Below are 81,890 nucleotides of genomic sequence, written 5' to 3'. Positions count from 1 at the left end.
GCTTCCGCCTACTCCATTCTCCCCAGCATAGCTGGGGGATTAGGCTTTTCATTTACAATTACCCTGCGAACTTATAGAAACGGACATACCTGCATCAACAGGCATGTCACAATAGTTACTATGGTTCAATAATATTAAAATATTTATACTCTGACGAAACAGTAACCGCATCCATCAATCGTGTCAGGCAGGTCTCATCACCCTCCTGTTCGATTAAAGCAGCAACATTCTCTGCGTTTTTCTGAACAACAGACAACAGTCCGGCACATTTTGTAGTCCATGTTACACCTGCATCCGGATCCTGTGTATCCTTCTGATAAAGAAGTACGCCATTTTTCACGCGGAGTAAATAATTGCCTTCCGGCAATATAATATTTGCTGTAAAGGTCAGATCCGAAATCTTCGTCGTATCTACAAAAATTCCCAGATAATCCAGAATCATATCCGGTGTCATATGTAAGAAAACATCACCGTTACCGTTACTTCGCGTTGCATCATCGGTATTTGTACCATTTCGTAGTTCCTGTGCAGCACAAAGGTAAGCACTGCGCCATGGACCTGATTCTGCCTGATATCCCAATTGCTCCAATGCATCTGCACACAGATAACGTGCATCCGTATTTTCCGGATCAGCAAAAACCAGCGTATTGGTAATCTGGGCTACCCACTGATATTCTCCCTTGGCAAAATCTTCTTTTGCTTTTTCAAGAACCGCATCTGTATCACCGAAATATTCTACCAGCTTTTTGGCATAATCCGATGGTGTAAGTTCAGCAAGATGGACAGGATTACCATCATACCAGCCCATGTATTTCTCATATACTGCCTTCGAATTATGAGAAACTGTACCGTAATACTGACGGGTATACCAGACTTTCTCCAGTTCCTCGGGAAGCTGGATCATATTGGCAATCTCTGTTTCCGTATAACCTTCATTAATATAAAGTAATGTCTGGTCGTTAATAAACTTATATACAGCTGCAGTATTGGTCATATATTTCTGAATAATGTCATTTCCCCAATGTGGCCAGTTATGGGACTGGAACACCACCTCTGCCTTATCACCATAAAGAGACAGAGATTCCATGATGTACTCTGCCCATGCGTTTCCGTCACGCACCTGGGCTCCGCGGAGTGTATACAGATTATGGAGTGTTCCTGTACAGTTCTCAGCCATCCATAAAGCATTTTTCGATCCAATCCAGAAGTTCATCTCTGTCGGTGCTTCGGTGCCCGGAGTAAGCTGAAATTCAATTTCCACTCCGTCAATGGTATGCTTCTCACCAGTTTGTGTAATTTCAAGTGTAGGAGAAATATAACTTGTGTTGCCCTTGGACTGTCCCATACCAATACCAATGGCAAGGGATCCTGTTTCACCACCCTCAAGCATTGTTCCATACTGGTAACTTGCTCTTCGTCCCATAGCAGTACCTGCATAAATATTCTCGCTGACAGCATACTTCTCAAAGCTTTCCGGTGCAATTACCTGCACATTACCGGCTTGTACCTCTTCTTCTGAAACAATTCCCTTGACTCCACCGAAATGATCAACATGGGAATGGCTGTAGATCACTGCCTTTACAGGAAAAGAGCCTAAATTCTCTTCCACCAGGGCAAAAGCCGCCTGTGCACACTCTATACTCATCAATGGATCTACTACAATCCATCCTGTATCACCTTTTATGAATGTGACATTGGACATATCATAGCCACGCACCTGATAAATTCCATCGGTTACTTCAAAAAGGCCATAAATATGATTCAACTGTGTGTTTCTCCAAAGGCTGGGATTCGCTGTATCCGGAGCGTCCTGATCCAGAAAAGCATATGCCGTCTGACTCCATACAACCTTCCCGTTCTCATCACAAATATCCAGAGTATCCGGAGAAGCAAGCAGACCTTTGGTCGCGTTCTCAAACTCCGCAGTATCCTCAAAGTCCAGCAATGCATAAACTTCCTGATTTGCGTCAATCGTATACTGGGTGGCCGGTTTGCTTTCCGCTGTTAATTCTGATGCTGCAATTGCGGTCGAACTGCTACAGACAGTCATGGTAAGTGCCAATGCGGCGGCAATCAAAGTACTTACTTTTTTTCTTTTCATGATATCTTTCCCCCTTTATCTTATAAAAAATTCAAATATTTTCTGCTGCCTAATACTTTCTCCTGGCTCGCTTCGTAATTTGTTTATATAATAAAATATCGCTTTATTCCAGTCAATAAACATGGAACAAAACGACATCCAAGCGGCTTAAAGCGACATATCTGTTAGCTATTTTGTACGATTTCTCAGATATGTATCCCATATTTTATGGACATTATTACTACTGTCAACTGCCTTAATCCTATCCAGATCAAACAAGATACAGCCACAATGTCCCTTAAAGGTAGGAAAACAGATTACTTTCAGGTTGGTGTCTATCTCCGGGCTATAATCCATAAGTTCCAATACTTCTCCATAAAGTGCCGAACGTTCATAACTTCGCAGCCATTTCGAATCCATATTGGAAAACAAACTGCCAAAGGATTTTCCCAGCAACTGATTCAACGAAAGCTTTTCTAATCTGGCAAGTTCCTGATTTGCATAACGGAAAATCCAGTCTACTGCATGACTTTCTTCATTAAACACCATTTCTATGTCCGTAAATGCAATAGGCAGATATTCAAAAGAACTATAATAACGTCGATATTCTTCTTCTGTAGCCGGAATACCTCTTTTTCCCAAAGCATTAATCATTCTTTTCTGCTTTTCCTGAATCTCGGCCACTATTTGTTTTTTCTTGCGGACAGTATACAACAATTCTTCTCCATTGCTGAGATCTACCGTATCTGTCACATCATGAATCGCTTTTACAGACACAATACAGCCTCTATGTATTTTTACAAAGTCTTCTTTCAATAGTCCTTCCAGATCTTTCAAAGTAGCTCTCGTCTCATATACGCTTCCCCCCCACAATATGAATCTCCGCAATTTTTCCGTGCATTATAATATAAAGAATCACATCCGAATCCAAAGTTACATTTTTTCTATCTGAAATTATATTAATAAGTCCCATTTTCGTTATCCTCACATCCAGTTTTGAGCATCACTGCACTCATTATATCAGTTTCCATCTTTCTATTGAATGATTTTCCAGTATCCCTTTCGGTCAGATTCTACTCTTATACCATAAGATGTAAAACTCATTCTGTCATTAAAAATTTCAAAAACAGGTGGTATCTCTCTTGTAAAATCAGAATGTACAATTGAGTTTATCACTGCTTCACGCATTAAAATGGGTGCAATTAAATTTTTCTCCATTCTCTTGGTATTCGTTACCTTTGCTCTGGTTACATTTTCGATTTTTAACTTTTCCAATACTTGATGTGTAGCCTTAATCAAAGAACAATAACCATATTCTTCATTCTCAATCAAATCTACTTTGTCCGTTCCAGCATATTTTGCAACCTTAATAGATACTCCATTTTCATCAGCAAGCAAATATGCAACATAATGAAACTTACCCTCAGGAGTTAAAAGTTCCAGTAAATTTACAAACTTTTCATTCAGTTCCAATCCTCTTTTCTGATAATATATCTTCAATTGTGCAAAAGTAAAATCCGGTCTGGGAGATGTAATATTTCGCAATGTATTATGAATTCTTTTGCTATAAAGATCATCAGGCATTGCAGTTGGCATTGGTTGAGATGATGTCCCCATTCTTGTAAAGCAACCACTTCTTTTTCCAGTTTATCATTCAATTCCACTTTAAATTCTATGCGATTACTTTCTTGGAGCATTCTTTTCCCCCTTTATACTAATTACGAATATCTATTTACACATTTTTTTAATTTCTTCTATAGACTCTCTTAACATTCTGACCTTTGTTATAATTATAAAGTCATCACTGTCCAAACCCAAAACATTAATTGACCCCAGCTTACTTATTAAGTCATCTTCCATCTTATTTAAGGTACGATAAATTTCCTTTTTCATCTCTGTATCATTATTAGCTTCTACACTATTATCAATATGATTTATATCTTTTGCATATAAACCTCTCTCAACCCTTACAATATCTTTCGTATCCATTAATTGTCCAATTGCTCCCGTTATCTGATTTCTTGTAACGTCCTTCCCACTTTTTTTAATTATATAATTTTTAAAATCAGCGGCAGTATACATTCCACACGTTTTAACACACTCTTTTATCAGAATTTTTACTTCAGCTGTTGTTATTTTCATCTTACATTTCTCCATTTTCGTTACTTTGTTTATTATTCGTTAATTTACTTAATTTTAAAACATTCATTTTTCTTTTCATTATTATACCATAATTTTGTATTTTCCTCAATACGCTTTTTTTATAGCAAACTACTTTCCAAACACAACCGCCCCGAGGATGTCCAGTCATTGCTACAAAAAATATGCGGTTTTTTTGCCACGAAAATGGCTTAAAACCGCATATTTCTGTATAGAAGACGTTATATAATTGTTACAAAGTAGGTGGGAAGGATGTAACGTCATTGCTACATTAAATGGTCGAAAATTTTGGTGTTGGCAAATGCTTTCCTATATATCCAACAATTCCCACCCTATGTTCCGGGTCTGGTAAAAAATGTATTCTGCCTGGATAGTTTCCAGGAAAACTTATATGCCAATAAAAATATTCTTCTTTTCCATATGGTGTTACAAATTTTCTACACTCATTTAATTCTTTATCTTTCTTCACAGACTCGGATTCTGTTCTGCATCCAAACCCAACTTCATTTTTATCAAACACTCCTTCGTATGTTGCAAAATAATCCTCTAAAATCTGGATTCTTTTCATGATAGTTTGAATTTGTATTGAAACACGAGCTTCTTCTAATTGCCTTTTCACCTCTTTGCAAAAAATCAAATGTGGATATAGTTGTTCTCTTTTTTCCCATAACTCAGTTCCTGAAGAAATAATTAATGACTGTCGTTTTCTTTCACTTGTAATCAATTGATCTACATGATCTAAAATTCCACAATTTCTTACTTTAACTGCTTCATCTTCTTCGGCATTAATGGATATATATTTTCCCTCCATCCATTCCTTTTCCCATAATTCAGATGATAACAAACTAACTATGTAGCTATCCCATTCATATGCCATTAAAGCACCCTTAGCAGAAATAGAACCTTCATTTTCTAATTCTACAATCAGTTCACTCTCAAGAAAATCTCCTGTTTCTATTCTATGTCCTCTCTGAATCAGAGATCTAAAAAACTGCTTATCTTTTTGAGGCACATTTCGATCTTTCAACCAATCATATACCGTATATTCATTAGCAATTTCTTCTGTCATTAATTCATCCGTATAGTAGAAGTCATTGTCCTTATTCCTATGTTTCAATTCTTGGCACACTTTTAAAAAGCCCGAAAATTGCTCAGTTAATGGTAATTTTGCAACCTGTTGTTTCAAAGAAATCTCATTAAATACCATTTATATTCCTCTTAAAATAATTCATCAATTGCTTTATCCCACTCATCAAAAAAACCCTCCGGCCAATTCGATAAACTGCCATCTTCTAAAATTTCCGGAGATGTTTTTTCATGTTTTTGAATTCCTTCTTCTGATAAGTATTCATAAAAATAGTTTATTTTTACCTTATCAGATGATATCTTTTTATTGCGAACACTTAATCGAATTCCATTTAAAACATGATCGCTATGTGTTTCCATAAAAATTTGGACACCATTAGCAGCAGCTAAAGCAACTAATTCACCAATTTTTCTCTGACCACGTGGATGTAAATGTGCTTCTGGATTCTCAAGCACAAGTATATCTCCCTCTCTGGCACTTAATAATGCAACAATAATAGGTAACGAATATGAAACTCCAAATCCCATGTTTAATGCATTTGTAGATTCTTCTCCTAAACTGTTACTTGTCGAATATCTCACGCCCATTAAATTCACATCTAAATAAGGAATTACATTTACCTTTATATTTGGCGAAATTTCTGATAGCCACGCATTTATCTGCAATTCAAGTCGTTCACTTGTTTCTGAACTATGCTTCATATTTGGATAAACTTTTACGTCACTCCCCTTCTCATACAAGCATACTGCGGTTTTTTCACCTTTCACTCCAATTTCTGAATGCAAAGAATTTTCATTTTCTATTGTGTCATAATAACGGCGAGGTCCCAATCTTTCTGCCGATATATACTCAAATTTTTTTGTAAGAAATGAATCTCTTTCAAATAAAGGTTCCTGACTTTCTGAAATCAAATTTCCAACTTTATCATACTGACACATCCATTTATGATCATTTTCCTCTACTTCTATAGAAAGCACATCATCTTTTCTAAACCAATACATAATATCAGTTTGGGTTCCCAGTCCAACATAGGATCCATTAAGGATCAAACGCTGATTTTCCAAACAATTATTTTTTTCATATGTTTGTCGCAATAATAACAATGCCTGAATCAATGTCGATTTTCCCATGCCATTAATACCTGTAAATAAATTCAATTCTCGACATGTAACATCAATTCGCTCAAAACATTTAAAGTTTTTTAATGAAATTTTTTCAATCATTCTAATTCCTCTTTAAATAAATTCATGGATCAATTCATCAACTGCTCTGATACGTGCGTATAATGCTTTTTTATCTGGAACTTTTAACAAATATAAATACTCTTGAGACGCACATAATTTCATATATTCTTTTTGCACTTTTTCTTTTTTCTTTTCTAACTGCTCTACTATCTCTGGGGTCAATGTTTTAAATACATAGCACCACGACTCAAAGATTACCTTATTAATTGGTCTTCGTCTTCCATCCTCACATATTTTTCTAAAACTGTTATTTCCCATTACTGCAAACATAGCATTCATAACAAAGGTAAATTCATTCTTTATTTCTCTAACACACATCTCGTCAGCATGATTAAGAAATTTCATTCCTTCATTTAAGAACTCATCTATATTTCCATTATATAATTGTAAATCCAAATAACAAAATGAAACATACCTAAGAACAAATTCCCGGTCCAGCATCCTTTCACTTTTTATGCTTCCCGCAGTTGCATTAATAAAACATTCTAATTTTGAGCACTCTTGTAAAAACTCTGTTGCCTGCCCTTGAAATAAAGCATTTCTTATTTCCTGAGGTTCAAGCATTAATCCCCCTGTATTAATCCTCTTAAAAATATTAAATTTAACATTTTCTGGTGTAGATGGATTAACTAGATAAACATTGATAACCGTTTCATCTATTCTCCTTTGAAACATTCTTGGTAATCTATCATAATTACATCCATTCAATTCCGGGAAAAATTCTAATTCTTGTAACTTTAAGCTTTTATCTACAACAAATTCTTTTAAAGTTGATACTCGCTGTAAACCATCAATAATTAACCACTCATCCTCATCAGTAGCATCAAAATAAAATGCTGGCAAAGGAATTCGCAAAAAAATTGACTCCAGCAATTGGCTTTTTTGTCTTTTACTCCACAATCCAGCTTTTCTTTGAAACGATGTATCAAATTCAATTTCTTCATTTTGTATTCTCTTTATTAATGCATCCAACGTCATAGGTTTCATGGTAATGCTTATTTTAGAAGGATCAAAAGGTCTAATCCGTTCACCTTCACATGAATATGCCGTAATATCTGGTTCAACATCCCCTTCTATCATTGTAATTCCTCTGTCTTCAAAATATCTCATTGCCTTCGCATAATCTATTTTTTCCGAATCTATTACCATATATACCAAGTTTAGATTAATATTATTCCCTTGTTCTTTAGCCAGCTCAACTAACTTTTCTAATTCTTCAATATCCTTTTTTTTAAGTGTAGTATCTTCCATTTACTCGCCCTCATTCAAACCATCAAATTCTATAATGCATAGCATATTTCCAGTTTTATACACAATATTTTATCTTATGTAACTTTAAAGAGCAATCAAATCCTTCTATATTTTATAACTATTTTCCATTCCATCTTTACTCTCCCAGTATCATACATATATATTTCCTAGACATATTCTTTCGCTATCTCTCGATTTTCATATCCTAAACTTTTTCTTACAATCTTTTATTTAATATATGAGAAATATAATCTACAGCACCTGCTCCCATTTATTTTTCACTCCTGAGGGAGACTTTGTACTATACACAACCACCCCCACCCTGTACTCGCATTTGGATATTGTTCAAACCCGGGCAGGGGCTGGGCACCACGCCTTAAATATGCTTTTACCTTCTCACCCCAAAGAAACGGATCATTTTTCCTGACAATTCCCCATTCCATCATAAGTGCCGCTGCTCCGGTGACGAAGGGCACTGCAAAAGAAGTTCCGGTCACGCCTGAATAACCGCCTCCTGGTACCGGAGCTGTAACATCCACGCCCGGAGCAACAAGATCCGGTTTAAAATACACTAGCTGTTTTCCGCCCCGGCCTGAAAAATCTGCAAATGCATTCAGCCTGGAATCGTATGCTCCTACTGTAATCACTCTGGCCGCTGTTGAAGGGATTGTCAGTGTTTCTTCCGCTATCGGGCGATAAAATCCGGTCACTGGGTTCAGGATATTTCCGCCAGGAAGCCACAGATTATAATTTCCTTCTTTGATGCGTCTGCCATGCAGATACAGTTTCCAGATTCCACTTGTAAGATAAGTTCCTGTCGGAATAAACTCAAAATAAATCTCCTGTGTCACCTGAAAAGGCCCCGGCTTCCCGTAGTAGATCAATAAATCTGTCTCCCCAGCACGGTATCTCTTCGTGCCGATCTTCTCAGAAAGTCCCGGTAATTTTTCACCGGATGGCGTTTCTATAGAAATTTCAATTTCATCTGCATAGGTTTTCCATAACTGTAAATTTAATGTTGTCTCATAAGGTCCAATACTCATCTCTATCATTTCTATCTGTCCCTGCCGGAGTTTTCCGGCTGTATGGATCCTGTCATTTCCGTTATTTCCAGTTCCGACACAGATGACAGAACGCCCTACATTCGCCACATTGCTGATATATGTTTCCAGCAGAGAATCTCCCCGATGTGATCCATAATTATTTCCAAAACTGATATTGACAGCAATCGGTCTTCCCATCTTCACTGCCTGTCGTACCAGATAATCAATCCCTTCCATCAGTTCCGTTGTGCGTGGAAATGAATTTTGCCGTGCATTTCCCATCTTCACGACCAGAAGATCACTCTTGTACGCAATGCCACGGTTCACCCCATCCAATGCTCTCCCATTTCCCGCCGCGATTCCAAGCACTGCCGTCCCATGTCCGCTGGAATCCCTGGTCGGAACAAGATGCCTGCCTTCGGTTTCCCCAAATGCAAGCGCCTCATCAATTTTATCTTTCGTATATTCAGTTCCTCTTATGTAACCTTCCGGCGGATTTCCGGGTATACTCTGATCCCACAGTTTTAAGATCCGACTGCTGCCATCCTCATTTCTAAAATCCGGGTGAAAATAATCCACACCAGAATCCACAACCCCAACCAGAATCTCCTCACCTGTCAATCCATCATTTCCTGCCTGCACAGGCAGTATGCAGCTCGCTGCTCTCTCCTCTAAAGTCTCAAAGTAAAGTCTTTTCGGTTTTTCAATAAACTCAATCTGTTCTCTGTTTGAATATGCATCAATCTCTGATTCTGGCAAAGTCACTATCGCATAACCTCCGAGCAGCGACACTACCTCGATCCCCACTCCGGCAAGTCCACTCTCCGGACCGCTGTATTTTACGATCACATCCCACCGTCTGGTCTTCGGATCATATCCCACGTTCAGATTTTCTGATTTTTCCCTTTCCTTCGGTGTAGCATCCATAGACAAATTTAACAGATTATCGACTTTCTGATCTGGCATTGCTGTCTCATTTCTGTTTCTGCATTTATTTCAGTATATGCATTTTCTCTTACCCATAATTATTGAGTAAAGTAAAATTTTACATAGATTTTTCATTACTCTGCATTCGCATTTTACACTCCCTCTCTATAATAAAGATAAATCAAAAAAACAATCACTTTTGATTAAGAAATGAGGGATTACAATGTATAAAACTTTATGGAATCATATTAAAAAACATACAAAGAAACATACTACCGCATCCGTTTTTCTTCCTCTTCTGGTAATCGGATGGACAGTTGCCGGCCTCCTTACAGGTGCACTGATCTGTCCGTTTCTCCAGAATGCCACCACACTTGTCAGAGCAACTGTTATTCTCTGTTCCGGTGGATATGCAGGACTGATCTTTGGATTTTTTGGCGGTATCTTCTATATCTACCGCGGTACTGTAAAAAAATCCACTCACGCGGTTTCCTTTCTCCAGCCAGAACATAATTAAGAACTGCCATTATAGCAGTTCTTTTTTTCTGTCTGTTAATGAAAAAAATTATTGACAGCCTCCCATGCATTTGTTATAGTAGGTGCAATCTGATTTTAGGGAAATTACGTGAGGGAGTAATTTGCACGAAAGAATGTGTGATTTGTCAACATACTGGTATTTTGGGTTGCTGTGAACAAAACGAACAGTAACTGTTTTGTACCTGGCAAATCTTAATGAATGAGACTCATGTATGCAGTAAGGCAGTACATACAGGACTTTTGCGTCTGTACTGTTTTGCTGCATACGTGGGTCTTTTTGTGTGCTCAGATACTTTCTTAACGAAAAAAAGAAAAAGGAGAGCTTAACTATGTTAATGTTTATTGAATTGTTTCTACTGGGTATCGGTCTTGCCATGGATGCTTTTGCAGTTTCCGTCTGTAAGGGACTTGGAATGCGCAGGCTCAACAAGAAGCAGACCCTCATCATCGGTCTTTATTTCGGTGGATTTCAGGCATTGATGCCGCTTATTGGCTGGCTCCTCGGCAGTCAGTTCCAGAAATATATCACCAGCATTGACCACTGGATCGCATTTATCCTGCTCAGCTTTATCGGCGGCAAAATGATGATCGAGGCCATCCGGGAATGGAACGAAGAAGAAACCGTCGACGTCATGGATGCACCTCTCGATCACAAAAATATGCTCGTTCTCGCTGTTGCTACCAGCATTGACGCACTTGCCGTCGGTATCACCTTCGCCTTCCTTGATACTCCGATCATAGAAGCAATCACCATCATTGGAATCACGACTATGATTATCTCCATTATCGGAGTTGTTGTCGGAAACTTTTTCGGAAGCAGATACAAAAGTAAAGCTGAGTTTATCGGTGGTCTGATCCTGGTCCTTCTTGGTCTTAAGATTCTTCTTGAACATCTCGGTATTCTTGTTTTCTGATAGTTCCATCACATACAGTCCAGATTCATAACATCGTATGAACAGGACTGTATTTTTTTACGATCATTATTGACATTTCATGAAAAAACATTTATTATTATAACATATTTATTCGGTATGTTTATATGGTTTTATTTGATTAAGGAGTGTGATCTCATGAATATCTTATGCTTTGGTGATTCTAATACCTGGGGATATAAGCCGGATAAAACCGGCCGATTTGACGAAAATACAAGATGGACTGCTCTTCTTCAAAAAAAGCTTGGTCCAGCATATCATATTATAGAAGAGGGACTTTGCGGAAGAACTACCGTCTTTCATGATGAACTCCGTGAAGGCCGCCGCGGACTGGATATGATCGGTGTTACTGTAGAGATGCATGATCCTCTTGATCTTGTGATCATCATGCTCGGAACCAATGACTGCAAAACCCGCTATGGTGCTTCTGCCAGTGTGATCGCAAAGGGCCTTGATCAGGTAATCCGTAAGGCACGGCTCAATGCATCTCAGCATTTTGACTTGCTTATTATCTCTCCGATCCATCTTGGTCATGGTGTGGGAGAACCGGATTTTGATCCGGAATTTGATGAAAAATCTGAAGCAGTTTCCAGAAATCTCGCAGATGAATACCGCAAAGCTGCACTTCAGAATCATGCCGCTTTCCTGAATGCTGCTGATTTCGCTTCTCCAAGTATAACCGACCGTGAACATATGGATGAAAAAGGACATGCCGCACTGGCTGATGCGGTTTACGATAAGATCATCGCACTTGGGAAAGGGCTTGCCAACGTAATCTGATTTACTACAAATAAAATTAACCGCAAGAGATTTGCGTAAACAGAATCTCTTGCATATTCTCTTGTTTACCTGTTTTCTTTGTGTTTTGATAAAATCAGGATGACCACAAAGGTGAGCATCTCAGATGCCAGGAATGACAGCCAGACACCATTCATTCCCAGAAGCTTTGCGAGCACAATCGCACAGACTGCGATTGCAACAGCACCTCGAAGCAGTGATCCGATGATCGCCGGACGTGCACTTGCAGTTGCTGAAAAATATGCCACCAGCATGATATTTACTCCGGCAAACAGAAATCCAAGGAAGTATAAGCGCAGTCCTGTATGTGCATATTTCAGAAGAAGCAGATTATTTTCACTGTTAAAAGCCGCAACAAATGGATCTGTAAATATCCATACCAGAATAACCATCGCCACTTCTACTACGATCACACTGGTCAATGCCCAGCGAAGAAGTTTTTTTACCTGACCGTGCTCACCTTTTCCAAAGCTTTCACTGATCAATGACTGTGTTCCCTGTGCCATTCCGTTCGTGATCGCCATTCCTACAAGTGACATATTTGCAACAACACCATAGGCTGCAACTCCGGTACTTCCGGTAAGCCCAAGAATCAGCATATTAAATATAAAGGTGATCACAGCCGAAGAAATTTCTCCTACAAAAGCCGACACACCAAGCTGACAGCATGAGATCAGATGACGCACAGACAGCTTTTTCCATCGGAAACCAACGCTGCATTTTTTGCTCATATAATGCGTGGAACATATCAGCATGGTGACAACCGGGCAGAATGCCGTTGCAAGTGCAGCGCCGGAAAATCCAAGCCCCATCGGGAAAATAAAAATATAGTCAAATACTACATTGAAGACACTTCCGGCAAGAGAACCAGCCATTACCTTGGAAGTTGCATTGTCATTTCTTGCAAATGCTGTGACGGTATAATTTGACATGAAAAGCGGTGCCACAATAAGGATGATACGCAGGTACGTCTTACCCAGTTCAACCAGTCTGGCATCTGCCCCAAGAAATGCCAGACATTTATCCGGAGCAAAGATTCCTGCCAGCACAAACGGAATACTGAACAGCACACTCCAGGCAATTGACTGTGTAAAGTAGTGGTCTGCCGCCTCTCCTTTGGCTTTGCTGATTCCATATCTCGTCGCCGATCCAATCCCGATCATTGCTCCGATTGCATAGATCAGACCGAATACCGGAAGAATCAGATTGAGAGCTGCCAGTCCATCTGCTCCCGAAGCATATGCTATAAAAAAAGTGTCCGCAAGAATATAAACTGAAAGTCCAATCATTCCTGCAACACTCTGCAATACATATTTTGAAAATCTTTTTAACATTATCTTCTCCTCATTTCACAGATTATCTTCTGCATTATAGTAAAAAGTTCCGTAACTGTTCAGTACCCTCACAGTTACGAGTCAAAATGCATTCCAAATCACCTTCGGTGATGGCATTTTGCCTTATATGTCTCGGGATTTTGGCAAAAAATGTGCCAAAACGCCTCGCGGGATACTACCTTCTGAATAGTCATAAAGTTCCTCAAAAGACAATAGCCCTTTGAAGAACTTTCTATAATTGTTTCATATATCTATCGTTTCCTGCCAAGCTCCCAGAATGCCACGGCACTCGCCGCTGCCACATTCAGTGAATCTACTCCATGCGACATCGGAATCATCACCGTATAGTCACAGTCTGCTATGGTTGTGGATGCCAGTCCGTCACCTTCTGTACCGAGAATTACTGCAAGTTTCTCTTCCGCCAGCAGCTTTGGATCATCAATACTACAGGAATCCTCACGCAGTGCCATTGCCACAGTTTTAAATCCCATATCCTGAATGACCTTCATGCTCTCCTGTGGCCAGGATGTTTTTTTGTCAAAATATGTCCATGGGATCTGAAATACGGTTCCCATGCTCACCCGGGCTGCTCTTCGATAAAGTGGATCGCTGCATCCGTTTGTCAGAAGAACAGCATCCATATGGAGAGCCGCTGCGCTTCGGAAAATTGCCCCGATATTTGTCGGATTCACGACATTTTCCAGAATTGCAATGCGGCTGGTGTTTCTGCATATCTCTTCTACAGATGGAAGCTGACGGCGTTTCATTGCACAGAGCATGCCTCTTGCCAGTGCATAACCTGTCATTCCTACAAGTACTTCATATTCTGCTGTATATACCGGGATTTCCGGATAACGTTCCAGGATATACTTTGCCTCACCCTCCAGGTCTTTATGTTCAACAAGGAAGGAAATCGGTTCATAGTCTGCATTTAATGCACGTTCGATCACCTTCGGGCTTTCTGCAATAAAAATACCTGGATCTGGTTCGTAATATCTGAGAAGCTGCACCTCCGATGTCCGTGCATATATATCTAATTCCGGTGCGATAATGTCGTTGATTTCGATTATATTCTTCACGGTGTTCTCCTGTTTATTATCAAATGTAATCGTTCGGCTGATAGGCTGTGCACCTTTCTTTGGTGTTTCGACTTTCGCCTCACTTGTTTTATCTTACCACAAAGCCGTACCGGAATCCATTCCATCATTTTTTATTTTTCCGCACTCCAGATCAGATGACTCTTCGCTGCCAGTTCCTCCGCTTTCTTCTGGGCTTCCTGCGGATTATCCTGATAATCCCAAAGTTTACATGCTTCTTTTACATTTTCCGGATCCACATAGTAGACATTTTCAATTCCTGATGGAAACGAGGTCTCATCTGTAACTGCATCATCGCCCCGGTCATGTGCTTCCTGAAATTCCTTGATAGACCAGAGTTCGTTTTCTGTACCAGGATCTGACGGATACTGGCTGCGTGTCCACATTGTTTCAGACATCATATAGAACATGTTTTTCTGGTCCACGGACAAAATCGATTTCAGCCTTCCCAGCGGACTGACTGCAGAGTACACCTTGCCGTCTTTTACTGATATATTTGCTGCATCCCAGGAGATATAGTTTTCCTTGTCATAGTACCAGTAATGTCCGACTCCTCCTGCTGCCGCCACGAGAGCAACTGCCAGAATAACAGAGAATATTCTTTTTTTGCGAATCCTGCGTCGGATTTTTTTGAGTGGCTCTGCCTCTGTTTTATTTATCTGCGCGGAATTACCATCTTTTCTGCCTGCAGTCAGACAATTTTCTCTCATCATTTCTTCCTGCATTTTCCGGCAGGCCGGACACTCTTTCAGATGTTCTTCTACAAGCTTCCTGCTGTCTTCGCTCACCATGTCATCGACATAAAGTGGAAGCAGATCTTCAATAATATTACAAGTAATCTTCATGGTTTAATTCCTCCCTGATCTTTTTACAAGCTCTGTGATACGTAACCCTTGCCCAGCTTTCACTCTTACCAAACAGCGAGGATATGGTGGCAAATGACAGTTCTCCGAACACACGGAGAGAAAAAACTTCTTTATATGGTTCTGAAAGTCTGTGCAGTACTTTGTGAACCTGAAATGCAGTATCTTTATCCGAAAAGTTCTGAAGCAGATCCTTCGAAAAAGTATCCTCTGTTTCTTCCTGAAGTTCCGGTGCATACTTTTTATTCTTCTTCAGATAGTCATAATATGTGTTCCTGGATATCTGACAAAGCCATACTCGCAGGTCACAGTCGCCTCTGAAATCGTCGACTTTTTTCAGGGCTTTAAAGAATGTTTCCTGCGTGAGTTCCTCCGCAATATGTGTATTATGCGAAAGTGAAAGCAGATAGCGGTATACGATGGTAAAATACTGTTCGTATACTTCCTGAATATTCAGCATTGGTGTTTTCCTCCTTCACATATATGACGATGTATGTATCAAAAACGTTACAAAAAAACAGAGTGACATCTGAATTTTACTTACAGCTGCCACTCTATGTGTATACCACGCTAAAACATTTTCGTCAATCAGTGTTCCAGCAGAAATTTTACCATCCGTTCATTTGCCCTTTTGCTTTCCGGCATTTCCGGAAAAGTGGTACTGAACGCATGTGGAAGTTTTTTGCCTGTATCAAAGTCCTCAAGATGACATATCACACCGCACCGTTTCATTGCTTCTGCATATTGTCTGCTGTAATTTCGCAGCATATCACCATACGCTGTAACCAGAAAGGCGGGCGGCAGATGCCGGAGGATCACTTCATTTTCGGGATTGATATATGGATAAAATGAACTCTTTTTCCACTGCTTTCCATAAACATAAGATGGAAGAAAAAGTCCTATGCTGTCTGGTTTTGTTGTGTAATACATTCCACTTACCAGCCCCATGGCACGAATCTTAAGTTCTGCCGGAATCACATGAAACGCTTCTGCCAGTTCCAGACTCTCAAGCATCGCAGCCAGATATATGCACAGACTTGCCCCTGCACTCGTCCCCGTCATATAGATACGTGTTCTGTCACCATCATAGCTTTCAATAGACGACCATGTATTCTCCATTCCTGTCATCAGATCCTTAAGTATCTGCGGAAACAGCGTCTCTGGTGCAAGCGGATACTCCAGAGAAAATACCAGGAAGCCTTTTCGGCTCATCTCTGCACAAAACAGATGTCCCTCTTCTTTTTTGCCAAGAAGGAAACCTCCTCCATGCAGATTGAACATGACTGGAAGTTTTCCTTTATAACTTTTTGGACGATAAATATCCATAAAATGACAGGGCTTTCCATCTCCCATATAATCAACATCCTGAATCAGTTCTATATCCTCCGGAAATGGATACTGAGCCTCATGTTTTTCCAGGAACTTATCGAGAAGCTTTGCTTTTTTTGCTGTTTGCTGTGCAATCATTTTTTCAAACATAGTCTCAACCCGGCTTTTTTATTTCTTTAGATTCTTTGGTCCAAATCCAAGAGGAAACAGTTCTTTCAGTGTGAATATCTCATACTGTTCTTCACTCGTTGCCAGAATAATCTGGAATTCTTCAGGATCACAGAATTCCATCATAACCTGCCGACAGACACCACATGGTGCCGCATACTCTTCCAGCTTCTTGTTCATACCTCCGACTATACAGATTGCATCGAATTCCAACACCCCTTCACTGACTGCTTTGAAAAATGCGGTTCTCTCTGCACAGTTGCTCGGTGTATATCCCGCATTCTCGATATTACAGCCACCATATACCATGCCATTCTTTGCCAGCAATGCTGCTCCTACATGAAAGTGAGAATACGGAGCATACGAATGATCCATCATCCGGATTGCTTCTCTGATCAGTTCCTGAATCTGTCCCTGTTCCAGTTTCTTCATTACCTTACTCAACTCTCTTTTATATGCATATCTGTTTTTTGATTCCTTAATCGTAACTGTTCAGTACCCTCACTGTTACGAGTCAAAATGCATTCCAAATCACCTTCGGTGATGGCATTTTGCCTTGTATGTCTCGGGATTTTGGCAAAAAACATACCAAAACGCCTCGCGGGATACTACTTTCTGAATAGTTACCTTTAATCACATTAACTCTGCCTGTATTATGCCAGTTCCAGTGCAATCTCCATCATCTTGCCAAAACCAAGCTGACGTTCTTCGGCATCTAAAGCTTCTCCTGTGTACACATGATCTGAAATTGTCAGCATGCATAATGCTTTCTTTCCTGCTTTTGCAGCATTCATATACAGCCCTGCTGCTTCCATTTCTACCGCCAGTACGCCCATATTTTTCCATAGATCATTTGCATTACTCATTGTATTATAAAATACATCCGTAGACAGAACATTCCCTACGATTACATTCGTTCCCTGACGTTTTGCAGTCTCAACAGCTCTGCTCAGCAATCCGTAATCTGCGATCGGTGCGAAAGTTCCCGGCAGTCCGTATTGGTAAGCAAAATTTGAATCCGTGCAGGCGCCCATAGCGATCACCACATCCATCAGTTTAATATTATCCTGAAAACCTCCTGCTGAACCAATTCGGATAATCTGATCTACATCATAAAAATTAAACAGCTCATAGGAATAGATTCCTATAGACGGCATGCCCATGCCGGCGCCCATAACAGAAACCTCTTTTCCTCTGTAGGTTCCTGTATAACCAAACATATTTCTGACGGCATTCACCTGTCTTGGATTTTCCAGATAGGTCTCCGCAATATATTTTGCACGGAGTGGATCTCCCGGCATTAATACCGTTTTTGCAAAGTCTCCTGCTTTTGCATTATTATGTGGTGTTGGAATATTTAACATTTTGCTCCTCCTTTATTCTCATATAATGTTTGCTGTATCAGTTCTGTATGCTCATCCATTATCTCCGCCATCGTTGAAAACAGAATCCTCATATCAACCGGCTTGGCAATGTGTGCATTCATTCCTGCCTCAAAAGCCTTCTGACGATCCTCCTCAAAGGCATTCGCCGTCATGGCAATAACAGGGATCTGCCCCCTTGGACCGTCAAGTTTACGGATCACCTGTGTTGCGTTGTATCCATCCATATTCGGCATTTGAATATCCATAAGGATAAGATCGTAATAGCCCTCCGGCTTCCTCTGAAGAAGTTTAACACATTCCACCCCGTCTTCCACACGTTCTGCTTCCACACCATTTTCACGAAGAAGTTCCATGGCAATTTCTGCATTCAGTTCATTATCCTCTGCCAGAAGCACTCTCCTTCCTTTCAGTTTGTGAAGTATCTGCTGCTTTTTATCCTTTGGTTCTTTCGGAATCTGTTCCTCTGGTACTGCCTGAAAGGACAGAGTGATCGTTGTTTTGGTTCCCCTGCCACTCTCACTTTCAACCTTGATCGTACCTCCCATCAGATCTACCAGTGACTTTACAATGGAGAGTCCAAGGCCTGTTCCAACTACCTTACTCTCTGTGCTTGTTCTTTCCCTGGTGAATTCTTCAAAGATGTGTGGAAGGTATTCCTCACTCATTCCAATGCCGGTATCAGCGATCACTATTTTGAAAAATGTGTGCCCCTCCTCGGAATGATGAACTTCCGATATATCTACTGTGATATTACCTCCCTCTGGTGTATATTTGATGGAGTTGTTCACAATATTAAGCAGGATTTCCTTGACCTTTGTCCTGTCACAGAACACATATGGATGCTCTGCTTTCAGTGTGCATATATATTGAAGATGTTTTTTCTGAATCTCCGGTTCAAAAACTGTCTGCAGCGATTCTGCCAGTTCTTTAAAAGATTCCACTTCCATCTTAAGTTCTGCCTCTCCACTTTCAATCCGTGCCATTTCCAGGACATAATTGATCAGTGAAAGCAGAAAAGAACTGGAATCCTTGATTCTGTCTGTGTATTTGAGAACCTTCTCTCTGTCATCTATATGTTTCTCCAGAAGTTCCGAAAAACCTATGATCGCATTCATTGGAGTACGAATGTCATGACTCATATTAAAGAGAAATCTGGATTTTGCTTCGCTTGCCTTTCGTGCTTCTTCAACAGCTCTCTCCAGTTCCTCTTCATGGACACGCTCCTTGTTACGCCGCAGTACAATCTGCAGATAACCTTCCGCCAGCAATGCCGCAATTGCCAGAGAAATCAGGATCATAAATCCTTTCTGAAGCCAGGTGATCCATCCATTCACCGGAACAATTTCAAAATACCAGGTATCATTCGGTACTTTGCAGGCAACCTCCAGTGTATCTTTCTCTTTCGGTTTTTCGCACTGTGCGAGTACTACTTTCTTATCTGTATCCAGTACTTTTTTCCAGATCTGATAACTGTAGCCTGCATCCTCCAGTTTACTCAGTTCTGTCTGGGCGATAAATTTATCCCAGTCAATTACCAGAATAGAAAATCCCCAGAACTGTTCTTCTCCAGAACTGTCTTCTATATAGATTGGATCAAACAGAAGTGCGCCTACTCCTCCCTGTACCAGTTCATAGGGACCGGCAAGCGTATATTCTCCACTGTCCTTTGCCAGGTTCGCAGCCGCCTTTCGTTCAGGATCTTTAAGCATATCAAGTCCGATTGCTTCTTTATTTTCCTCAAAAGGATATACCTGTGAAATACATCCGTCCTTCGCAAGTTCATGTGCGGATATCACTTGATTCTCATCCTGCATCAGCCGCGATAATTCCGAAAATTCCGTATCCGTGATCTCTGTTCGTTCCTCGATCAGTTTTTCCATAAGCTCCGACTCCGTCAGATACTTATTCAGCTGTGCTTCCACCTTGCTGACTGTCGTCTCCGCGGCATAGGCTGCCTTGAGTTTTTCCCTTTTTTCCTGATCTTTATTTACAAGAAAAATGCAGCCCATTGCAATTAAAAAGGCAGTACAAAAAACCAGGAAAGTGCGAATTTTTATAACTCTTGTATCTATTATAGTTCTGTTCATATTTTTTCTCATTTTATTCATGAAGTCTTCCGAAGCATCATCCCAAGTTTCCGGGCATCTATAGGTTTCGGAATGTATCCGTCCATGCCCGCATCCAGACATTTCCGGGCATTTTCTTCGGAAACCTGGGCTGTTATCGCAAGGATCAGAACGCTTCCGGCATCCTCACGTTTCAGTTTACGGATATGTTTTGCTGCTGTTATTCCATCCATGACCGGCATCATAACATCCATAAGAATCGCATCATATCTGCCCGGCTCTGATTCAGCAAATTTCTCCACCGCTTCCTTACCATTCCATGCCTTATCCACCTCTGCCCCAAGCTCAGTCAGATAAAACTCCGCAATCTCCATATTGATCTCATTGTCCTCTGCCAGCAGAATCTTCATTCCTCTGAGCATTCTTTCCTGCGGATACTCCTGTGGTTCCATTTCATCCTGCTGATGAATGTTCTGATCAATCTTAAACAGTATACGGAAGATAAAGGCGGTTCCCTTTCCCAGCTCACTTTCTACCTCGATCGTACCTCCCATCAGGTCAATAAGTGCCTTTACAATAGACATGCCAAGTCCGGTTCCCCGGTACTTCGTTCTGGCATCATTTGTTTCCTGCGTGAACGGTTTGAACAGTTCATTCTCTATGAACTCTCTGCTCATTCCTGTTCCGGAATCCACAATTTTAAATTCCAAAAGAGCAGTCTCTCCATCATCCGAAAGTTCCTGTACATAAGTGTCGATCGTTCCGTTTTCTTTATTATACTTCACTGCATTGCTCAGAAGGTTGAGCATAATCCTTCGAAGCTGCAGAGATGTACCATAGAGCTTTGTGTGCCTTATCGTTTCTTCGTGTCTCCTGTATGCAATTCCGGTCTGAGTAAGCTGTGCCTCCATCAGTGCATCTACTTCATCCATCAGTTTCTCAAGGTCAAAAGCTTCCTCCTTTGTGTCAAGCTTTCCTGCTTCCAGCTTGCTCATATCCAGCACATCATTTACAAGTTCCAGAAGATGGCTTGTCGAAAGCTGTATCTTATGGAGACTGTCATTTACTTTTTCCTCATCCTGACGGTTTTTGTAAATGATATCAAGCATCCCCATAATACCGTTGATCGGTGTGCGGATGTCATGACTCATACGGTTCATAAATTCCGTCTTGGCTCTGTTCTCGGAGTCTGCCTCCTCAATTGCTATTTTGAGACGTTCATTTTCTTTCTCTTCTTTCTCATGAAACTCCGACGTATTCTTAAACAGAATGATTCCATGAACAACAGTACTTTCTTTATCTGTCTTTGGATCATACACGATATCTCTGGACATCAGAACTGTTTTCTGAAGCCAGATCGACGGTTCATCCTTACCACTTTCACGATATTCAACCGTCACCTGCCTGGAGCCGGTTTCAAATCGTCTGAGCAGTTTCTGCGAAGAGTCCACAATCCTGTAGTTTTCTATTGTATCGTCTGTCACATAACTACACCTCTCACGACAATACTCCGTGTAAGAACAAGGTGTATGAACTTCGATTTTGATCTCCTCTGCGGTTGCGTCAAAGAAAACTCTCTCCAGCCGGTCGTTTGTCAGATCCACCGTATAAACTGCATGGGCAGTCTGCAGAAGTGCTTCCGCATAATTACCGTTTTCCACAATAGACTGACGGAGTTGTTCATAATAGCGCGTCAGACTCTGCTGTTCATTAGCTGTATTCTCATCCGAATTCTGAAAAGCTTCAAACCCAAGCACAAAGTGATGCAGCCTTCCATCCTCTGTTCCATCAAGATACAGCACCGTTATTCTGCCGCGGTGAACCCCTTCATTATCCTCATAGTGATATGGAATTTCAAATTTTCCTGCTGTTTCTGTAAGATGCTTTTGCAGATATTCAATCTGAAGCAGCTTTCTGAGATTTTTTCTGGTTTCTGCATCAGAAAGCTTCTGAATCACCTGCTCCACAGCACCGGAATAGCTTCCATCGTCTGCCAGAAAGAATTTTGAACCGGTTCTCAGCACATAATATTTGTCCAGAAATGCATCACAATACATACAGCTTGAGAATTCATACCCTTCTTCCGTAATCTTTGCGAGAATACGACGATCCATTCTCTGCTTCTGGGCCGCTTCTTCCATCCGCGCCTGGTTCTTATCGATATACATATTTTTGTCTGCAAAACAAAATAGATCTTTCATCGTGCAGCCGTCAAAATCACTCGACAACGCATAACCTGCCGCATAGCTGATCGGCAGCTGCGGATTCTTTCGAGAGTAATCCGCTACATGATCTCTTATCCTTTGGAGGCATTCCCGGACTCCGCTATGATCCATTCCTTTAAGTACAACAAGGAATTCATCTCCTCCGTCACGCCCTGTAAAAAACTCCTTTGGAACTGCTTCCCGAAGCAGTTCCGCAAACAGGCGAATATATTCATCGCCCCTGTCGTGTCCCATATCATTGTTGATGATTCTCAGATTATTCAGGTCAAACACACAGAGTGCAACCAGTTCTTCCTCCCCGATCATTCCCGGAACATTAAGGATCTCTTCACACTTATTCTTATTCGGAAGTCCTGTTGCCTCGTCCAGATATACCTTTTTCTGAAGGATTTTGTTCTGTGCCGCAAAGCGGAATGCTCTGATCAGTTCTGTGCCAATGATCAGAATAAGACCCAGAATATCCACGAAAACTACTTTTTCCAGATAGTCCAGGGCAGTTGCCTTCTTTTGTGAATAAACCTCTGCATACCCTACTGCCTCATCACAGATCTGGAAAAACTGATCGCTCTTCTGAATAATCTCTGTATTTTCGTATCCCTTCTCCCTTACCAGAAGAAGTTCACTTCTCACTTCCTCAAAATAACATGCAAGCTCATCCATTTTATTCTGGAAGTTCTTATCTTCCAGACATATAAGATTCAGTTCCTCACTGCCATACCTCAGGCCCTCGATGTAGTCTGAGATTTCTCTGTATTTCTCATCCTGCGGTTCCTGAGAAATTTCCAGCTTGACCATGAGCTGCGTGCCGCCTCGCACCAGTCCTGCATAATTGATAACACGGGCTGTTCCCTGGATCTTACTGACCAGGGAGATAATGATAAAAAATAATACGATCAGTATCGTTGTAAGAACCATCATAGCCGCCCGTAAAAAGTATGTCTGTTTTTTTTCTGTGCTCTTCATCAGATGCCCGTCCTGTTGTTTATAAAAAATTTCAGTCTTTTAATCGCTACATCCATTGTATCTGATTCCTTATCTTTTGGCAACAAAAATGGAATCTGAGTTTCCCCGGATTCCATGCGATGTTAGATTTTATACAATTCCAAATATGTGAATTTTATATAAATTTTATTTTGTTTTAATAGGTTTTTGTTGCTTTTTGCACAATGTCATTTTATAATAAAAGCTATAAAACAGCTTATAAATCTTTATCAGGAGGGTGAATTTTATGAATGAAGAACTTTTTAATGAAGCCGCCAGATCAAATGTTTTATCCAAAAAGCTGATCGATCAGCTTCAGGAAAGCATGACCTACAGCAGTATTTCCTTTATTAACTGGACGATCGAGGTTCTGACCCTGATCAAGAACCGCCTGGAACGCGGAGACAGAATTTCTGACGAAGTCAGCGGAGAAGTTTATACGATTCACTCCTTCCAGAAATTTGTCAAAGCAAATTTCTCTTCCTATATAACCAGTCAGGTATTTAAAGAGATAAGCAATCCGGAAAAGATCTACTACACTCTTACCCCATGTGAGGACGGCTACAGTCTTCTTATGGCAGATTCCGATGACAATAAGACTTACGCCTGGATTTCCAGCATCAGTAAGAGATTTTCCCTCGTACAGATGATAGCTACCGGTATTGTCTATATCAAGGACACCCGTACCGATACCTATCAGCCGTTTATCTCCGGCAACGGTAAATACTGCCGCTACGATAAAGAAAGAGGAATCATCGTCGAGATCTGATCATCTCCCGAGAATTCTTCCGATCCCATAGGACGCCAGAAATACTGCAATATCAACAGCCACGATCGTTGATCCGACCGGAGTTCCTGCCAGGATGGAAATCAGGATTCCACCTGCTGCACTGAACACAGACATCACTGCTGCACTGATCGTTACCGAACGGAAGGATTTAAACAATCTCATAGCAGAAAGTGCCGGGAAGATCACCAATGCGGATATCAGAAGTGACCCTACCAGGTTCATTGCCAGAACAATGATCACCGCAATCACAACTGCGATCAGAAGATTATAGGCATTTGCCCTGGTTCCGGCCGCTTTTGCAAAGTTTTCATCAAAGGTCACGGCAAAAATCTTATTATAAAACAGAATAAAGACCGCTACAACCACGACAGAAAGAATCGCACACAGCCAGACCTCGCCCTCGGTCAATGTCAGAATGGATGTAGAACCAAACAGAGTGCTGCACACGTCCCCCGAGATATTCGGACTGGTGGAAAACAAATTCATCAGAAGATAACCGATTGCCAGTGCACCGACAGAGATCATGGCAATTGCCGCATCTCCCTTGATTCTCGTATTCTGCCCTGCACGAAGAAGGAAGATCGCACAGATCACCGTTACCGGAAGAATGAATAACATATTGTTGGTGACATTCAGTACGGATGCGATCGCCATGGCTCCGAAAGCCACATGGGAAAGACCGTCCCCGATAAACGAAAATCTCTTCAATACCAGTGTCACGCCCAAAAGAGAGGAGCACAGTGCTATCAGCACACCAACAATCAGTGCATATCGCACAAATGGATACTGAAAGTACATCTGAAGTGTCTCAAACATTTTACTCTTCCTCCTCTTCCTGTCCGGTAAAAGCTTTACCCAGACTGCTTTCAAGATATTGCTTCCTGGTTCCGAAGAAGCAGTTTTCTCCGATATGCAGGATATGTGTCGCATATTTTATCGCTGCTGCAATATCATGTGAAATCATGATAATCGTGATTCCGTCTTTTTTGTTCAAATCTCTGATAAGCTGATACATCTCTGCAGTTACTCTTGGATCCAGACCGGATACCGGCTCATCGAGAAGAAGAATTTTCTGTGCCGCACAAAGTGCCCTTGCAAGAAGTACTCTCTGCTGCTGTCCACCAGAAAGTTCCCGGTAACAGTGATCAGCAAGATCCTGGATCATCATTTTTTCCATTGCCTTCCTTGCAATACGTTTTTCTTCTTTGTTGTAGAATGGTCGAAACCCGCATCGGCTCTGACATCCGGACAGAACAATCTCTTTCACTGATGCCGGGAAATCTCTCTGTACCAGCGTCTGCTGGGGAAGATATCCAATTTCATTTTTCTTTAGCCCATCTCCCAGCTCAATCGTACCGCTGATTGGCGACTGTAGATGAAGCAGTGTCTTCATTAATGTTGATTTACCAGATCCGTTTTCTCCCACAATGCAGAGATAATCTCCTGCACCGATGGAAAAATTAAGATCTTCCTGAATCGCCCTGTTATCATATCCCAGGGTAAGATTTCTGCATGTGATCTGTGCCATCTTTATTTCCTCTCGTTCTCTGATACTGTAATTACAGTGCTTCCTTTAATACTTTCAGATTCTCCTTCATCACAGAAAGATATGTCGTACCATCAGCAATCTCCTGTGCCGTGATCGACTGCATGGAATTCAGTACCAGAATATTCTGATCTTTTGTCTTCGTGTTTTCTATTACTGTCTGTGCGATCCTGTCATCAGATTTTTCAATTGTAAATACACTGTTCAATCCAAGTTCATCGATCTCCCTGGCGAGAAAGGTAATCGTCTTAAAGCTTGCCTCTGATTCTGCCGAACAGCCGGAAAAAGCGGCATAGTAATTAAGTCCATAATCGTCTGTCAGATAACGAAATGGAAAACGGTCCGCAAACAGAAGTGTGTTTTGTTTCGCATTTTCCACCGTATTTTGATATTCTGCATCCAGATTGGCAAGTTTTTTCTGATAAGCCTCTGCGTTAGACTGATAGATATCTTTATTTTCCGGATCCATTTCTGTAAGAGTTTCCGCAATCGCATCACAGACTGTGGATGCGTTGCGAAGAGAAGTCCAGACATGTTCATCATATTCCTTCTCATCTTCATGCTCATGTCCGTGCTCGTTCTCCTGCATACCCTCAACAGTTTCCTCTTCCTTTATGGAATCCGCGAGGACTTCCATCAGGTTGATCGTCTTCATGTTTTTATTCTGTGCAGACTTCAGTGCATCTTCGATCCATTCATCTGACTCACCGCCCACATAGATCAGAAGATCACAGCCGGACACCTTCATGATATCCTTTACCGCCGGCTGAAAGCTGTGGAGATCTGTCCCATTATCAAGAAGCATCGTAAGCTCTACATCTGCTTCCCGTTCTCCAAGAACTGCCCGTGTCCAGTCATATTCCGGAAAGATTGTTGTTACAATCTTTAATTTTTTGTCCGACGTGTCCTTTACACCGGCCTCTGCTGTGTGCAGTCCCACAAAAGGAATACTGAGGCTTACCACCCCCATAAAAACTGTCAGCATACCTGCAATCCATTTTTTCATTCTGTCTTCTCACTTCCTTCTATAATTATGTTCTTATTTCCAGGCATCATCATCCTATTTCTTATCTCTGCAGTCCGCACAGATTCCATAAAAAACAGTCCTGCATGAGTCCATCTGGAATCCATGATCCTCCATCAGATGCTGTCTCAGTTTAACCACATCCTCGCAGTGGAGATGGATCAGTTTTCCACATTTCTCGCATTTACAGTGAAAACAGACGGTCTTATGACAGTGTTCCTCTGCCCCAAGGTATTCAAAGCAGGCACTGCTTGTCCCGTCTACATTATACTTGGCAACCAGACCCTGCTCTACCATCTTCTCCAGATTACGGTAAACGGTTGTCGTTCCGATTGTAATTCCCTGCTCTTTGAAATAAGAACAGACATCTGCAACCGTCACATGCGTACCTTCTACTGTTTTTAGATAAGTCAGTAACTGTGCCATCTGTTTTGTCTGATAAGGTGCTTTACTTCCCATAGTATCTTCCTTCCGCCGGAATACCCGGCATATAAATCTATATTCATAACTGTTCAGTACCCTCACAGTTACGAGTCAAAATGCATTCCAAATCACCTTCGGTGATGGTATTTTGCCTTATATGTCTCGGGATTTTGGCAAAAAACATGCCAAAACGCCTCGCGGGATACTACCTTCTGAATAGTTACCTATATTCAATATTTTACCCAAAATGAAAACCGTTTTCATATTATAGCACAATCTGATGATGTGTCAATATGAAAACGGTTTTCATTTTCGTTTATTATATATTTTTTTATTATTTTTCTGCTTTATTCATCTCTCTTACGATCTTACGAAGTTTAAGTACCATAGATGGAGCTACTGAAAGTTCATCTACGCCCATGCGTACAAACTGCTCCGTGAGTGTCGGATCTGCACCAAGTTCGCCGCAGATTCCTGCCCATTTACCGCATTTATGTGCATTGTCCACAACCATCTGGATCATGCGGAGAATTGCCTCATGATGAGGATTATAGAATTCATCCAGTTTTTCATTCTGACGGTCGATGGCAAGCGTGTACTGGGTCAGATCGTTTGTACCGATACTGAAGAAGTCAACCATTTCAGCAAGTCTGTCACTGATGATCGCTGCCGCCGGAGTCTCAATCATGATTCCCTGCTCCGGAATCTTGTACTGGATTTCCTGCTCTTTGAGTTCTGCCTCTACCTCAGCTACGATCTCATAGATTTTCTTAACTTCCTCTGTAGAGGTGATCATCGGATACATGATGGAGAGATTTCCGTAAACAGCTGCACGGAGAAGTGCGCGAAGCTGTGTTTTGAAGATATCTTTCTGTGTCAGGCAGATACGGATCGCACGATATCCCAGTGCCGGGTTGTCCTCATTGCCCAGGTTGAAGTAATCCACCTGTTTGTCAGCACCGATATCCAGAGTACGGATGATAACCTTCTTTCCTGCCATCATCTGTACGGCCTGCTTGTAAGCCTGGAACTGTTCTTCCTCTGTCGGGAAATCATTCCTTCCAAGATAAAGAAATTCACTTCTGAAAAGGCCGATTCCACCGGCATCATTTTCGAGAACATAGCCAATATCTCCAACACTTCCGATATTTGCATAGATGTTGATCTTGTGACCATCTAAGGTCACGTTTTCTTTGCCTTTCAGTTCCTGAAGAAGTCTGAGCTTCTCTGCCTCTTCTTTCATTTTCTGCTCAGTTTCTGTTTTTGTGTCTTCGTCCGGATCAAAGGTAACTGTTCCTGCAAATCCATCTACAACTGCTGTCATACCAGTTTTAAGTTCTTCAAGCTCCATCGGTACGCCGATCAGAGCCGGAATGTTCATCATACGGGCAAGGATCGCGGTATGGGAGTTGGTCGAACCATGGACAGTCACAAATGCAAGGATCTTATCCTTGTCCATCTGTACGGTTTCGCTCGGACTTAAGTCATCTGCAACAATGACAGACGGTTCAATAGAACTCAGATCTGCATCCTCCTGTCCGCTCAGGTTGCGTACAAGACGTTCGGAAATATCTTTGATATCTGCAGAACGTGCTTTCATGTAATCATCATCCATAGATGCGAACATCGCTGCAAAGTTATCGCCTGTGGTTGCCACAGCGTATTCTGCGTTGACCTGTTCTGTGCGGATCGTATTCTGGATTGCTTCCAGATAATCATCATCCTCAAGCATCATCTGATGTACTTCAAAAATAGCTGCACTGGCTTCACCGACTTCTCTTACTGCCTTGTCATATAATTTCTGAAGCTGCTCCTTTGATTTCTCCAGGGCAGTATCCACACGCTTTACTTCTGCCTCTGGATCTTCAATCCTGGTTCTTTTGACCTGGTAATCATTTTTCTTAAGAACCACGATCGGTCCCATTGCAATTCCTTTATAAACAGATTTCCCCTGAAAACACTGCATACTTACTTCCTCCTGACTGCTGTTCTGTTACACCATAGGGTTTTCTATGTATCTGATTACAGATTTGCTTCAAAGAACGCTTTCAGTCCTTCAATTGCAGTATCTTCATCAGCACCTTCAGCTGTTACAGTTACAGTTTCGCCCTGTTTTACTCCAAGGGACATAAGCATCATAAGCTGTGTAAGTTTCTTTGTCTTGCCATCTTTTGTGATCGTGCACTCTGACTCATATTTCTTTGCTTCTTTTACAAGAAGTCCTGCCGGTCTTGCGTGGATTCCCAGTTCGTCTTTGATTGTGTACTCGAATGTTTTCATTTTAATTTCTCCTCTTCTTTTTATATCTTTGTTTTATGGTATATATTTTTATTCTGTCTCACTGTCCAGCATTCGCTCCAGATGCATTGCCAGATAACCGATCTCAATATCCGGCATCGGAAGTCCCAGACGCTTCTCCATCTCGTGGCAGATTCTCTCAGATGCATGAAAAGCCTCAGGAAATTTCACAGACATATAGTCATTCAGATTCATCTTGAGTTTCTCTCCATGAATCGCTCTTGCCACCATGTAACGTACATGGTTCATCAGACGGTTATATGCCAGTGACATCACATCGATGGAATTTCCTGTTTCTTTCTCTACAAGAGAAATGCATTCTCTGACGGTTCGGGCGATCTCCATGGCCTGTGAAACCTTCTCATCTACAATGGCCGAATGAACGTGGAGGGCGATATATCCTGTTTCATGTTCATCAAGCTCTATCTGAAATTTTTCTTTCAGCATAGGTGCTATGCAGCCGGCCACTTTGTATTCTTTATAAAACAGGATACGGATGTCCTCCGTCAGTGGATTGCTGATCTGCTCTCCCCTCTGAAGACGGCGGATAGCAAAATCAAGATGATCCGCTATTGGAAAAAGGATCGAACGATCGATATCGCCAAATTCTGCCTCAGCCTCCCTGAGGATTTCATTGGCAAGTTCCAGACATACCGGTGAAACTGAGTTGATAATTTCTCTGGCATCTCCACGGTCTGTCAGTTCTTTGAGTGAATAAATCCTGGCATCCTGCGGAACCTCTATCGTCTGCCCTATTTTTTTGCCAAAAGCAATTCCCTTTCCCATGATCAGGCATTCCTGCTTTGCACCTGATTCGATTCCAATAAAAGAATTATGATTTAATAATTTTGCTATCCTGTATATCATCCGTTTCATCCCCATCCAGGGTCTTTTTTACTGAAGGACCTCTATCTCAAACAAAGGTTCTCCGGCTTTGATCTGACCCTCATGCAGCAGATGGATTCGCTGATTGTCCTCCAGTTCTGTACAAAGAACCGGGGAAGTGACAGAAGGTGCATTTGCCTTCAGGTATTCCAGATCCAGCTTCAGCATCGGATCTCCCTTCTTAACTGTCTGTCCGCTCTCTACCAGTGCTTCAAATCCCCCGCCATTCAGTTTTACAGTATCGATTCCCACATGGATCAACAGACTGATTCCTGAATCTGTTATAAATCCAATGGCATGTTTTGTATCAAAGACAAATGCGACTTCACCATCCTCCGGAGCACGTACAAACGGATCCTCCGGTGTTACAACAGCACCATCACCCATCATCTTCTGCGCAAAAGCTTCATCCGGTGCAGTCGAGAGGTCTGCTGCCACTCCTGTTATCGGACTGGAAATTACGATTCTCTCGACAACCTTCTGTTCTTCTGCTTCCTGTGTCTGAACTGCTGTATCCTGAACAGCCTCTGTGTCTTCTGTCTCTGCATAGGTATCCGGAGCTGTTTCCAGATAATCTTCAAGGTTAGACTTGATCACAGTGACATTCGGTCCGTAAATAACCTGAACACCCTGTCCCTTGTGTACCACACCGGATGCTCCCGTTGCCTTAAGAATTCCGTCATTTACTCTGGAAGCATCTTTGACTGTACAACGAAGTCTGGTTGCACAGCAATCCACATCACTGATATTTTTCTTACCGCCAAGACCTCTTGTAATCGCCTCGCTTGTGGCATCATCAGAAGTTACTGTCTCTGCCTGAGCTGCCTCTCTGCGGGCATTTACATCCGCCTTTGTATAAAGCTTTGTTTCTGTGTCATCATCCTCACGACCCGGAGTTTTGAAATTAAACTTCCTGATCATAAATTTAAAAATAAAATAATATAAAAAGAAGTAAATAATACCAACCGGGATCACTCGCATCCAGCTTGTTTTGGCATTTCCCTGAAGGATACCAAACAGGAAGAAGTCAAGCAGTCCGCCTGAAAATGTAAGTCCTACTGCAACATTCAGCATATGTGCGATCATATAAGCTGAACCTGCAAGAACTACCTGTACCGCAAACAGTGCAGGAGCCACAAACAAGAAGGAGAATTCCAGCGGTTCCGTAATACCTGTTGCCATACATGCAAGTGCTGCGGAGAGAAGAAGTCCACCAGCAGCCTTTTTCTTCTCAGGTTTTGCACACTGATACATGGCAAGTGCTGCTCCTGGAAGACCAAAGATCATAAAAATAAACTCACCTGAGAAATATCTGGTTGCATCAGCACTGAAGTGTGCAATATTTGCAGAGTCTGCAAGCTGTGCAAAGAAAATATTCTGTCCGCCCTGAACCATCTGTCCGGCAACTTCCATCGTACCGCCTACGGCTGTCTGCCAGAAAGGCATATAGAATACATGGTGCAGACCGAATGGGATCAGTGCCCTCTTAATAAGACCAAAGATCAGAGTTCCCACATACCCGGAACCTGTTACCAGTCCGCCAAGCGCATAAATTCCATTCTGGACAACCGGCCATACAAAATAAAGAAGAATTCCCACAAACATATAAACAATCGTGGAAATGATCGGCACAAATCTTGTACCGCCGAAGAATGACAGTGCATTCGGAAGCTGGATCCTGTAGAACTTATTGTGAAGTGCTGCCACACCAAGTCCTACGATGATACCGCCAAATACACCCATCTGCAAAGACTGGATACCACATACAGAAGTGATGGTTCCCTCCAGCACAGACTCTGCAATCTCTCCATTGTCGAGAATCTGTCCTGTGATCGTCAGCATCGCATTGATCGCAGTATTCATTACAAAATACGCGATAACTGCTGATAACGCGGAAACTTCTTTTTCTTTTTTTGCCATACCAATCGCAACACCTACCGCAAAGATCAGAGGCAGGTTATCAAAGACTGCACTTCCGACTTTGTTCATGATCATCAGGAGGGCATTCAGAACGGTTCCCTCACCGAGGATGCTAGTTAAATGATATGTTTCAATTGTAGTTGCATTGGTAAAGGAACTTCCGATTCCGAGAAGAAGACCGGCTACCGGAAGGATTGCGATAGGGAGCATAAAGCTTCGTCCCACTCGCTGCAGAACACTGAAAATCTTGTCCTTCATTTCACATACTCCTTTTCCTGTGCGTTTCGCACATCCCTAAATGTATTTTCAGGGAGTAAGTATGTGTATGTGCAGTATTTTTGTACAAAAAAAAGGCACTAATACACATAAACACTCCTTGTTATGTATAGTTAATGCCTCCTAAATCGAGTTACACACTACAACCAATCAAAATATAACACGGTCACAGAGAATTTGTCAACCCGCTATTTTATTTAATTAATGGTTACTGTTCACTCCGTTCACAGTAACTTGGTCAAAATGCATTCCAAATCACCTTCGGTGATAGCATTTTGCCCCGTATGTCTCGGGATTTTGCCATATTCATGGCAAAACACCTCGCGGGATATTACCTGTGAACAGTTACAATTAATGGTACAACTAATTCAGAAACGCAAATGGTTCTTCATCATTGAGAAAGTGCATCAACATGTAAGCACACATGATGGCAACATTTTCTTCTTTAAGAATTCTTCTGACCTCATCACGGTCTGCAAGAACAACCTCGATTTCTTCCGTATCTTCCTGTGCATCCTTACTGATCTCACCGCTGGCATATCCATAGACAGTGGCACAGGATTCATCGGTCATGCCGATCGTGGTGAAGTATGGCTTCTCGTATGCCGGATCCACCTTCAGAGGTTCCAGCTTAAGTCCAGTCTCCTCATACATCTCACGGACAGCTCCCTCATGGAAATCTTCATTTGGCTCTACAAGACCTGCCGGGAATTCATAGATATATCCACCCAGTGCATAACGGTACTGACGGATCAGCACGACCCTGTCCTTCTTCTCTCCGTAAATACTGTATATGATCACGCCATCCGGATCATTGCGTCCTGTCCTGAGCTTGAGGGACGGGATGTCCTTCGCCCTGGAAGCCACATAGTAGGATACCGGGGTGTTGTGTACACTGGTTGCATCTACATGATAAAGATTGACAAAACGGTTGTCTGTAAGTTTTTGTACATCATGAATTTTTCCCATTGAGAGAACCTTCTTTCCCGCACGAGATCACCGTGCAATATATTTGTGTGCTCTCTGGATTGGTTTCTGTTATCTGAGAAGTCAGAATCAGTCACCTTTGAGAACTACACGGATTCGTTTGTAAATAAAGAATACGATCACAGATACCAGAATATATTTGAATAAGTTAAACGGTACAATGATCAGTGCCACAAATCCCAGAAGACTGTTGACAGAATGGTTAACTGCTGCACCCATTTCAATAAATGCTTCGATCGGCATTCCAAAAGCCTTGCCATATGCCGGAAGCAGAACAAAAGCATTCATCAGACACGCTGCTATTGTTGTCAGAACCGTACCAACTGCCATACCCACAACTGCATGCTTACGGCTCTTTACATTGTGAAGTCTGTAAATAATGCCTGCCGGTATTACGAAGGTGCATCCGAAAATAAAGTTTGCCAGATCACCAACACCTGCGGTCATGGTTCCTTTTGTTACAAGATGTACCAGGATCTTGACCAGTTCGATCACTGCACCCGCCACAGGTCCCATCGCAAAAGCTCCTACCAGCACCGGAATCTCAGAGAAGTCCAGCTGATAGAAGGATGGTGCCAGGAATGGGAGCGGAAATTCAAAGTTCATCAGTACACCTGCAACCGCACCCAGCATTGCGATCTGTGTGATCGTCCTGGTACGGCTTCGTTCCATTACATTTCCATTTCTTAAAACCTGTTCACTCATACTTGTCTCTCCTTTTGAATGTTCTTTTATTTTAAAAGAAAATTCCGCGTAAAAATCCCCCGAAAGATTCCTTCCGGGGGTAATGAGCACGTATGAATTAATCGTGTTCTTCTCTCATCCAGACTTTACTGTCGGTTCTGGAATTCCGATGTATCGGTCACCAGATCAGCCGCATTATGCGGGTCGCGGACTATACCGCCGGTAGGGAATTCTGACTTCTTATGAAGTTCCAGTCACCCTGCCCCGAAGAATTTTCTTTTATCTGAAAACTATTATACAACCAATTTACCTTCAACGCAATATAAAAATTATATGGCATAAAACCGGGTATCTCACGGGTTATTACCTGTGAACCGTTATCTTTCTTCTCTGAAGTACGGCACTCCCAGCGCGGCCGGCGGCTGGTGCTCCTTCTTCTTTCGGAAACTGGTGAACACAAGCACAATGATCGTTACAACATACGGCAGAGCCTTAAATACCTCCTGCATGCTTCTTCCAAGTCCCGGAATATACAGATACAGGATATAAAGTGCTCCGAAGAGAAATGCTCCCCAGATTGCATTCAGTGGTTTCCACAGTGCGAAAATAACCAGTGCCACCGCAAGCCATCCACGGTCTCCAAATCCATTGTCTGTCCAGGTTCCGCCTGAATATTCCATTACGAAATACAGACCACCCAGTCCTGCAAGACCTGCTCCGATGCAGGTGGAGAGATATTTGTATTTGATGACATTGATACCTGCTGCATCTGCTGTTCCCGGATTCTCTCCGATCGCACGAAGGTTCAGTCCCATTCTTGTCTTAAACAGGAAAAAAGAAAGAACTACGGCAACGATAATGCAGAGATAAGTCATAAATCCATAATTAAAGAGTATCGGTCCGATCACCGGAATTTGGGAAAGTCCCGGAATCTTTGCCGTATAGCCGCTTCCTGTAACCTTAACGGAAATCTGGCCTACACCACCTGCAAGTTTGGAGATGGAACCTCCAAAGAAGTTACCAAATCCGGTACCAAAGATTGTCAGTGCAAGACCTGTAACATTCTGGTTTACTCGAAGTGTGATCGTCAGGATACTGTAGATCAGACCACCAAGCATAGCACAGGCAAAAGCACAGACAAATGAAATCAGCACTCCTATAAAGACATTCGGATCCGGATTGTCTTTCTCATAGAGAAAAGCACCCATCAGTCCGGAAATACCACCCATATACATGATTCCAGGAATACCAAGATTCAGGTTTCCTGTCTTCTCTGTCATAATCTCACCAAGCGCACCATACAGAATACAGATGCCCTGGACAATTGCTTTCTGGATAAAAATAATCAGTACACTCATCGCATCTTCCTCCTATCTCTTTGTACGCTTTACTTTGTAATTAATGAAGAATTCTGCTCCGATCAGGAAAAACAGAATAATTCCAAGAAGTACATCAGAAGCATTTTCATTCAATCCATACTGTGTTGCGATCTGAACGGCTCCCTGCTGCATCAGTACAATACCAAAAGATACTGCGATCATAATAAACGTATTGAATTTGGAAAGCCATGCAACAATAATTGCCGTAAATCCACGTCCTCCTGCTGTTGCAGTAGAAATTGTATGGCTCGCACCACTTACAATAACAAATCCTGCAATACCACAGATTGCACCTGAGATTGCCATGGTACGGATAATAACTCTCTTAACATGGATTCCCGCATATCGTGCAGTATTCTCACTTTCACCGACAACCGCGATCTCAAATCCCTGCTTGCAGTATTTAAGATAGATAAACATTCCTACTGTAAGAATCAGTACGATCACAACATTCCATCCATATTTCTGCCCGAACAGCTGCGGAAGCCATCCTGTCTGGGTTGCCTGATTGATAATACCAACGGTATTGGATCCTTTCGGATTCTCCCAGAATACGATACAGTATGTAACAACCTGCATTGCCACATAATTGAGCATCAGAGTGAACAGAGTTTCATTTGTGTTCCAGTATGCCTTGAATACTGACGGGATCATTCCCCAGATCATACCACCCAGTATACTTGCAATAAACATTACAATAAGAAGAAGTATCGGTGACATCTTGTCTCCTGCATAGATCATGACAGCAGCAGAACATGCACCTCCGATCAGGATCTGACCTTCTGCACCGATGTTCCAGAATTTCATCTTAAATGCCGGAGCAAGACCAATTGCTATGCACAGAAGCACCATTGTATCACGGATCGTCATCCACATACGGCGTTCTGTTCCCATTGCACCATCCCAGATTGCTCTGTATACATCAACAGGATTCATTTTGACAAGTGCAACGATCACCGCTCCGCATACGATCAGTGACAATATCAGTGCGATAAAGCGGACACCAAGTCTTTCCTGCCATTTCATTCCGTTTCTTCTCTTGGATATCTGTAAGAAAGGTTCTTTACTCATTTACAGCCCCTCCTTTTTCGTGTTTCGTCATAAGAAGTCCGATTCCTTCCTTGGTGGCAGATCTTCCATCAACCACACCGCTGACTTTGCCGCCGCAGAGGACTGCAATCCTGTCACAGAGTTCCAGAACAACGTCCAGATCCTCAATAACACAGACAACTGCCACCCCTTTTTGTTTCTGTTCATTCAGAAGCCCGTAGATAACATGTGAGGTATTTACATCGACACCTCGTGTCGGAAATGCTACCAGAAGCACCTTAGGACTCTGTGCGATTTCTCTTCCTACCAGAACTTTCTGTACATTACCACCGGACATCTGACGTACCGGAGCAGAAATGCTTGGTGTCATGACTTCAAGCTTTTCTTTGATCTTCTGTGCCAGTTCTCTTGGCTTCTTACGCTCCAGGAAAGGTCCCTTTCCACTGCGGTAACTCCGGATCATCATGTTGTCTGTCATGTCCATATCACCTACAAGCCCCATACCGATACGATCCTCCGGGACAAATGCAAGACTGATACCTGCCTCATTGATTGCAATAGAATCCATTTCAGACAGTTCCATATCCTTTCCTTCATCCAGAAGAAGTCTGATCGATCCACTCTGTACGCCCTGAAGACCAGCGATCGCTTCAAGGAGTTCTTTCTGACCGCTTCCGGAAATACCTGCAATACCAAGAATTTCCCCTGTATTTACAGTCAGATCCACATCGTCAAGTGTCTTGACTCCGTCTTTGTCGACACAGTTTACACCCTGGATCACCAGACGTTTCTTAACATTTTCCGGCTTCGGACGTTCGATATTGAGATCTACCTTGGCCCCTACCATCATCTCAGAAAGACTCTGTACATTGGCAGATGCAGTTTCTACAGTATCAATATATCTGCCCTTACGCAGTATTGCTACACGGTCAGAAAGAGAAAGAACCTCCTGTAATTTATGAGTGATGATGATAATGGAACATCCGTCATCTCTCATATTTCTCAGAATGTCAAATAAACGGTCTGCCTCCTGTGGTGTCAGAACTGCTGTAGGCTCATCCAGAATCAGGATCCGTGCGCCGCGGTACAGCATTTTGATGATCTCCACTGTCTGCTTCTGAGAAACAGACATCTCATAAATTTTCTGGTTCAGATCAAGATCAAAGCCATATTTATTGACAAGCTTCTGAATATCGGCTGTGATCTGCTTCATATTCAGCTTTGCCTTACCCGGAAGTCCAAGAACAATATTCTCTGCTGCTGTCAGAACATCAACCAGTTTAAAATGCTGATGCACCATACCGATTCCAAGATTAAAGGAATCCTTTGGTGAACGTATCTTTACTTCCTTACCATCTACAAAAATATGACCTTCGTCCGGATAATAAATTCCATATATCATATTCATCAGAGTTGTCTTGCCACTTCCGTTCTCTCCAAGGATCGCCAGAATCTCTGATTTTCTCAGTGTGAGATTTACCTGATCATTCGCTTTGACAGAGCCAAAGCTTTTGGATATATCTCTGAGTTCAAGTGCGTAATTTTCTCCCACTTTCCTCCCCCTCCTTTTATCTAAACATAGGAATTTCTTTATGCTTGTGGATTATGGAATCTGCAATCATTCCATAATACAGCAAAAGAAACCTGCCACTGCAGACTTCCTTTGCACACATAATGAAAGAAAAGGCAGAGCTGCTGACAGGCAGCTCTGCCTGATTATTTACAATTACTGTGTAATAGATGTGATTCCATCAATTGCAATGTCAAATGCCGGTGCAGAACCGTATTCTGATTCATGGAAGTATCCGTCAGAAATGTATTCTGTATCACTGCCATCTTTCTTATAAGTAGTAAGCTCTTTGCCATCTACTGTAAATGTAGAAGTATCAAACACATGGAGAGAACCATCAATGAGAGCATCTTCTACTTCTTTAACCTTTTCTTCAGTTCCCTCTGCTACAACCTTGTCATTGAGTGGTGTGATCTTGTCTGCGCCGTCTGCAAATCCCTTGCACCAGTCTGTATCGATTGCTGTACCGTCAAGGATGCACTGTACTGCATATTTGTAATATACGCCCCAGTCCATTGATGCAGAAGTAAGTGCTGCATCCGGTGCTACAGAAGTCATATCAATATTGTATCCGACACAAGGAACACCTGCTGTCTCACATGCTGTAGGAGCACCTGTTGTATCTGCATGCTGGCTGATCAGTACACATCCGTCAGAGATCAGAGCATCTGCACATTCTTTTTCGAGGTCAAAGCTTGCCCAGCTGTTGGTATATTTTACTTCCATTGTCACGGACGGGCATACGCTCTTAGCGCCAAGATAGAAGGAAGTATATCCAGAAATAACCTCTGCGTATGGGAACGCACCAACATATCCCATCTTAGCTGCGTCTTCTTTGATTGTTCCGTCTTCGATCATCTCATTGAGTTTCAGACCAGCCACAACACCGGATACATAACGTGCTTCATAGATATTTGTGAAATAGTTATGCATATTGGAAAGTCCGCTGGATGCTGCCTGAGTTCCTGTTGCGTGGCAGAACTGAACCTCCGGATACTCTCCTGCTGCTTCCAGAATATAAGTTTCATGGCCAAAGCTGTTTGCGAATACAATCTGACATCCCTGGTCTGCCAGGTCTGCTGCTGCATCGTAACATCCCTCGTCTTCACCGATCAGAGTCTTCTCAATGATCTGAGAATCATCAAGACCAAGCTCTTCCTGCATCTCATCGATACCTTTCATATGAGCGGCTGTATAGCCTTCATTTTCATCGCCGATGTAAATAATGCCAACCTTAAGATCTTCCTTTGCAACTCCTGCTCCGCCTTCTTCGCCTGCGTATACAGAGGCAGACATAGAAACTGTCATTGCTGCTGCAAGACCAATTGCCAATGCTTTTTTCATTCTTCTTTCCTCCATTTCTTCTCATGCTGTTTCCAACTACCGAACAAAAGAGGCACAACATAATTGTTACGCCTCCTTGCAAGTATCTTTAATATACAATAAGATATTTCAAATTGTCAATAAATTTGGGCTAAATCAAATTTTCTTTTCGACAAACTAATTTTTTTTGCAAAAAATGTATGATTTCCTTATTAAATATCGCCCCGATGTTCTGCAGAATTCTTTTTTACTTCTTGACTTTTACGCGTTGAAGCGTTATACTTTTAAAAAAGTGATTCGATATCATGTATTTCAGGAGGAAGTAAAATGAAAAAGCAGATTTTAGCAGTTGTTCTTTCCGCTGCAATGACAGCTGGCATGGGCAGTGTCAGCGTGCTTGCTGCAGATGATAAAGCAGACGACAAAACTTACAATATCGGTATCTGTCAGCTTGTACAGCACGAAGCATTGGATGCAGCAACTCAGGGATTTAAGGATGCCATCACAGAAGAACTTGGCGACAAAGTAACTTTTGACGAGCAGAATGCTCAGGGTGATTCCAACACCTGTTCTACAATCGTTACAGCCTTTGTTTCTGACAATGTAGACCTGATTCTTGCAAATGCAACTCCTGCTCTTCAGGCAGCAGCTGCCGGCACAACAGACATCCCGATTCTCGGTACAGCTGTTACAGAATACGGTGTTGCACTGGATATTGATGATTTTGACGGAACTGTAGGCGGAAATATTTCCGGTACCTCTGATCTCGCTCCACTGGAAGATCAGGCAGCAATGCTCAATGAGCTGTTCCCGGATGCCAAGAACGTAGGACTTATCTACTGCTCTGCTGAGGCAAACTCACAGTATCAGGTAGATACCGTTAAGGCTGCTCTTGAGAAATTGGGATATACCTGCACCTATTATGCATTCTCTGATTCCAACGATCTCTCTTCCGTAGCTACAACAGCAGCCTCCGAGAGTGATGTAATCTATGTACCTACAGACAACACAGTTGCTTCCAACACAGAGATCATCAACAATATCTGCCTTCCGGAGAAGGTTCCGGTAATTGCCGGCGAGGAAGGTATCTGCGAAGGATGTGGTGTTGCTACTCTTTCCATCAACTACTATGACCTTGGTGTTGCTACCGGTAAAATGGCTCTGAAAGTCCTTGTTGACGGAGAAGACATTTCCACAATGCCGATCGAATATGCACCTCAGTTCACCAAAGAATACAATCCTGAGATCTGTGAAGAGCTCGGAATCACCGTTCCGGATGATTATGTAGCAATCGGTGCAGAGGATGACGCTGCTGAAGAAACAACAGAAGAAGCTGCCGATGATACAGCAGCTGACGAGGCCGATGCAGATTCTGCCGACGACACAACAACTGAAGAAGCTGAATAAGTCTGACAATTAATAATAACAACAAATTTATACAGACAGCGGGAAAGGATTATCCTTTCTCGCTTTCTGTGTTCATCAGGAGGAACAAAGAAAATGAACATTATGAGCTTAATCAATGCACTTCCAGGTGCTGCTGCCCAGGGTCTGATATGGGGAATCATGGCAATCGGTGTTTACCTTACTTTCCGTATTCTCGATGTCGCAGACCTTACCGTCGATGGTACTATGTGTACCGGAGGTGCTGTCTGTGTTATGATGCTGATGAGCGGTCATAACATCTGGGTATCCATGCTTGCCGCAACAGGTGCCGGAATGCTTGCCGGCCTTGCAACAGGAATCTTCCACACATTTATGGGAATCCCAGCCATCCTCGCCGGAATCCTTACACAGCTTGGTCTCTACTCAGCCAACCTCAAGATCATGGGCAAGGCCAATCAAGCTGTCAACGGAAACAAATACGATCTTCTGGTTTCCCTTCGAAACGTAAAAAACGTTCCGATCTACCAGAACACGATCCTTATTGTAGCTGTTTTTATTGTTGTTCTGATCGCGATCCTTTACTGGTTCTTCGGAACAGAGCTTGGATGCTCTCTGCGTGCTACCGGATGTAATCCAAATATGTCCCGTGCACAGGGCATCAACACAGATGTATGTAAAGTGCTCGGACTGATGCTCTCCAACGGACTGGTTGCACTTTCCAGTGCACTCCTTGCACAGTATCAGGGATTTGCCGATGTCAATATGGGACGTGGTGCGATCGTTATCGGTCTTGCTGCTGTTATCATCGGTGAGGCGATCTTTGGAAAAATTTTCCGCAACTTTGCACTTCGTCTTCTGAGTGTTGCTTTTGGTTCCATCCTTTATTATCTGGTACTCCAGACTGTTATCTGGCTTGGAATCGATACTGACCTTCTGAAGATGCTGTCTGCACTTGTCGTAGCAGTCTTCCTTGCAGTTCCTTACTGGAAAGCAAAATATTTCGCAAAACCTACAAAACGTGGAGGTAACAACTGATGCTTGAGCTGAAAAACATTTACAAAACCTTTAATCCGGGAACTATCAATGAAAAGGTAGCTCTGAACGGTCTGAACCTCACTTTGAATGAAGGTGATTTTGTTACCGTCATCGGCGGAAACGGTGCCGGTAAATCCACCATGTTAAATGCAGTCGCAGGTACCTGGATGGTCGATGAAGGCCAGATCCTTATTGACGGAATCGATGTCACCAAATTATCTGAACATAAACGTGCCACCTATCTTGGACGTGTTTTCCAGGATCCTATGACTGGCACCGCTGCTACTATGGGTATCGAAGAAAACCTTGCACTCGCAAAGCGCCGTGGCAAAACCCGTCTTCTGAAACCGGGTATCACCAAGGCAGAACGCCAGGAATACAAAGAGCTGCTTAAGATTCTTGGTCTTGGACTTGAGGATCGCCTCACCTCCAAGGTCGGACTTCTTTCCGGTGGACAAAGACAGGCTCTGACACTTCTGATGGCTACGCTCCAGAAACCAAAGCTTCTGCTTCTGGATGAACATACCGCTGCTCTTGATCCTAAGACTGCAGCCAAGGTTCTTGAAATCACAGAAATGATCGTAAACAGAGATCACCTGACGACCATGATGATCACACACAATATGCAGGATGCGATCATTCATGGAAATCGTCTGATCATGATGATGGAAGGCAGAATCATCCTCGACATTCAGGGTGAAGAAAAGAAAAAACTGACCGTAAGAGACCTCCTCGATCAGTTTGAAAAGGCCAGCGGCCAGGAATTCAGCAATGACTCTGCTCTGCTGAGTTGATAAAACTGAACAAAAACGCTGCAGGGATTGTATCCCTGCAGCGTTTTTGTTTTCTGAACCACCATATACCGTCTTCTACTTTGTTCCCTTCATAGAAAGACTGATTCTTTTTTTCCTGAGGTCTACGCCGATCACGCGCACATCCACAACATCTCCAACAGACACTGCCTCAAGCGGATGTTTGATATATTTCTCGCTCATCTCTGAGATATGCACCAGACCGTCCTGATGCACTCCGATATCCACAAATGCTCCAAAGTCAATGACATTACGGACTGTTCCCTTAAGGATCATTCCTTCCTTCAGATCCTTCATGTCAAGGATATCTGTACGAAGAACCGGCTTCGGCATTTCATCTCGCGGATCACGTGCCGGTTTTTCCAGCTCTTTTACAATATCACGAAGTGTAGGCTCTCCTACACCAAGTTCCTCTGCCAGCTTCTTGTAATTCCTGATCTGCTTTGAAACACCACTGAGTTTGCCTCCTGCGATATCCTCCGGTGCATAGCCCAGCTTCTCCAGAAGCTTCTGTGCCGCTTCATAGCTCTCCGGATGTACACTCGTTGCATCCAGCGGATTTTTGCCGCCTGTGATACGTGCAAATCCCGCACACTGCTCAAATGCTTTCGGTCCGAGCTTGGCAACCTTCAGAAGCTCACGACGACTCTCAAATCTGCCGTTCTCCTCACGATACGCAACGATATTCTTTGCAATTGCCTTACTGATACCGGAAATATACTCAAGCAGAGATGCAGACGCTGTATTTAAGTCCACTCCGACCTTATTCACACAATCTTCAACGACTCCACTCAGTGCTTCACCAAGCTTTTTCTGGTTCATATCGTGCTGGTACTGACCAACACCGATAGACTGCGGTGTAATCTTGACAAGCTCTGCAAGAGGATCCTGAAGACGTCTTGCGATAGAAGCCGCACTTCTCTGTCCAACATCAAAATTCGGAAATTCCTCTGTCGCCAGTTTGCTTGCGGAATATACAGATGCACCGGCCTCATTGGTGATCACATACTGTACCTTCTCCGGAATTTCCTTCAGAAGTTCCACGATAATCTGTTCAGACTCTCTGGAGGCTGTTCCATTTCCAAGAGAAATCAGAGAAATTCCATATTTGCGGATCAGCATTTTGAGCGTGTCTTTTGCTGCCTGGATCTTCTTCTCGTTTGTCGGTGCGGTCGGATAGATCACTGTCGTATCCAGCACCTTTCCTGTTGCATCTACAACAGCCAGCTTGCAGCCTGTACGGAATGCCGGATCCCATCCCAGAACAACTTTACCTACAATTGGAGGCTGCATCAGAAGCTGCTCAAGGTTTTTGCCAAAGACATGAATTGCCCCATCCTCTGCATTTTCTGTCAGACTGCTTCGGATTTCCCTCTCAATCGCCGGTGCGATCAGACGCTTGTAGCTGTCCTCCACCACTTCTCGAAGAACCGGTGTTGTGACCGGATTTTCTCTTACAAGCACCTGCCTCTGGATCCATCCAAGAATCTCTTCTTCCGGTGCATTCACCTTTACTGTGAGGATTTTTTCCTTCTCACCACGGTTCAGTGCAAGGACACGATGTCCCGCAAGCTTCTTGATCGGCTCCTCGAATTCATAATACATCTCATATACAGAAGATTCCTCCGGCTTCTTTGCCGCAGATGCAACAGAACCCTTTTTCATAGTGAGGTCACGAATGTAGATTCGGTAATCTGCCTCATCTGAAATTGTTTCTGCCAGGATATCCTTTGCACCGTTCAGTGCATCTTCCACTGTCTCCACACCCTTTTCAGCAGAAACAAAGGCCTGTGCTTCCTCCTCCAGCGGTTTCTTTGTCATCTGAAGCATGATGATATTTGCCAGCGGCTCCAGTCCTTTTTCCTTCGCAATAATTGCTCTTGTACGTCTCTTCGGACGATACGGACGGTAAAGATCCTCTACTACTACAAGAGTCTTTGCATCCAGAATCTGTTTTTTCAGCTCCGGTGTCAGTTTGCCCTGTTCTTCAATACTTGTAAGAACCTGTTTCTTTTTGTCTTCCAGATTTCTCAGGTAAAGAAGTCTTTCATGCAGTGAACGAAGCTGTTCATCATTCAGAGAACCTGTTGCTTCCTTTCGATAACGGGAAATAAAAGGAATCGTACATCCCTCATCGATCAGTTTCACAGCGGCTTCTACCTGCCATTTTTCTACTTTGAGTTCATCAGTTATCACCTGAATAATATCCATAAATAAAAATCTCCTTTTGTGCCCTTAATAAATGTCACGCTTCTGCATTATAATCGTCTGATGATGCATTTCTGTAAATAACTTCTTCCTGCTTCGGCTCATCAAACTCTCCCAGAATATCTCTGTAAAAAGCGGTTTCAGACGCTTCCATATACGGAAGAACCCACAGAAGTGGAAGCCCCATAAGCAGAAGCGACACGATCAGCATCGGAGCAAAACTTAACTGCAGCATAAGATACTGCCAGATGTGTCCCTTCATCAAACGTCTGCTTTCTTTGAGAGATTCCACGCCTCCCATCTGCGGATTATCTGCAAGAAGATAGAAACTAAGTGCAAATGGTACCGTGATAAGTACATTCAGTACTATACTCAAAAGCATAACTCCAAAAGTCAGTTCCATCCACAAAAGCTGTGCGTCTATTGTACTTCCGGGAGTTGCCAGATACATAACAAAATAAAACGGAAGCTGAGAAACTGTACTCAGAAGTGCCATCACAAAGGCTACGATCAGCACACGGTCCGGCTGGTTGTGGAACATATACAGAAGGTTTCCAAGACTGAATTCTCTTCCTCTGCTCATATTCAGCATCATATAACTGTACCCTGTGCTGAACACCATAGCGATCAGAGAAACAACAAATACAAAAACTTGTCCCAGTATAACTTCCAGGACAGCTTCTCCCGGAAAAAGTTCTGCCGAAACAATAGTTCCCAGAAAATCTACAGCCATATAGGCCAGCATTCCCGCAATCGCAATTCCCCAGTTTCCTCTGAGTACTGATTTCGCAGTTTCCTTCCAGTATTTTCGATTTTTTTTCATCCTTGATTCCTGCTTTCCAAGTTAAAACTCAGTAAAAATTCCATCCCTGAAGCCACAGAGATGGAATTCCTTTTGTTTCGGTTAATCTGCCAGGTTAAATGCGTCATGTACCGCATTCATCGCTCTTATTCCGTCTTTCTCGTTGATAAGAACGGTTACACGGATCTCTGAAGTGGAGATCATGTTGATGTTGACGCCCTCGTTATAGAGGCTCTCAAACATCTTCGCTGCAACACCCGGATTGCTCATCATGCCTGCTCCGACAATAGAAAGTTTGGCAATATTTCTCTCAGAATGCAGTTCCTGATATCCAAGTCTTGCCTTATTTTCATCCAGAACTGCCATTGCCTCTTCCAGATCTTTGTCATCTACGGTAAAAGAAATATCCTTAGTTCCTGCACGTCCGATGGACTGAAGGATCACATCTACGTTGATGTTTTTCTTTGCCAGCACATCAAATAATTTGAATGCCACTCCCGGAATATCTTTCAGACCGATCACGGCAATTCTTACTGCATCTGTATCAAGCGCAACTCCGCTGATCAGCATTCTTTCCACTGTTACTTCCTCCTTTACAACAGTTCCCTCACTGTTATTTAAGCTGGAACGTACCACAAGCGGCACGCCGTATTTCTTGGCCATCTCTACAGAACGATTATGGAGTACACCGGCACCCAGAGTTGCCAGATCCAGCATCTCATCGTAAGTGATCTCCTTGAGTTTGCGTGCTGTCGGAACCTTGCGCGGATCTGCTGTGTACACTCCGTCTACATCCGTATAAATCTCACAGGCATCTGCATGAAGTGCCGCTGCCAGAGCAACTGCTGTAGTATCAGAACCGCCTCTTCCAAGTGTTGTATAATCATCGTATTTATTGATTCCCTGGAATCCTGTCACAACGACGATCTTGTGATTTTCCAGTTCTCTTTTGATTCTCTCAGTATCAATCCTCTTAAGTCTTGCGTTGCCATGGACGCTTGTGGTATGCATGGCAACCTGAAATGCATTCAGAGAAACGGACGGAATACCCAGTTTATCAAAGGCCATAGCCATCAAGGCCACAGACATCTGCTCTCCGATCGTAAAAAGCATATCCATTTCACGTTTCGGCGGCTTCTCGTTGATGTCTTTTGCCATGGTGATAAGTTCATCCGTATATTTACCCATAGCCGAAAGAACAACTACCACATCATTGCCTTTTTTGTATTCCTCTATACATCTTCCGGCAACATTAAAAATACGCTCTTTATTTGCCACGGAAGTACCGCCGAATTTTTTTACTATTAACATAGCTTCTCTCCCAAAACGGTCAGTCTTTCACACGGATCATCGTGATCACACTGCCATTTAATTCCTGAACTTTTTCTTTATATTCTCCCTGTTTCATCTTAGTTGTGATAAATCCAAATTCACCCGGGAGGCTCTTGAGATTTACAATCTCTACTTCATCAAAAACTGCCTTTACCTGATCCACTGTTGTTCCTTTGACTCTCACAAAGAATCTGCCCTCAACCTCATCCATTGGAATCAGTTCAAGCGGTCTGCTGGACCAGTTTGTCATAATATTTCTGTGGAGGTGCTTTGCTTCATCTACCACATCGGCTACTACTGCACTTGCAGTCGGAAGCTTGCCTGCACCGCTTCCATAAAACATTGCATCACCAAGTACATTGCCATGGACAAATACTGCATTAAATACATCATTTACGCTGTAAAGAGGACTGGTCTTCCCTACAAGGAACGGTGCAACCATTGCATAGAAAGAATCATCTCCAATCTTGCGGCTGGTTCCGAGAAGCTTGATCGTCATATCAAGTTCTTCTGCATACTGCATATCTTCCGGAGTGATTCTAGTGATTCCCTCTGTATAAATATCCTCATAATTCAGGAATCTTCCATATGCCAGTGAAGAAAGGATTGCAATCTTACGGCACGCATCATATCCCTCCACATCAGCTGTAGGATCTGCTTCCGCATATCCTTTGGCCTGTGCTTCTTTAAGAACGGCATCAAACTCACAGCCTTCTGTACTCATCTTGTACATCATGTAGTTTGTGGTTCCATTCAGGATACCTGTGATCTCATCAATCTCATCTGCTGTCAGAGAAGAGTTCAGTGCACGGATGATCGGAATTCCACCGCCGCAGCTTGCCTCAAACAGGAAGTTTATATTCTTTTCCCTTGCAATCTCCATAAGTTCCGGGCCGTGTTTGGCAACCAGTGCCTTATTGGATGTGCAGACACTCTTTCCGGCTTCCAGAGCACGCTTCACGAAGGTATATGCAGGTTCGATCCCACCCATAACTTCTACAACAATATCCACTTGCGGATCATTTGCGATCACATCATAGTCATGGACAAGAACCTTCTCAACCGGATCTCCCGGAAAGTCTCTCAGATCCAGTACATACTTGATATTAATGTCTGCACCAGCTCTCTTATTAATGCTGGCATGATTTGTATTGATAACCTCTACCACACCGCTTCCAACTGTACCATATCCTAATACTGCAATATTTACCATAGTCTCGTTTCCTCCTGCGTTCTTTCTTCTCTGTAACTATTCACAGCAACTATTCTCTTCCAAGAATCTTCAGATAATGGATTCCATCCCTCTGTTCGATCTCGTCCACCATAGCCTCAGCATCTCCCTCACCCGGCAGAATATCTACACTGAGGGTAAGAGTTGCCACTCCATTGATCGGGATGCTCTGATGGATCGTCAGGATGTTTCCATGGAAACGTGCAATAGTCTGAAGCACAGCAGACAAAATTCCCGGTTCATCATCCATCTGAATGATGAAGGTGATCGTCTTCCCTCTGGCTTCTTCATGAAAAGGAAAAATATCATCCTTATATTTATAAAAGGAGCTCCTGCTGATCCCCGTCTGTTCTGCTGCCTCCTGCACAGTACTTACCTTCTCTGAGTCCAGTAATTTCTTTGCCTGTACTACTTTCAGCAAAACCTCCGGAACCGCCCGCTCCCTGACTACAAAATACTTCTTTTTTTCTGTTATTTTCCCCATGATGACCTTTCTGCCTCTACTGACTTTACCCATTTTAAACATATATCCCTCTCAGGAGATGTCTGTTTCAAAAAAACAACTGTTTTCCTATGAGGGATATGTTATCACACCTGCACAAAGTCTGCAAGGTTTTTTTGTTTTATGATTCGACCGGTTTTTTGGATAATGCGATCCATTTCAGGTAGGCATTGATGAACGGATCAATGTCTCCGTCAAGTACTGCATCTACATTTCCGGTTTCTTCATTTGTTCTGTGATCCTTAACCATGGTATATGGCTGCATAACATAGGATCTGATCTGATTTCCCCAGCCGATATCAGTAACTTCTCCACGGATACCGGAAAGCTTTGCCTCTGCCTCCTGCTGCTTGAGAAGGAACAGCTTTGCTTTCAGCATCTGCATGGCCTTGTCCTTATTCATATGCTGAGAACGCTCATTCTGACACTGTACCACAATTCCTGTCGGGAAATGTGTGATACGGATCGCAGAAGAAGTCTTGTTGATATGCTGTCCACCGGCGCCACTGCTTCGGTAGGTATCAATACGGATGTCCTCATCATTGATCTCTACATCCAGATCCTTCTTGATATCCGGCATAACATCGCAGGATACAAAGGATGTCTGACGTTTACCCGCTGCATTGAACGGAGAAATACGCACAAGACGATGAACACCTTTCTCTGATTTGAGATATCCATAAGCATTCTCTCCATTAACCTGGAAGGTTACGGACTTGACTCCGGCCTCATCACCATCCAGATAGTCCAGCACTTCCATAGAAAATCCCTTGCGGTCTACCCAGCGACTGTACATACGATAAAGCATTCCACACCAGTCACAGGCTTCTGTTCCGCCTGCTCCGGCATTCAGCTTAATGATCGCATTCTCACTGTCATATTCTCCTGACAGCAATGTCTTAACACGGATACTGTCAAAATTCTTCTGGAATTCATCCAGCATCTCCTGAATCTCCGGAATGATCTCCGGATCATTTTCTTCATAGCCCATCTCGATCATGGTTTCCATATCTTCCATCTGTGTTTCCAGACTGTGATAGATCTCCATGTCGTCCTTCATGCTCTTGAGCTCTTTCATCTTCTGCTGTGAAACCTCGGCATCATCCCAAAAATCCGGTGCCTCCATTTCTCGCTCTAATTCTTCAACCCTCTGCTCTTTGTTAGCGAGGTCAAAGTGAATCCCTCACTTCCACTAATGGTTCTGTGTATGTTGCAAGAATACTCTTGAACTGATCTAATTCAACCACAGCTTCACCTTCTTTCTATATATTCATACTTTTATACCATATCATAAATTAGGGAAAACTGCAAGATTTGCGGGGGTGGAAAGAGGTAAAAAAAGCACCCCACCGCACATAAAAATTTACAATATCTGTACGATGAGGCGTTATGCTGATTACAGCTGGATTCTCTCCAGATCATCCGGAACAAAGAGGTTTCCGTGGAAGTATTTCTTTCCTTCTTCTGTGTAAAGTTCTTTGCGGTGGGCGATGTTCTTGTCCTCTGTATGGTAAAGAATCAGGTTCTGTACGCCGAGCTGTTCTGCCAGTTCACTGGCGTCTTTAGCTGTAGAGTGATGTTTCTCATATGGTTGGAATCTGTCTGCCTGGTCAAAGAGACAGAAGGCTTCATGAAGGAGCCATTTGCTGTTTTCGGCGTATTTTTTCTCACATTCGTTGTATGGCTCATCACCGCAGCAGGTGAATTTCTCACCGTTTCCCATATCCATGCAGAAACCAAACTGTTTTGCCTTGGTAGACTGAATATCAAAAAATGTCGTCTTATGTCCCATAAGGGTTCTTTCTTCTCCATCCTCCACAACTACGAGATGCAGGCGGTCTCCGATATAGCAGGTCTGTTTCTTCGGATAGAGCATCTCCGCCATCTCTTTGAGGATGCGGATCACTTCCTCATGTCCGTAAATAGTTGCCTCTCCTTCATACTGTCCCTGTTTCATGTGCTGACAGATCATTCGGATCATCCAGACGATTCCCATGATATGATCTACATGTTTGTGTGTTACAAAAATCTCACGCATATCCATCCAGTCAAATCCGGCATGTTTCAGCTGTGCGAGCAGAGTGTTTCCACCGCCGCCGTCAACCAGCAGGTGCTTGTCCCCATCTCTCAGTACAAAACATGTATTATAACACTCTGTGACCATTGCATTTCCTGTTCCCAGCATTGTAATATCCATAAAAATTCCAGCCTCACTTTCACATTCTCTAATATTTTTTCGGATATATCTTATCATAACTGAAAAAGAAAGGAAACAGCATTTGCCGTCTCCTTTCTCAATTTGACATTCATTTTTCTTTATCATTATAATAAAAATTTTCAATATTTTTATGAGAAAAAGCTCTCTGCCACACTCATATCTGCAACATATCCCACACTTCCGGTCATGTAGATGGTTCCATCCTCGTGAATATCGATCTGGATCATTCCACCCGGCTGGTTAACATTGACTCTGTTCTCAGTCAGACCGAGTTTATACGCTGTCACTGCTGCTGCACAGCTTCCTGTTCCGGATGCTTTGGTATAACCTGAACCACGCTCCCAGATTTCAATGTCAAGATTTCCTGTGTCAATCTTGCGGCAGATCTGAAGGTTCATCCTCTCCGGAAATTCGTCTGCATTTTCCACATATGGTCCAAGTTCTTTTGCCTGTTTTGCACTTACCTGATCCATAAAGATGATGCAATGTGGATTTCCAATCGTCAGGCAGCTTGCCTTATAAGCTTCATGATTAAATGTGAACTCTTCATTAATCACTTCACGCATCTCACCGGTCACAGGAATCTCTCTGGACAGGAAAGATGCCTTTCCCATATTTACACGAAATTCCGTGGCACGACTGTTCAGACACTCTACTTCTACAGCACCAGATAAGGTCTCAATTTTGAACTTTTTCTCTTTGACATATTCATGGTCAAGAAGATATTTTGCAAAAATACAGACACCATTTCCACTGATTGCGGCCTCGCTGCCATCGGAATTATAAATATGCACGCCCATCTTTCCGTTGATGTCCACCGGTCCGTACAAAACACCATCTGCTCCAAGTCCGAAACCTCTCTGACACATCAGAGCAACTTTCTTGCCCTGCAGCTGTACACGGTTTTTGTTTGGATCCAGTACCAGATAATCATTTCCAAGTCCCTGATATTTTATCATTGTAATGCAGTCTGTCATTGTCATGCCCTCCCGCTTTGTTTTGCTTATATTATTTCCGCTGTTATCACAGCCTCTGGAAACTTTCAATCATTCGATACTTCCAGTATATAAGCTATTTTTTACAATGTATATAGATTAAAATGCGATTTATATTGCAAAAAATGCGTTTATGACCATTTAACTGCTCCATTTCTGGAAATCATTGTATAAGCTTTATCGCATCTCAGACGAAACGGATACTGCTTTCTTGTGACAAGGTACAGATTTCTTCCGGTATGTGCCCTTTGCATACTGCAGTCCAGCATTCTCCAGTATTTTCCGCACTTCACCTCACACCATCCATGCGGTGATAAGGCAGCATACGGTCCTCTTGCAGTAACCGCCCCACAGACCACGCGTGCATCATATCCCAGAACCCGCGCAATATATGCCATTGCAGAAGCATAATAATAGCAGTCACCCCTTCGACGGCTGAACATATACCTAGCACAGGACGCAAGCTGCTTTGCCCGTGGTGCTTTATCCGTCATATTATAATATGGATATTTTAACAATGCCCGGAAACAGGTTTTCAGACGTTTTGAAGGTATATCCGTCGCTTTTGAAGAACTCATAACAAAAGCAACTGCCTGACGAACCTCCCTTGTTGTAACTCTTACTCCTGTTTTATCTACATAATAGTATCCCTTCGACTTTGATCCTACAATACGGTTTGTGACAAGTCTGCTGTTTCTGTCAAAATAATAATATTTGTTTGAAATTTTTTTCCAGCCTTTTGCCTTTACTCCTTTTACAGAATAATATCTGCTGTTCTTCTGAACAAACCATCCTGTATATACTTTATTATTCTGGTATACGATTCCCTTCCGGACAGTAATTCCGGATGCGGCAGATATATTGACACTTCCTGCCATCAGCATGATGACCGCCATAAGTACCGCCGTTATTTTGATCCATAACTTTCTTTTCATCCTCTCATCTTTCCCTCTACTGTTCACTCCGTTCACAGTAACTCTTTCCCTCCATATATGCTAGTTTTTATTATACACTACTTTTTTTCTTCTGAACACTTCATTATAATAGATGATGATATCTTATAACCAATCAGGAGGGGTTCCCATGGATTATTCTCAGTATTCCCTTGCCAAAACCGGCTATCTCAAAGAAGACTTCCGGCTTTTTCATATCAACGACCGCACGGACCGGGAGTTTGAATGGCACTATCACGACTTTCACAAAATTATCGTCTTTGTCTCCGGCAAGGTCACTTATCATATAGAAGGAAAAACATATCAGCTTAAGCCACAGGATATTCTTCTTGTCAGTCAGGGGGCAATCCACAAACCCGAGATTGATCCATCTATACCATATGAGCGCTATATTTTCTGGATCAGAGATGACCTGTCATCCCCGGAACTCAACACCTGCTTTCAGAAAGCCAATGACCGAAGCTTCAATCTCATTCGCCTGGACTCTGCTCTCCAGGAAAAACTTAAAGATCTCCTGCCAGAAATTGAGCATTCCCTGCGCGATACACAGTTTGGCGATTCCATTCTCAGCAAAGCACTTTTTGCACAGTTCATGATCTATATCAACCGGATTTTTCTTAAAAGCAGTACTGCTCCAGACCAAAAGTCCTACTCTTCGGACTCTCAGGTGGAGCAGCTTCTGAAATATATTAATCGGAATTTATCAGAAAATCTCTCAATCGATCATCTCGCCGAAAGATTTTTCTTCAGTAAGTATCATATGATGCGGAAGTTTAAAAAAGAGACCGGCTACACGATCCACAACTATATCATCAGCAAACGACTGCTTCATGCCAGATCCCTTATTGCTCAGGGAATCCCTGTCATGAAAGCCGCCATGCAGAGCGGATTCCAGGATTATACTGCCTTTGTCCGTGCCTATAAGAAACAGTTCGGCACGGTTCCTACGCAGAGATAATCATTGTTTCTGATTTTCCTTGTCATACAGGAATTCTTCCGGCAGACTCACATGGAAATCTTTTTCCAGTGCACGGAAATTATCCGGTGTGATCGTCTGAAGTTTATGCGGTGTCATGGAAAGGATCTTGACAAGGATCTCGGCTGATTTCTCTACTGTATGAAGCAGACCAAAGGTCAGGTCAAAGTCCTCTCCGGAGCAGAACATTCCATGATGTGCCCAGATGACAACATCATATTTCTTCATCAGTTCTGCTGTCTTAATGGCAATCTCTCTTCCGCCCGGAACCATCCATCCGATGACACCGACACCATCCGGAAATACGACCGGACACTCTGTTGCGGATTCCCAGAGTTCTCTTGTAAATACCTTGTCATCCAGCGGAAGAACAAAGGTCAGTGCAATGGTGTTTGTGGTATGTGCATGATAGATAACACGATGTCTTCCATTGGTAAGTTTCTTCTTCACTTCATGGTTCATCAGATGAGTCGGAAGTTCACTGGTCGGTCTGCCGCCCTCAACAAGTCCCCAGCGGATTCTGTATCTGGTTCCGGTTTCATCCAGTTCGATGATTGCCAGACATACTTCCGGGTCTACGATGATGTTTCGGAAATATTTTCCGCTTCCTGTCACAAGGAAAAATTCTCCTGCCAGCCCCGGAACTTCCACACCAATTTCTTCCCATTCTCCCGGTGCGTTCAGTCGCGGCTTGATCATCTCTACTTCTTCCGGTTTCAGACGATAACTTAAGTTACCGCCGTTTCTCTCATGCCATCCCTGCTGATAACCGTCATCTGCCATTTTGATAAAGCCTTTTACGAATTTGGATTCAAGAATTTTCATTATTATACACTCCTGTCTGTTTATATGATTTGTGGTTTTGTTTTTGGTTTATTTTATTTTTATGTGGTTTTTCTTTGTTTACGAGTGCATTATATATTGTTTTATGTGGTTTGTAAAGAGGTTTTTCAATAAATCTCTCACAAATCCACATTTTATTTTTGGAATTTTTTCTGCAGTATTATACAAAGCCACAAAATAAAGCACCAAATACACCAAAACTCATTTCAAAGAAATTTTTTTGGTACATTCAGTGCTTTTATTTACAAGTATCTTTATAAAGTCAGGATTCTCTTTTTGGCTTTATTTCTGTGCCCATGGCTGAGTTCTGGTCTCAACTACAGTCACTGGATTCTCCAGAGCTTCATCCATCTTAAGACAAATGTACATATCCTGCAGTGCATCTGCCATTCCATAAAATTCTGCACCTCCGTTGACATACTCATGCATTTTTACCATACAGGAAGCAACTGCAATCTCGTCATCGTTGAACCTTGCGTTAATAAAAGGTGTGCGGAACAAAAATTCCTCACCCAGCATAACTGCATAATGTGACCATTCCTGATTTCCATACACACCAAGATCAATTCTTCGAAGATCCTGTGTAACTGGAATATTCTGCTCATTCAGATAGCGAATGGTAAGGTCATCGATCTCACCTCGTGTTCCCTGCACGGTAAGCTGTCTGGTTCGAATAAAAGAATGATACTGCGCCGGATCAGAAAAATCAAAATATGCCACTTTACCATTGTCGAATTCCATCGTCAGGCGATCTCTAGAGCATTTAACAATCTCTCCATCAAAAATCATTCCTTCTCTTCCATATGTTTCCGTTACATCAAACCAGTAACGTTTTCCGTAAATCCTGCAGTTCTCAAATCCTGTTCCGAGGAACTGACGGATAATACTTGCACCGTGATATCCATGAAGAGAAGAAATATTGATATTTTCGACTTCACCAAGCTTTCCATCACAAATTGCCTTGTACCAGGACGCATAGAGCGGCTGCAGGAAATACTGTTCTGCCACCTGCACCTTTGGCCGATACTCCTGATAAGCATCCCAGAGCTGCTGCAGTGCTTCCACATCTTCTCCCGGAGGCGTTTCCGTCAGTACCGGGATTCCTCTTTTAAACAAAGTAATCAGATTTTCTGTGACGATTCCCCGTTTGATCGCCATTACAACAAACTCTGGCTCTTTTTCCACAAGCTCATCCAGAGTATTGACTACTTTTACACCAAATTTTTCAGAAAAAGCCTCTCCTTTTTCTTTACCTCTTATCATTACTGCTGCCAGATCAAACATTTCCGGCAGAGCTTTGGCAATACGAATATAAAATTCAGCTCTCCAGCCGGAACCGATCAGTCCAAAACGAATTTTACTCACGTTTCTGTCCTCCCAAACTCATTGATGTCAGCTGTTTTTCATCACGGTACGGCATATCCTCTGGATGCTTCCAGAATCTGATACCATTCATCATAAGAAAGTTCCAGTTCCGTCGCATCAACAGCTGTCTGAATTCTATCTGCATTCATAGTTCCTGTGATTGCCGCAATTCTGACCGGATGAACAAACAGCCATGCATAGATCACTGCATCCATCGTCGTCTTATGCTCTTCTGCGATCTTGGTAAGTACTGTGCGCAGACGTACAAACTTCTCATCTGTACTCTTAAACACATCACCACCTCCAAGCGGAGACCATGCCATCAGCGGAATTCTTCTGGTAAATGCATCATCTACCACTCCATTAAAGAAATTTTCCGTGTTTTTCACAGAAAGCTCCATCTGATTTGTCACAAGTGGAATATCCATATAACTCTGAAGCATGGTCAGCTGTGACGGCATGAAATTTGAAACACCTACGTTTAAAGCTTTTCCCTGCTTTACAACAGTCTCCAGTGCATCTGCTGTCTCTGACGGATCAGCCAGCGGATCCGGTCTGTGTATCAAAAGAAGATCCACATGATCTGTTCCCAGTTTTTCCAGAGATTCCTCCATTTCTTTCAGAATCTCTTCTTTTGTGCTGTTATAATAGATGGTCTTATTTCCATAATGTCCCGGACACACAATGCCGGCTTTTGTAATAATCTGCATCTTGTCTCGCAGTTCCGGACGTTTCCGAAGAATTGCATCGCCAAAGATTTTTTCACAGGTATAACCGCCATATACCGGTGCATGATCGATAGACGTCACACCCATATCCAGGCATTTTTCTACAAGATTCAAAAGCTCATTTTCAGTAAGATGGGAATCTGCGATCCTCATACATCCCATAACTACCTGTGATAATTCCAGATTTTCTGATAATTTGATTTTTTTCATAATGCTCACTCCTGATGTTTATTATTCTTTTACACCACCTGTGGTCAGACCTGCGATAATCTTTTTCTGGAAAATAAGTACCAGAATAATGAGCGGAACTGTTACTACAACAGTTGCAGCTGCAATGTCACCCCACGGAAGCTCATAATTACTTGGAAAAAGTGCAATACCAACCGGTACTGTCCTCATGTTGTCGTTTGTCATAAAAGTCAGTGCATACAGATACTCATTCCATGCATTGATAAAGACGATCAGTGCCACGGAAAAGGTTGCCGGCTTGATCAGCGGAAGCATGATCGTGAAGAAAATCTTTCCTCTGGAACATCCATCGATTGCTGCCGCCTCCTCAAATCCCTTTGGAAGCTGTGCAAAAAAGTTCGTCAGAAGCCAGATTGACAGCGGCAGGGCAAAAGTGATGTATGGAATGATCAGACCTGCATATGTATTAAGAAGTTTCAGGTTTTTCAGAAGAAGATAGATCGGGCTCAAGGTTGCGATTGTCGGAAACATGGAAATACTTAAAATTGCCATAAGCATGATCTTCTTTCCCTTAAAACGAAGCCTTGCAAGTGCATATGCTGCAGAAGCACCAATCAGAATGCTGAGTACAGTTGTGGACAGTGCCACAATAAAACTGTTCAGCAAATATCTTCCAAACGGGTGTTTCGTAAATACGTTTTTATAAAAATCCCAGTGAACTTTACTCGGAATCCATTTCGCCGGGATCGCGGAGATCTCTGACAATGGTTTAATTGAAGTCATAAACTGCCAGAAGAAAGGAAGTACAATGATTCCGACAAAAACCACCACAAAAACTGCAAATAAGATTTTTCCTGCTATACTCTTTGATTTCTGCAAAATGTCCACCTCCTACATCTCTGTCAGACGGTTTCCCATGAATTTCATATATATCATGCTGATCAGAAATACCACCGCAAAAATCAACACTGCCAGGGAAGAACCATATCCAAAATCAAGGAATTTCATCAGGTTATTATATGCATACACAGATACGCTCTCTGTTCCATTTGCACCGCCTGTCATAACCGAAATCAGGTCAAAGACACGAAAAGCATCCAGTGTACGGAACAGCATTGCTACAAGAACAGTCGTCTTAACATTTGGTAATGTTACATAGATAAAGCGCTGGAATACATTTGCGCCATCAATCTTGGCCGCCTCATAGAGATCATCCGGCACCATCTGTAGTCCTGCAAGAATCAGAAGCGCCATATATGGTGCTGTTTTCCAGATATCTGTAATAACCAGTGCCATAAAAGAACCACTTGAGGTGCTGAGCCATGCCTTATATCCGTCAATTACTCCAAGACGGCATAACACATCATTAAAAAGCCCATACTGATCATTATAGATAAATTTCCACATCATTGCAGAAACAGATGTCGGAATCGCCCAGGGAATCAGAATTGCAGCACGCACAAAACCTTTTGCTTTAAATCCCTGATTCATAATCATCGCAGAAACAAATCCAAGTATTGTCTCAAAGAATACTGTCACAACAGTAAATTTCAGTGTAAACACAAGTGCCGTCAATGCTCTGGAATCCTGAAAAATTTTTATATAATTTCCCAATCCGATAAATGGATATCCACTTGTCGGGTCAGTCAGGACCATCTCATGGAGACTCAGCCAGAATGTACGAAGTATCGGATAAACCGCCACGATTGCCAGAACAATAAGCGCCGGTGTCATCATGATCCAGGCATCTCTGGATTCTGTTTTTTCCAATGAACCACGTCCCTTTTTCATTGTGCTCATTTCTCTCCCTTCTGCATACAGTCTTTCCGATCTTCTGTCGGTTTCTGACTGTTGTAATTACTGTCCGAATCCGTTTTCAGATCCGGACAGTGTTCTCATAGTTCCATTATTTTGCAAGCTCTTCCAATTCTCCCTGAAGTGTATCAAGTGCATCTTTGACTTCCATCTCGCCCGTGAGTGCCTGATGAACATTTCTCTGAATCGCATCGGAAACTTTTGCATATTTCGGTGTCTGTGGTCTAGATTTTCCTGTTGCAATAATATCTGCAAAATCAGAGTAGAATGGGATTGCTTCCAGAATGTCAGCATCCTCATATACGGATTTTACAACTGGCGGCTGAGAAGAAATCAGAGTCATTTCTTTCTGTGTATCTGCACTTGCCATGTAAGAAATAAAATCAGCAGCAGCTTCTTTATGTGCATCGTCAACGTTGTTATTGATCACGAGATCCAGTCCTCCAAGGCAGGTATGAGACTCTTCACCGCTTGGTCCTACCGGAAGAGTTGTTGCCCCAATCTTACCTGTTACTTTTGACCCCTCATCCTGTCCGCTTGACCAGAATCCTGACCAGTCACGGATAAAGAGACATTTACCTTCTTTAAATACCTGTTCACTTTCTGTCTCTGTATATGTAGTAATTCCACTTGGTGAGTAATTATCTACAAGTTTTTTCATAATCTCTGTAGCTTCGACATTGTTTTTAGAATTCACAACAGGAGTTCCGTTCTCGTCCAGAATATCTCCACCATTGCCCCATACGTATTCCACCCAGTTACATACAAGAGATTCGGACTGTGCTGCCTGGAAATCAGCTCCATATTCTACGCCATTCACACCTTTAGCCTTATCTGCCAGTTCCATCCAGCCTTCCCAGGTATCCGGAACTTCTGCTCCCAATTCCTCAAGGACATCAGTACGATAGAAAAGAACACTGGAATTTGTAAACCATGGCATTGCCACGAGTTTTCCATCAATCGTTGCACCTTCAACCGGTCCGGTAAGCATTCCTTCTGTCAGGGAAGGATCTACCAGATCTGTAAGATCTGCCAGCCATCCTGCAGAACCAAATTCACTGATATAGGTTACATCAAGACCCATAACATCTACGCTTGTATCTCCGGAAGCAAGTTTGTTTACAAAGTCATCATGAACTGTGTTTGCATCCTGCGGAAGAATAACAGTCTGTACCTCTACTTTGTCCTGACTTTCGTTGTAGGCATCTACCATCTTCTGGGTTGCCTCACCAACACCCTGATCAAATGAGAATGAAATAGTTACTTTGTCATCGGCTTTTACAGCTAATGGTGCTGCAAAAACAGATGCTGTCATTGCTCCTGCTGACATAAGTGCTGCTGCTTTTTTCCACTGTTTTGTTTTCATGTTGTTTCCTCCTTCATGAATGAAAATATATGTTATTATTTTTATAAATCTCTGATTTCAGACAGATATTCACAATCTGCTTCGCTGCTTATTGCTTTCCGCCATTGAAGCTGAGGCCTACTTGATTCGGTTGAAATAGTGCAGAAAGGATTACGGATTCTTAGGAAAACGTTTACATCTATTTGTAAAAAAATTTTTTCTTATCTCGTTATAATTACTAATATTTGTATATTTTCTGTAAGACGTGCATAATCATAGAGGAAAACGCTTTCCTTTCATTTCAAAAGCAAGAGCTGTTTCTTACAGCTCCTCTTTTCTGTATTCAGTTCAGACTCTTGGTTGTACTCCTTCGGATGATTTTATGAGGTACATATTCCTTCATTGCAACTTCGGTACTGCCATCCCTCAACTGCTGGAGCATCTCTGCAGCCTTGACACCCTCCTCATAATAAGAAATTCTTACTGTCGAAAGTTCAGGCTTGATATAAGTTGCAAACTCAGAATCGTCAAATCCCATAATGGAAATATCATCCGGGATCTTCACTCTCATATTGTCAAGATACTGGATCGCTCCTACCGCGATCACATCGCTTCCTGTGACAACTGCTGTCGGGAGTTTGCTGTTCTCCTCATAGAGTTTCTTCATTCCCTGATAACCGGCTTCAAAATCAAAATCTCCCTGAACAATATAGGAATCCTTCACTCCGATTCCAGCTTCTTCCAGTGCTTTCTTATAGCCAATGACACGTTTCTTACCAGATGAGAAGTCATTCTTAGGACCACCAAGATATGCGATCCGCTCATGACCATTATCCAGAAGGAATTTTACTGCATCATACATTGCCTCCACATTATTGTGAATTACGGTATGCACAGCTTCCTCATCTTCTGAGGCCTCCTGTGTCACCAGTACTACCGGATAATTTCGCTTACGCATACTCTCTACCAGAGTGTGGTTTACATCGACTCCGGCAAAAAGCAGTCCTTCAATCTGCTTCTCCTCCAGAATTCCCAGAAGTTTCAGTTCCTTCTCAATTTCACCCTGTGATTCACAGAGAACAACTGTATAGCCTTCTTTTGCAAAAACACTGTTGATTCCCTTGGTAAGCTTTCCAAAAACTGCATTGGAAATATCCGGAACAATAATTCCGATCGTATTGGTCTTCTTCGTGATCAATCCCTGTGCAAGGCTGTTTGGTTTGAAATGATTCTTCTCGATCACTTCGTAGACTCTGTCGCGAAGTTCTGCACTTACCGGCTTCGTCTTATTGATCACCCTGGATACAGTTGCAATCGATACACCGGCTTCCCGGGCAATATCTTCTATCGTAACTGCCATTCTCAATCTCCTTGCTGCTTTGTTAGGAAAAGGTTTTCCTTACATATGTTATATTATCACTCTCTTAAGTGGACGTCAATCGATTTTCTGAAAAAAGAATAACTTTGTATAGATTCGATAAGTTATTCTGTCCGTTTTTGTGGATTCTGCATATATCATCTTTTCATTGAATCAGATTTACTACTATGTTAAAATGACGTTGTAGAAAATAAGCGGATATTCGCAATCCGCTTCGCTACGTACTCATAACCGAATCACGGCTCATTGCTTTTCCTTTTTTAAGCAGCGTACTTGCCTGATTCGATTAATATCACATCAGAGGAGGACTTTATTATGGAATTTCAGAAATTGATAGAAACCAGAAGAACAATCCGCAAATACGCTGCTGACAGCGAAGTGACCCGGGAGCAGATGGAAGCTCTGATCCGTGCAGCGCAGGAGGCTCCATCCTGGAAAAACTCAGAGACAGGCCGTTACTACTGCGTTCTATCCAGAGAAATGGTTGACAAGATCCGTACATCCTGCCTTCCGGGTGCGAGAAATGCAGAGAAATCCGAAAACGCTGCACTGATTGTGACAACCTTCGTACATGACCGTGCCGGTTTCCAGAAGGATGGCACTGCCGACAATGAACTTGGCAATGGATGGGGATGTTATGACCTCGGTCTTCAGAACGAAAACCTGATCCTCAAGGCTGCAGATATGGGACTCTCTACTCTGATCATGGGACTTCGTGAAGCAGATAAACTCCGCGAGATTCTTGACATTCCGGATACAGAAACTATCGTAGCTGTTATCGCAGTGGGTAAAGCAGATGAATCGCCAAACCGTCCGCCGCGTAAAGAATTGGACGAGATCGCCAGATTTTTTTAAATCATAACTCCTGACCAAAGTCACGAGTCTTGATCGTGCAATTTAATAAAATACGCAGAAGAGCTGCACATCTTCCGGAAAACCGGTGATGTGCAGCTCTTCTATTGTACCTGTTCACTGAAGGATACTGCCAGTGAACAGGTATCTTTTATTCTCTGCTTGTAACTGTTCAGTACCTTCTGAATAGTTACCTCTGCTTTCTTATGCTTTCATTAATTTACGTCCGCAGCACTGTTTGTATTTCTTGCCGCTTCCGCACGGGCATGGATCGTTTGGATAAACTTTCTCTTCTTTACGCTGAACCGGTGCTCTGCCTGCAGAATCATCCTTGTTGGTTCCTGTAACCTTGGCAACCTGCTCACGCTCTGCCTTCTGTTCTACATGTACATGATACAGCATACGGACAGTATCTTCCTGGATCGCGCTGATCATGTTATTAAACATCTCATACGCACTCATCTTGTATTCTACAACCGGATCTCTCTGTCCATATCCTACAAGGCCGATACCCTGTCGCAGGATTTCCATATCATCAATGTGATCCATCCACTTACTGTCGATACACTTCAGAAGCACAACACGCTCCAGTTCACGAAGCTGCTCTGCTTCCGGGAACTCTGCTTCTTTGTCTTCATAAAGCTTGACAGCCTTTTCCTTGATCTCGTGTTTGATCTCGTCTTTCTTTTTGCCCTTGACATCCTCTTTTGTCAGTGCCTTGATCGGAATGACAGGAAGAAGTGTGGTATTGAACTCATCCAGATCCCACTCTTCAGAATCCACATCGTCTGAGAAACACATATCTACCGTGCTGTCTACAATGTCTGTGATCATCTTGTAGATAGAATCACGCATATTCTCTCCGTCAAGTACCTGACGACGCTCTGCATAAATAATCTCACGCTGTTCGTTGTTTACCTGGTCATAATCAAGAAGGTTTTTACGAATACCGAAGTTGTTGAACTCAATCTTCTCCTGTGCTTTCTGGATCGCGTTGGAGAGCATCTTGTGCTCGATCTGCTCATTCTCAGCAACGCCGAGGGAAGTAAATACCTTCATCAGACGCTCAGAACCGAACAGACGCATCAGATCATCCTCAAGAGAGATGTAGAAACGGGATTCACCCGGATCTCCCTGACGACCAGAACGTCCACGGAGCTGGTTATCAATACGTCTGGATTCATGACGCTCTGTACCGATGATCTTGAGACCGCCGGCTTCTCTTGCCACATCATCCAGCTTAATATCCGTACCACGGCCTGCCATGTTGGTTGCGATGGTAACTGCACCGGACTGACCTGCCTGTGCAACAATCTCTGCCTCAAGTTCATGGAACTTCGCATTCAGGACCTTGTGCGGGATTCCCTCACGGCGGAGCATCTTGCTGATAAGCTCAGAAGTTTCAATGGTAATGGTACCAACCAGTACCGGCTGTTTCTTTTCATATGCTTCTTTGACAGCCGCTACGACCGCATTGAATTTCTCTTTCTTGGTCATGTATACAGCATCTTCAAGGTCTTTACGCTGTACCGGTCTGTTGGTCGGGATCTCTACAACGTCCATTCCGTAAATATCACGGAACTCTTTCTCCTCTGTAAGTGCTGTACCGGTCATACCGCCCTTCTTGTCATATTTATTGAAGAAGTTCTGGAATGTGATGGTAGCAAGGGTCTTGCTCTCTCTCTTGACCTTAACATGTTCCTTTGCTTCAATCGCCTGATGAAGTCCGTCAGAATAACGACGGCCCGGCATGATACGTCCGGTAAACTCATCAACGATCAGAATCTCATCATCCTTAACTACGTAGTCCTGATCCTTATGCATCAGATTGTGTGCACGAAGTGCAAGAATGATATTGTGCTGGATCTCCAGGTTCTCCGGATCTGCCAGGTTCTCGATATTAAAGAATTTCTCAACCTTCTTGACACCCTGCTCGGTAAGGTTGACGATCTTGTCCTTCTCATTGACAACGAAGTCTCCGGTCTCGACAACTTCCTCACCCATGATGGCTGCCATCTTGGTCATCTCATGGCTGGCCTCACCACGCTCAAGCTGCTGAGCCAGAATATCGCATACTTCGTAAAGCTTGGTTGATTTGCCGCTCTGTCCGGAAATGATAAGAGGTGTACGTGCCTCGTCGATCAGGACGGAGTCGATCTCATCGATGATACAGTAGTGCAGATCTCGCTGTACAAGCTGTTCCTTGTAGATGACCATATTGTCACGAAGATAGTCAAATCCAAGTTCGTTATTTGTAATATAAGTGATGTCGCATCCGTATGCAGCACGGCGCTCTTCCGGCTTCATATCATTAAGAACAACACCTACAGTCAGTCCGAGGAACTCATGGACTTTACCCATCCACTCAGCATCTCGTTTTGCCAGGTAATCGTTGACGGTTACGATATGGACACCCTTGCCCTCAAGGGCATTTAAGTATGCAGGAAGCGTGGACACGAGAGTCTTACCTTCACCTGTCTTCATCTCAGCAATACGTCCCTGATGGAGAATGATACCACCGATGATCTGTACACGATAATGTTCCATGCCGAGAACTCGCTTTGCACCTTCACGTACAACTGCAAAAGCCTCTGGAAGAAGATCATCCAGTGTTGCTCCCTCATCCAGACGTTTACGGAATTCTCTGGTCTTGTCTCTCAGCTGTTCATCTGTTAATTTCTGCATCTCCGGACGAAGTGCTTCTGTTTTCTCTACGAGCGGCATGATTCGTTTTACTTCATGCTCACTTCTTGTTCCAAACACTTTTGAAAAAATATTCATATATCTGCTCCTGTTTCTGTTTTTCTTTTCAATTCCTGCGGATCTCTCCACACCCACTAACTCCTGTCTGCTGCTTCATGGCTGCATGACAGTCACATGTCACCCTTTACTTCATTCACGGTAACATCACATCTATTTTATTTTAACACTTTCGCATAGGGAAAACAATGAATTTTTATTAAACAAACTGTGTCCTATGTCTGATCTCAGTATATTTATAATTTTGACAAAGCAGTTTTGTTCGTTAATACTAACTTTTTCTTGTCATTGCTGAGTGGATATGCTATGATTGATTTTATATGAGAATCAGAAAATAACTCTTCTCAAGAAACAGAGGTACTGGTATTTGAAGAAAAAAGAACTGACATTTATCATTGGCATCATAGTCTTTGCCCTGCTTCTCTGGGGTGGAATGTATCTTGTTCGGCGTGGACATTACGGTTCGATCCGGATCACGATAAACGGCGAAGAATACGGCATATACTCTCTTGCAAAGGATCAGGTGATCTCCATCGGCGATACCAATGTATGTGAAATAAAAAATGGCGAGGTCAAAATGATCGAAGCAGACTGTCCAGATCATCTCTGCCTGAAACAGAGAGCTGTTGACAGCACCGGCGGAACAATCGTCTGCCTGCCAAATAAAATTGTGATCGAAGGAATAAAAGGCACCTCTTCCGACGAGGCTTCACCGGAATTCGATACTGTTGTCTGACTTTTATTCTATATTTACAAAGGAAAATATTATGAACCAGAAAAAAATTGCCAATCTCGGACTGTTTGCCGCAGTTGCCATCATCTTTGGCTATGTGGAATCGCTAATCCCGTTTTTTGCGGGAATCCCGGGGATGAAGCTTGGACTTGCAAACCTTGCGGTACTTTTTATCCTTGAGAAATATACGTGGAAGGAAGCTGCACTTGTATCCGCAGTGAGGATCATTGTGATCGGATTTATGTTCGGAAATCTGTTCAGCATCCTCTACAGCCTTGCCGGGGCTGCACTCAGCCTTACAGTTATGACTTTCATGAAGAAAAAATCCGGCTTCAGCATCCTTGGGATAAGCGTTGCCGGTGGTGTTTCACACAACATAGGACAGCTTATCATTGCAGGCCTGATCACGATGACTTCCGGGCTGATCTACTATGCACCGGCGTTGTTGATATCCGGAGTGATCACCGGACTTCTTATTGGCACACTTACCGGCGAAGTATTAAAACGTATTAGATTTTAGAGCAAATAAAAACCTGTAAGAACTTATAAGTCTGACATAGTTATCCGTTTATAAGTTCATTACAGGTTTTTATTTCGCATATTTTATTTAGTCGTATTGACTGTATAGGTATTCTTCATCAGTTCAAATCGGTCTTTCATCCCATCAGTAAGATAAATATTTTTATCTTCATCCACAAACATCGCATCAGCATCATATTTCTCCAGCAGTTCCATTGCATCATCCATTCCAAGCACGAAGCATGCAGTAGAGAGTCCGTCTGCCAGAAGTCCATTGTCGCAGACGATTGTCACGGAATCTAAGCCATTCCATACCGGGTAGCCTGTTTTCGGATCCAGGATGTGGTGGTAGCGTTTGCCGTCTTCCATGAAATATTTTTCGTAATCACCTGATGTAGAAAGGAACTCTCCACCTTCGATCGTAATCGCACCAAGGTACTCTCCTTCTGTATCTCTGGGATCGGTCACTGCCACCTTCCACGGAGAATCATCCGGTTTCTGCCCGTACGCAAACACACTGCTGCCACCAAGATTCAGAATCATTCCTTCTACTTCTTTCTGATCTTTTAGAAACTCTGAGATCACATCACAGCCGATTCCCTTACCAACTGCACCCAGATCCAGGGTCGTATCTTTGGCCAGAGTTACTTTATTTCCGTCCAGAGTCACCTTCTGATAGCCGACATCCTTAAGAAGCGCATCAAGCTCTGATGCTTCCGGCACATGAGGATCCTCGCCGTCGATGTTCCAGAGCCGTATCACCTTACCGAGCGTCGGGTCAAATGCGCCGTCGGAATCACCGGCAAGCTGCTCGATCTTTGCAAGATAACCGGCAAGCTCATCGGAAACCTCTGTCGTCTCACCTGCAGCTGCATTCAGCTTCGAAATCTGGGAATCCTCGTCTGTCCAGGACAAAAGGCCGCTCTCAATCTCACGAAGCTTGTTTCCAATCTCCGTGTTCAGATCATCTCCCGTTGTGTACAGTGTCTCTGAGACTACGGTATCCATCGCAAAATCTGTATTTGTATATTTCTCCGCGTCCTTCGCCAGAACCGGTACTGCTCCTGTAAGCGTACCACAAAGCACTGCACCTGTCAGTGCACAGGCAATTTTTTTGTAAAAATTATGATTTCTCATTTACCTTCTCCTCTTATAGATGAAACTGCTTCCGCTTCCTTTTGCTCCACTTCCTGCCCAATCTGGATATTCTTGCGCGGGCAGGTTGCCTCACACGCGTGACAGCAGATGCATTCACCGGAAAGAAGGGTATCGCCGTCAATATCAAGATGTGCCGGACAGCGTTTCCTGCAGAGTCCGCATTTTGCCGGGCATTTGGAACGGTCTCTCTTGAACAGTGCAGACGGCAGGATCGGCATCATCGCAAAGACTGCCCCCATCGGACACAGGAACTGGCAGAAAAAACGCTCCTGCGTACACATACCAATCAGGATCAGCACAAGCAGAATGATTCCGATCTTGTAGGAAGCATTCGGAAGTTTCTGTGCTGTCAGCATGGAAAACACATCCCATGGACTCATTCCCTGAAGGTTCGAATACCAGCCAGCCAGAATAGAAAGCAGAAGAAATGCCAGAAGAAGGTATTTCACTTTCTGCAGATAACGAACCACTTTTTCCGGATATCCATGTCTGCCTTTTTTATGAAAGACTTTCTGCCTGATAAATACTGTCAGCTCATACATGGCATCCCCCAGTGAACCAAATGCACACGCATATCCACAAAAATGCCGTCCAAACAGCACTGTGAGCAGAAGCAGGGCACCTGTAACATCAAGGAAAGAATTCCATGTCACCGGCTGACCGGCCGCAATTGCCTGAAAAATGGACTTCACTCCTGCAAATGCAGTGGAAAAAAGAGCCGGTGCCACGATGAAAAAGATAAGCTGTATAACAGCCCGGATCAATCGGACCTTTCTCTGCCTTTTTTTCATGCGTTTTCCGCCTTTCCTAATGCATCCACAACTGCATTAATGATTCCGGTAGAGCTGAAGGTTGCTCCGGATACAGTATCAACATCTGTGCTCTGTGCGGAAATAATAGAACTGATCACGCCTTCGCCCTGTGAGAGATACGCAGCATCCTCTCCTGGAGCACTTGTTACCTGTATATCTGTGATCTCATCACCGGAAAGTGTAACCTGAACCTGGATTGTTCCACCAAATCCCTGTGCCTCACCTGTGTAGGTTCCGTCCTTGTATACACCTTCTCCGGAAGCTGCTGCATCGCTGCTGCCCGTCTCATTATCTGTTTCTGTTTTCTGTGAAGCGTTGTCCGCTGCCGCTCTGGCCTCTTCCTGTGCTTTTGCTGCATCTTCAAGGGCAGTCAGCATTTCTTTCTGCTGTTCCTCCAATGCACTTACACGGTCAGTCAGCTCTGTGATCTGCAGTGCCTGTGTGTCATTTTTCTGCATAAAATTATATCCCAGAACTGCACCGATGATCAGAATAAGGCACAAAAGCCTCATATAAAAACTATGGTATTTCATTCTCTCGTTACTCCTGTTGTTTTATTATAAGTATAACCTAATTCTGTGCCTGGTTCAATGCATTCTGAAATGCCTGAATGATACCCTGCGAGGAAAAGGTTGCTCCGGATACAGCATCCAGACTATCTGCTGACTGACTTCCCAGTACCTGATTATAAATGGAATTCCATGCTTCATCAAAATACTCTTCATCATCAAGTGTACTGTAAGAAGCTTCAACGATCTGACCGCCGGATATGGTTACGGTTACAGTCACACTTCCTGCTCCATAGTTTCCCTCGCCACTTCCGGTATAAGTTCCGTCTCTGTATCTTCCCGCCGGTTCTTCCGTTGGCTCTGGGGTTGGTGTTTCTGTTGGAACAGCTGTAGGTTCCGGTGTCGGAGTTGCTTCTGGTGTCGTTGTCGGTGCCGGGGTTGGTGTTACAGATATTTCCGGTGTGACTGTCGGTGTTGGTGTTTCCGTCGGAGTTTCTGTGATCTTTGCACTTGCCAGTGCCTGCTGTGCTCCGCCAAGAATCCCCTGTGAAGAATACGTTGCCCCGCTTACCATATCAATTCCATCTGCAGACTGTTTTTCCAGGATTGCAGGCTGTAACGTCTTCCATGCCTTTTTGAAGAACGATGCGGTGTCTGTATTTGTATTTGTCACCTCGGTGATCCTGCCATCCCTGATCGTTACGGTAATGATAACAAAACCGGAATATCCTCTCGCTCTTCCTGAATACGTTCCATCCCGATACTCGGAAACCGGTGTGTCCGGAGTATCAGGTGACGCAGTCGGTTTCGGCGTCACTGCAGGCGTGGCCGTTGGCTTCACAGTCGGTCTGGCAGTTGTCTCTGCTTTCGCCAGTGCTTTCTGAGCAGCTTCCAGAATACCATTAGAAGAGAAGGTTGCTCCACTGACAGTATCTACGCCATATACGCCCTGTTTCTTAAGAATTGCAGGCTGGATTTTTGACCATGCCTTGCTGAAATATTCTCTGGTATCCGTGTTTGTATTTGTCATTTTTGTAATTTTTCCATTTTTGATGGTAATTGTTACTTTTACCGGACCATCAAAACCTTCTGCTTCCGCCGTGTAGGTTCCGTCCTTATAAGTCGTATTTGCAGCCGGTTTCGGAATGGCCGTTGGCTTCACGGTCGGTCTGGCCGTCGGAGTCGGCGTTGTACTTACTGCTGCACTGTCATTTCCTGCTTTTGACAGAGCATTCTGCACTGCCTGGATGATTCCGTTAGAGGAATATGTAGCTCCGCTGACAGCATCTACATTTGGCGTCTGCCCGGAGATCATCCTGTCGATCACGCCCTGTGCAGATGCGAAATACGATGGTGTTTCACCAGAAGCACTCAATATATCAATAGAAGTAATCTTTCCACCGGAGATCGTTACCTGAACAGTGATCGTCCCACCAAATCCGGTTCCACTTCCCTGATAGGTTCCGTCTTTGTATCCGCCTGCCGGAACAGATGTAGTCGGTGTAGAGGTGCTTCCCTGTCCTGCAGCTGATGTTTTTTGCGACTCATCAGGAAGTGTTTTGGCTGTTCCCTTCTTGATCCCGCCTTTCTTGGCCTTTTTGGAAGAAGAGCTGGCTGCTTTTGATGAAGAAGTTCCATCAGAAAAGTCATCATAGGAATAGGCGGTCGTAAGTAATCCCGACAGTTCCTCTGCATCTTTGACATCTGCACTTTCTGACTGTACTTTCTGAGATATCCCGGCTTTACCCTGAACACCGGTCACCGTAACTGCTGCAATCACTGCGGCCGCCGGAAGAAGTTTGATATAATTTTTTCTGTCCGGAAAATTCTTTTTATCCTGTTTTTTCATAATGTCTCCTGCATATCTGTAAACATACAAAAGCAGGGGCTGTTAAAAAACGCCCCCGTCTTTTGTAATGGTTCTATAACTTTTTATTTTACAGTTACTTTAAATTTCGCTGTCATACCGCTGCACTTAACTGTAATCACTGCGGTTCCTTTCTTAACGCCTTTTACAACGCCTTTGGAAGTTACAGTTGCAACCTTTTTGTCGCTGCTTGTATAAGTAACTTTTCCGCTCGGAACTGCACTTACTTTAATGGTAGTTGTCTTACCTTTTTTGATGGTTGCTGCTGCTTTTGCAAGCTTCAGAGATGCATTTTTAACTTTAAGTGTTACTGCTTTCTTGTATTTTCCAACCTGTACTGTGATCTTGACTGTTCCGGCTTTCTTTGCTGTTACAACACCCTTGGAGTTTACTGTCGCTACCTTTTTGTTGCTGCTTGTGAACTTCGCTGTTCCGGAAACACCTGTCTTAGTTACTGTGATCTTTGTGCTGGTCTGACCTTTGGTATAAATAGTTGTTTTTGCTGCTTTGGCTGCGATACCCGGATTCTTAACAGTTACTTTGCAGGTAATCTTTGCCTTTCCTGCTGTAGCTGTAATCACTGCTGTACCTGCTTTCTTTGCTGTTACAACACCTTTGGAACTTACAGTTGCAACATTCTTGTTGCTTGTTGCATATTTTACAGTTCCACCGATTGCAGATGTTGCTTTCAGTGTATAGGAAGCCGGTGTTCCTCCAACATAAACAGTAACTGCTGTTTTGTTGATGGACATTGCGTTCTTGACGGTTACTTTGTAAGTTGCTGTCTTTCCATTCAGAGTAGCAGTGATATTTGCTGTACCTGCTGCTTTTGCTGTCACAACACCCTTGGAGTCTACAACTGCAACCTTGGTATTGCTGGATTTCCATGTTACGGTTCCTGCCAGGTTTGTTGTTACTTTGAGAGTTGTGGATGTTTTATCCTGAGTATAAAGTGTTCCTGAAGCTGCATTGAGTTTAAACTCAGCTTTTACGAGGGAATCAATTGCTTCTCTGAGATGACCGATCTGCTCATTTACGCCATACTGTGTCTGCTCTGCGATATTCTCAAGCATCTCTTCGCATTCCTGAAGTTCATTCTGAATGCTCTCATAGTTTGCAGTCCAGCTTTCCGGTGTGTAATCACTCTCTTTAAGGGCCTTTGCTTCTTCAATGATGTTCTTCAGAGGAGTGGAATCTGCATCACCTGCCGGTTTTGCAATATTCTCTTCCGTTGCCTGGAACTGAATTGTGTAGTCCGCATATCCAAGTGCATATACTGTTAATGTCCAGTAGCCCGTTCCATCATATCCTTCCGGAAGCTGGCAGCGCTGAGATTCAGTAAGACCGAGCTGAATGCCATTGAATTTGTGCATCCAGTTGTCTGCAGCAAATTTTGTTCCATAAGACTGAATGGCATTTGCGTAGCTGCTGTCATTTCCATAGTATGTCCATTTAACAGCCTGCATTGCGCCACCGAGATCACCATAGTTTCCTGTAAGGTCAACTCTGAGGAATTCTCCATAAGAACCATTTCCTGGTTTTACAGTATAGGTTACTCCTTCTGCAGTCTTAAGAGCAGTATCTTTGATACCGGAATCACTTCCGTTTGCTCTTGCACTGAAGCTGAAGGTTCCGTCTTCATTTTTTGTAACAGTTTTCAGACCGTTTGTCTTTGCAGTAACATCTGCTGTCAGACTGTAAGACTGAAGATTTACTTCTCCGAATCCTCCTGTCAGTGTTCCATCATTCTCTACAACTGCATAAGTATTTTTGAATGCTTCATAATCAGATGTCTTTACTTTTACGGGAACATACTTCAGACCGGTTACTTTGTAATCTGTCATTTCATCTGTTGTACCATCCTCAAATGTAAGACTTCCACGATTATAAGTAGCTTTCTTACCATCTGTGAATACAACTGTGTTTCTGCCTTCCCAATGAGAAACTGTGTAAGAGCCCTTGCTTCCTTCAATCACTGCAACTGCCTGGAAGCTTCCTCTGTGAAGACCATGGTTGGTCGTTGCTCTTGTTACCGCATCAAATGCACCAAGATCCGTCTCACCTCTTCTGTCCTTTGCATCGGAAGAAGAAGCATCACCTGCTGCATAGACGCCTTCTGCTGCCCAGTACTGAGCCCAGGTAAGTCCTGCATATACATATTTATATTCTGCAGTCACATAGTCAAATGTAAGATCATCATATGCGCTGGAAGTTACAACGAATTTAGTTCCATTTGTTACTTCGATATCTGTAAGATCCAGTGTTCCGTCTTCTTTGACGATCACCTTCGCACCTCTTCCGGTAGCCTGATAGGTTTTATCGCCTACTGTTACAGCTGTAATTGTCTTGATATAAGCGCTCAGCTGTTCTTCTGTGGCACCCTCTACCGGTACCAGTTTATTATTTTCAGAATCATAAACTGCCGGTACCGCTGCTTCTTTCACACTGAAAGTTGCCTGAATTGGTGCATATTCACCATTTGTATCGCTGATGACCAGAGTGTGGGAGCCTGCTTCCAGTGTTCCGGTTGTGATCTTGCCGTCTGCATATACAACTTCTGTTCCATCAACCGCATATTTTGCTGCAAATCCCTCCGGAAGAGTTCCATCCAGAGTGACTGTTGCTTCTGTATCTGTTGTATGGATACCTGCAACCTTTGCTGTCACGCCAGTTTTGGTCAGAACTTTTTCATCGTTGACATCAAATGTGATAATACCCTTATCTGTATAATAGGTAACGCTGTCAATAGTTTTGCCCATCATGGATTTATAATGTTCAGATGAAGTCGGGCATCCATGAACACTTGTCGTAAATCCTGTGCACCATGCCAGCTCATAACCTCTCCAGATATTCTCCAAATGACGCATACCATACTCTGTACCGTCTGTTGTATTAACTGTTGCACCATAAATCTTATCCGTACTTGTATTGATCAGAGAAGAAAAGGGTTCATTATTGATATCCAGCTGATAGTCTCCATAACTGCTCTGTGTTTTCAGTTCCGCTGTTGCTTCAACTGTTTTCTCCTGTGCCCCCTTAACATCACTGAAGGTAAAGCTTCCATCTTCATTTACTGTCAGTTCTTTGTAATAACTCGGAACTTCTGACAGTACATAATAAGAGTAGGAAGCATTCTCGATCAGAGAATCTTTTCCTGTATAAGTATTGCTTGCTGTCTGTCCTCTGTTTGTGACTGTGATCGTTACGGAATCATCGTCTGTCACCTTTTTCTGATCCTTCAGAAGTGCAAGATCACTTACTTTAACAGGGAAGGTGACACCTGCCAGATTTGTTCCTTCTACATCTGTATGATAAGCTGAATTTCCATTCATCATACCTGCTGTTCTGGATTTGTTCAATGTAGCAGAGGTAAATGCATCGACTTTGACATCGTTATTCTTTAATTCTGCCTTGTAAAAATCATCATAAGGAATGTTCATAAGAACATATGCTTCCCCTTCTGTCTGCTCAGCACTCACCTGATCAGAAAACTCCTCATCAGAAGTCTCTGAAGTAAACAGTGCTTCTTCGTCCGATTCTGTTTCTTCTGCAGGCTCCTCTGCATCAGAAGCATTATCTTCTGTCACGTCTACATCCTCTACATCAGCCGGATCTTCTGTATCTACCTCTACATCAGCTTCTGATTCCTGTGTTTCCTCTGCTTCAACGGTATCTGCAACCACATCGCTGTCTGAGAAATCCGCCGCCATAGCTGCCGCCGGCATACTTGTCATTACCATAGCTGCACTGAGCACTACAGGAGCTACTTTTTTTAACAATTTCTGGTTTGCCATCTTCTTCCTCCTCCTTCTTTCCGTTAGCTATTTCTAACTATTATTTTATACCACAAACCCATAGTCCTGTCTATGCTTTGGTTAGATTTTTCTAACCATTAAATTGACTTTTTTTCTCATGTAAATGCTTATTGGTTGGTTTTTTTCATTTAAAGCAGAACAAAATACACCTGTTATATCAGGTGAACTTTCCCGATACAACAGGTGTACTTTCTATTTATTCGTAACTGTTCAATACCCTCACAGTTATATTTATTCGATTTTGTAACTGTTCAGTACCCTCACAGTTACGAGTCAAAATGCATTCCAAATCACCTTCGGTGATGGCATTTTGCCTTGTATGTCTCGGGATTTTGGCAAAAAACATGCCAAAACGCCTCGCGGGATACTACCTTCTGAATAGTTACTCGATTTTACTTTGCAGTCTCTTAAATGCTTCTCTGCTCTCTTTCCATGCCTTCGGTGTACCACCGATGATCGAGCAGCCTTCATGAAGCGTGATCGGACTTCCGTCGATCTGTGTGATCACACCTCCTGCCTCTTCCAGGATTACGGAGGCAGCCGCATAATCGTATGGCTGAAGCTTAAGTTCCAGGTAAACCGTATTGCTTCCGGATGCTGCACGACAGAGTCCCAGTGCTGCGGAACCACCGCAGCGGATAGAAAGACTGTTCTGGAACATCTCTTTCACCACGCGGAACAGCCAGTCTATACCGGCCTCATTATACCGTGCACAGCCAAATTCAACAATTCCCTCTGTCACGGATTTATCTGCGAGATAAATTCGTCTGCCATTAAGATAGCTTCCTTTACCACGGATTGCGACATACATTTCGTTAATATATGGATGATAGACAAAACCGGCGATCATCTTCTCCTTATGAGCCAGACCTACGGAGATGCAACTGTGATGATAATCAAACATAAAGTTTGTCGTGCCATCGATCGGATCTATGTAAAAGGTAAATTCACCTTCTGCCTCCGCACCCGCGTTGCCCTCCGTATCTTCCTCGCCAAAGAAAGCCGCCCCCGGCAGGATCTCACCGAAACCTCTGATCAGGAATCTCTGTATTTCCATATCATAGTCCGTGCAGAAATTTGCCAGTCCCTCTTTCTGGTGAACCATGGCATCCGACGGTCTTGCCTTGACCATTTTCTTTCCGGCATCGCGGATCAGGCGTTCAATCGCACGGTATCTTGCGTCCATTCGTTCCTTCGAATCTTCTTTGATCTCAGGTGTGGCATTTTCTCCCATTGCTTCCGATACAAAACAATCCATGGACGGATTCTCCTGCATTTCATATGTGCCGAAAGATTTCTGCTCCTCATCCGCGGATCTCCACGGCGTTACATCCCAGCCGCCAAACCTGCGGATCGCTCCCTCGATTTTTCGACGTGCACGGTCAAAGCCCCAGTACCAGATACCACCGAGGAGCCCGCCAACGGTATTAAAGAACAGATCTGTAAGCTGAAAGGTTCCAAGCTTGAAGAACAGCTGGCTGAACTCTATTCCAAGGGAAAACAGGAAACTGATCTTAAAGCTTAAAATCAGCACATCCTGAATACTTTTTTCTTTGAAATGCTCTTTCTCTTCTCCTGCCCAAAGCAGCAGAACCATAAAAGGCAGAAAGAGAACAAGATTCTCAAAATTCTCTGTATAAAGATTTCCATCATTATATAATCCCCAGATACCAAGCACATGATCGAGCGGATTTCCCCAGATGCTCCGGCACAAAATTGTCCGAAACAACATCATTCCAACATAAAATGCCAGAAAGAAATGCCGTCTGAACCAGGCACTTGTCTGGAAATTCCGGATCCATGCCCGAACCACCGGACCGGCTCCCTGCTTTCGTCCAAGCATATAAACACACATGACAAGTGCAGCCAGCAAAAGGGATGCACCTGCCGTCTGATAAAAAGCAGCCAGTATGTCTGCAAGGATTTTTACAACTATTTCCATAATATTTCATCTCCATTTATTCATACACAATAATTTGCGTTCAACCTGTATCTTTATTGCAATGCTTTTCTTGTCAGTTCATAACTGTTCAGTACCCTCACAGTTATGAGTCAAAATGCATTCCAAATCACCTTCGGTGATGGCATTTTGCCTTGTATGTCTCGGGATTTTGGCAAAAAACATACCAAAACGCCTCGCGGAATACTACCTTCTGAATCGTTGCGTCAGTTCATAATAAAAAATATACTGCTGCATGATGCCACGAAGTCCATGATATCGACGATTTGGAAATCCTCTTTTATAATGTTCATCCAGAACCTGGCGGATATGTGTATCAATTGGAAAGGCATCCATATGGTGAAGTGCAAACAGACAGATACAGTCGGCTACCTTTTCGCCTACCCCGCTGAGTTTCATAAGTTCCTGTTTTGCTCTTCGGTAATACCGCATATTGTAAAGTTTTTCCAGAGAAATTTCTTCCTTCAGAATGCTCTGCGTAGTTTCCACCAGATATCTGGCGCGATATCCCATTCCAAGTACACGAAGTTCCTCTTCTGTCGCAGTTCCCAGCTGCTGTGGAGTTGGAAAACTCCAGTATTCCATGCCATCCAAAGACACTTTCTTCTCACCGTACCGTTTACATAATCTGTCAATACATCCACGGATCCTGGTGATATTGTTCTGCTGCGAGATCAGAAATGTAATGATCATCTCCCAAAGATCCTGTCTGAGGATTCTAATCCCACTGCCACTCGCTGCCGCCGCACAGAGATAACGATCCCGCGGATTGATTTTTTCTATGTATCCCCCATAATCCGCATCCAGATCAAAATACGGGACCCAGTAACAGAGGAACTCCACGTCACTGCAATAAAAAGTTACGATCGTTCCTTCCTGTGTGAGCTTGAGATACTGGTCTCCCGCGATCAGTTCATATGTATTTTCTTCTGTCTCTCTCATTCGAAAACACTGTCCGGACTGACAGATTTCTTTCAGACTGAAATTATCCAATTCTACAGTAATCATTTTCGCTCCAATTCCTCTCTACATCTGATGTCGAACTACCTTATATTCATCACCGGAGCGATAATACGGACATTCCTTGTATTCCGTGCTGATAAAACGATAATATTCATCCTCATCCAGATTCACATCACAGAAATAGCTCTCACTCTCTTCATCATATGCATAATTTGCACAATAATCACAACTTGTTGCTTTCATCGTATCCTCTTTCCTATTCCCATATCTTCCATGGTGCTTTTCCACTCTGCCAGAGCTCTTCCAGGAGATTTTTTTCACGGAGCGTATCCATGCACTGCCAGAAACCTCTGTGACGGTATGCATTCAGCTGTCCTATACGTGCCGCTTCTGCCAGCGGATATTTCTCAAACACAGTATCATCTCCCTCAATCAAATCCATGATGGAAGGCTCCAGAACCATAAATCCTGCATTGATCCAGCCGCCATCCTCTTTTTTCTTCTCTTTAAAATTGGTGATCGTGCCATCATTTTCGATGTCAAGGATACCGAAACGACCTCCCGGCTGTGCCGCGGTGATCGTTGCCATCCTGCCATGAGAACGATGATATTTAAGAAGCTCCCGGATATTAATATCTGCCACGCCATCTCCATACGTCAGCATAAAAGTATCCCCATCGAGGTATTCCTTTACTCTCTTGATACGTCCTCCTGTCATAGTGTTCAGACCGGTATCCACCAGAGTCACCTTCCATGGCTCCAGGACATTATTATGTACGATCATCTTGTTTTCCTGTGTAAAATCAAAGGTAATATTACTGTTGTGAAGATAATAATCTGCAAACCATTCCTTGATCACATGCTGCTTATACCCACAGCAGATCACAAATTCATTAAAGCCATATGCCGAATACATTTTCATGATATGCCAGAGAATCGGCTTCTCTCCAATCTCGATCATCGGCTTCGGTTTCAGATGGCTCTCCTCACTGATACGGGTTCCAAAACCACCTGCTAAAATCACAACTTTCATATTTATTCTCCAATCCATTTCCTTTTATCTGTTTTCATATATGATCATTTTATTTTCTATTCTAATACAATCCCTGAAAAAAAGGAAGTGCTTATCGCTCATCAAAGAATGTGCCCGTATCTGTCCCACGAAGTGTTTTGGCATAAACATGGAAAGCACCTCCTCGCATCCTCGATCTAAGAGGATACAAAGAGGTGCTCTTTATATCGTTACTGTTCACTCCGTTCGCAGTAACTTGGTCAAAATGCATTCCAAATCACCTTTGGTGATCATTTTGCTTTTGCAGCTTTCTTTGCTTCTTTTGCTGCTTTGTCTTCTGCCCACAGTTTATCTGCCACCGGAGCCCATTCTTCTGCATAATGTACGCACTTGCTGCAGAGATGTTCTGGTGTCTCCTTGGACTGAAGATCTGTGGAATGTGCACCAGATTCTTTTACGATACGCTGCAGGATCTCCGGATTCTCCAGCATCGGACATGGACGGAGCATATTGTCATTAAACGGCTGGTTGTCATGGTAAGCCATGAACAGAGGCTGTTTCAGAATCTCAAGGATTGTATTCTCATGAATATTTCCATTGGAATAATGGATAAATACACAAGGCTCTGCGTCACCATTTGCATTGATATGGAAGTAGTTTCTTCCTCCTGCGATACATCCGCCTACAAATTCACCGTCATTCTGGAAATCCATGGTAAAAATTCCAGGGCCATGCTCCATATTACGGATCTCTCTTACACGGTTCTTCACATAAATTCTCTGTTCCGGATTCAGAAGCAGATCAACAGAAGCCGCATTTCCAACCGGCATATAGTGGAAATAGAGAGCATAACGACAGCCTTTTTCTACAAGCATATCGATAAATTCTTCGCTGGTAACACTCTTGTAGTTTGCACTTGTATAGCAGATAGAAGTACCAAACACAAGACCATGCTCTTTCAGCAGATCCATCGCATGCATAACTTTGCCATAGACACCTTCTCCACGGCGAAGGTCATTAACCTCTGGTTCTCCTTCTACGCTCAGTGCAAGATACAGGTTTCCGACCTCCTGCATCTGTTTGCAGAGTGCTTCATCGACAAGAGTACCATTGGTATATGCAAAGAATACACAGTCATTATGTTTCCTGCAAAGTTCAATGATATCTTTTTTTCTTACCATCGGTTCTCCACCGGTCATCATATAGAAATAAATACCAAGTTCTTTACCCTGTGTCACGATAGAATCCATATCGTCAAAAGAAAGATTCAGTTTATTGCCGTATTCTGCTGCCCAGCATCCTGTACAATGAAGATTACATGCACTGGTTGGATCCATCAGAATGATCCACGGAATATTACAGTTATGGATTTTTCTCATTTCACGGATTGTTTTGGTTCCATTATAGAAGGCTTCAAATCCAAGATTCATAAGCGTGGTTTTGAGCACATTCGGGTGAAGTTCTTTTACCATGGAAGTTATGTAACGGTTTAATGTATATTCCGGATTACAGGCAACCTTTCTGATATATTCCCAGTTCACATCTGTCTGCAGATCCTTCATGTTCTTTTCTGCAATATCAATAATCTTTTCATACGCCTCGTCAGGGTTTTTGTTTACCTGACCAAGTGCATAATCTACGACTCCTGAAAATACTTTCTTTGCTGCTGCATGTGTTATCTTATTCATTAGTATTTCCTCCTCTGTTCCATCTTCCTTATTACCTTATCTGTTTTTCAGATCTGTATTCCTCAAAATGGAAGAAAACCCTCAGGTGTTTGTTATTTTTTTATCATCTTCATTATATTCATCTGCAGCTTCCTTTTTCAATGGACAAAAAGAGGTCAGTGGTAAATAATTTCACCACTGACCTCTTTACCTGATTTCTCTATAAAAAATGATTGTCTTTATTTCTTGCTGCGGTATGCTTCTGCTTCCCAGTGTGTAATGAAATATGTAATGTCATCTGTCATCTGCAGTGCTCCGCCAAAGCTCTCTGCATATACTGCAAGTTTGATGGCATCTTTGACCAGGAGCTGTGCTTTTGCAGCTTTTCCCTTGTCATCTTCCATAATAAAGCCGCCAACGCCCTGTACCAAGATCAGTCTTGGCTCTTTATCATTCTCTGCCATAAATGCATCCAGTACTTTCTTAGCCTGCTCGATCTTTTCTACAAATAACGGATATGGTCCGCAATATACAATGTGATCCGGAGTAAATGGTTTCAGAAGCGGTGCTGCTGATGCTTTGTCCTTTACGAAATTGTCCATTTCTGCTGCCGGCACAACTTCTACAGCATGTCCCAGTAACTCGGAGAGCTGCTGTGCTGCCTGTTCTTTTTCAGGTGTGACAGCATCGCTCACATCAGCTGTTCTCTTTACCTGTTTCTCTAATTTATTGATAACACCGTCAAATAAAACGCCGATTTCCTCCACGGTATCTGCCGCAACAAAAATTCCGTGATTCTGAAGCAGAAGAACCTGAACATCTTTGCCGAATTCTTCTTTGTAAGCGTTCATTTTCTCGTAACAGATGCGTGCAAGTGTATATCCCGGTTTGCAGATATCGATCCAGAGAACATCTTTGCCCAGAAGTTCCTCGCAAAGCGCCTGTGCGCCCTTTCCGCAGGTCAGGCCGTTGACAAGAGTCGGGTGAACATGCAGTACATAAGTATAGGCAAATAAATTGTGGAGCAGTGCTTCTACGCTTGGACGTTTGGTCTTGTCATCGTCTGTCACCGCCGCCATGACATCAGCAAGGTATGCAGACTCACGTTCCACATCATTTGCCGGATATTCTGTTTTCATGATCTCATTCAGGCGCGCTCTGTCCATCTTGACAAAGCCTTCTGCCTTGATCGTGGCAAGCTGTGTGCCTGAACCCTTGACGTACAGTGTTGTCTCGTCCTTGACAGAAGTATTTCCCCCACCAGCCAGAACATAAGCCGGATTACTTCCATATGTATTGGACATTTTTACTAAAGTTGAAAGATCCATAATTGAAATTCCTCCCATTTTTATTATCTAGTTAGCAACCACCAGTTCAACTGGTGGTTTATCCCTGGCCCTCCAAAGGGCCATTGTTACTGCTCGCCCCAAAGAGCGGTATCGCAAGCACTTTTACTGGCCCGCTATAAAGCGGTACTACTGGAATCTT

General features: G+C 42.9%; 71 protein-coding genes and 1 riboswitch. Of the genes, 11 read left to right on the top strand and 60 right to left on the bottom strand.

The window, feature by feature from the left end; all coding sequences use genetic code 11:
• Positions 1-118: 118 nt before the first annotated feature.
• From LIR34_RS12160 to LIR34_RS12125, 8 genes are all read right to left on the bottom strand, one after another.
• Positions 119-2,101: an alkyl/aryl-sulfatase gene (locus LIR34_RS12160; RefSeq protein WP_173902868.1), complete on the bottom strand. Its 1,983-nt coding sequence runs from the start codon at positions 2,099-2,101 to the stop codon at positions 119-121.
• Between the two features lie 168 nt (positions 2,102-2,269).
• On the bottom strand, positions 2,270-2,953 hold the full coding sequence (locus tag LIR34_RS12155; RefSeq protein WP_330659937.1) for a LytTR family transcriptional regulator DNA-binding domain-containing protein: 684 nt from the start codon (positions 2,951-2,953) through the stop codon (positions 2,270-2,272).
• A gap of 162 nt (positions 2,954-3,115) precedes the next feature.
• Positions 3,116-3,697, bottom strand: a complete 582-nt coding sequence (locus tag LIR34_RS12150; protein ID WP_173902870.1) for a hypothetical protein — start codon at positions 3,695-3,697, stop codon at positions 3,116-3,118.
• 111 nt (positions 3,698-3,808) lie between these two features.
• The gene (locus LIR34_RS12145; protein ID WP_173902871.1) at positions 3,809-4,222 is read right to left on the bottom strand and encodes a hypothetical protein; all 414 of its coding nucleotides are present in this window, start codon (positions 4,220-4,222) and stop codon (positions 3,809-3,811) included.
• Positions 4,223-4,511: 289 nt separating this feature from the next.
• Positions 4,512-5,447 (bottom strand): hypothetical protein, encoded by a 936-nt coding sequence (locus tag LIR34_RS12140; protein WP_173902873.1) that lies wholly within the window; start codon positions 5,445-5,447, stop codon positions 4,512-4,514.
• Between the two features lie 11 nt (positions 5,448-5,458).
• Positions 5,459-6,550, bottom strand: a complete 1,092-nt coding sequence (locus LIR34_RS12135; protein ID WP_173902874.1) for an AAA family ATPase — start codon at positions 6,548-6,550, stop codon at positions 5,459-5,461.
• Between the two features lie 12 nt (positions 6,551-6,562).
• A complete protein-coding gene (locus LIR34_RS12130; RefSeq protein ID WP_173902875.1) occupies positions 6,563-7,822 on the bottom strand; it encodes a DUF262 domain-containing protein in 1,260 nt (419 codons plus the stop codon).
• 278 nt (positions 7,823-8,100) lie between these two features.
• Positions 8,101-9,831 (bottom strand): S8 family peptidase, encoded by a 1,731-nt coding sequence (locus LIR34_RS12125; protein WP_173902876.1) that lies wholly within the window; start codon positions 9,829-9,831, stop codon positions 8,101-8,103.
• 184 nt (positions 9,832-10,015) lie between these two features.
• On the opposite strand from LIR34_RS12125, the gene LIR34_RS12120 reads away from it, so the two are divergent.
• The 3 genes from LIR34_RS12120 (at position 10,016) to LIR34_RS12110 (ending at position 12,041) form a co-directional block, all read left to right on the top strand.
• A complete protein-coding gene (locus tag LIR34_RS12120) occupies positions 10,016-10,309 on the top strand; it encodes a hypothetical protein (RefSeq protein WP_161285315.1) in 294 nt (97 codons plus the stop codon).
• 349 nt (positions 10,310-10,658) lie between these two features.
• A complete protein-coding gene (locus tag LIR34_RS12115; RefSeq protein WP_173902877.1) occupies positions 10,659-11,243 on the top strand; it encodes a manganese efflux pump MntP in 585 nt (194 codons plus the stop codon).
• 156 nt (positions 11,244-11,399) lie between these two features.
• On the top strand, positions 11,400-12,041 hold the full coding sequence (locus tag LIR34_RS12110) for a GDSL-type esterase/lipase family protein (RefSeq protein WP_173902878.1): 642 nt from the start codon (positions 11,400-11,402) through the stop codon (positions 12,039-12,041).
• A gap of 65 nt (positions 12,042-12,106) precedes the next feature.
• Here LIR34_RS12110 and LIR34_RS12105 read toward each other — a convergent pair whose 3' ends face one another.
• From LIR34_RS12105 to LIR34_RS12065, 9 genes are all read right to left on the bottom strand, one after another.
• Positions 12,107-13,393, bottom strand: coding sequence for an MATE family efflux transporter (locus LIR34_RS12105; protein ID WP_173902879.1), 1,287 nt, complete (start codon positions 13,391-13,393; stop codon positions 12,107-12,109).
• Between the two features lie 251 nt (positions 13,394-13,644).
• The gene (locus tag LIR34_RS12100) at positions 13,645-14,472 is read right to left on the bottom strand and encodes a TrmH family RNA methyltransferase (RefSeq protein WP_173902880.1); all 828 of its coding nucleotides are present in this window, start codon (positions 14,470-14,472) and stop codon (positions 13,645-13,647) included.
• Positions 14,473-14,603: 131 nt separating this feature from the next.
• On the bottom strand, positions 14,604-15,335 hold the full coding sequence (locus tag LIR34_RS12095) for a zf-HC2 domain-containing protein (RefSeq protein WP_173902881.1): 732 nt from the start codon (positions 15,333-15,335) through the stop codon (positions 14,604-14,606).
• Positions 15,319-15,813 carry an RNA polymerase sigma factor gene (locus tag LIR34_RS12090; RefSeq protein ID WP_161285322.1) on the bottom strand — a complete coding sequence of 165 codons (495 nt, stop codon included), beginning with the start codon at positions 15,811-15,813 and terminating at the stop codon, positions 15,319-15,321. Before LIR34_RS12090 ends, LIR34_RS12095 begins: the two co-directional genes overlap by 17 nt.
• A gap of 128 nt (positions 15,814-15,941) precedes the next feature.
• Complete coding sequence (locus LIR34_RS12085) at positions 15,942-16,832, bottom strand: alpha/beta hydrolase (protein ID WP_173902882.1); 891 nt, start codon at positions 16,830-16,832, stop codon at positions 15,942-15,944.
• An 18-nt stretch (positions 16,833-16,850) separates the two neighbouring features.
• Entirely contained in the window at positions 16,851-17,333 is a 483-nt protein-coding gene (locus LIR34_RS12080) for a cytidine deaminase (protein WP_265107729.1), read from the bottom strand.
• Between the two features lie 170 nt (positions 17,334-17,503).
• Positions 17,504-18,214, bottom strand: coding sequence for a purine-nucleoside phosphorylase (deoD, locus tag LIR34_RS12075; protein ID WP_173902883.1), 711 nt, complete (start codon positions 18,212-18,214; stop codon positions 17,504-17,506).
• Positions 18,208-20,322 carry an ATP-binding protein gene (locus LIR34_RS12070; protein WP_173902884.1) on the bottom strand — a complete coding sequence of 705 codons (2,115 nt, stop codon included), beginning with the start codon at positions 20,320-20,322 and terminating at the stop codon, positions 18,208-18,210. Before LIR34_RS12070 ends, deoD begins: the two co-directional genes overlap by 7 nt.
• 17 nt (positions 20,323-20,339) lie before the next feature.
• Positions 20,340-23,489, bottom strand: a complete 3,150-nt coding sequence (locus LIR34_RS12065) for an ATP-binding protein (RefSeq protein WP_173902885.1) — start codon at positions 23,487-23,489, stop codon at positions 20,340-20,342.
• A gap of 265 nt (positions 23,490-23,754) precedes the next feature.
• Here LIR34_RS12065 and LIR34_RS12060 point away from each other — a divergent pair, with 265 nt between their 5' ends.
• On the top strand, positions 23,755-24,276 hold the full coding sequence (locus LIR34_RS12060) for a hypothetical protein (RefSeq protein ID WP_161285328.1): 522 nt from the start codon (positions 23,755-23,757) through the stop codon (positions 24,274-24,276).
• On the opposite strand, the gene LIR34_RS12055 is transcribed toward LIR34_RS12060, so the two are convergent.
• The 14 genes from LIR34_RS12055 to LIR34_RS11990 all read right to left on the bottom strand — a co-directional run bounded on the left by LIR34_RS12055 (position 24,277) and on the right by LIR34_RS11990 (position 39,647).
• Positions 24,277-25,113, bottom strand: a complete 837-nt coding sequence (locus tag LIR34_RS12055) for a metal ABC transporter permease (protein WP_161285329.1) — start codon at positions 25,111-25,113, stop codon at positions 24,277-24,279.
• A gap of 1 nt (position 25,114) precedes the next feature.
• Positions 25,115-25,825, bottom strand: coding sequence for a metal ABC transporter ATP-binding protein (locus LIR34_RS12050; protein WP_173902886.1), 711 nt, complete (start codon positions 25,823-25,825; stop codon positions 25,115-25,117).
• 31 nt (positions 25,826-25,856) lie between these two features.
• Positions 25,857-26,849, bottom strand: coding sequence for a metal ABC transporter substrate-binding protein (locus LIR34_RS12045; protein WP_173902887.1), 993 nt, complete (start codon positions 26,847-26,849; stop codon positions 25,857-25,859).
• A 54-nt stretch (positions 26,850-26,903) separates the two neighbouring features.
• Entirely contained in the window at positions 26,904-27,326 is a 423-nt protein-coding gene (locus tag LIR34_RS12040; RefSeq protein WP_161285332.1) for a Fur family transcriptional regulator, read from the bottom strand.
• A gap of 298 nt (positions 27,327-27,624) precedes the next feature.
• Positions 27,625-29,256: a phosphoenolpyruvate--protein phosphotransferase gene (gene ptsP, locus LIR34_RS12035; protein ID WP_161285333.1), complete on the bottom strand. Its 1,632-nt coding sequence runs from the start codon at positions 29,254-29,256 to the stop codon at positions 27,625-27,627.
• A gap of 56 nt (positions 29,257-29,312) precedes the next feature.
• Complete coding sequence (locus LIR34_RS12030; protein WP_161285334.1) at positions 29,313-29,570, bottom strand: HPr family phosphocarrier protein; 258 nt, start codon at positions 29,568-29,570, stop codon at positions 29,313-29,315.
• A 48-nt stretch (positions 29,571-29,618) separates the two neighbouring features.
• Positions 29,619-30,455: a PRD domain-containing protein gene (locus LIR34_RS12025; RefSeq protein ID WP_161285335.1), complete on the bottom strand. Its 837-nt coding sequence runs from the start codon at positions 30,453-30,455 to the stop codon at positions 29,619-29,621.
• Positions 30,456-30,482: 27 nt separating this feature from the next.
• Entirely contained in the window at positions 30,483-32,651 is a 2,169-nt protein-coding gene (locus tag LIR34_RS12020; RefSeq protein ID WP_173902888.1) for a PTS transporter subunit IIABC, read from the bottom strand.
• 381 nt (positions 32,652-33,032) lie between these two features.
• Entirely contained in the window at positions 33,033-33,638 is a 606-nt protein-coding gene (locus tag LIR34_RS12015; RefSeq protein ID WP_173902889.1) for an NUDIX hydrolase, read from the bottom strand.
• 87 nt (positions 33,639-33,725) lie between these two features.
• Positions 33,726-34,361 carry an ECF transporter S component gene (locus LIR34_RS12010; protein WP_173902890.1) on the bottom strand — a complete coding sequence of 212 codons (636 nt, stop codon included), beginning with the start codon at positions 34,359-34,361 and terminating at the stop codon, positions 33,726-33,728.
• A 102-nt stretch (positions 34,362-34,463) separates the two neighbouring features.
• Positions 34,464-34,616: riboswitch (FMN riboswitch) on the bottom strand.
• Between the two features lie 101 nt (positions 34,617-34,717).
• A complete protein-coding gene (locus LIR34_RS12005; protein WP_173902891.1) occupies positions 34,718-35,698 on the bottom strand; it encodes an ABC transporter permease in 981 nt (326 codons plus the stop codon).
• Positions 35,699-35,710: 12 nt separating this feature from the next.
• On the bottom strand, positions 35,711-36,790 hold the full coding sequence (locus LIR34_RS12000; RefSeq protein ID WP_173902892.1) for an ABC transporter permease: 1,080 nt from the start codon (positions 36,788-36,790) through the stop codon (positions 35,711-35,713).
• Complete coding sequence (locus LIR34_RS11995; protein ID WP_173902893.1) at positions 36,783-38,321, bottom strand: ABC transporter ATP-binding protein; 1,539 nt, start codon at positions 38,319-38,321, stop codon at positions 36,783-36,785. Before LIR34_RS11995 ends, LIR34_RS12000 begins: the two co-directional genes overlap by 8 nt.
• 174 nt (positions 38,322-38,495) lie before the next feature.
• Positions 38,496-39,647: a BMP family ABC transporter substrate-binding protein gene (locus LIR34_RS11990; RefSeq protein WP_373090333.1), complete on the bottom strand. Its 1,152-nt coding sequence runs from the start codon at positions 39,645-39,647 to the stop codon at positions 38,496-38,498.
• 342 nt (positions 39,648-39,989) lie between these two features.
• Here LIR34_RS11990 and LIR34_RS11985 point away from each other — a divergent pair, with 342 nt between their 5' ends.
• From LIR34_RS11985 to LIR34_RS11975, 3 genes are all read left to right on the top strand, one after another.
• Complete coding sequence (locus tag LIR34_RS11985; protein ID WP_173902895.1) at positions 39,990-41,069, top strand: ABC transporter substrate-binding protein; 1,080 nt, start codon at positions 39,990-39,992, stop codon at positions 41,067-41,069.
• Positions 41,070-41,162: 93 nt separating this feature from the next.
• Positions 41,163-42,083, top strand: coding sequence for an ABC transporter permease (locus tag LIR34_RS11980; RefSeq protein WP_173902896.1), 921 nt, complete (start codon positions 41,163-41,165; stop codon positions 42,081-42,083).
• Entirely contained in the window at positions 42,083-42,877 is a 795-nt protein-coding gene (locus LIR34_RS11975) for an ABC transporter ATP-binding protein (protein ID WP_161285345.1), read from the top strand. Before LIR34_RS11980 ends, LIR34_RS11975 begins: the two co-directional genes overlap by 1 nt.
• A 75-nt stretch (positions 42,878-42,952) precedes the next feature.
• Here the strand turns inward: LIR34_RS11975 and LIR34_RS11970 are convergent, their stop codons facing one another.
• The 9 genes from LIR34_RS11970 to LIR34_RS11930 form a co-directional block, all read right to left on the bottom strand.
• Complete coding sequence (locus LIR34_RS11970) at positions 42,953-45,106, bottom strand: Tex family protein (protein ID WP_173902897.1); 2,154 nt, start codon at positions 45,104-45,106, stop codon at positions 42,953-42,955.
• 34 nt (positions 45,107-45,140) lie between these two features.
• Entirely contained in the window at positions 45,141-45,926 is a 786-nt protein-coding gene (locus tag LIR34_RS11965) for a DUF975 family protein (protein ID WP_173902898.1), read from the bottom strand.
• 81 nt (positions 45,927-46,007) lie between these two features.
• Positions 46,008-47,216: an aspartate kinase gene (locus LIR34_RS11960; RefSeq protein ID WP_173902899.1), complete on the bottom strand. Its 1,209-nt coding sequence runs from the start codon at positions 47,214-47,216 to the stop codon at positions 46,008-46,010.
• A 19-nt stretch (positions 47,217-47,235) separates the two neighbouring features.
• Positions 47,236-48,450, bottom strand: coding sequence for a homoserine dehydrogenase (locus tag LIR34_RS11955; RefSeq protein ID WP_173902900.1), 1,215 nt, complete (start codon positions 48,448-48,450; stop codon positions 47,236-47,238).
• A gap of 49 nt (positions 48,451-48,499) precedes the next feature.
• Positions 48,500-48,952 (bottom strand): ACT domain-containing protein, encoded by a 453-nt coding sequence (locus LIR34_RS11950; protein ID WP_161285369.1) that lies wholly within the window; start codon positions 48,950-48,952, stop codon positions 48,500-48,502.
• Positions 48,953-49,091: 139 nt separating this feature from the next.
• A protein-coding gene (gene prfB / locus LIR34_RS11945) for a peptide chain release factor 2 (RefSeq protein WP_173902901.1) occupies positions 49,092-50,217 on the bottom strand; the annotation gives its coding sequence in 2 pieces (ribosomal slippage) (positions 49,092-50,141 and positions 50,143-50,217; 1,125 coding nt in all).
• 149 nt (positions 50,218-50,366) lie between these two features.
• Positions 50,367-51,167, bottom strand: a complete 801-nt coding sequence (locus LIR34_RS11940) for an MBL fold metallo-hydrolase (protein ID WP_173902902.1) — start codon at positions 51,165-51,167, stop codon at positions 50,367-50,369.
• Positions 51,168-51,316: 149 nt separating this feature from the next.
• On the bottom strand, positions 51,317-52,165 hold the full coding sequence (gene dapF / locus LIR34_RS11935) for a diaminopimelate epimerase (protein ID WP_330603712.1): 849 nt from the start codon (positions 52,163-52,165) through the stop codon (positions 51,317-51,319).
• 149 nt (positions 52,166-52,314) lie between these two features.
• Positions 52,315-53,118: a transglutaminase domain-containing protein gene (locus tag LIR34_RS11930; RefSeq protein ID WP_173902903.1), complete on the bottom strand. Its 804-nt coding sequence runs from the start codon at positions 53,116-53,118 to the stop codon at positions 52,315-52,317.
• Positions 53,119-53,266: 148 nt separating this feature from the next.
• On the opposite strand from LIR34_RS11930, the gene LIR34_RS11925 reads away from it, so the two are divergent.
• Positions 53,267-54,094, top strand: a complete 828-nt coding sequence (locus LIR34_RS11925; protein WP_173902904.1) for a helix-turn-helix domain-containing protein — start codon at positions 53,267-53,269, stop codon at positions 54,092-54,094.
• Here LIR34_RS11925 and rhaD read toward each other — a convergent pair whose 3' ends face one another.
• The 8 genes from rhaD to LIR34_RS11885 all read right to left on the bottom strand — a co-directional run bounded on the left by rhaD (position 54,095) and on the right by LIR34_RS11885 (position 61,757).
• Positions 54,095-54,937 carry a rhamnulose-1-phosphate aldolase gene (rhaD, locus tag LIR34_RS11920; RefSeq protein ID WP_173902905.1) on the bottom strand — a complete coding sequence of 281 codons (843 nt, stop codon included), beginning with the start codon at positions 54,935-54,937 and terminating at the stop codon, positions 54,095-54,097.
• Positions 54,924-55,088: a hypothetical protein gene (locus LIR34_RS11915; protein WP_207718747.1), complete on the bottom strand. Its 165-nt coding sequence runs from the start codon at positions 55,086-55,088 to the stop codon at positions 54,924-54,926. Before LIR34_RS11915 ends, rhaD begins: the two co-directional genes overlap by 14 nt.
• Before the next feature lie 149 nt (positions 55,089-55,237).
• On the bottom strand, positions 55,238-56,320 hold the full coding sequence (locus LIR34_RS11910) for a Gfo/Idh/MocA family protein (protein WP_173902906.1): 1,083 nt from the start codon (positions 56,318-56,320) through the stop codon (positions 55,238-55,240).
• Positions 56,321-56,361: 41 nt separating this feature from the next.
• Positions 56,362-57,258 (bottom strand): aldo/keto reductase, encoded by an 897-nt coding sequence (locus LIR34_RS11905; RefSeq protein ID WP_173902907.1) that lies wholly within the window; start codon positions 57,256-57,258, stop codon positions 56,362-56,364.
• A 21-nt stretch (positions 57,259-57,279) separates the two neighbouring features.
• The gene (locus LIR34_RS11900; RefSeq protein ID WP_202017312.1) at positions 57,280-58,116 is read right to left on the bottom strand and encodes a carbohydrate ABC transporter permease; all 837 of its coding nucleotides are present in this window, start codon (positions 58,114-58,116) and stop codon (positions 57,280-57,282) included.
• A 12-nt stretch (positions 58,117-58,128) separates the two neighbouring features.
• Positions 58,129-59,037 carry a carbohydrate ABC transporter permease gene (locus LIR34_RS11895; protein WP_202017314.1) on the bottom strand — a complete coding sequence of 303 codons (909 nt, stop codon included), beginning with the start codon at positions 59,035-59,037 and terminating at the stop codon, positions 58,129-58,131.
• A gap of 106 nt (positions 59,038-59,143) precedes the next feature.
• Entirely contained in the window at positions 59,144-60,418 is a 1,275-nt protein-coding gene (locus LIR34_RS11890) for an ABC transporter substrate-binding protein (RefSeq protein WP_173902908.1), read from the bottom strand.
• A gap of 322 nt (positions 60,419-60,740) precedes the next feature.
• Positions 60,741-61,757 (bottom strand): LacI family DNA-binding transcriptional regulator, encoded by a 1,017-nt coding sequence (locus LIR34_RS11885; RefSeq protein WP_173902909.1) that lies wholly within the window; start codon positions 61,755-61,757, stop codon positions 60,741-60,743.
• A 333-nt stretch (positions 61,758-62,090) separates the two neighbouring features.
• On the opposite strand from LIR34_RS11885, the gene LIR34_RS11880 reads away from it, so the two are divergent.
• The gene (locus LIR34_RS11880) at positions 62,091-62,630 is read left to right on the top strand and encodes a nitroreductase family protein (protein WP_161285360.1); all 540 of its coding nucleotides are present in this window, start codon (positions 62,091-62,093) and stop codon (positions 62,628-62,630) included.
• A 201-nt stretch (positions 62,631-62,831) separates the two neighbouring features.
• Here the strand turns inward: LIR34_RS11880 and secA are convergent, their stop codons facing one another.
• A complete protein-coding gene (gene secA / locus LIR34_RS11875) occupies positions 62,832-65,408 on the bottom strand; it encodes a preprotein translocase subunit SecA (protein ID WP_173902910.1) in 2,577 nt (858 codons plus the stop codon).
• Positions 65,409-65,754: 346 nt separating this feature from the next.
• Here secA and LIR34_RS11870 point away from each other — a divergent pair, with 346 nt between their 5' ends.
• Positions 65,755-66,123, top strand: coding sequence for a NusG domain II-containing protein (locus tag LIR34_RS11870; protein ID WP_173902911.1), 369 nt, complete (start codon positions 65,755-65,757; stop codon positions 66,121-66,123).
• A 31-nt stretch (positions 66,124-66,154) separates the two neighbouring features.
• Positions 66,155-66,640, top strand: coding sequence for a Gx transporter family protein (locus LIR34_RS11865; protein WP_173902912.1), 486 nt, complete (start codon positions 66,155-66,157; stop codon positions 66,638-66,640).
• Between the two features lie 83 nt (positions 66,641-66,723).
• On the opposite strand, the gene LIR34_RS11860 is transcribed toward LIR34_RS11865, so the two are convergent.
• The 11 genes from LIR34_RS11860 to LIR34_RS11810 all read right to left on the bottom strand — a co-directional run bounded on the left by LIR34_RS11860 (position 66,724) and on the right by LIR34_RS11810 (position 81,730).
• Complete coding sequence (locus tag LIR34_RS11860; protein ID WP_173902913.1) at positions 66,724-67,776, bottom strand: FAD:protein FMN transferase; 1,053 nt, start codon at positions 67,774-67,776, stop codon at positions 66,724-66,726.
• A complete protein-coding gene (locus LIR34_RS11855) occupies positions 67,773-68,588 on the bottom strand; it encodes a 4Fe-4S binding protein (RefSeq protein WP_173902914.1) in 816 nt (271 codons plus the stop codon). Before LIR34_RS11855 ends, LIR34_RS11860 begins: the two co-directional genes overlap by 4 nt.
• Positions 68,585-69,142, bottom strand: a complete 558-nt coding sequence (locus tag LIR34_RS11850; RefSeq protein WP_173902915.1) for an FMN-binding protein — start codon at positions 69,140-69,142, stop codon at positions 68,585-68,587. The genes LIR34_RS11855 and LIR34_RS11850 overlap by 4 nt, the downstream gene beginning before the upstream one ends.
• A gap of 37 nt (positions 69,143-69,179) precedes the next feature.
• Complete coding sequence (locus LIR34_RS11845) at positions 69,180-70,967, bottom strand: FMN-binding protein (protein ID WP_173902916.1); 1,788 nt, start codon at positions 70,965-70,967, stop codon at positions 69,180-69,182.
• A gap of 83 nt (positions 70,968-71,050) precedes the next feature.
• Positions 71,051-74,779 (bottom strand): penicillin-binding Tp47 domain C-containing protein, encoded by a 3,729-nt coding sequence (locus tag LIR34_RS11840; protein ID WP_173902917.1) that lies wholly within the window; start codon positions 74,777-74,779, stop codon positions 71,051-71,053.
• Between the two features lie 403 nt (positions 74,780-75,182).
• On the bottom strand, positions 75,183-76,742 hold the full coding sequence (locus LIR34_RS11835) for an inositol monophosphatase family protein (RefSeq protein ID WP_173902918.1): 1,560 nt from the start codon (positions 76,740-76,742) through the stop codon (positions 75,183-75,185).
• 204 nt (positions 76,743-76,946) lie between these two features.
• On the bottom strand, positions 76,947-77,768 hold the full coding sequence (locus LIR34_RS11830) for a DNA-3-methyladenine glycosylase family protein (protein WP_173902919.1): 822 nt from the start codon (positions 77,766-77,768) through the stop codon (positions 76,947-76,949).
• Positions 77,769-77,786: 18 nt separating this feature from the next.
• Complete coding sequence (locus LIR34_RS11825; protein WP_161285519.1) at positions 77,787-77,966, bottom strand: DUF6472 family protein; 180 nt, start codon at positions 77,964-77,966, stop codon at positions 77,787-77,789.
• Between the two features lie 13 nt (positions 77,967-77,979).
• Positions 77,980-78,756, bottom strand: coding sequence for a glucose-1-phosphate cytidylyltransferase (gene rfbF, locus LIR34_RS11820; RefSeq protein ID WP_173902920.1), 777 nt, complete (start codon positions 78,754-78,756; stop codon positions 77,980-77,982).
• A gap of 269 nt (positions 78,757-79,025) precedes the next feature.
• Positions 79,026-80,423: a radical SAM protein gene (locus LIR34_RS11815; protein WP_173902921.1), complete on the bottom strand. Its 1,398-nt coding sequence runs from the start codon at positions 80,421-80,423 to the stop codon at positions 79,026-79,028.
• 218 nt (positions 80,424-80,641) lie between these two features.
• A complete protein-coding gene (locus LIR34_RS11810; protein WP_173902922.1) occupies positions 80,642-81,730 on the bottom strand; it encodes a class II aldolase/adducin family protein in 1,089 nt (362 codons plus the stop codon).
• Positions 81,731-81,890 lie beyond the last annotated feature (160 nt).

This window comes from Blautia sp. MSK17_66, assembly GCF_020538025.1.
Taxonomy (GTDB): domain Bacteria; phylum Bacillota; class Clostridia; order Lachnospirales; family Lachnospiraceae; genus Blautia_A.
This window is presented reverse-complemented; position numbering and strand designations above follow the sequence as displayed.

What these genes read in the sequence shown, in the direction of transcription:
- LIR34_RS12050 (WP_173902886.1), bottom strand. Translation starts at nt 25,825, where the DNA reads ATGGCACAGATCACATGCAGAAATCTTACCCTGGGATATGATAACAGG.
- LIR34_RS12020 (WP_173902888.1), bottom strand. Translation starts at nt 32,651, where the DNA reads ATGAAGGACAAGATTTTCAGTGTTCTGCAGCGAGTGGGACGAAGCTTT.
- LIR34_RS11835 (WP_173902918.1), bottom strand. Translation starts at nt 76,742, where the DNA reads ATGGAAATAGTTGTAAAAATCCTTGCAGACATACTGGCTGCTTTTTAT.
- LIR34_RS11890 (WP_173902908.1), bottom strand. Translation starts at nt 60,418, where the DNA reads ATGAAAACAAAACAGTGGAAAAAAGCAGCAGCACTTATGTCAGCAGGA.
- dapF (WP_330603712.1), bottom strand. Translation starts at nt 52,165, where the DNA reads ATGACAGACTGCATTACAATGATAAAATATCAGGGACTTGGAAATGAT.
- LIR34_RS11885 (WP_173902909.1), bottom strand. Translation starts at nt 61,757, where the DNA reads ATGGCAGTTACGATAGAAGATATTGCCCGGGAAGCCGGTGTATCGATT.
- LIR34_RS12135 (WP_173902874.1), bottom strand. Translation starts at nt 6,550, where the DNA reads ATGATTGAAAAAATTTCATTAAAAAACTTTAAATGTTTTGAGCGAATT.
- LIR34_RS11980 (WP_173902896.1), top strand. Translation starts at nt 41,163, where the DNA reads ATGAACATTATGAGCTTAATCAATGCACTTCCAGGTGCTGCTGCCCAG.
- LIR34_RS12005 (WP_173902891.1), bottom strand. Translation starts at nt 35,698, where the DNA reads ATGAGTGTACTGATTATTTTTATCCAGAAAGCAATTGTCCAGGGCATC.
- LIR34_RS11970 (WP_173902897.1), bottom strand. Translation starts at nt 45,106, where the DNA reads ATGGATATTATTCAGGTGATAACTGATGAACTCAAAGTAGAAAAATGG.
- LIR34_RS12125 (WP_173902876.1), bottom strand. Translation starts at nt 9,831, where the DNA reads ATGCCAGATCAGAAAGTCGATAATCTGTTAAATTTGTCTATGGATGCT.
- LIR34_RS11905 (WP_173902907.1), bottom strand. Translation starts at nt 57,258, where the DNA reads ATGAAAAAAATCAAATTATCAGAAAATCTGGAATTATCACAGGTAGTT.
- LIR34_RS11840 (WP_173902917.1), bottom strand. Translation starts at nt 74,779, where the DNA reads ATGGCAAACCAGAAATTGTTAAAAAAAGTAGCTCCTGTAGTGCTCAGT.
- LIR34_RS12055 (WP_161285329.1), bottom strand. Translation starts at nt 25,113, where the DNA reads ATGTTTGAGACACTTCAGATGTACTTTCAGTATCCATTTGTGCGATAT.
- LIR34_RS12140 (WP_173902873.1), bottom strand. Translation starts at nt 5,447, where the DNA reads ATGGTATTTAATGAGATTTCTTTGAAACAACAGGTTGCAAAATTACCA.
- LIR34_RS12110 (WP_173902878.1), top strand. Translation starts at nt 11,400, where the DNA reads ATGAATATCTTATGCTTTGGTGATTCTAATACCTGGGGATATAAGCCG.
- LIR34_RS12000 (WP_173902892.1), bottom strand. Translation starts at nt 36,790, where the DNA reads ATGAGTAAAGAACCTTTCTTACAGATATCCAAGAGAAGAAACGGAATG.
- LIR34_RS11950 (WP_161285369.1), bottom strand. Translation starts at nt 48,952, where the DNA reads ATGGGGAAAATAACAGAAAAAAAGAAGTATTTTGTAGTCAGGGAGCGG.
- LIR34_RS11815 (WP_173902921.1), bottom strand. Translation starts at nt 80,423, where the DNA reads ATGAATAAGATAACACATGCAGCAGCAAAGAAAGTATTTTCAGGAGTC.
- rfbF (WP_173902920.1), bottom strand. Translation starts at nt 78,756, where the DNA reads ATGAAAGTTGTGATTTTAGCAGGTGGTTTTGGAACCCGTATCAGTGAG.
- LIR34_RS12015 (WP_173902889.1), bottom strand. Translation starts at nt 33,638, where the DNA reads ATGGGAAAAATTCATGATGTACAAAAACTTACAGACAACCGTTTTGTC.
- LIR34_RS11850 (WP_173902915.1), bottom strand. Translation starts at nt 69,142, where the DNA reads ATGAAATACCATAGTTTTTATATGAGGCTTTTGTGCCTTATTCTGATC.
- LIR34_RS12120 (WP_161285315.1), top strand. Translation starts at nt 10,016, where the DNA reads ATGTATAAAACTTTATGGAATCATATTAAAAAACATACAAAGAAACAT.
- LIR34_RS11930 (WP_173902903.1), bottom strand. Translation starts at nt 53,118, where the DNA reads ATGAAAAGAAAGTTATGGATCAAAATAACGGCGGTACTTATGGCGGTC.
- LIR34_RS12160 (WP_173902868.1), bottom strand. Translation starts at nt 2,101, where the DNA reads ATGAAAAGAAAAAAAGTAAGTACTTTGATTGCCGCCGCATTGGCACTT.
- LIR34_RS11955 (WP_173902900.1), bottom strand. Translation starts at nt 48,450, where the DNA reads ATGGTAAATATTGCAGTATTAGGATATGGTACAGTTGGAAGCGGTGTG.
- LIR34_RS12070 (WP_173902884.1), bottom strand. Translation starts at nt 20,322, where the DNA reads ATGAACAGAACTATAATAGATACAAGAGTTATAAAAATTCGCACTTTC.
- LIR34_RS12150 (WP_173902870.1), bottom strand. Translation starts at nt 3,697, where the DNA reads ATGGGGACATCATCTCAACCAATGCCAACTGCAATGCCTGATGATCTT.
- LIR34_RS12040 (WP_161285332.1), bottom strand. Translation starts at nt 27,326, where the DNA reads ATGGGAAGTAAAGCACCTTATCAGACAAAACAGATGGCACAGTTACTG.
- LIR34_RS12060 (WP_161285328.1), top strand. Translation starts at nt 23,755, where the DNA reads ATGAATGAAGAACTTTTTAATGAAGCCGCCAGATCAAATGTTTTATCC.
- LIR34_RS11845 (WP_173902916.1), bottom strand. Translation starts at nt 70,967, where the DNA reads ATGAAAAAACAGGATAAAAAGAATTTTCCGGACAGAAAAAATTATATC.
- LIR34_RS12085 (WP_173902882.1), bottom strand. Translation starts at nt 16,832, where the DNA reads ATGTTTGAAAAAATGATTGCACAGCAAACAGCAAAAAAAGCAAAGCTT.
- LIR34_RS11960 (WP_173902899.1), bottom strand. Translation starts at nt 47,216, where the DNA reads ATGTTAATAGTAAAAAAATTCGGCGGTACTTCCGTGGCAAATAAAGAG.
- LIR34_RS12090 (WP_161285322.1), bottom strand. Translation starts at nt 15,813, where the DNA reads ATGCTGAATATTCAGGAAGTATACGAACAGTATTTTACCATCGTATAC.
- LIR34_RS11830 (WP_173902919.1), bottom strand. Translation starts at nt 77,768, where the DNA reads ATGATTACTGTAGAATTGGATAATTTCAGTCTGAAAGAAATCTGTCAG.
- LIR34_RS11940 (WP_173902902.1), bottom strand. Translation starts at nt 51,167, where the DNA reads ATGGATATTACAATGCTGGGAACAGGAAATGCAATGGTCACAGAGTGT.
- LIR34_RS12115 (WP_173902877.1), top strand. Translation starts at nt 10,659, where the DNA reads ATGTTAATGTTTATTGAATTGTTTCTACTGGGTATCGGTCTTGCCATG.
- secA (WP_173902910.1), bottom strand. Translation starts at nt 65,408, where the DNA reads ATGAATATTTTTTCAAAAGTGTTTGGAACAAGAAGTGAGCATGAAGTA.
- rhaD (WP_173902905.1), bottom strand. Translation starts at nt 54,937, where the DNA reads ATGAAAATTCTTGAATCCAAATTCGTAAAAGGCTTTATCAAAATGGCA.
- LIR34_RS12105 (WP_173902879.1), bottom strand. Translation starts at nt 13,393, where the DNA reads ATGTTAAAAAGATTTTCAAAATATGTATTGCAGAGTGTTGCAGGAATG.
- LIR34_RS12095 (WP_173902881.1), bottom strand. Translation starts at nt 15,335, where the DNA reads ATGAAGATTACTTGTAATATTATTGAAGATCTGCTTCCACTTTATGTC.
- LIR34_RS11915 (WP_207718747.1), bottom strand. Translation starts at nt 55,088, where the DNA reads ATGTGGATTTGTGAGAGATTTATTGAAAAACCTCTTTACAAACCACAT.
- LIR34_RS11895 (WP_202017314.1), bottom strand. Translation starts at nt 59,037, where the DNA reads ATGAGCACAATGAAAAAGGGACGTGGTTCATTGGAAAAAACAGAATCC.
- LIR34_RS12025 (WP_161285335.1), bottom strand. Translation starts at nt 30,455, where the DNA reads ATGATATACAGGATAGCAAAATTATTAAATCATAATTCTTTTATTGGA.
- LIR34_RS11990 (WP_373090333.1), bottom strand. Translation starts at nt 39,647, where the DNA reads ATGACAGTTTCTATGTCTGCCTCTGTATACGCAGGCGAAGAAGGCGGA.
- LIR34_RS11865 (WP_173902912.1), top strand. Translation starts at nt 66,155, where the DNA reads ATGAACCAGAAAAAAATTGCCAATCTCGGACTGTTTGCCGCAGTTGCC.
- LIR34_RS12130 (WP_173902875.1), bottom strand. Translation starts at nt 7,822, where the DNA reads ATGGAAGATACTACACTTAAAAAAAAGGATATTGAAGAATTAGAAAAG.
- LIR34_RS11985 (WP_173902895.1), top strand. Translation starts at nt 39,990, where the DNA reads ATGAAAAAGCAGATTTTAGCAGTTGTTCTTTCCGCTGCAATGACAGCT.
- LIR34_RS12145 (WP_173902871.1), bottom strand. Translation starts at nt 4,222, where the DNA reads ATGAAAATAACAACAGCTGAAGTAAAAATTCTGATAAAAGAGTGTGTT.
- LIR34_RS11965 (WP_173902898.1), bottom strand. Translation starts at nt 45,926, where the DNA reads ATGAAAAAAAATCGAAAATACTGGAAGGAAACTGCGAAATCAGTACTC.
- LIR34_RS11855 (WP_173902914.1), bottom strand. Translation starts at nt 68,588, where the DNA reads ATGAAAAAAAGGCAGAGAAAGGTCCGATTGATCCGGGCTGTTATACAG.
- LIR34_RS12065 (WP_173902885.1), bottom strand. Translation starts at nt 23,489, where the DNA reads ATGAAGAGCACAGAAAAAAAACAGACATACTTTTTACGGGCGGCTATG.
- LIR34_RS11975 (WP_161285345.1), top strand. Translation starts at nt 42,083, where the DNA reads ATGCTTGAGCTGAAAAACATTTACAAAACCTTTAATCCGGGAACTATC.
- LIR34_RS11860 (WP_173902913.1), bottom strand. Translation starts at nt 67,776, where the DNA reads ATGAGAAATCATAATTTTTACAAAAAAATTGCCTGTGCACTGACAGGT.
- LIR34_RS12045 (WP_173902887.1), bottom strand. Translation starts at nt 26,849, where the DNA reads ATGAAAAAATGGATTGCAGGTATGCTGACAGTTTTTATGGGGGTGGTA.
- deoD (WP_173902883.1), bottom strand. Translation starts at nt 18,214, where the DNA reads ATGTTAAATATTCCAACACCACATAATAATGCAAAAGCAGGAGACTTT.
- LIR34_RS11825 (WP_161285519.1), bottom strand. Translation starts at nt 77,966, where the DNA reads ATGAAAGCAACAAGTTGTGATTATTGTGCAAATTATGCATATGATGAA.
- LIR34_RS11925 (WP_173902904.1), top strand. Translation starts at nt 53,267, where the DNA reads ATGGATTATTCTCAGTATTCCCTTGCCAAAACCGGCTATCTCAAAGAA.
- LIR34_RS12010 (WP_173902890.1), bottom strand. Translation starts at nt 34,361, where the DNA reads ATGAGTGAACAGGTTTTAAGAAATGGAAATGTAATGGAACGAAGCCGT.
- LIR34_RS12030 (WP_161285334.1), bottom strand. Translation starts at nt 29,570, where the DNA reads ATGAAAACATTCGAGTACACAATCAAAGACGAACTGGGAATCCACGCA.
- LIR34_RS11880 (WP_161285360.1), top strand. Translation starts at nt 62,091, where the DNA reads ATGGAATTTCAGAAATTGATAGAAACCAGAAGAACAATCCGCAAATAC.
- LIR34_RS11810 (WP_173902922.1), bottom strand. Translation starts at nt 81,730, where the DNA reads ATGGATCTTTCAACTTTAGTAAAAATGTCCAATACATATGGAAGTAAT.
- ptsP (WP_161285333.1), bottom strand. Translation starts at nt 29,256, where the DNA reads ATGCAGTGTTTTCAGGGGAAATCTGTTTATAAAGGAATTGCAATGGGA.